Here is a 113,730-nt window from a genome sequence, read left to right as displayed (position 1 = left end):
GCCTGATACAAAATCAGGTGCAGGCACAATGGAAGGATTACCCGATGGCCCATGAGGTAGTACCCGAGGAAATCCGCGATATCGGCGAATGGCTGGCCGCTCGGCTGGATTGATGTCCTCAGCGATAGTTGACCGACTGCAAAGAAAAAATGTGACGCTGCGCGCCTGTCCCGGTAAGCGAATACGGCTACGCTTGGCCTGGGTAGAGCAAGACTCGATGCGCCTGCCGTAGTAGTGAGCATTGCGGCCAGAAGAAGCCGACCCAGCCAGCCCTAAAGGGACGCGTGCGAGAGCCATGACGAGGATGTCATCCGAACAGGTGGTGCAGCCATGAACCCAGCCAATTGGCGGGTGGAAATGCAGCACCTCAAAGAGGCGCGGCTACTAGACCGGGTGGACGAGCCCTGCCTGCGCCTGCTGCAGGAAGTCTTCGAGCCCTGCACGGCCGCGCCTGGCGAGGTTCTGTTATCGCCGCACGAACATAACCACTACCTTTATCTGGTGCTCGGAGGCGAGCTGGCGGTTCATCTGGATTCGCTCGAAGGCAGCCCTGTTCGACTGATTGGTCCAGGCGAATGCGCTGGCGAAATCAGCTTCATGGACGATCTGCCCCCGTCGGCCTACGTCCTCGCCCTGGAGGATACGGTCTTGCTGCGCGTGCATCGACGCTCGATGCAGTTGCTGACCCGCTCGCCACAATTGATGCAGAACCTGGCGGAACTGCTCTGCCAGCGCGTGCGCCTGAGCGACCGGCTGATCATCAACAGCGAGCAGAACGCTAACATCGACAAGCTGACCGGCTCGTTCAACCGCCGCTGGCTTGAGCATATTTATGGGCGTGAAAGTGCCCGTTGCGCACTTGGTGGCCAGCCGCTGTCGTTACTCATGCTCGATGTCGACCGCTTCAAGGAGTACAACGATAGACATGGCCACCTGGCTGGCGATCATGCGCTGTGCCTGGTAGTCAATACGCTCGGCAAACTCCTGCGGCCGGCCGACAGTCTGGTGCGCTATGGCGGTGAAGAGTTCGTAGTGCTGCTGCCCGAGATGACCTTTGGAGATGCACAAAACGCGGCAGAGCGATTGCGCCGCAGTCTTGCAGAGATCAACTCGTTTCATTCGCCGATCGGCTTATTGCCGGGAGTGACCATTTCGATCGGCGTAGCGCCGATGCGATTGAACGATGACCTGGACAGCCTCATCAACGTGGCTGATCGAGCTCTTTACCGGGCCAAGGAACAGGGCCGAAATCGAGTTTGCGCGTGACAGTGCGCGGCGGACCATCCCGGGGCACCCTTCGCCGTATCTGCTTCTTGCATTACACTGCCGGGCAAACCTTACAAGACACAGACGAGAAGACCGTGCTCAAAGCACTCAAGAAGATGTTCGGCAAAGGCTCGGATGAGTCTGCAGCCACCGAAATTGAAAGCAGCACCTCAACACACCAGGGCGTTAGCGGTCCGGCGCATGCCGAAAAGGCCAATACGCAACAGGATGAGGCCCCAAAGGCGAGCAGCAAGCCACGCCGCGAACGGGCAAGCAAGCCGACCGCGCCAGCCTGGAAGCCGGAAGACTTCACCGTCGAACCAGCCGAAGGCAAGACCCGATTTCACGATTTCAAGCTCGCACCCGAGCTGATGCACGCCATCCACGACCTCGGCTTTCCTTATTGCACGCCCATCCAAGCACAGGTCCTCGGGTTTACGCTCAAGGGCCGTGATGCCATCGGCCGGGCCCAAACCGGCACCGGCAAGACCGCCGCGTTTCTTATCTCGACCATCACACAACTGCTACAAACTCCACCACCGGCTGATCGTTACATGGGCGAGCCACGCGCGTTGATCATCGCGCCGACTCGGGAGCTGGTTGTTCAAATAGCGAATGACGCACTGAACCTGACTAAGTACACCGGGTTGAACGTCATGAGCTTTGTTGGCGGTATGGATTTCGACAAGCAGCTCAAGGCGCTCGAATCCCGCTATTGCGACATTCTGGTGGCGACGCCAGGACGCCTGCTGGACTTCAACCAGCGCGGCGAAGTGCACCTGGATATGGTTGAGGTGCTGGTCCTCGACGAAGCGGATCGCATGCTGGACATGGGTTTCATCCCGCAGGTCCGCCAGATTATTCGCCAGACGCCGCCGAAGAGCGAACGCCAGACGCTATTGTTCTCGGCCACGTTCACCGAAGACGTAATGAATCTGGCCAAACAATGGACCACGGATCCGGCAATCGTCGAGATCGAAGCGGTCAATGTCGCCAGCGACACGGTCGAGCAGCATGTCTACGCGGTGGCAGGCAGCGACAAGTACAAGCTGCTGTACAACCTGATCACCCAGAACGACTGGACCCGAGTAATGGTGTTTGCCAACCGCAAGGACGAGGTGCGCCGCATTGAAGAGCGTTTGACCCGCGACGGTATCAGCGCCGTACAGATGTCAGGCGACGTCCCGCAGCACAAGCGTATCCGCGCCTTGGAAGGCTTTCGCGAAGGCAAGATCCGCGTCATGGTGGCCACTGATGTGGCAGGCCGCGGCATCCATGTCGACGGCATAAGCCACGTGATCAATTTCACCCTGCCTGAAGTTCCTGACGACTATGTGCATCGCATCGGCAGGACAGGTCGGGCGGGGGCCAGCGGTACCTCGATCAGCTTTGCCGGCGAAGATGATTCCTTTGCCCTGCCGGCCATCGAGGCGTTGCTGGGTCGAAAAATCAGTTGCGAGATGCCGCCGGCCGAGCTGCTGGCAGCCGTCCCACCCAAGCGCTAACGGCTGAAATGGAAAAGGCGAAGCCGTAACGGCTTCGCCTTTTTTTTATGTTTCGCCGCTGCATTCAGGCTTTGATTTCCGCGAGTAACGCTGGGAGCCGCGCTGCCTAGGACGGGCATGGTTTCCATGCTATCGCCGCGCCGCGCTGCTCTGCTAATTGCAGATCGCGCTCGGCTAGCTGCCCTGCCCCTGCTGCCAGCGATCGGCCGCAGCCTGATCGCTGCAGCGACCTTCAACCCAGCGCGATCCCTCCGGGGTGTCTTCCTTTTTCCAGAAAGGCGCACGGGTCTTCAGGTAATCCATGACGAATCGACACCCATCAAAGGCCGCCTCTCGATGGGCGCTGGCCGCACCGACAAAAACGATCGGCTCACCCGGTTCCAGCCGGCCTACCCGATGCAGGATCTCCAGCGTCAGCAGCGGCCAACGTTCAGAGGCCTCGTCGACGATTTTCTGCAGCGCTTTCTCTGTCATCCCTGGGGCATGTTCAAGGAACATTCCCGCGACGTCGCGACCGTCATTGAAATCGCGCACGTAGCCGACGAAACCGGTTACCGCACCGACACCGAGATTGGCCGCATGCAAGGCATTGAGCTCGGCGCCTGGATCGAATGGATCCTGCTGGACTCGTACACCCATGGTCAGCCTCCCGTCACGGTGGGAAAGAACGCCACTTCATCGCCATCAGCCAATGGTTCGCCAAGGCTGCATAGCTCCTGATTGCGCGCACACATCAGGTTCTGCTCGCCTAACACCGTCCACTCGCCGCCCCGTGCCAGCAGTTGCAAGCGAAGGTGGTCAACGACTTGCCAGGAGGCGTCCCAATCCAACTGCTCCGAATCGCGGCCAAGGGCCTCACGGTAGCGTGCGAAAAACTGAACCTGGATCATACCGGCACCTGCCAGTGGCCACTCTTGCCGCCAAGTTTTTCCAGCAGTCGAACCCCCTCGATGACCATGCCTTTATCGACTGCCTTGCACATGTCATAGATCGTTAGGGCAGCGACGCTTGCGGCGGTCAGCGCCTCCATTTCCACACCTGTCTGGCCCGCCAGCTTGCAACGCGCCTCGATGCGCACGCAGTCGTTGCCGTCCGGCTGCAGATCGAGCTTGATGCTGGTCAGCAAGAGCGGATGACAAAGCGGGATCAGGTCATGGGTCTTTTTCGCCGCCTGAATGCCCGCGATTCGGGCAACCGCGAAGACGTCGCCCTTCGGATGCCCGCCCTGTTGGATCATCTGCAGGGTTTCGGGAAGCATGCGGACCCTGGCCTCCGCCACCGCCTCGCGCGCCGTGACGGCCTTGGCGGTTACGTCGACCATGTTGGCCCGCCCTTGGGAATCGAGATGGGTGAGCATTTTTCATCCTGCTAAAACTGTGGGGGTCCCGCAGTTTAGCGCAGCTGGAAGCTGGAAGCTGGAGGCTCGTTTCGTTCCAGGTCAGCCTTTGCATGAAGCCTTGGCTCCAGCCTCCAGCGGCTCTCTTACATATGGGCCTCGGCGTACTCGGCCAGGACCGAACGGGGAACGCCCTGCAAGGTGATATGCATGCCGTGCGGGAAATCCTTGAAGCGTTCGGTGAGGTAGGTGAGACCCGAGCTGGTTGCAGACAGGTAAGGCGTATCGATCTGAGCCAGGTTACCGAGGCAGACCACCTTCGACCCGCTACCGGCGCGGGTAATGATGGTCTTCATCTGGTGCGGGGTAAGGTTCTGGCATTCATCGATCAGGATCAGGCTCTGCTGGAAGCTGCGTCCGCGAATGTAGTTGAGCGATTTGAACTGCAACGGCACCTTTTGCAGGATGTAGTCGACACTGCCATGGGTGCTTTCGTCGTCCATATGCAGCGCTTCGAGGTTATCGGTGATCGCACCCAGCCAGGGCTCCATCTTTTCCGCCTCGGTGCCCGGCAGAAAGCCGATGTCTTCATCCAGCCCCTGCACGCTGCGCGTCGCGATGATACGGCGGTAGCGCTTGCTCACCACCGTCTGCTCGATGGCCGCAGCCAAGGCCAGAATCGTCTTGCCCGACCCGGCGGCGCCCGACAGATTGACCAGATGAATATCCGGATCAAGCAGTGCGAAGAGCGCCAGTGCCTGGTGGATGTCACGTGGCTTCAGGCCCCAGGCTTCCTGATGAAGCAACGGCTCCTGGTGCATGTCGAGCAGAAGCAGCTCGTCAGCCTTGATGCCCTTGATCCAGCCAACGAAGCCTTGCTCATCGATGATGAATTCATTGACGTGCACGGCAGGCAGGTTATCGATCAGTTGTACCCGGTGCCATGTGCGACCATGCCCCTGGTGGGTATCGACCTTACTGACTCTGTCCCAGAACGACCCGCTGAGGCTGTGGTAGCCGCGTGACAGCTGCCCGACATCGTCGACCAGCTTGTCGGTGTGATAGTCCTCCGAGGCAACGCCACAGGCCCGTGCCTTCAGACGCATGTTGATGTCGTTGGTGACCAAGACCACAGGAACGCCCGCACTGCGCCGCTGCAGGTCGACGACCTGATTGATGATCTTGTTGTCGTTGAGATCCTCTGGCAGTCCACTAGAGTCGGCGACCTTGCTCATCAGGATCGACAGGCTGCCGCACGGGCCGCTTTTCTCACGCTGGATGGGCACGCCGAGTTCCACTTCTTCAGGGGTGGCATCACCCAACACCTTGTCGATCAGGCGGATAGCCTGTCGGCATTCGGCAGCCACGGTGTGCTTGCCGGTCTTGAGCTGGTCCAGCTCTTCGAGCACGGTCATCGGAATGGCGACCTGATGCTCCTGGAAATTCAATAGCGCGTTGGGGTCGTGAATCAGAACGTTGGTATCGAGAACGTAAAGGGTGGGCTGAGTTGCGCGGGGTCTGCCGTAGTCATCCATACGCGATCACCTTTTCGGAGCCGGTTCGACGGAGGGCCAAAGCACTCCGCCGTAGAAAGAACCACCGTGCGCAAGATGAGCGGACTTGGGTAGCAGGGGCTTGGGGCCACCCAGAGGCCGCCACCTGTGAGTGCAGGTTTCGGCGGTCTTACATCAGGTAATACCGCAAAAAAGATGACAGGAAAAAGTCTTTTTCGAACTGATGACGTTTTTTTAACGAAACGACGGATAGCGCTTGGCGCAGGCCTGTTCGAGGACTAATCTCGCTGATCAACCTGTGCGCTTTCGCCGCACCGGTTCACCTCCGCTGTCACGTGAACCAGCTCTGGAAACCCAGCCAGTTGCGCTTTGTAGCAATCGGCCGAGTATGGCTGGTGAGTAACGATGCTGACGATGCAACTGTATTGCGCTCGCCCGACGCGCCACAGGTGCAAGTCGGCCACATCGGTATCCGGCATTTGCTCCAACTGTTCCCGCACTCGCCGCACCAGCGGGTCATCCATTTCCCGGTCAAGCAAAGCCTTCGTCGTTTCACGCAGTAAGCCTTTGGCCCAGATAAGAATCACAATCGCACCGATGATCCCCATCAGGGGATCCAGCCAACCCCAGCCGAAGTACTTGCCCCCCAGCAAGGCAACGATTGCCGCAACGGACGTCAGGCCATCAGTCAAGACATGGATAAAAGCTGCATGACGGTTCAGGTCCTTGCCCGGCCCGCTTGAATGGTCGTGATCGTGATCGTGATCGTGATCGTGATCGTGATCGTGGCCATGATGGTGGTGCTGGTCACGCAGCAACCAGGCGGACAGCATATTCACCAACAAACCGATCACCGCGACCCATAGCGCCTCGTCAAAACCGATCAGGGCCGGTGACCAGAAACGCGTTAGCGACTCACCGATCATTAGCAATGCCACCATGACCAGCAAGACAGCGCTGGCAAAACCTGCCAGCACCTCGATCTTCCAGGTACCGAAGGCAAAACGCCGATCATGCACGTAGCGTCGAGCCAGCCAGTAGGCGGTTGCAGCCATGCCGATAGCCACCATGTGTGACGCCATATGCCAACCGTCTGCCAGCAATGCCATCGAATTGAACCAGTAGCCGGCCATGATCTCTGCGACCATCGTCAGGCCAGTCAACAGCACCACCGCCCAGGTCTGTTTTTCCGCACCCTGCTCCAGAGGACGGTAATCGTGGGAGGGCTGCCAGTGGGCGTGGTTGCATTCGGTCATGTTTCCTCCTTCGTTAGCTACAGAGAAGCGTGCCCCCTTAGCCCGGGTCAAGGTCAACACCTAATCGAGGCCATAGCTGGAGCGGCGATGGGTATAACGCCTAGAATCCGCTCACATTAAAGGAGACCGTTGCATGCTGATGGTGATTTCCCCAGCCAAGACTCTGGACTATGACACCCCACCGACAACCCAACGTTTCACCCAGCCCGAACATTTGGATCACGCGCAGGCGCTGATCAGTCAACTGCGCGATATGTCGCCTCAGCAAATCGGCGAACTGATGCACCTCTCCGATAAGCTCGCGGCGCTTAACGTCGCTCGCTATGGCAGCTGGGATTCAGACTTTACGCCGGGTAATGCCAAGCAGGCGCTGCTTGCGTTCAAGGGCGACGTCTACACCGGGCTGGACGCCAATGAGCTCACTGAAGAAGATCTCGATTTCGCCCAGGACCATCTGCGTATGCTGTCCGGGCTCTATGGCGTGCTGCGACCACTGGATCTGATGCAGCCCTATCGTCTGGAAATGGGCACAAAGCTGACCAATCCACGCGGCAAGGATCTTTACGCTTTCTGGGGCGAACGGATAAGCGAGTGGCTCAACGAAGCGCTGGCGGCGCAGGGTGACGACGTATTGCTCAACCTGGCATCAAAAGAGTACTTCAGTGCCGTGAAACGCAAAGCGCTGAACGCCCGGGTGATCGACGTTGACTTCAAGGATATGAAGAACGGCCAATACAAGATCATCAGCTTCTACGCAAAGAAAGCCCGGGGCCTGATGAGCCGCTTCGTCATCAAGGAACGCGTCCAGGATCCTGAGCAGCTGAAAGACTTTGATTACGACGGCTATCGTTATTGCCCTGACAGCTCAGCCCCTGACCATTTGGTCTTCTTACGAGACGCTCAGGACTGAAAGCAGCGCCACCCCCTCGTGTCTAACGCTGGGGGAGTCACATCATCCCGCATAAAAACACTGCCGCTGGTGCACCACGGACCTGGAACCGGCCGAGGATAAAGGCCTCCTGCGCCAGCGGACTGTCGCTTTTTCGATGCCCGTCAAAAACTCCCCGATCGACGGCAGGCGTACGGGGAACTATCCGAAGGCACCTGCAATCATAAGCGCGTACCGGCATTTCCAGACGGAAAGGGACGTCGCACATGAACGTGCAGTGGAATTCAAAACAATGCATTCGGCTTGTCAGCCAGCACAAACTTTTAGTGACGTCCGGCATGTCCGACAGAGGACAGACGGGCTGGATCGGCGCGGTGTCAGTGCTTAAGCGAGACTGTCAAGCGCGCCAATTTCGGGCAGCTGGCCCACAGCAGAGCAGCACGGCTCCCGGCCTTTTCAAGATTGATGAAAGCCTTGCAGGCGCCCGCTTCGAATCCGCTATCCGCTCTGCTTTAGCAAGTGCGGCGCCCATCGACTATCAGACAGCACCCCCCACATTCAGGCTCGGAGCACGCAGTTCGCCCCGAAAGCAGTTTTCCTGTTGGAAAACGGAACTTGATGGCACGCGGCACCTGAAGGCCCGACCAAGAAGCGCATGGCGAGCACAGACATCTGGCCGCCCACATGGACAAGAAGAACTTCCCCTTCTCAACGATTCAGGAGAAACAACATGATTCCGGTCATCCTCTCAGGCGGCAGCGGTTCCCGACTCTGGCCTCTTTCGCGCAAGGCCTTTCCCAAGCAGTTCCTCGCGCTGACGGCCGAGCAAACGCTGTTTCAGCAAACCATTGAGCGCCTGGCCTTTGAAGGCATGCAGGCGCCGCTGCTGGTCTGCAACAAGGAGCACCGGTTCATCGTTAAAGAGCAGCTGGCCGCACGAAAGCTTCAAACCCAAGGCCTCATGCTCGAACCCTTCGGCCGTAATACCGCGCCGGCGATTGCCATCGCCGCGATGAAGTTGCTTGCCGATGAACGTGACGAGCTGCTGCTGGTGCTGCCGGCCGACCACGTCATCGAAGACCACAAAGCCTTCCAGCGCTCCCTCGCCCTGGCCACCAATGCGGCCGAAAACGGCGGGATGGTACTGTTCGGCATTCCGGCCACCAGCCCGGAGACCGGCTACGGCTACATCAAGTGCGATCATCAGGGACGCAACGGCCTGCCTGAAGGCGTTAACCGCGTCACACAGTTCGTCGAGAAGCCGGACGAGGTTCGCGCTCAGGAATATGTCGATTCCGGCGACTACTACTGGAACAGCGGCATGTTCCTGTTCCGCGCCAGCGTATTCCTTGACGAGCTGAAGAAGCACGACCCGGACATCTACGACACCTGCTGGGTAGCGCTGGAGCGCAGCATCAAGAATGGTGAAGAGCTGCTGATCGACCCGGCCACCTTTGCCTGCTGCCCCGACAACTCGATCGACTATGCCGTGATGGAAAAAACCGAACTGGCATGTGTCGTTCCGATGTCGGCAGGCTGGAGCGATGTGGGCTCCTGGTCATCCCTTTGGGATGTTCTGGAAAAAGACGAAAATGGTAACGTGACCCGCGGCGACGTGATTGTCGAAGACAGCCGGAACTGTCTCGTGCACGGTAACGGCAAGCTGGTAACCGTGGTTGGCCTGGACAACATCGTAGTAGTCGAGACCAAGGACGCCACGATGATCGCCCATAAGGACAAGGTCCAGGACGTCAAGAAGCTGGTGAACAAGCTCGACGCTATGAAGCGCTCCGAAACGCAGAACCACTGTGCCGTCTACCGCCCTTGGGGCTGGTACGACTCGGTCGATATGGGCGGTCGCTTCCAGGTCAAGCGGATCTGCGTCAACCCAGGCGCACAGCTGTCATTGCAGATGCACCATCATCGTGCCGAGCATTGGATCGTCGTCTCCGGCACTGCGCAGGTCACCTGCAACGACAAGACCTTCCTGCTCACCGAGAATCAGTCGACCTACATTCCGGTGACGTCCATTCACCGACTTGCCAATCCGGGCAAGATTCCACTGGAGATTATTGAAGTCCAGTCGGGCAGTTATCTAGGCGAGGATGACATCGAGCGTCTGGATGACGTATATGGCCGTGCACCAAATGACCTGGCCAGCCAGTCGGCTCGCTAAAGATCAGATGTGGCAAAAAAACCGCGCCGAATCAGGCGCGGTTTTTTTATTAATGGATTTTCTACGGCGGCTAGATACTGCTGAACCCGCTTGTTTGCGCTGGTCAGAGCCTGCCTCACAAATATTGTCGTTACAGCTCAAGCTGGGGCTTTCCTTTTCCCATAACTCACGCAGACAGATTTCATAAGACCTACATCGCACTTAACTACCGGGCTGAATGCAGTTTTAACGTCACACTTGTTTAGCCCAGGCCGCTTGCAGTACTGTCTCCCCTATCGCATACGCACCCAATTCGAGCCGGGCCTCATTTCGAGCCCAGAAGCTCGCGCCCCTTAGCGCGCCGCGCTGAAAATAAACTTTAATAAAGAGGCCATACAAGACGTGACAAAAGAAGAACTACGCGCCGAACTGGAGAAGCAAGCCAACCGTTTCCAGGCTGTCTACGGTGGGGAAATCACGACCTATGCCGCGCAGCCTGATCCAGAACGAAAGCCATGGCGTAAAAAGCCGACCGTCCATGATCAAGTATTCAAGGCCGAGTTGCAGAAGATCGAGAAAGAGTTGTCAGAGCAAGCCTCAGAGGCCAAGTGAACTGCGGCACCGTGAATGCGCACCGCAAGCACAGCAGTCAGAAACTAAGCAGCTGTAGCCGATTTTTGTTGCTCAGCGCTTACCGCCCAATAAAGAGCCCAGAAGCCCTCGTGCCAATTGCCGACCTAACTGTGTTGCAGCCTGGCGCATTGCGCTCTTGAAGACCTGTCCGGCCGCTTCACCTAGCGCATCGGCAACACCATTTTTTGATACAGCGCTCTTCGCTTGTGGCTGGTCCTCGGAAGCCTGCTTTGCCCGTTCGAGCAAAATTTCGTAAGCAGATTCACGATCGACCGGTCTGTCGTAACGTCCTCTCAGGGGTGAGCTGGCGATCAGGTCGTGTCTCTCGCGCTCGGTCAGCGGCCCGACCCGCGACTCCGGCGGCGCGACCGCAACACGCTGGACCATCGACGGCATGCCTCTATCCTCAAGGCCACCGACCAGCGCTTCGCCGGTTCCCAGACTGGACAACGTGTCCAGCGATGAAAATGCTGGGTTGGCGCGGAAACCGTCCGCCACCGCACGCAGCGCTTTCTGCTCCTTGACCGTGTAGGCCCTGAGTCCGTGCTGTATGCGCAGGCCCAACTGAGCCAGCACATCATCCGGCAGGTCTGTGGGGCTTTGGGTTACGAAATAGACGCCAACGCCCTTCGAGCGAATCAGCCTGACTACTTGCAGCAACCTGTCCTGCAATGCTTTCGGGGTGCCGCTGAACAGCAGATGCGCTTCGTCGAAGAACAGCGCGAGCAGTGGTCGATCAGCGTCACCGCGCTCGGGAAGCTGTTCGAACAGCTCAGCCAACAGCCACAGCAGAAAGGTCGCATAGACTTTTGGGGCCTGATGGACGAGCTGGCTGGCGTCGAGCAGGTGAATCCGTCCGCGCCCGTCGCTCGCAGGCTGCAGAATGTCCTCAAGCGCCAGAGCCGGCTCACCAAACAGTGCCTCGGCACCTTGCTGCTCCAGCGTTGCCAGTCGCCGTAACAGCGCCTGGGACGATGCGCTGGTTAGCAAGGCCGCATCGTCACCGAGCACCTCAGGGTGTTTTTTCAGATGAGCAAGCAAGGCCTTGAGGTCTTTCAGGTCGAGCAACAGCAGCGCTTCACGATCAGCGACCTTGAATGCGGCATAGAGTGCTGCCTGCTGGCTGTCGCTCAGCTCCAGCAGATTGCCCAACAGCAAGGGGCCCATCTCTGTCAGCGTGGTCCTCAGCGGATGACCGCTCACACCGTGCACGTCCCACAAAATCACCGGATAGGCCTGGGGTCGATGGTCGAGCCAAGGCATGCTGGCGATCCGCTCGGCGATTTTTCCTTGCGGCTCGCCAGCCGCGCCCAGGCCACACAAGTCACCTTTGATATCGGCTGCGAAAACCGCGACGCCAGCCTCGCTGAATTGCTCAGCAAGGCGCTGCAAGGTTACGGTCTTGCCGGTGCCTGTAGCGCCGGCGATCAAACCGTGCCGGTTGGCCAGATGCAGCGGGTGGCAGTTCGGCTCGCCCGTCGCGTCAGCACCCAGTACCAGGCAGTTTGTCTGTTTCATCCGCAGGCCTCGAACTGAACAATGGAGTATCCGGCAACGTCAATCAGCCGGCCTTCGAGCCGCTGGCTTCAGCGCCGACCACAACGTCGCCATCGCCATCGACAACAGAGGCATTGAGCGCCTCCACATGCCGCTCCCAGAGCGCTTCGGCACCTGGGAAATCGGTGCCCAGGTCTGGGCCCAGCCGGTCCGGATCGTAGCGTTGAGTACAACCGCTACCGATGATCGGCGGCGCTTTCGCGCCAGCCTTGTCCAGTGGGTCGCTCACCTCGCCTCCCGCGCCAATAACGATGGATCAGTTGAATACCAGCGTCTTGTTGCTATGCACCAGCACCCGCTCTTCTAGGTGATAGCGCAAACCACGGGACAGCACCATCTTTTCCACGTCCTTGCCCAGCCGAACCATGTCCTCGATGCTGTCTCTATGGCTGACGCGCACCACGTCCTGCTCAATGATCGGCCCAGCATCAAGCTCTTCTGTCACATAGTGGCAGGTCGCACCTATGAGCTTGACCCCTCGCAGCGAGGCCTGGTGGTACGGTTTTGCACCGACGAACGACGGCAGAAAGCTGTGATGGATATTGATCACCCGTTGCGCATATTCCTCGCAAAGTTCAGCCGGCAGAATTTGCATGTAGCGCGCTAATACGATGGCGTCAGCGCGCTGCTCGCGCACCAGGCGCGACACCTCGGCGAAAGCTTCTTCTTTGCGCCCCGGCTGGACGGGGACATGGAAATACGGAATGCCATGCCACTCGACCATACTGCGCAGATCGTCGTGATTGGAGATCACGCAAGGAATGTCACAGTCCAGTTCACCGCTGTGCCAACGATGCAGCAGGTCGGCGAGGCAGTGCGACTCGCGGCTGGCCATCAGCACGACTCGCTTGCGCTGGGCAGAGTCGGTGATGCGCCATTCCATGGAAAACTCGCGCGCTATTGGCGCAAACGCCTGGCGAAAGCCATCGAGATCAAAAGGCAGCGAATCGGCCCGAATCTCATGCCGCATGAAGAACCAGCCACTCTGATGATCGGAGTGGTGATTGGCCTCGGTGATCCAGCCGTTGTAGGTCGCTAGGAAATTACCGACCTTGGCCACAATGCCGACGCCGTCGGGACAGGCGATAACCAGCCTGAAAGTGCGCATTCTTAAGTTAACTCCGGCTTACTCATAAAGACCCGGCATTCTAGCGCAGCGAAGAAAACCACCACCAAATTATTCAAGCCGGAGCATGGCACGCCTCTACTGTCGACACACGCCGCAGGGTGCGAATCAGCTGATTTGTAAAAAACCATGATTGAAGCCTTAACATTCCTGGGTTCAAGTTACTGGAAAGGCGCCAACGAGCAAAGGAAACGCACACCGCAACGGGTTGCGGAACTGCGTATTCAAATACCGGGACGGCATAAATAAGCCTGACGTGGTCCGTCGCATGCTTCGTTATGTGCAGTAGTTCACCCTGGCTACGTTTAACTGCACCTCAGCGCGCCTAACGCACCACAATGAAACAAACTGAGTAAACTTTGTTCAGAGCAACATTTACTTGTCTGCAGCAGCTGTCTATGATTGCTGTCACTTGCGTTCAAACCTATACCAAGGAAGTGACATGTCGCTGATCAACGAATACCGCGCTACTGAAGAAGCTATCAAGGAACTACAGGAGCGCCTGAGATCCTTGTCCGAAGATGACAAGCTGAAAAAGGAACTCGAGTTTGAAGGCAAACTGCGCGAGCTGATGGGCGAATATCAGAAGTCCCTTCGCGACATTATCGCTCTGCTCGATCCCGATGCCCGCAGCAACAAGACGCAACGCGCATCCAAAACCCCCGCTGCAACCAAACGCGCCCGTCGCGTCAAGCAGTACAAGAACCCTCACAACGGTGAAGTGATTGAAACCAAAGGCGGCAATCACAAGACGCTGAAAGAGTGGAAAGCACAATGGGGTTCCGACGAGGTTGAAAGCTGGGCCACTCTGTTGGGCTAAGTTTTACGCCGCACCCAAAAGCCATCTGACGCAGTCATGCTGCGTCAGATGGCTTTTTTATTTCCCCGCTAAGCATTTTCAGAACATGTAACGTTCGCGCAATCCGCGAACATGTATTAACCATTGCTGCAAAAGACACGCTTGTTCGGGTGTGCTTGATGGCAATAAAGCCTGCACAGCTTGTTCAAACTGTTCCGAGGTGTTCGGCGCACCGAACTCAGGTTTCATCAAGCGCTGCCGGCAGAACGCATGCCACTGCTCGGCTTCGGTGGCTGATAAACATTCGGGAAAGTTACGCGCGCGATAGCGGAAATGCAGCTCTGGCAAGCGCGGGTCATCAAACGGCAGTGCGGCGCCTGTCGAAAGGGGCGAAGTACTTCGTACCTGCTCGCACAGTCGCCGGTCGCGATCATTGAAAAAGCCGTCATACAACTGCTGCTCCGGATCGGACGAACCCGCAAGGACATCCTCCTTGTAGATGTCGGCAAGCTTCCAGCTCCACTCCGGTTCGCGCCCACGTAACTCGGCCGCTTTCGACTCGCAACATTGGATATCCAGTCCCAGCCGCGCAATATCCGATGGCCGCAGTACGCTCATGGGTGCCAGCACGGGGCAGCGGTTCATGTGCACGAGTTTCAAGGGAATCGGGAGTTTCTCGCCCAAGTCTTCCTGACGGGTATAGAGCCGTTCGCGAATAGCCTCGGCCTGCTCTTCCCACAGCGGCGCGCAGTCGGCATTCAAGTCACAGACGATCAGCGCATTACGGTTGCGAGGGTGCCAGGCCAGCGGCAAGACCACCGATAGAAAATGACGCGCTGCGGAAAACCGACCCGATACATGCACCATTGGTTTGAGCAGCTGGACTTGTTCGATCACCGCATGTTTACGGCGTAGCTTGTAGAGGTAGTCATAGAGACGCGGTTGACGCGCGCGAATCAGGCGAGCCAAGGCAATCGTTGCCCGAACATCGGACAACGCATCATGGGCATTCAAGTGCTCGAGTCCATTGGCAGCACTGAGCCGCTCCAGTTTCAACGTGACTCGCCCCTCCTCTTCCGGCCAGACAATACCTTCCGGTCGCAAGGCGTAAGCGGTGCGGACCAGATCAATGAGGTCCCAGCGACTATTACCGCCCTGCCATTCACGCGCATAGGGATCGAAGAAGTTGCGATAGAGACTGTAGCGCAGCACTTCATCATCGAAGCGCAAGCTGTTGTAACCCGTGCCACAGGTGCCTGGCACCGCCAGTTCATGATGCAACCGGGCCACGAACTCGGCCTCGCACAGGCCTTTTTCCGCCAGCATGGCAGGTGTGATACCCGTGACCAGGCACGCCGCGGGATGCGGGAGGATGTCGTCGCTCAGCCTGCAATAGATGTTCAGCGGTTCGCCAACTTCCTCCAGCGCCTCGGTGGTGCGTATGCCGGCCACTTGCACAGGCCGGTCACAGCGAGGCGATATGCCGGTTGTTTCGAAGTCGTACCAGAAGATGCTGGAGGTCAAGGGAGCTTCCTTCTCGATTGTCGCCCACAGTCTAACGCGCCAGACTCGCCCTTACCGAATGGTCCGGCGCCTAGTGCAGGTAGGGATTGAATGCTGACGTAAGTAATCCGCTGGCGCATCAATAAAAGTGCCAAGCCGGTTATGGCCGCAGATCTCATTCAATGGTTTCATTCAGCAGCACCGCTTCCGCCAGGCGTTGCTCGGTACGCAATCTGCGCATAGCATCCAGTCCCCCATTTACGAGCCAGAGCCGTGCAATCCGCCTCTTCAGCCACCGCCTTGCTGGATAACACGCACCGCGTCGAAACGCCGGAAGGTATCGATTTGTTGCTCCATCCGGCCGGTCTGGTCCCTCGCGCCTTGGCATTTGCACTGGATCTGCTGATACGGGGCGCGCTATTGGCGGCTTTGGGTTTTGCGTTCGCGTTGCTGGGCAAGTTCGGCATGGGTGTTGGAGCGTTGCTGCTGTTTCTGGTGCAATGGTGGTACATGGTGCTGTTCGAAGTGCTGAACCAGGGCCGCACCCCGGGCAAGCAATGGATGGGGCTGCGCGTCATCCATGATGACGGCACACCGGTCGGCTGGGCTTCCTCCCTGACACGCAATCTGCTGCGCTTCGTCGACATGCTGCCGTTCGGCTATTTTCTCGGGGCTCTCTGCTGTCTCTGGCACCCATCGTTCAAGCGCTTGGGCGACCTCGCCGCGGGCACCATGGTGGTGTACCGCGAGCGCAACGTCAGCGCATCAGACCTGCCAGCAGCTGAAGCAGTAACGCCCCCGCTACCGCTTACACTGGCTGAGCAGCAAGCGCTGATCGCCTTCGCCGAGCGCCATTCGACGCTCACGACGCAAAGGCGGCTCGAGCTGGCTTCAATCCTGGCCGAACCGCTGCAGCTCGAACCCACTCAGGCGGAAGCCCGAATCCACGGCATCGCCAGAAGCCTGGTGGGTCCGGTATGAAGCAAAGCCAGTTCGAAACCCGGCACCAGGCGGAATGGCAGGCGTTCGAAGAAATGCTCGCAACATTGGAGCGCGGCAAAGCCCGTACGCCAGAAGCAGTCGCTGGCTTTCCGGCCGCCTATCGACGGCTTTGCCAGCAGCTGGCTCTGGCACAGTCGCGCGGTTACAGCATGCGCTTCGTCGAGCGTCTGCAGCTGCTGGCTCAGCGCGGGCACCATCAGATGTATCGCCACCGAAGCCCGTTGGGTGGTCGCCTGCTCGGCTTCTTTCTTGGCGGTTTTGCCAGACTCGTCCGCACAGAGTGGCGCTATCTGGCAGCCGCGAGTCTGATTTTCTACCTTAGCCTGCTGGGCATGGCTGCGCTGGTGCTGGCCGTTCCGGAGTTAGTCTACAGCCTCATCAGCCCGGAACAGGTCGCAGAAATGGAAGCCATGTACGACCCTGACGCCAGTCGTCTCGGCCGCTTCGGCGAGCGTGGGTCTGCTGACGACTGGGTCATGTTCGGTTACTACGTGATGCATAACATTGGCATCGCTTTCCAGACTTTTGCCGGTGGTCTGCTCTTCGGCCTTGGCAGCCTGTTCTATCTGTTGTTCAACGGCTTGATCATCGGCGCCATTGCCGGCCACCTGACCGGCATAGGCTACGATCAGCCGTTCTGGTCATTCGTTATCGGCCATGGCGCGTTTGAACTGACGGCGATCACATTGGCGGGCGCTGCCGGGTTGAAACTGGGTGCTGCCCTTGTCGCACCCGGCCGTCGAACACGCAGCGAGGCATTGCGCCTGGCAGCCGCCACAGCAGTGAGGCTGATTGTCGGGGCCACGCTGTTTCTCTTGATCGCAGCCTTTATCGAGGCCTACTGGTCCTCGATGACTTATCCCCCAGCGCCCGTAAAATACGCCGTCGGCGCTCTGTTGTGGCTACTGGTCGGGGTCTATTTGACGCGGAGCGGGCGACATATCCATGCGCCTGAATGATGCCAGCATGGCGATCCGTCCCCGCACCGCGTGGGAGGCGCTGGATCTCGGCATTCTGTTAGCACGGCGTCATGCTGCATTGCTGATGGGCAGCTGGGCGCTGATGACGTTGCCGATCTTCGCCCTGTTCAGTCTGTTGTTCTGGCAACACCCGACGCTCTCGTTGTTGCTGTTCTGGTGGTTCAAGCCGCTCTATGAACGGCTGCCTCTGTTCATCCTGTCGCGAGCACTGTTCGGCGACACACCGTCGCTGCGCCAGAGCATCACGACTCTGCCACCCCTGCTGCGTCCCCAGTGGTTTTCCAGCGTGACATGGCGCCGCTTCAGCGTGACTCGCAGTTTCGATCTGCCGGTGTTGCAGCTCGAGCAACTGGCCGGCTCGGCTCGTCAGCAGCGCCTCGCGGTGCTGGGACAACGGGACAGCCGGGCCGCATCCTGGCTGACCCTGGTGGGCATGCATCTGGAGATGGGGCTGTGGTTTGGTGCTCTGGCGCTGATGTATATGCTCATCCCACAGCAGATGTTGGCGGACTGGGACTGGCAAGACCTGCTCGGCATGAGCGGCGATTGGCTGTGGTTCGAACACCTGTCCAACCTGCTCTATGCCTTGGTGCTGGTGGTCTGGGAGCCAATTTACGTCGCCAGCGGTTTCAGTCTTTACCTCAACCGCCGCACTACGCTTGAGGCCTGGGACATCGAACTGACGTTTCGCCGCTTGCAGACACGCATGAAGTCGTTGCTGCCAGTGATGCTGGTGGGGCTGGGCCTTTGGTTGTTATCGCCACCCGAGATGGCACTCGCCGCTACTGGCGCAGAGGGAACGACGCAAGCGATCGAGGCCTCCGGCCCAGACAGTAATCGCCTGCTCAAGCAGCCATTGACCAGCAAAGAAGCCAGTGAACGGATTGATGAATTGCTTGACCAGCCGCCCTTCCGAAACCGCGAGACCGTGACCCGCTGGCGCTTCACGGAAGAATCCAGTGGCGAGCCGGGTTGGCTGGCACGTCTACTGGAGCGACTGCTGCGCAGCGACCTGCTGACCCAGCGCCCCGACACTCTCGCAAGCATGATCGAAGTGTTCCTCTGGGCCGCCCTGTTCGGCCTGACCGGTTGGCTGCTGTGGCGCTACCGTGAGTGGATCAAGCTATATGTGACACCTGGCCAGTTGCGGATCAGAAAGCGCCAAACGATGCCTGCCGTACTGTTCGGGCTTGACCTGCAACCCGAAAGCATTCCGGCGGACGTTGTCGCCGAGGTACAGCGGCTCTGGCACCAGCACCCACGCGAAGCGCTTGGCCTGCTCTACCGGGCCTTTCTCAGCCGCCTGCTGCACGAACAGCAACTGCCATTGAAGAGCTCGCATACCGAGGGAGAAATACTCGAACTGCTGCGCCTGGAAGCTCGGCCAGAGTTGCTCGAGTACGCCGAAGACTTGACGCGCGACTGGCTGCGCCTGGCCTACGGACATCAGCTTCCATCCGAGAGGGCCCGCGACGAGCTGTGCGAGCGCTGGCGCGCACTGTTTGGCAGTGAGCGGCTCGCATGAGCAGGCCACGTCGGTTCTTTCTGCTTGCTGCGAGCGGGTTGCTGCTTGGGCTGTTGCTGCTCTTTGCCCTGAGCAAGGCGACGCCCTATGAGGAAACGATCGAGCATGGCCCTGCACCGGAGGTACGCAGCAATCCGTACCTGGCCGCAGAGCGTTTCCTGATCGACCAGGGGCGCGCCGTCGATCATGCACAAGGCCTCGGTGGCCTCGCCGAGTCCAAAAGCAATCAACAGGTGCTATTGCTGCTAGGCGAGCGCAGCAACATGACGCCCGGCCAGGCTGAACGCCTGTTGCGCTGGGTCGATCAAGGTGGCCACCTGGTATTTGTCGCTGAGCGTATATGGGACGAAAATAGCGGAAGAAGCGGCGACTTGCTGCTCGATGCGCTGAACCTTCAGCAGCACGAGGCAGGCGAGAACCTCGATGACAGCCATACCGCTGATGCCGCCGCGAACGCCGAGAAACGCCCTGTGTTGACTCGCCTCTATCTGGAGAACGAGGATGCCCCCGCCTATCTCGCCTTTGATACCAACTATCACCTCTACGACGCCGGTGGCAGCGCGCACGCATGGGCCAACAGCGCCAGCGCGACGCATATGCTGCAACTGCAGCGTGGGAACGGCCTGATCACGGCCCTGACCGACAGCTGGATCTGGCGAAACGATGCCATTGCCCAATACGACCATGCCTGGCTGCTGTGGTACCTCACCCAGGAGCGCAACGTAACGCTGATCTATCGCACTGAACATGATGATCTGCTGCAACGGTTGCTGCGTTACTTCCCCGAAGCACTGGCGGCGCTGCTACTGATGTTGCTTGCCACGCTCTGGCATGTGGCGCAGCGACAGGGCCCGTTGATGGAGCCGGTCGAACGAAACCGCCGGCGGCTGCAAGAGCATCTGCGTGGCAGTGCCGATTTCCTATATCGCAGGGCCGGACAACGCCAGTTACTTAGCAACCTGCAAGACGATATCCGGCGACAGGCGCAGCGACGCCACCCGGGCTTCAAAACCCTCGAACACTTTGAACAGTGTCAGCTGCTGGCAGCGATCAGCCGGACCACCTCCGGGGCTGTTTCGCAGGCCATGCAGCCGCCATCGAACAAACCCGTCAGCGCCACCGAATTCACCCGCCAGGTTGCCCACCTGCAAAGCCTCAGGAACAGCTTATGAGTGACTCACCCACGGATCCGAACAGCGTCAACCCAGACGCGCCGCCGAACAACCAGCGCCAACGTGCCAGTCAGCTCGCCCAGGCGCTACGCCACGAGCTGCACAAGGCCGTGATCGGCCAGCACGACGTCGTCGACGGGTTGCTCACAGCGCTGATCGCCGGTGGTCACGTTCTGGTCGAAGGCGTGCCGGGTCTAGGCAAGACGCTATTGGTGCGAGCATTGGCGCGCTGCTTTGGAGGCGACTTCGCGCGTATCCAGTTCACGCCGGACCTGATGCCCAGCGACATAACCGGCCATGCGATCTACGACATGGCCAGCGAACAGTTCAAGTTGCGCAAGGGCCCGGTGTTCACCAACCTGCTGTTGGCCGACGAGATCAATCGTGCGCCCGCCAAGACCCAGGCGGCGTTGCTGGAAGTCATGCAGGAGCGTCAGGTCACACTTGAAGGCCGCGCCCTCGCTGCACCCCAGCCGTTCCTGGTCATGGCCACGCAGAACCCCATTGAGCAGGAAGGCACCTACCCGTTGCCGGAAGCCGAGCTCGACCGCTTCATGCTGATGCTGCGCATGGACTACCCGCAGGCGGACGAGGAATTGACGCTGGTTCGCCAGGTTACTCGCTCGGTGCGCACTGACATTCTTGACGTCAGTGGCTTGCGCGTCCTGCTGCAGGCGAAAGATGTCCAGGCGCTGCAGAAAATCGCCAGCGACCTACCGCTGGACGACCAAGTGCTCGACTATGCCGTTCGGCTGGCCCGAGCCACGCGCAGCTGGCCCGGCTTGGCGCTGGGCGCGGGGCCACGAGCGTCGATCGCGCTGGTGCGCTGCGCCCGTGCACGCGCCTTGTTGCGCGGCGGCGATTTTGTCGTCCCTGACGATGTAAAAGGCTGCGCACTGGCTGTGTTGCGGCATCGGGTCAGACTCTCGCCCGAACTCGACATCGAAGGCACTTCGGTGGACCAGCTGCTCCAACAGCTGCTGGAGCAGATCGCGGCGCCGCGCCTGTGACGCTCATCGGCATGCGAGCGCCTCGATGAATCCGTCACGTCGATTGCTCTACGCCCTGGCCGCTGTGCTTTGCCTTGGGCTTTTGCTGGGTACCGCGGCGGCACTCGAAAGCACCGTGCCGTCGGCTATCCGTACGGCCTGGTGGGGTCTGTTGCTGTGCCTGGGACTGGTTGCGACGCTTGACGCCTTGCATCTGCACCGCCTGCCGTCCCCAGAGCTGCGGCGCGTACTGGCCGGCAACCTTGCTCTGGGCCGCTGGCATGAAGTTCAGCTCGAGATTCGACACCCACTGACGCGCGCCATGCGTGCCGAGATTTTCGACCATGTGCCTGCGGGGCTGGACATGCAGGCGCTGCCACAGCAGTTGCTGCTGCCTGCGCGGCAGTTCTGCCAGCTCAGCTACCGTCTGCAGCCGACGCGTCGCGGGCACTTCCATTTCGAGCATTGCGAGATTCGCTTGTTCAGCCCCCTAGGGTTATGGCGGGAGCGGCGCCTACTGCCGCTGCAATCGCAGACGCGGGTCTATCCCGATTTTACCCAGCTGCACGGTGCGCCACTGATGGCGGTGGACCGCTGGCTGAGCCGCCTGGGCGTGCGCCAGCAGCCTAGGCGGGGACTTGGCATGGACTTTAACCAGTTACGCGAATTCCAGGAAGGCGACACCCTGCGGCAGATCGACTGGAAGGCCACGGCGCGCAACCGCACACCCATCGTCCGGGAGTATCAGGACGACAGGGACCAGCAGATCCTGCTGATGCTCGATTGCGGCAGACGGATGCGCAGCCAGGACGGCCCGCTTACGCACTTTGATCATGCGCTCAATGCCAGCCTGCTGCTGGGCTATGTCGCGCTGCGCCAGGGCGACGCTTTGGGACTCTATACCTTTGCCACCGAGCAACGGCGCTTCTTCGCTCCCGCCAAAGGCCAGACGCAACTCAATGCGTTGCTCAACGGTGTTTATGACCTGGTCAATACGCAGCGACCAGCCGATTTCGCCCTTGCCATCAACGATGTCCTAGCCCTGCAGAAACGCCGCGCACTGGTGATCATCGTGAGCAACCTGCGCGACGAAGACGACGAAGAGCTGCTCGGAGCCGTCCAGCGACTTTCCCGCCGACACCGTGTACTGGTCGTTAGCCTGCGCGAGCCGGTTCTGGACAGGTTACGTCAACAGCCCGTCGAAACCTTTCAGCAAGCCCTCGATTATTGCGGAACACTCGACTACCTCAATGCCCGCGGCAAGCTTCATGAACAGCTTGTCGCCCATGGCGTGCCAGTGCTCGATGCCCGCCCGCACGAGGTCGGACCAGCGCTGATCAGCCGCTACCTGGCCTGGAAGAAAGGCGGAGTGCTGTAACCGGTTTTCAGAAGTTGCTGTGGAGAGCGATCAAGCGTTGCACGCTTGGCCAGGTCGCGTAGGTTCAGCTGCCTTTGCAGCAATCCTGATCGGCGGACTTGTTCCCGGCTGATTCGATACGGGGCAGACGCGCTGGCGGGATATGCTGCATGGGACGAAAACTGAAGTAGTGGTGCAGCGCATCGATCATTTCACGAATCTCAGGCGGCGGTGAGGCAAACACGAAACCGGAGTCGAAACTGCCGGGCGTGACGTCCTCACGCGACCAGCGGCAGACGGCACTGAAATCGATATAGCGCAGCTGGCTATGCTGCCCGGGGATTTTCAGGCGCATATCGAAACGTACGTCGGTCATCATGGGATAGGGGCTGATCAACATCAGCCCTGTCTCGGACAGGTTGCCAATGAAACCCAAGGGCTTGTCCGAGAAGCGGTTGAATACGTTGAGGTAATACGGCAACTGGTGCCGTTGAATGCTGCGCTGATTATGCATGTCCATCGGATGCGGGCCTGCCGCCAAGTATTATCGCTGCTGCCGTGTCCGGCCTTCAGCGGCAGATCTGACTGATACGACTGGCCAACTGCCGCCGCGCCGCCCCTATTTCTTCATCACTGTAGTAGACCCGCCCACCCTTTGCATCGGCACTGAAGTAGCGCCCGCCCTGAGACAGCCTCGATAAGCGGTCGCGCAGCTGCAGGCACTCCTGCTCACGCTGCCCCTGCCTGGCGCTCGCTGCCAACCTGGCCGCCTCCTGTTCCTCCCGGCGAGCCTCGAAGAAGCGCTCCGTGCGCGCCTGGCGCTCCCGGGTCGCATCGTCTCTGTCGACCACCTGCGGCCGGACCTCGACCTGCTCTGCGCCAGGCTGCGGCTTCGCACTGAAATGCACGTTGCCTCCCGGATCGACCCAGCGGTAGATGTCGGCCATCGCCAGCGGGGTCAACAAAACGCTGACGATCAGGAATGCGATACGCATGGGATCCTTCCCTGCCGGTCGCAATGACCGGGCTCTCGTTTCAGGGTTTGACGGCGTGGGTCACCACCCGTTCCTCGGGCTGATAGTGCCCCAACTGACGCAGCGTCTCCAGCCTGGCGCGACTGCGAAAAGCGTATTCGCTGGCCGGATAGCGCGACTGAATGAACTGGTAGGTCTGTGCCGCATCGACAAACAGGCCCTGACGTTCCAGGCATTGCCCACGCAATAGCGACATTTCCGGCTGAAGATTATCCCGTGGCCGGCTGCGGCGTTCAGCCTGGGACAGCTCGAGCATGACCTGGCCGCAATCACCCAGCTCGTATTGCTTGTAGGCCATATCGAGATGGCGATCGAGCGCATTTCTGCTGCTGCAGCCTACGCTGAGGGTGGCCAGAAAGATGATGAACAGTGTGCGCATAGGTGGTTCCTCCGATGCTGGCGTATCGACCGTCAGCAAAAAAACTACAGCCCGTTCGGCTGCCGAACGTCGCTTGAACACCCGCCAGGCCACTGCCAAAAGAGTAGTGCAGCCCAACAATGACTACAGCCGCCCGGCATAGTAGCCTCGCCGCCATTCTGAAAAAGGAGCATTGAATGATCTCGCGCCGTACCAAAATCGTCGCCACTCTGGGTCCAGCCAGCAGTTCGCCAGAGGTGCTGGAAAAAATGATCGTTGCCGGGCTTGATGTGGCCCGCCTGAATTTTTCCCACGGGACGCCGGATGAGCATCGCGCACGCGCGCAGCTGGTACGGGACATTGCCGCGAAGCACGGTCGCTTCGTCGCGCTGCTCGGTGATCTGCAGGGGCCGAAGATCCGTATCGCCAAGTTCACCAACAAGCGCATAGAGCTGGCCGAAGGCGACAGCTTTCGCTTCTCGGTCACCCACCCCCGTGATGCTGGCACCCAGGAAGTGGTCGGCATCGATTACCCGGATCTGGTGAAAGACTGCAGCGTCGGTGACGAACTGCTGCTCGACGATGGTCGCGTGGTCATGCGCGTGGACGCCACCACGGCCGACGAACTGCACTGCACCGTACTGATCGGCGGGCCACTGTCGGACAACAAGGGCATCAACCGTCGTGGCGGTGGCCTGACCGCACCGGCGCTGACGGCCAAGGACAAGGCCGACATCAAGCTGGCCGCCGACATGAACCTGGATTATCTCGCCGTCTCTTTCCCGCGTGACGCGGCTGACATGGAACTGGCTCGGCGCTTGCGCGACGAAGCCGGCTCGAGCGCCTGGCTGATCGCCAAGATCGAGCGTGCCGAAGCCGTCGCCGATGACGAAGCGCTGGATGGCCTGATCCGCGCCAGTGATGGCGTGATGGTCGCGCGTGGCGATCTGGGCGTGGAAATCGGCGATGCCGAGCTGGTAGGCATTCAGAAAAAGATCATTCTGCATGCGCGCCGCAACAACAAGGTGGTGATCACCGCGACCCAGATGATGGAGTCGATGATTCAGAACCCGATGCCGACTCGCGCCGAAGTGTCCGATGTAGCCAACGCCGTGCTCGACTACACCGACGCAGTGATGCTCTCGGCCGAAAGCGCCGCGGGCGAGTACCCGGTCGAAGCCATCAAGGCCATGGCGCGCGTATGCGTCGGTGCCGAGAAGCATCCGACCAGTATCAAGTCGGGCCATCGTCTTGGTCAGCGCTTCGAGCGCAGCGACGAAAGCACCGCCCTGGCCGCGATGTACACGGCGAACCACTTCCCCGGTGTCAAGGCGATCATCAGCCTGACCGAAAGCGGCTACACCCCGCTGATCATGTCGCGGATTCGCTCGTCAGTACCTATCTTCGCCTTTTCGCCCCATCGCGACACTCAGGCGCGTGTCGCCATGTTCCGCGGCGTGCAAACCATCCCCTTCGACCCGGCAGCCCTGCCCGCCGACAAGGTCAGCCAGTCGGCTGTGGACGAGCTGCTCAAGCGCAACATCGTCAATGTTGGCGACTGGGTGATCCTGACCAAGGGCGACACCTACCACGGCACCGGTGGCACCAACACCATGAAGATCCTGCGTGTGGGCGATTCGTTGACCTGATTGGCGCGGCGCGCCAGCTGCCGGTCAGAGCGGCCTGGCGCGCCGTTCCCAATTAAAGAAGGTCTATGCCTGCTTCAGTTCGTTATGCCCCGAACTGACGGGTCAGAAAGGCGTCACTCAATACCTGCCCCCGCGGCAGCCCCGCCAGAAACATGCGCTTTGCGCAGTCTTCGACAAAGCCGCTTCCACCGCATATCAGTGCGATCTCCTGACGCGATGCGGCGCGCAGCGACTGCAGACGGCTGCCTGTATGCCCCCTATCGACGTACTCGATGCTCAGGTTGCTATTCGCCTCGGCAAGCGCTTCGAGCGGCCCTTGCAGATAGGAGGCTCCACGGCAGAAATGCAGCAAACGGATCGGTCCCTGGTGCTCCTGATGCAGCGCTTCTCGCATCAGGCTCCAGAGCGGGGCAAGTCCCGTCCCGGCAGCCAGCAACAATAAAGGCCTCGCCTGCCATTCGGGCTCGTAGCGCAGCGCGCCGGTATGCGGTTGGCCCAAGTGCAGAGTGTTACCGACGGTCAGCGTACGCGCCACATCGCAGAAGGCACCGTTGTGCCGACAATCGAGGTGAAACTCAAGCCAGTGGTCTTCCCAGGGTACGCTTGCCAATGAATAGGGCCGGGCGACTCCATGGTTACTCCACAACAGCACATGCTGACCCGTCTGGTAGCGCAGCGGTCGTGCGGTGGGCAACAGGCGCAACCGCAAAACCCGGTCGTCCAGCCAGTCGTGCCCGACCACTCGCGCCGGCACCCCTTCGCGCGCTGGGTCGAAAATCGCAACCTCGAGGTTTTCCGCCACACTGCATTGGCAAGCGAGCCGCCAGCCTTCCAGGCGCCTGGCAGCGTCGAGTGCCTGCGGGCGGGCGTCCTGCGGCTCCCCTTGCAGGCAGCGCACCAGGCAGGCATGGCAACTGCCTGCTCGGCAGCTAGAGGGTACGTTGAGGCCGGCATCATTGAGCACATCGAGCAGATTGCTGCCCTTCGCCACCCGCCAGGTCCGCTCCCCGTGGGTGATCTCAGGCATTCACCGCAGCCCAGCTGGTCTCGCACCGATTTCGACCATTTCCCTTGGCTCGGTACAGCGCGTCGTCGGCGCGCTGCAAGGATTCATCCAGATCGTCGCCTTCACGAAGCAGGGTCAAGCCGACCGAGAGGCTCAAATGACCAGCCTGCTTAGCCCCTTCCGGCAGCGGGGCATTGGCGAAAGTTTCGCGCAAGCGCTCGCAACAAGCGCTGAATTGCTCGGCGTCGGTGTTCGGCAACAATAGAACGAACTCTTCACCACCGTAGCGAGCCAATATGTCGTCGTCTCGCAGACAGGATCGAGCCACGGACGCAAAGGTTTGCAACACCCGATCACCCACTGCATGTCCATGCAGGTCGTTGACCCGTTTGAAATAGTCGAGATCGATCAGCGCCAGGCCGGACTGATGCCCTGCCCGTAGCCGACTCAGCTCGGCTTCCGCCTTGCGCAGGAAGTGTCGGCGGTTGTAGAGACCCGTCAACTCATCGGTCGAGGCCAGGTCTTCCAGCTGCCGCATCATGCCACGCAGCGTTTCCTGGTGAGCCTGCAGAGCAAAGCGGCGCTGACGCATGCGTTGGCGCAACCTGTAGACATAGCTGACGAACAAGCACATCCAAACCAGGGTCACCAGCAGCACGCCAGTCTGCAGCAGTGCCGTCTGCGGGTCATTCAGGTGACCCATTTGCGCATCGAAATACACCATACCGACGAAGCTGAAGAGCGCCAGCACGGCATAACGAACAAAGATTTTTGGCGGGAGGAACACAGCAAACATCAGCACCAGCACGTACAGCACCAGCAACGATCCACGGTTATCGCCGAGATTGAACAGAAAGAAGGTCAGCCAGACCAAGGCAACCAGCACTTGTGGTTCGGTCAGACTGGGGTCGCGAAAGCGCAGGTTGTGGCCTCGATAGAAGACCCAGAAAAAGGTTAACTGGCTGGCCGCAATCATCACCGACCCCGCGACCGCCGTCTCGACCGGCGCTTGGTAGAAACCGGCAGCCACAGTAATCCAGGTGAGCAGCAATGCCAGACCGTAGGTGGCGGCCGCCATGCCAAAGCGCTTGGTCACCAATAACTGCAGCGCTTGCTGTTCGCTTTCGTCACGACTAGCGCGCATGGAATCCATCCCATAGTGGCAATTCGTCACACTTTACGCTGCGCGTTGTAAAAATCCTATACGCAGCTGTATCGACAGTATGAGAAAACATCACCAGAAACCGCTGCCATCGGACGATCATCTTCAACAAGACCTTTGCTATTGCGCTCGCGCCGATGTGGAGCCGACATCTCGGCCCGTAGTGCAACGCCGTGTCGCTGCCAGCGTCATGCCAGTTTCCGCAGTGCATCCCTTCACCTTTGGTCCGTCTGTGTTCCCTGCTCTACGGCAGGTTATACTGCCGCGCATTTTTTACTGAGCGTGTCGGTCGCTTTCTCGATACGCACTGTTTTCGCCCCGCCAAGAGGACGCGCTGCATGACCGTGATCAAGCAAGACGACCTGATACAAAGCGTTGCTGACGCTTTGCAGTTCATCTCCTACTACCACCCCGTCGACTTCATCCAGGCGATGCACGAGGCCTACCTGCGCGAAGAGTCGCCAGCAGCCCGCGATTCCATGGCACAGATCCTGATCAACTCGCGGATGTGTGCGACCGGCCACCGGCCGATCTGCCAGGACACCGGCATCGTCACTGTATTCGTGCGCGTGGGTATGGACGTACGCTGGGACGGCGCAAGCATGAGCCTGGACGACATGATCAACGAGGGTGTTCGCCGTGCCTACAACCTGCCGGAGAACGTTCTGCGTGCTTCGATCCTGGCCGACCCGGCAGGTTCCCGCAAGAACACCAAAGACAACACGCCAGCGGTAATCCACTACTCCATCGTCCCCGGCGACAAGGTGGAAGTGGACGTCGCAGCCAAGGGTGGCGGTTCGGAAAACAAGTCGAAGATGGCGATGCTCAACCCATCCGACTCCATCGTCGACTGGGTGCTGAAGACCGTTCCGACCATGGGCGCCGGCTGGTGTCCGCCGGGCATGCTCGGCATCGGCATCGGCGGCACCGCCGAGAAAGCGGCGGTGATGGCCAAGGAAGTGTTGATGGAATCCATCGACATCCATGAGTTGAAAGCCCGCGGCCCGCAGAACCGCATCGAAGAGCTGCGTCTGGAGCTGTTCGAGAAGGTCAACCAGCTGGGCATCGGCGCCCAGGGCCTCGGCGGCCTGACCACCGTGCTCGATGTGAAGATAATGGATTACCCGACCCACGCCGCCTCGCTGCCGGTGTGCATGATCCCCAACTGCGCCGCCACCCGCCACGCACACTTCGTGCTTGACGGTTCCGGCCCGGCCGAACTGACCCCACCGCCGCTGGATGCCTACCCCGAAATCGTCTGGGAAGCCGGCCCGAGCGCACGCCGCGTCAACCTCGACACCATCACCCCGGAAGAGGTGCAGAGCTGGAAGCCGGGCGAGACCGTCCTGCTCAACGGCAAGATGCTCACCGGCCGCGACGCCGCGCACAAGCGCATGGTCGACATGCTGAACAAGGGCGAAGAACTGCCGGTAGACCTCAAGGGTCGCTTCATCTACTACGTCGGCCCGGTCGATCCGGTCGGTGACGAAGTGGTTGGCCCGGCTGGCCCGACCACCGCGACGCGCATGGACAAGTTCACCCGTCAGATTCTTGAGAGCACTGGCTTGCTGGGCATGATCGGCAAGTCCGAGCGCGGCCCGATCGCCATCGACGCGATCAAGGACAACAAGGCTGTCTACCTGATGGCGGTCGGCGGTGCGGCTTATCTGGTCGCTCAGGCAATCAAGAAGTCCAAGGTACTGGCCTTCGCCGAACTGGGTATGGAAGCCATCTACGAGTTTGAAGTGCAGGACATGCCTGTCACCGTTGCGGTCGACACCAACGGCGAGTCAGTGCACATCACTGGCCCAGCAATCTGGCAACAGAAGATCGCCGACAGCCTCGCGGTCGAAGTGCAGTAAGCGACACGCCGACACAAAAAAGCCCGGCCAATTGCCGGGCTTTTTTATTCTTTCAACGCGCGATTAGCGATTGAAGCGCTCAACCAGCGCGCGCAATCCACGTGAGGCGTCTTCCAGCTCGCGCCCACGTTGCATGGTCAGGTCCGCCTTGCCGGCATTCGTGTCGGTGGTTACGGCGATATGGGTAACCTGCCGTGCGATGTCTTCCGCCACATGCGCCTGCTCTTCCGCGGCGGCAGCCATTTGCTCGCTCATGCCGGTGATCCGGTTCACCGCTTCACGAATGCCTTGCAGCGCCTGCTGAGCCTCGATGACCTGAGCCAGTCCTTGCGCCGCTTCCTTGTCACCCACCTGGGCGATCGCGACCGCCTCGCCAGCCTTGGTGGTCAATGATTGGATGATGCCCTGGATCTGCTGGGTCGACTCTCGAGTCTTGCTGGCCAACGCCCGCACCTCGTCCGCAACCACGGCGAACCCCCTGCCCTGTTCGCCGGCGCGCGCGGCCTCGATCGCAGCGTTAAGGGCCAGCAGATTGGTTTGTTCGGCGATGGTCTGGATCATTCCGGCGGCCGACATGATTTGCTGGGTTTCGCCCGCGAGTTCGTTCACCGCATTGCCGATACTGGTCACGGTGTTCGCGAGCGACTCCATGGCCTTGCGCGAACTTGCTGCGACCCGGTCACCCTCGTTCGCCAGGCCATTAGCAGCGCTCGCTTCAGCTGCAGTTTGTTGCACATGGCTGGCGACTTCAGTGATTGATGCCGTCATCTGAGTGACCGCCGTGGCCGTCATGTCGGTCTCACCGCGTTGCTGGCGCAGGTCGTTCTCGGTCTGGCTAGCGAGCATAGACGTTTGCGCCGAGGCGCTTTCGACCTGTACGGCAAGATCCGACACACGCGTCAGCGCGGTACGCAAACGTGCGTCCTCACTGATCAAGGCCATTTCCAAACGCGCCGCATGGCCTGAGTGATGGGTATAAGTAAGCGCAACGACCGGGTCGGTAAACGCTTCAGGAACACGCATAAGAATCCGCTTCAGCTGCCGTTCCGCCGAAACATGAGAGCTCAGGCCCAGCGCGAAGAACAAGCCAAGCACCACGACCACTTCAACCACAGGCGGCAGCCAGAACATACCCGCCGTCGCCAGCGCGGCTGCGCTCACAGGCAGTGCCAATACACGTGCCCAGCCAGAGGCCCGCCGGCCGAGCGAAACGGCAGGCTGGCCTGCCCGCAGACGCGCATAGAGCTCAGTGGCTTTGGCGACCTGCTCGGCAGTCGGCCTGACCCGTACCGACTCGAAGCCAGTCAGCTTGCCGTCGTCGAGAATCGGTGTGACATAGGCGCTGACCCAGTAAAAGTCGCCGTTCTTACAGCGATTCTTCACCACGCCCATCCAGCTTTTACCCGCCTTCAGGTAGCCCCACATCGCCTGAAATACCGCCGGCGGCATATCTGGATGGCGGACCAGATTATGGTCACTGCCGATTAGCTCAGCCTTGGCATAGCCGCTGATTGCAACGAATTCGTCGTTGCAATAAACAATCTTGCCCTGGGTATCGGTGGCAGAGATCAAACGCTGATGCGCCGGAAAGCTCCGCTCGGTATTGCTAACAGGTCCGTTGTTTCGCACTTTGATCTCCGTATGGTTAGTCGATTCTAGACAGACTCACTGGTCATGACGAATCAATTTGTTACAGACATCGGGCATGGACCTGAGAACTTGAACGAGCGCCGTGCTTATTTGACGAAAAGCGACGAATGGAGGGCAGTGGACGGCTAGCGCGGCGCTATAGAGCGGTTTGACGCAACTGCACGAACATTGCTTCGACCTTTGATCTGGCCCATGGCGTTTTGCGCAGAAACGTCAGGCTCGACTTGATACTGGGGTCGCTCTTGAAGCAGCGAACATCGACTCGCTCCGCCAGCCCTTCCCAGCCATAGTGAGCCTGCAGCTCGACGAGTATCGATTCCAGCGTTACGCCGTGGAGCGGGTCTCGGGGTTGGGTCATGGTGGCCTCAGACCTTGAGCAGGCAGCGCCTGCGGAGTGAAACAAAAAGGCCCGCCGGAGCGGGCCTTGAACGGAGCGGCATCTTACAGACTGATGCGGGTCCCTAGCAGCTCGAGAAATGCAGCCAGCCAGGCGGGATGTGCTGGCCACGCCGGGGCAGTCACGAGATTACCGTCGGTGTGTGCTTTGTCGACGCCAATGTCGACGAACTCACCACCGGCCAGGCGGACCTCCGGCGCACAGGCGGGATAAGCGCTACACGCACGCCCTTGCAGCACATCGGCCGCCGCCAGCAGCTGAGCGCCATGGCAGACCGCAGCAATCGGCTTTTTCGCTTCACCAAAGGCCTTGACCAAACTGATCACCTGCTCATTGAGGCGAAGGTATTCAGGCGAACGGCCTCCCGGCACCACCAAAGCATCGTAATCTTCGGCCCGCACCGCAGCGAAATCGAAGTTCAGCGCAAAATTATGGCCGGGCTTCTCGCTATAGGTCTGATCACCCTCGAAGTCATGAATCGCGGTGCGGACGGTGTCGCCAGCCTTCTTGTCCGGGCAGACCGCATGCACGGTATGACCAACCATCTGCAAGGCCTGAAACGGCACCATGGTTTCGTAATCTTCGACGTAGTCACCGACCAGCATCAGAATTTTCTTCGCAGCCATCAGAACGCTCTCCCTTTCAGTTGGACACTTTATAAACGGCCCGGCCAGTGCCGTCAGCCGCTTCGGTTGAAGATGTTAATCACGAGCCGATCAAGCAGCCCCCACAAGCGCTGGTAGACGCGCTGGCTCAGCGGACGAGAATGCCACTGCTCAAGATCAATTTCGAAGCTGTGCGAAAAATCAGTTTCAAAGCTGCTGGCCACCGACTCACTGAATTGCCGGTCGACCGCTTCAAGATTGGCTTCCAGGTTCCAGCGCAAATTCCAGTGATCGAAATTACACGAGCCGACGCTGACCCAATCATCGACCAATGCCATCTTCAGGTGCAGAAAGTGTGGCTGATATTCATGAATGCGCACGCCGGCTCGCAGCAGCCTTGGATAATAGCGCTGCCCGGCATAACGGACCGAGGGGTGATCAGTGTTGCGGCTGGTCAGCAACAGCCTTACATCGACGCCGCGTCTCGCCGCGCGCATCAGCTCCCGACGAACGCGGCCAGTGGGCAGAAAATAAGGGGTCGCCAACCAGATTCTGCGTTCGGCGCGCTGCAGGTTGCGCAGCAGGCTATGGAGAATGTCCCGATGTTGCCGCGCCGCCGAGTAGGCCACTCGGCCCATGCCATCATCGAGTGACGGATTGGCTGGGACCTTTGGTAGTCGCTGCGGTAGCGGCAGCTGCCAGATTCTCTTTTTCAGGCACAACGTCCATTGCACATCGAACAGATGCTGCCAGTCGGCAACGAGCGGGCCGCTGATTTCAACCATCGCTTCGTGCCAGTGCTCATCCGGCTCAGAAGGGTTCCAGAACTCATCGGTAGCCCCTGTCCCGCCTACAAAACAACGGGTGTCATCGATAAGGATCAGCTTGCGGTGATCGCGGTGCAGATTGCGAAACTTCAACCGAAGTCTCAGCGGATTGTACTGACGCAGGTCGACCCCCGCGTCGGTCAGCCGCTGTCGCGCCTTCTGTCCCAATTTGAGGCAGCCGAAGCCATCGAACAGGCAGCGAACCCGCACACCGCGACTAGCGGCCGCGACCAGAGCATCGGTCAGCTGGTCTGCGCAGGCGCCATCTTCAACAAGATAGAGTTCGACATCGACCCGATGCTGGGCAGCGTTGATGCACGCCAACATGCGCGGGAAGAACTGCGGCCCGTCGAGCAGTAGCTGGAATTGATTGCCCTCTCGCCAGGGGAAAACCTTGCCGGCAAGCATCATGACCGGCATCCCCGCAGCAACGCCGCGCCAGGGACCAGAGTAGGGATACAGCTCAATGGCATTGAAATCCTTGTCAGGTAATTTTACAGGGGCGCTTCGATCACCTGCGTTGCTGAAGCCTGGGGAGACTGACCCGTGCTACTTCAGCACGCCTGTTATAGGTCCGCAGCGCAGCGAGGAGTTCCCGGAGACTGGCGATTAGCTAGTCACGCCTGCCGTCATCGGCCATCAGCCCAAACAGCTCGGCTGCCTGCGCCAACCGCTTGGCCTGTGCGCTACGAGCCAGCTGCAACACACCGCGGTCGCGCTGCCAGAGATCCGACCAGTGCTGCGGACCGGCTGCCAGCGCAGCATCGAGCGCCTCAGTGAGCGCCATGAATTGCAAATTCAGCGCAGCCAGCAACAGATGCGTTGCCGCATCCGCTGGCGGCAACCGGGAGATCTCAGCCGCGCCAGGCAAGATGCCGAGTAGTTGCAGTTGCAGCCGTTGCGGCCAGCCACATTGCAACCCGACGCCATAAAGCCAGCTAACCAGAGCCACTAGCACGTGAAGGTCTTCCAGCGTCCGAAACGGCTTGACGTAATCGTCCCAACCGTCGCCAGCCAAGCGGTCGCAGGCCACGTTCGCCAATCGCAAGCGGCCGTGCGGGATATCCGGCACCAGCGCCAAGGCCGGCCCCGCCTCGACACGGACGCCAGGATCAGTCGTACGAACCACGCAGACGCTCAGCCGCGGGCGCTCACCGAGCACTTCATCACGTGCTGGCACCAGCAACCAGGCAGCAGCCGAGCCCGCAATGACGAAATCCTTATGGCCGGTCACTCGCATACCCTCTAGCCGGGTTTGCATGTCAGCCGGTCGCAGCAATCGACCCTCGGTCGCGCACAATGCGCCAAGACCTGCTGGAGCATTCGGCCATAGCTGCCTCAGGGCAGCCTGATAGCCGGCCAGAAACGCCAGCCCCGGCGTGGCGGCCCGGCGCCCGCCCAGCACGGCGAGCTCAAAAGTATCGCGCGGACCATACGCTTGCAGGGCTGCGAACCAGCCGTCCAACGATGCAGACGGCGGCAGGTGTTCCAACGGACCAAGCAGCTCATGCCAGGACATCATCAGGCTCCATGAACAGCGAAAAGTGGGAATCAACATCGACCCGTGATCGCGAATACATCCCCCTGCCCTTTCCAAGCTGACAGCGGTGATTGAGGGAACACCAACCATATCAATCAAGCGCTAGGAACGCATGCAAGCTGAATGCAAGGAAGCGCTGCTAAACTTGCCCCATGAATTTTCTTGCACACCTGCATCTCGGCGGCGAACGACCCGGGCAGCTGCTCGGCAGCCTCTACGGAGACTTTGTCAAAGGCCCTTTGCAGGACCGCTGGCCAACCGACATCGAAGCAGGCATTCGCCTGCATCGACAGATCGACGTTTTTACCGACAGCCACCCTGTTGTGCTCCAGGCGAAACAGCGCTTTCCGCGCGAGCGCAGGCGCTATGCAGGGATTTTGGTCGACCTGTTTTTTGATCATTGCTTGGCCGCGCACTGGCACGACTACGCCAGCGAACCCCTGCACGACTTCACCGCACGGGTTTATCAGGTGTTGCGTGAGGAAGCCGAGCTACCCGCCAAGTTGGCCCTGATTGCGCCGCGCATGGCGGCGCAGGACTGGCTCGGCAGCTATCGGGAATTCGCCGTGATGGAGCAGGTCGTGGCCGGCATGAGCCGCCGACTGTCTCGCCCCGAAGGCCTGGCAGGCGGCGCCATCGAGCTCGAACAGCTCTACACGCCGCTGCTGCAGGATTTTCGCGATTTCTATCCGCAACTGCATGCATTTGCCAGCGCCCGCATAATCAGCCCGGCAGACGCGTATCGACAATCCTGACAGTTAGTCACTCAGCGCTCCGCTCAGCCGCGCAGTGCGGTGGCAAAGCTCTCCAACCAGGGCTCCGCGTCACTTTCAGGCGTGACCGTTTCGCTGGCATCCAGACGCAGCATTTCCTGTACTTCACGGACACCCAGCTCGGCGTACAACTCCCGAACCAGTTCCCCGGCACCGCAGAAGGTGTCGCCATAGCTGGCATCGCCCAGCGCTATCACCCCGCCTGGCAAGCCCTGCCAGGCCGGAAACTGATCGCGGATCGCCGTATACAGCGGGACGAAACTGTCCGGTAACTCGCCCATTCCGGTGGTGGCAGTCACCACCAGCAATGCTTGCGGTCCGAATTCCAACACCTGCGCAAGTTGCGCGCGAGGGTCGTGCCAGGCATCGAAGCCCGCCGCGTTGAGTACCGTAGCAGCGTGTCGGGCAACGTCTTCAGCGGTGCCGTAGACCGTACCGGAGAGAATGGCGACTTTCATGATGCGCTCCGTTTCGAGTTAAAGCCGAGCATTATGCCGCATCCGACACATACTCCCCGCCCCAGCGGTTCTACACTTACTAGAGTACTGCCGCCTGGCGAAAAGGAATTAGTTCGCGAGCGCGTGGTCGCAAAGCCGTCCTGGCAGAGGATCTCGCGGATGTCTCTGCCACGTTCTGAAGCGACTAGGCATGACAGACAGGTTCTGCCCATGCCCTTGAGAGGGAAATCGGGATGCCGAACAAAGTGGATCTGACCAGCGCCGAACTGGCCTATATCAATGAACTCGTCAGTGGCTCGTCAACGGAGCCGGGCGAAACGCGGGCAGGCTTTCGCGTCGACGGCGGTGAAAAGGCCAACAGCCTGCTTTTACAACTGGCCGCGAAGGCAAACCTGACCCTCGAAGCCGAGCTCGACGAATATTGCATGTCGTTCCCTCTGCAGCTGAAGCAGGACGAGTTCCAGTCGGTCCAATTACAACTGGCGCCTCCGACCATCTACGAGCGCGGACCGGTTCTGCGCGCTTGGCGCTTGCATCTGGATGAGCCGCTGCCACTGCTCTCCAATGACGGCAACGAGACCGCGCTGAGTGTCCACGAGCTGTCACCCAACGGCCTGTTGGTGGACGCTGGAACCAAACACCGGGCCCCCAAACACCTGCATATGCGCCTCGCATTGCCGGGAGAGGACTCCTTTCAGATCAACGCGCACCGGATTCGTTATGCCGAAGGTGGTATGACTGCTTACGAAGTCGCATATCCGCAGGACAAGGATGCCGAACGCATCCGCTCCTATCTGTACGAGCAACACCAGCGCCTGCATCCCGACCTGCAGCCGGAGCTCGCCGTCGACATGCCCGAGAGCTCTTAACCGGGCCGTTGGCTCCGCCTTCCCGTGCACGATGCGGCCGACGAGATAGGGCCGTTGCGCCCCCTGGTGTAAGCTGGCCGACACTGCAGCCTTGCAAAGGCAGCGCGACCACTCTTCCACCTGGTATCCCAGCATGAATCAGCCGACGGCCCCGATACTGATTACCGGTGCCAGCCAGCGCATCGGCCTGCATTGCGCAGAGCGCCTGCTTGATGAGGGCCAGCCGGTAATCGTGAGCTACCGCACCTCACGCGCCAGCCTGGCTCGGCTTCGCGAACGCGGTGCCGTGACCTTGCATGCCGACTTTTCCGCCGCTACTGGCATACTGGCGTTTATCGCTGCTCTCAAGCAGCACACCAGCGTCCTGCGCGCGATCGTACACAACGCGTCGGACTGGCTCCCCGAAACACCGGGGGAGGAAGCTGAGACCTTCCAGCGCATGTTCGAGGTGCACATGCTCGCGCCTTACCTGATCAACCTTCACTGCACCGAACTGCTGCAGCATGGTGGTCCGGCAGACATCATCCATATCGGTGACGATGTCACCCGTGTCGGCAGCAAAAAGCACATCGCTTATGCGGCCAGCAAAGCCGGGCTGGACAACCTCACCTTGTCGTTCGCAGCCCGACTGGCGCCAGCGATCAAGGTCAACGGCATAGCCCCCGCGCTGATCCAGTTCAACGAAGGCGACGACGAGGTCTACCAGCGCAAGGCGCTTGCCAAGTCCGCCCTGGGCATCGAGCCCGGTGCCGAGGTGGTCTACCAGAGCCTGCGTTATCTGCTGGATAATCCCTATGTCACCGGCACCACGCTGAGCGTGAACGGTGGCCGCCACCTGATCTGATAGGCCAAGGAATCCCATGCCCCGATTGGAACCCGCCATGGCGCGCATCCGCGTCAAAGACCTGCGCTTACGTACCTTCATCGGTATCAAGGAAGAGGAAATCCTTAACAAGCAGGACGTCCTGATCAATCTGACCATCCTTTATCCGGCAGCCGATGCCGTGCGCGACAACGATATCGACCATGCGCTGAACTACCGAACCATTACCAAGGCGATCATCCAGCACGTCGAGGACAACCGCTTCGCCCTGCTCGAGCGACTTACCCAGGAAATCGTCGACTTGGTCATGGCGCATCCGCAAGTGAGCTACGCCGAGGTCGAAGTGGACAAACCGCACGCTCTGCGTTTCGCCGAGTCGGTATCGATTACCCTTGCCGCTCATCGCGACTGACCGCCCGCGTCAGTCGCTGCCGTAGGCCATGGTTGTCATCAGCGCCCGGTCACCGCTGCGCGCATCCAACCGCGTGTGCTGAATGACCACCGGTATGTTGGAGATAAACACGCTGGCGTAGTCGGTCTCACCGGGCACCGCCTCCGGCGTCTGCAGATCATCGAAACGCAGGTGCAAGGTTCGCCGCGCGGGGACGCGTATGGAATATGGTCCGACCGGCTCGCGGTCAGCGAAGTACAGCGTCAGTTCAATCACGGCCTCCAGCGGGCCAGCGTTCAGAATGCATGCCGTCTCGTGGCTGCGCAGTGCTGGCTCATCGGGTTTGGGCCCCAGCGCCGGCAGGTAACCTTCGGCTATCACCCAATGCTTTTTTCCAATCACATCCAATCTCCTTAAAGGTTGATGACCGGCTGGCCATCCTGCTTAGCGGAGACGGTTCATGCCGCTAAAGTTCCCCGTCGCTCGCTGGCCCAGGACCTGCGTCGAGGTTATGATCCCGCCCACGTCTGCAACGCCGAGACCTTTGAAAATGAATGAGCAAGAACGCACCGAACTCGAAGCCGCTGCCTTTCGCCGCCTGGTCCAGCACCTGCGCAGCCGACCGGATGCACAAAACATCGACCTGATGAACCTGGCCGGCTTCTGCCGCAACTGCCTGTCCAAGTGGTACAAGGCCGCCGCCGACGACCTGGACATCGAAGTCAGCCTCGACGAGGCGCGCGAAGAGGTCTATGGCATGCCCTATGCGGAATGGAAGAAACGCTATCAGAAGGACGCGACGCCAGAGCAACAGGCGGCGTTCGACAAGGGTCAGAAAACATGAGCAGCCTCAGGGACTTTCGCGCCAGCCTGCGTAACCGAAACCACCCTTTCAGCGAGACGTTGGCATTCATCACCAGCGCGTACGACTACCAGCCAACCCGTTTCTTCAATGGCGGTATTGAAAACGCTGCCGGACAGAACGAGGGTTCCTGCAAAACGCTGGGGCTGGCCGTGCTGGAAGGATTCACCACTGAAGAAGCCTTGCTGGCATTCGGGGAGCACTATCAGTCGGTACTGGAGAATCCCAGTGGAACTGACCACCAGAACATTCGCGCGCTGATGGATACCGGGCTTCCGGGCGTACGTTTTGATCAGCAGCCGCTCAGGCGCAAGCCGGTGAATTTCGAAGAGAAATAAAAAAGGGCCGGCCAGGCACTTGGGGAAGGCTTGAAGCGGACGGCCCTGAAAAACCAAAGGAGAGTTCGGGGTTAGCCTAATGGCCAAGCGCAACGCTTGGCCATTACCTAAAGCGGATCGGCCCCATAGCGCTGAACTATTGATTGCTACGCCGCTTTTCCCGTCCCAACAAAATCGGTAAGGTCCGGACCGTCCTTTCCGGAGTATCGTCCATGCCCCTCGCTGCCCTATCCGGCCCCCAATACCTGCGTGAAGGTTTGAAGCTGATTCTCAGCCCAGGACTCAGGCTGTTCGTCATTCTGCCGCTGACCGTCAATCTGCTGCTGTTCTGCGGTCTGATCTACCTGGCCATGCGCCAATTCGGCGGTTGGGTCGACGCCTTCATGCCAAACCTCCCCGAGTGGCTGATGTTCCTCGAGTACATCATCTGGCCTCTGTTCGTGGTGCTGGTGGTACTGATCGTGTTCTTCACCTTCACCATACTCGCCAACATCATTGCCGCGCCGTTCAATGGTTTTCTCGCCGAAAAGGTGGAAACCGTGGCGCGCGGCGTCGACAGTGCGCCGCCGTTCAGCTGGAGCGAACTGCTGGCGATGCTGCCGCGGACCCTTGGACGCGAGGCACGCAAGCTGGCGTATTTTGCACCTCGGGCGCTGGCGCTGCTGGTGCTCTCATTCATTCCAGTGGTCAATCTGGTAGCGGCGCCACTGTGGCTGCTGTTCGGCGTCTGGATGATGGCGGTGCAGTACATCGACTATCCAGCGGACAACAACAAGCTGAGCTGGGCCGAAATGATGGTCTGGCTGCGCCAGCGCCGCTGGAAGAGCCTGAGTCTCGGCGCGGTAACCTACGCAGCGCTGCTGATTCCCTTCGTCAATCTGCTGATCATGCCGGCAGCTGTGGCAGCCGCAACGCTGTTCTGGGTGCGTGAAGGCGGTAAGTCGACCATGCCCACGACCGTCGATTCGTGAACTGCGAGAGGTGGAGGTGTCTAGATCTGAACACCTTCATACCGGGAGACTCGCAATGGCGCTTACCGCCCTCGCAATCAACTGCACCCTCAAGGCATCGCCCGCAGAATCGTCCTGTGGCCTGTTGCTGAGCCAGGCTCAGCGCGAGCTTGAAAAGCTCGGCGTCAGCTGCGAGCAGATCCGTGCCGTGGATTTCAATATCAAGCCGGGCGTTACGTCAGACGAAGGCGAAGGCGACGACTGGCCGATGATCAGGGAAAAGGTGCTTGCAGCGGACATCCTGATTCTTGGCACGCCGATCTGGCTTGGCCATCCAGCCAGCGTCTGTCAGCGCGTACTGGAACGCCTTGACGCATTCATTGGTGAAGTGGACGACGAGCAGCGGATGGTGTCCTACGGGCGGGTCGCTTGCGTCGCGGTGGTAGGCAATGAAGACGGCGCCCATCATGTGGTCGCCAGCCTCTATCAAGGACTGAACGACGTAGGCTTCACCATCCCGGCCAACGGCTGCACCTACTGGGTCGGGCCGGCAATGGGGTCGACGGATTACAAGGATGTTGAAGACCCCGGCGAGAAAATTGGCAAGACCAATGCCATGCTGGCGCGCAACGCCGTGCACCTAGCCAAGCTGCTCAAGCAGTCTGGTTACCCGGGCGCCTCGCAATAACGCTGCGCAAAAAGAAGCCATCGCGAGGATGGCTTCTTGCAGCTATAAAGCCGGGTGACCTGTCAGGCCAGCGTCTTCAGCGCTTCACGGCTAAAGGGCAGGATGTCCTGCATACGCCCTTCCTTCACTTTCAACGCCCAGTCCGGATCGCAGATGAGCGCGCGCCCAACTGCGACCAGATCGAACTCCTGCTTGTTCAGGCGCTCCAGCAAGCCTTCAATGTTGGCCGGCTGCGCCACCTTGTCAGTCTTGACCATGAACTGCAGAAATTCGCCATCAAGCCCCACGCTGCCGACGGTAATGGTGGGTTTTCCAGTCAGTTGACGGGTCCAGCCAGCGAGATTGAGTTCTGAACCTTCGAACTCTGGCTCCCAGAACCGGCGCGTCGAGCAATGGAAGATGTCCACGCCTGCTGCAGACAGCGGCTCGAGAAATTCGCCCAGCGCTTCGGGCGTGGTGACCAGGCGCGCGGTGTAGTCCTGCTGCTTCCATTGGGAAAAGCGGAAGATAATCGGAAAATCCGGACCTACCGCGGCACGTACCGCCTCGATCAGCTCGATAGCGAAGCGCGAGCGATTGGCCAGACTGCCACCGTATTCGTCGGTGCGCTGGTTGCTTCCTTCCCAGAAGAACTGATCAACCAGATAGCCGTGCGCACCGTGGATCTCGACACCATCCATGCCGATGGTCTGGGCATCTTTGGCGGCCTGAGCAAAGGCCGCGATCACGTCCTGAATGTCCTGTTTGGTCATGCCGTGCACAACCACCTGGCCATCCTTAAGCTTCTCCATCGGGCCATAACCCGGCACTTCCGGCTCCGGCTCGGTTCCCACGTGGCGAACATTGCCCACGTGCCATAGCTGCGGAACGATCTTCCCGCCTTCGGCGTGTACGGCATCGACCACGGCCTTCCAGCCGGCCAGCGGAGCTTCGCCGTAGAAGCGCGGCACCTGCGGATAGCCATTGGAGGCCTTGTGCCCGACCGTGGTGCCCTCGGTGATGATCAGCCCTACACCCGACGCGGCACGACGGCGGTAGTACTCGACGACGTCCGCGGTTGGCACGCCGTTGGGCGAGAAAGAACGGGTCATCGGCGCCATCACGACACGGGTCGGCAGTTGCAAGCTGCCGAGTTGGAAGGGTTGGAACAGGGCGTTCACGGCTGCGGTCATTGCTGTCTCCTTTGGCTTGAAGCAAAAGCGACCGGTCGTCTCGCCGATCGCCAAAAAAAATCAGCGGGGCGTCAGCAGACGCTCCAGCTGGGTTAAAAAAATGCTCAATGGCGCTACGCTGCGGCCCACCTTCATACGCAGCAAGGCGCCTTCCCAGGCATTGCCGATGAATTCAGCCAGCGCCAGGCAGTCGGTGTCGGCATCGACCTCACCGGCTGCGCGCGCCTGCTCAAGGCAGCTCGCCAACAGCTGGACCGAACGCATCAGGATCGCCTCGACCTGCTGGCCGATGGGCTGCGAAAGCTCGGCCATCTCAAAGCTCAAACTGCCGATGAAACAGTGATACTCGGGACATTCCTGCCGCGAAAAATGAGCCACAACCTCAGCGTAGTACCCGAGAACCCGTACCCGCGGGCTCTGCCGAGCATCTAGCAGCGCCGCCTGATAACGCTCAAGCCGCGGTTGATAAAGATGCTCAAGCGCCTGCAGGGCGAAATCTTCCTTGCTGGCGAAGTAGTGGTAGAAGGACCCTTTGGGGATGCCGGCTGCCTGGACGATCTCCAACACGCCGGTGCCGTGATAGCCACGACGGGTCATCACCTGAGCCCCTTTGGCCAGGATCAGGTCACGCTTGTCGTTGCGGGCTTGGTTGCTCATGACGACGAGCATATGACCGGTCGTCTAGGACGAACACCATCATCCACGACGCTTATTGCCGTGCAGTTCTGTCGCGATGGTGCTTTTTCAGAAGAGCGGTCAGCGAACGCCAAACAACCCTGAACGGAGATGGCGCGCTCAGGCGAGCGCGCTTTCGATGGCCTGGATCAGCGCTGGATCATCCGGCGCCGTGCGCGGCGAGAAGCGCGCTAGCACGCGTCCGTCCTTGCCCACCAGAAACTTCTCGAAATTCCAGTTGATGTCGCCAGGGAAGTCAGCGCCCTCGCCCGCCAGCAGGCGATACAACGGGTGACGCTGCGAGCCATTGACCTCGAGCTTGCTGCTGATGGGAAACGTGATGCCGTAGTTCTCATCACAGAATTTCAGGATGTCCGCGTCGCCGCCCGGCTCCTGAGCGGCGAACTGGTTGCAGGGAATGCCCAGCACGCCGAAACCCCGATCCTGATAACGTTCATGCAGTGCTTGCAGACCTGCATATTGAGGCGTGAGACCGCACTCGGAAGCCACATTGACCACCAGTGTCACCTGGGATTTCAACGGCGCCAGGGGAAGTTCCTGGCCCGCAAGGCCGGGCAGAACCAACTCGTGAAACGCGCTCATGTGTCTCTACTCCAGATTAAAAAAGCGCTCCGGCAGAACCGAAGCGCTTCCATGGCCCGATCGAATCGGGCTTTCGCTGACCAGCCGCCTACGGGCGCCAATCAGTGTTGGTGACCACCTTCACCATGCACATGGCCATGAGCGATTTCTTCGTCGCTGGCTTCACGTACATCAACAATCTTCACTTCAAAGTTGAGGCGCTGACCGGCCAGAGGGTGGTTACCGTCGACGATCACATCGTCGCCTTCGACATCACGAATGGTGACGATCTGCATGCCGCCGTCCGGGCCGGACGCATGGAACTGCATGCCCACTTCCAGTTCATCGACGCCTTCGAACATCGCACGATTAAGCGTAGCGACCAGCTCCGGGCTGTACTCGCCATAGGCATCCTGCGGCTCGATGGAGACCTTCACCTCGTCACCACCCTGCTTGCCCTCCAGGGCTTTTTCCAAACCGGCAATGATGTTGCCCGAACCGTGCAAATAGACCAGCGGCGCGCCGCCGGCCGAGCTGTCGATCACTTCACCCGCATCGTTGGTGAGTGTGTAGTCGATTGACACAGCCTTGTTAGCGGCAATCTGCATGAGGCGAAACCTTTGTTGAGGGATGTAAGGCAAAGTCTAACCGCGACCTGCATTGATTGCGAACCGCCGCACGATTTAGGGGACCATCGGCAGCAAGCAAAAACAGCCTGAAGTCATGCGTAGGACGCTACCAAATACAACCTTTGGAGAGCATCGCTGCCCCATCAGGTGTGCAAGAATTCACGCCTGTAAATGTAGGCGACCTATTTCAACAATTAATTTCGCATCCAAGGAGCACCGATGTCAGCTCGAAACATCCTGGTGATTAACTGCGGCAGCTCGTCGATCAAATTCGCGCTGGTCAACGAAGCCCAAGCGACTTTCCCCCTGCAGGGCCTGGCCGAACGTCTCGGCACCCCGGAAGCCGTCGTGCACTGGCAGCTGGGAGACACCAAGCAGAGCCTGAACATTCCGGGTGCTGATCACCGTGCCGCGCTCGAGAAGCTCCTGCCGGTGGCTCAAGAGGCCGCAGGCGGCAAGCTGGACGGGATCGGCCATCGTGTGGTGCATGGTGGCGAACACTTCACCGGTTCCAGCCTGATCGACGAGCCGGTGCTCAAGGCAATTCGCGACAGCGCGCAGCTGGCGCCACTGCACAACCCAGCCAACTTGGTCGGAATTGATGCAGCCATGGCCCTGTTCCCGGGCCTGCCGCAGGTCAGCGTGTTCGACACCGCTTTCCACCAGACCATGCCGGAGCATGCGTTCCGCTACGCCGTGCCGGAATTCCTTTACAAGGAACACAGCGTCCGCCGCTACGGTTTCCACGGCACCAGCCACAACTACGTCAGCAAGCGTGCCGCCGAGATGACCGGACTTCCGGTCGATGACAGCTGCTGGCTGACGGCTCACCTGGGCAACGGGTGCTCGACCTGCGCCATCGTCAATGGCGAGAGCCGCGACACCAGCATGGGCCTGACCCCGCTGGAAGGTCTGGTAATGGGCACCCGTAGCGGTGATGTCGACCCCAACCTGCACAGCTACCTGAACCGCACCCTGGGCTGGAGCCTGGAGCAGATCGATCGCATGCTCAATCACGACAGCGGCCTGAAAGGTCTGTCCGGACTGTCCAATGACCTGCGCACGCTGCAGGAAGCCCGGGTTGCTGGGCATCCCGGCGCCACCCTGGCGTTCGAAGTCTTCTGCTACCGCCTGGCCAAGTCCCTGGCAAGCATGGCGTGCGCGCTGCCAAAACTCGACGGACTGATTTTCACCGGCGGCATCGGTGAGAACTCGACGGCCGTGCGCACCCGCACCCTCGAACACCTGAAACTGTTCAACTTCAAGCTGGACGAAGAAGCCAACGCACGCTGCACGCGCGGTGTCGGCGGGGAAATCCAGGCGGCAGGCAGCCCCCGCGTGCTGGTGGTACCGACTAACGAAGAACGTCAAATCGCGCTGGACACACTGGCGCTGCTCGACGCCTGATAGCGCGCCGACGGTTAGACGCACTGAACGAACCCGACGACCGCAAACGGCGTCGGGTTTCGTCTACTTGGCATCGCCCTTCGCCCGATAGGAGATCATCATGCATACCTTATTCCTCGCCCCCTGCGGTTTTGGCGGCGGCCTCAACTCCATCAGCCTCGGCCTGATCAGCGCACTCCAGCGCGCCGGGTTGAAGGTTGGCTTCTTCAAGCCCATCGCCCAGCCCTTCCCCCACGATCAAGGCCGTGAACGCTCTTGCGTTCTGGTAGAACGCACTCTGAACATCCTGTCGCCCGAGCCGCTGCCATTGGAGCAGGTCGAGCGTCAGCTGGCCGATGGCGAACTCGACCTGCTGCTCGAGGACGTGGTCAGCCGCTATCAGGAGGTTGCCGCGGGCAAGGATGTGGTCATTGTCGAAGGCATGGTGCCGACGCGTGAGTTCAACCACACGTCAAGGATCAACACGCATCTGGCGAAAAGCCTGGACGCGGATGTCATTCTGATCGCGGCGCAAGGCAGTGACACGCTCAAGCGTCTGGCCGAGCGCATCGAGATCCAGGCCCAACTGTTCGGTGGCGCCAAGGACCCGAAAGTGCTGGGCGTGATTCTCAACAAGGTCAAAGGTGACGACGGCGCGCCCGCCTTCATCGACGGCCTCAAGGCGCAGCTGCCCCTGCTGGGCACTGCAGATTTCCAGCTGCTTGGCGCAATTCCTTTCGCCGACAAACTCAACGCTTTGCGGACCCGCGACATCGCCGAACTGCTCGACGCCAAGGTGCTCCATGCCGGTGAAGCGGAGCAGCGTCGCGTCGACAAGATCGTGCTCTGCGCCCGCGCCGTCCCCAATACGGTGCAGCTCCTGCAACCAGGCGTTCTGGTGGTCACCCCAGGCGACCGCGACGACATCATTCTGGCCGCGAGCCTGGCTTCGCTCAACGGCGTCAAACTCGCAGGTCTGTTGCTCTGCAGCGATTTTGCCCCGGACCCGCGCATTCTCGAGCTGTGCAAAGCGGCACTCGATGGCGGCTTGCCGGTGATGACCGTGCAGACAGGTTCCTACGATACGGCAACCAACCTCTTCGGGCTGAACAAGGAGACGCCAGCGGACGACATCGAGCGTGCCAGCCAGGTTACCGACTTCATCGCGCAGCACCTGCAACCCGAACTCTTGCATACCCGCCTCAGCGTGCCGCGCAGCGAGTTGCGACTGTCGCCTCCGGCATTTCGCTACCAGCTGGTCAAGCGCGCCCAGCAGGCAAACAAGCGCATCGTTCTGCCGGAAGGCAACGAGCCGCGCACCATTCGCGCCGCAGCCATCTGTCAGGAACGTGGCATAGCGCGCTGCGTGCTGCTGGCCAAGCCGGAAGAAGTCCAAGCCGTTGCGCGCGAGCAAGGCATCCAGCTGCCGGCAAGCCTGGAAATTCTCGACCCTGAACTGATCATCAACCAGTACGTCGAGCCGATGTGCGAAATGCGCAAGGCCAAGGGCCTGACTCCGGACGATGCGCGTGAGCAGCTCAAAGACACCGTGGTACTTGGCACCATGATGCTGGCGCTCGACGAAGTGGACGGCCTGGTTTCCGGTGCCGTGCACACCACTGCCAATACCATCCGCCCGGCATTGCAGCTGATCAAGACTGCACCTGGCTACAGCCTGGTTTCTTCGGTGTTCTTCATGCTGCTGCCGGATCAGGTACTGGTCTACGGTGACTGCGCGGTGAATCCGAACCCGAACGCCACCGAGCTGGCGGAGATCGCCCTGCAGAGCGCCGAATCTGCAGTCGCCTTGGGCGTAAACCCACGCGTGGCGATGATCAGTTATTCCACCGGCACGTCCGGCAGCGGCGCCGAGGTGGAAAAGGTTGCTGAAGCCACTCGCATCGCCCAGGAGCGCGCCCCCAGCCTGCCAATCGACGGTCCGCTGCAGTACGACGCTGCGTCGGTCGCCAGTGTCGGCAAGCAAAAGGCGCCCAACAGCCTGGTCGCCGGTCAGGCTACGGTGTTTATCTTCCCTGACCTCAACACGGGTAATACGACCTACAAGGCGGTTCAACGCAGTGCCAACGTGATCAGCGTCGGCCCGATGCTGCAGGGCCTGCGCAAGCCGGTCAATGACCTGTCCCGCGGTGCTCTGGTAGACGACATCGTGTTCACCATCGCGCTGACCGCTTTGCAGGCCGATAACCAAAAGGCCTGATGGCACCTCGCGCCCGGCCAGCTGGTCGGGCGCTTCGCAATTTCCAGCACTACTTTTGGGCCTTGCAGTTCAGCCCGCAATCGGTACTCTTGCCGCCTTTATTGACGGACATAAGACCCAATCGATGCTGAGCGTCCTTCCTGCCCCGCTCCGGGGCGTCCTGGCCGGCCTGACACTGGCATTGAATACCCTCTTCTGGTGCTGGCCGCTCTTTGCGCTATCACTGCTCAAGCTGGCATTGCCCATCCCACGTATCCAGCGAGCATTGCGCTTTGGCATGCACTGGATCGCCGAGTCCTGGATGGCGGTCAACAGCTTCTGGATGGACCAGGTGCGCCGCACCGAGTGGGACGTACAGGGGCTCGACAAGGTCGACCTGCAGCACTCTTATCTGGTTACCAGCAATCACCAGAGCTGGGCTGACATCCTGATGCTGCAATACCAACTGAACCGGCGAATGCCGATCCTGAAGTTCTTCCTCAAGCAGGAGCTGATCTGGGTGCCGGTTATCGGTCTGTGCTGGTGGGCGCTGGAGTTTCCCTTCATGAAACGCTTCAGCAAGGAGTATCTGACAAAGTACCCGGAAAAGCGCGGCGAGGACCTGGCGACCACCCGCAAAGCCTGCGAGCGCTACCGGACCAACCCGGTGTCGGTGTTCAACTTCCTTGAAGGCACACGCTTCACCGAAGACAAGCACACTGAGCAGGCATCGCCCTACCGTTACCTGCTAAAACCCAGGGCCGGCGGCATAGCCTTCGTGATTGATGCGATGGGCGAGCAATTGACCTCGCTAGTCAACGTGACCATCCACTACCCGGGCGGCAATCCCAGCTTCTGGGACCTGCTCTGCGGTCGGATAGATCAAGTCGTCATGCGCATTGGCGCGCAGCCGATCCCTGCCGAGTTCCTGCACCGCAGTTACGATCAGGACGAGGCTTACCGGCTGAGCTTTCAGGAGTGGGTCAATGAGCTCTGGAGCGACAAAGATGCCGAACTCGAAAAGCTACACCGGCAATACCCGCCTCGCGATGGCGCTTCAGGCTAACCCGATCGGCCGACACTAGTCGGCCTGTCGATGTTCCAGCTGTAGCCAGTCGATTGACCTCGGAAATTCCAACGCGTCCTCTACGGCCAGTCCTGGCGCGACCAGAAAACCCTGCATCACCTGGCAGTCGTGGGCGATCAGCCACTCACGCTGAGCCAGGGTTTCAACGCCTTCGGCAATCACCTCCAGGCCCAGATTTCGGCCCAGATCGATAATGGTGCTGACCACCGCGGCATCGCGTGGCGAATCAAGCATATTGGCAATAAACAGGCGGTCGATCTTCAGCGTATCCAGATCGAAATGGCGCAGGTAGGCAAGCGATGAGTAACCGGTGCCGAAGTCATCCACCGCCACCCTCACACCTAGCTCGCGCAACTGCCGAAGCTTGTCGCAGCTCTGCTCCAGATCCTGCATCAGTGCGCCTTCGGTGACCTCCAGCTCCAACTGCCGAGGATCTAGCTGATACTCATCGAGCAGCCGGCGCAACTCGTCGATCAATCCGGCCCGGCCGAACTGCACCGGGCTCACGTTGAAGCTCAGCACCAGCTTGTCGCCAAATCGCTCACGCCAGTCGCGGCACTGAGCCAGCCCCTCACGCAGCGCCCACTCGCCGACCCGATCAATCAGCCGGGTCTCTTCCAGCAAGGGGATGAACACACTCGGCTCGACCGCACCGCGCCCCGCGTAATTCCAGCGCAGCAATGCCTCGAAGCCTCGCAATTCGCCTGTCTCGAGCACGACCTGCGGCTGGTAAGCCAAGGCGAAACCATTGCGCTCTATGGTGCTGCGCAAATTCTCTTCCATCATCAGGCGCGCATGGGCCCGCCCGTTCATCTCACCGGAGAAGAAGCGATATTGCTGCCGACCGTTGCGCTTGGCCTCGTACATGGCCATATCTGCCGAGCGAAGCAGCTCCTCGACGCTCTGGCCGCAATCCGGGAAATGCGCGATGCCAATACTGGCGCCGAGCGTCACGTCGGTCCCTTCGATGGTATGTCGAACCGAAATCAGCTCGATGAGCTTCTCGGCGACCTTGGCGGCATCTTCCGGGTGGTCCAGCGAGTCCAGCAGCGCGGTGAATTCGTCTCCGCCCATCCGCGCAATGATGTCGTAGGGTCGCATGCAAGCCTCGAGCACGCGCGCCACGCGACAGAGGATCTCATCACCGGCATCGTGGCCCAGCGAATCGTTGATGCGCTTGAAGCCATCGAGATCGATATAGAGGATGGCCATGCGTTTGCCGTTCCGGTCGACCCTCGCCAGCGCCGAATCCAGTGCCTGATGAAAGCCACGTCTGTTGAGCAGGCCAGTCAGCGAGTCGGTTACCGCCTGGGTTTCCAGCTGCACGTGGAGACTGCGCACCACGGACATATCCAGGGCGATGACAACCATGGAGCGCTGCTGACGAGGCAGTGGCGATGACGACAAGGCCACGGGCAGCGTGTCGCCGTTAGCGGTGAACAGCTGCGCTTCATGAAGACGATAGGTGCTGCCGCTACGCCAATGCTGGTAGAAATCGGTGTCGCGCCAGGACTGAGGCATCTGCGGCGAGGCCAGATGCTTGATCAATGCGGTGCCTTGCAGATCGTCGACACTGGTGTGCAGCATCTTGGCAATCGCCGGGTTGGCGAAGTTGATGAAACCGTCTTCACCCACCACCAGAATTCCTTCGGCGGCATTGCTCAGCACCGACGCGTTGAACGCGCGGGCACTGTCGAGCTGCTGGCTGAGGACCTGCAAGTCACGCCGATTGTGCTCATGACTGAGCAGCGTATTGATCTTGTGCTTGAGCACCTGCGGATCGAACGGCTTGAGAATGAAATCAACCGCACCCGTGGCGTAACCTCGCAATACCGACTCACGGGTGTGCGCGATGGCCGAGACAAAGATGATCGGCGTGTAGCGCGAGTGCGGACTGCCGCGCATCAGGCGCGCCACTTCGAACCCATCCATGCCCGGCATCTGCACATCCAGCAGCACCAGCTCGACATCCAGGTCAAGCAGAGCCTGAAGTGCGGCCTCGCCAGAATTAACCGTATGGACCTGCCAGTCACCGTCGCCGAGCAAGGCCTCCATGGCCACCAGGTTCGCTTCGCGATCATCGACGACCAACAATGTACGGGTCCGAGGCTGAGATTGGGGTTGCGACCACGCCATCAGCCAAGCTCCCAGTACAACGTAATGCGGCTTCCGCTACCTGCGCCGACAGGGACGCCAGCTCGGCTTGATCGATGCGTCACACACTTCTCCTTACGGACTTGCATGGGGGCCATCAGTACGCTCCAGACGCCGCAGCAGTTCGACCAGCCGGGCGCTGTCGACCGGTTTGAACAGGATGTCGTCGGCACCGGCCGGAAGCCTCTGCTCTGTCACAGCCGTATCAGAGCCGGCTGCCATTGCCACAATCGGCACCTGACAACCATAGTCGTTTCTGAGCTGATGTATCAGTGCGGGGCCGCCGTTATCCGGCATCGCCAGATCCACCAACGCAAGATCGAACGCATCTTGATCGAAGCGTTCCAGCGCCTCGGCACAGCTTGTGACGGGCACCACCTGCAGCCCCTGCTCGTCGAGCAACGCACTGACGGCATAGATCGCCCGCACGTCCGAATCCACCAACAGCACCCGCTGCCCTAGCAGGGGATGTTCCAGTTCGCCTATTCCCCATGCAGCAGCATCAACCCCGCCGGGCTTAAGTGCATCTTCCATATGCTCAATTCCTTCTGTTTTTGACAACGCAACCGCCGAATAACGCTTAAGCCGCTGCAGATTCTTTTCCGATAACGTATCTTGACTGGTCAGGATCACCCGGACGTCTTTGAGCGAGCGCAGGCGGTCAAGCGCATCGAGCAGCTCCAGCCCGCTTTCGCCGGAGAGATCGAAGTCGATGATCAGCGCTGCATATCGGTGCTCTGCATAGGCCAGCCGGGCCTCTTCACTGCGTTGGCATTCGCTGACCCGGTAACCGAGCCGCTCGAAATATTCACGCAGTTGACGGCGCCGCTCCGGATCAGTTTCTAGCAGCAACAACCGAGTCGAATTGCCTTCCTGCCGCGACAGATCGACAAACAGGCGCTCCAGCTCCGACTGGGCCACGGGCTTGAGCAAGTAGCGTGAACCGTCATCCGACCAGCCCTGCGGCTGCGGCACGCAAGAAATGATATATACCGGCGTGTCCTGATGCTTGGGGTCGGCTCGCAACGCCCGATGTATCTGCCAGCCGCTGACATCAGGAAGCAGAACATCCAGGATCACCGCCGCGAAGCTGTCGTGAGCCAGTGCATCCAGCCCCTCTTGCCCAGTACCACATATGACACTGGAAAAACCGTGGGACTGTGCCACCTCGGCCACTACCGAGGCGAAATCGGCATCGTCCTCGACAATCAGCAGACCACCACCCTGACCACGGCGCTGCATGGGCCGCAGCGTCCGAATCTCTGCTGTCGCAGACGCTTTCAAGGGCAACTCGACGGTGAAACTGGAGCCCTGCCCCGGCGAGCTTGTAAGACGGATCCCGCCACCCAGCACCTCGGCGAGCTGCCGCGCGATAGCGAGCCCTAACCCCGTGCCGCCGTATTGGCGGCTGATTGAGCCGTCGATTTGCTGAAACGCCTGAAAGATCCGTTCGTGTTGGTCCTCGGCGATGCCGATACCGGTGTCAGTCACGCAGATCTGAAGCATGTCTTCGTCGCCAGGACTCTCGGCCGGCCGGCTGCTCACGTGAATATCAACGGAGCCCTGCTCGGTGAACTTCAAGGCGTTGGTCACCAGGTTGCGCAAGATTTGCTGGAGCCGTGCACGGTCGCTGACGAGCGACGGCGGAACCTCAGGGTCGATCCGGCTCGTAAGGGATAGTCCGTTCTGATCGGCCATCGGTTGCAGTGCAGCCATAAGCTCCGCCAGCAACTCGCCGATGTCGAGCGGTTCCGACTTGATCTGCATGTGGCCAGCTTCGATCTTGGCCAGGTCAAGCACGTCATTGATCAGTTGCAGCAGATCATGACCGGCCCGATGCATGATATCGGCGTGGCGAACCTGCTTCTCGGTCAGGTTGCTCGCCGCGTTCTGTCTCAATTGATCGCTCAGGATGAGAATACTGTTGAGCGGTGTGCGCAGCTCGTGCGACATGTTGGCGAGGAACTCGGATTTGTACCGGTTGGCGGTCATCAACTCATTGGCTTGATCCCGTAGACGCCGCTCCGCGGCTTTGCGGTGAGCGATATCGATCACCACCGCCTGCACCAGTTGCTCTTCTCCGCTGCGCAGTGGCGACAGGCCGACTTCCACGGGCAATAAATGGCCATCCCTGTGGCGGCCGAACAGTTCGCGATTCTCACCCAGGCGACGTGATTCGAGCGTCTGGCCAAACCGGTGACGCACCTCGATATAGATCTTGCGCATCGACTCGGGGATCAGCATTTCAACCGGCTGACCCAACAGCTCTTGACGGCTGTAGCCGAACAGCAGCTCGGTCTGACGGTTGACCATTACGATCTGCCCTTCTTGATCGAACAGCAGAAAAGCATTCGGCGAGGCTTCGACCACATTACGGAAGCGCTCTTCGTCACGCTTGCGCTGCTGCAAGTCCACCAGATTGAGCAGGTGGTGAACGGTCTTGTCGCGCTTGAAACTGGTCAGACTGAGCGAAACAGGTACGGGAGTGCCATCTTCCCGCAGGGCTTGGCTCTCTTGCTGATTGGCGTCCAGCAGATTCCCGTCCGCGGCCTTCTGGAAAGCTGAAGGAATGTAGTGACTGAGGCGCTCACCGGCGAGCAATCCCGCACTGCTGCCCAGCAGCGCAGCGGCGCTCTGGTTGGCCAGCTCTATGCGTCCTTCATCGCTACACAACACAGTGGCTACCGGCAGCTGTTCGATCAGTTGACGAAACCACGCCTCACGCTCCTGAAGCTGGGCGCCGAGCGCCTGGCTGCTGCGCAGGGTTCGTTCGCGCAAATACAGGTAGCCGCCAATCAAGAGAGAAAACAAAGCAGCTGCGGTCAGCGCCGCCGCAAGATTGAACGCCCGCCCAACCCGATTGAGGATGGCTTCGTATTCCGGTGTGCTGGCGACTTCCAACTGCCAGCTGCGGCCGTACATGTAGATATTGCGGACGCGATGGAAGCTTGCATCTTTACTCACCGGAGCGCGCCCGACCAGCAGCGGCTCGTTCGGGGCAGCGGCGTCGAAGAGCTGCAATTGAAACAGCTTGCTGCGCGAGCCCAATACCCCTTCCATCAGATCGGTCAGCCGAAAAGCGCCGTGAAGCGTTCCGGCAAACGATTCCTGCCGTTCCTCCAAGGTCGTGATTGGCGCCCGGGCGCGGTAAAGCGGCAGATACAACAAAATCCCTACCTGGGCATTTTGCTCTGTCTCTTGCTTGAGTCGCACCGGCCCAGTGAGCATAGGGGTGCCGATATTGCGCGCCGCCATAACGGCTTCCCTGCGCGTCTCTTCACTCAGCATGTCAAAACCCAACACTCGCCGATTACGCCAGTCGAGCGGATGGATGAAATCGACTATCAGGTAATCGCCGCGTTCACCTCGGGGATACATGCGGAAATCACCGCGACCGCTCTCGCGAATTTCAGCAAGGGTCGAATCGAGGTTGTCCGCGCGCGCATAGCGAGCGAGCGCAATGGCCTGGATACCGGGGTAGAAATCCTGAAGCTGAAGCTGATCGGAAGCTCGATTCCAATCCTGCAGACTGACCTCATCACTGCCGACAAAAAGCCCTGCCAGTCCGCGCAGGACCATCTCGTACGCGCGCATACGCTCACGCAGAGTGCTTTCGACGTCATTGACCGCCAGGTTGAATCGCTGGGCCTGCTCAGCGCGCACGCGCATTTCCTGAACATGCCATTGCCAGCCGACCCATCCTCCGAGCCCCGCCATCAGGGCCAGCGTCACTACCAATGGCAGCCAAGGCTTACGAGAATGGAGAGCGGAACGATCATCCATTCGACCTCCTCAGTGCCACTACATGGCTCGCTGTCACGAGCTTCAGAGTCGTGGATCGCTCAGAGGTTCAATTGAAGCGATAAAAAGCTATAAAGCTGACGCCACCAAAATGGCACAAGCAAAGCCGCGACGACCTTGCCTGTGCCGGGCCGCTTAGAGCGGTCTCAGATTGATTTCCACACGGCGGTTCTGCGCGCGACCAGAAGCGGTGTCATTGCTGGCGATCGGCTGGCTCGAGCCCGCGCCATAGGACGAGATACGCGACGCTGGCACGCCATTGCCTTCTAGGTAAGCCGCAACGCTACGGGCGCGACGATTGGAAAGGTCCTGGTTGAGTTGCTGCGAGCCGGTGCTGTCGGTATGGCCGGTGATGTCGATACCGTTCTTGTTGAATTCTTTGAACACCTGAACCAGCGAATTGAGCGTTGGGTAGAAGCTGCTGGAAATGTCGGCCGAGTTGCTTGCGAAGGTTATGTTGCCCGGCATGATCAGTGTCAGGTTATCGCCTTGACGCTGGACCTGTACGCCAGAGCCCTGCAGCGTCTGGCGCAGCTTGGCTTCCTGAGTATCAACGTAATAACCATAGCCGCCGCCCGCAGCACCGCCGACTGTGGCTCCGATCAAGGCGCCTTTGGCGCGATCCTTTTTGCTGGAGGTGGCCGCACCGATCACTGCGCCGCTGACCGCACCAATACCGCCATAAATACCTGCCTTGCCAGCTTCTCGCTCACCGGTATAGGGATTGTTGGTACAGCCGACCAGCAGCGCAAGGGTGGCGGCGAGTGCGGTCAGGTTACTGATCTTCTTCATATCTACTTCCTTCATCTGCGGGACGCCAGCCCGTTACAACACGGACTGGAATGCGCCGTTAGGGTAACACCCGCCCGCCGACGGAACCGGAACGTCCCGACGAACCCGAAACGATTCGAGCTCCAGGCGACAGCCGCAAGTCCTTCTTTCGCTGTTGGCCTCGAAGGGAAGCCGCCGCCCCAATGACGGACTGTAGATAGTGCCTGTGCGGACCTAATGATCAAGCCACGACCTCGATGAAAGGCCGCAGCGAGATCAAACCCAGGCGAGCAAAACCCTATCTTATACCGAGGAAATAACGCTGTTGCCTTCCTCAACCCAGCGCGCGATGTCGACGCGGATACGTTTCTTGTCGAGCTTGCCCACACTGGTCTTGGGAATATCCTCGACCACTGCGATCTGCTGGGGGATGGCCCATTTGTTGATCTGGCCCTGTTCCACGGCGGGCTCGAGGAATGTTTGCAGCGCTCTCGCATCCACCTGTTTGCCTTCGCACAGCACAAGCAAGGCAAAGGGTCGCTCGCCCCAGCGCTCATCCGGAACACCCACCACCGCGACGTCGCGTACTGCCTCGTGCCGACTGATGAGACCTTCCAGGGCCAGGGAAGACACCCACTCGCCGCCCGTCTTGATCACGTCCTTGATGCGGTCGCGAATGTCGATATTGCCCATTTCATCAAGGGTGGCGACGTCACCGGTATGCAGCCAACCACCGGCCCACAGCTCTTCACTCTTCTCCGGATTGCCCGCGTAGCCCTGCGTCAGCCAGGGAGCCCGAAGCACCAGTTCGCCCTGGGACGTGCCATCGGCAGGTAGAAAGCTGCCGTCCGGCGCCTGGATTGCCGCATCGACCAATACCACCGGAATCCCGGCTTTGAGCCGGTACGTGATCTGCTCATCCTCGCTGGCGTTACGCAGCTCGTCGTTGATGTGAGCCCCGGAGATCAGCGGGCAGGTTTCCGACATGCCGTAGGCTGCCACCAACTGCATGCCACACGCCCGCGCCGATTCATATAGACCCCGCGTGAGTGCACTGCCGCCGATGGTGATCTTCCAGCCATTGAAGTCCGTACCCTGCGCTGCTTTGGCTTTGAGCAGCATCTGCACGATGGTCGGCACGCAGTGGGAAAAGGTTACCTTTTCCCGACGCCACAGCTCGATCAGCAGCTCAGGATCGTAACGCCCCGGATAGACCTGCTTGAGGCCCAGCATCGTCGCCACATAGGGCAGGCCCCAGGCATGTACGTGGAACATCGGCGTGATCGGCATGTAGACGTCGCCCGCCGCCATCAACTGGGGATTCTCGCGGCAGCCAACCGTTACCGCGCTGGCCAAGGTATGCAAGACCAGCTGGCGATGCGTGAAGTAGACCCCCTTGGGGTTGCCGGTGGTGCCGGTCGTATAGAAGGTGGTCGCCACCGAGTTTTCATCGAAATCGGGAAACTCGTACGTCGCCTTTGCGGCCGCCAGCAAGCTCTCATACTCGCCGATGCAGTTCGGCAACTCGCACTGCTTGTCATCAGCATCAGTGATCAGCAATGTCTTGTCGACCGTGGTCAGCTGCCCGGCAATGGCGTGGTAGAGCGGCGCGAACTCGCTGTTGACGAGGACGACGCGATCCTCGGCATGATTCATCGTGTAAAGAATCTGCTCGGGTGACAGCCGCACGTTGATGGTATGCACCACCGCCCCGATCATCGGAATCGCAAACATGCATTCCAGGTAGCGATGGCTGTCCCAGTCCATAACCGCCACGGTATCGCCCGCCTTCACCCCGGCCTCTGTCAGCACATTGGCAAGCCGAGCAATGCGCTCGCCGAGGGTGCGGTAGTCGAAACGCAGCTGATCGCGATAGACGATTTCGCGGGTACGCTCGTAGCGCTGCCCCGACAACAGCAGGCTCTTGATCAACAGGGGGTACTGGTAGGCATTCGCGGCGGGTTTGATCACTCGTGTCTGCAGCATAAGGCTTCCTGTTATTGATGTTATGAGACGCACGCTAGACGTTTACGCGGCCACCGGTGCGACGTTCAGCCGTGCCGCCTGCCTTCTTCGGACAATCGGTGCCGCCGTTGTTCAGCCTGTGAGACCTCGTGATGCAGCGGCAGCCAGGCGGGCATCATCAAGCGATCTCGCTTGCCGCCAACCTGATACCAAGACCGATCAGCACCGCGCCCGTGACGCGATCAAACCAATGCCCCATGCGGGCGAATCCGGCCCGAACACGCTCGCGGCTGAACAACCAGGCCACCAGGCAGAACCACACTCCGGTCGCGCCTGCCAGATATAACCCATAGGCTGCCTGAACGGCGAGCGGGGTATGGGGGTCGATAACCACGGTGAATAGGGACAGAAAAAACAAGGTCGCCTTGGGATTCAAGCCATTGGTGACGAAACCAACGGTAAAAGCGCGTTGTGGGCTAATCGCAACACTGGACGCGGACGATGCAAGGTTGTCCACCGCGACAGGCTTGGCACGCAGAGCCTGAAAACCCAGATAGAACAGGTAACCTGCCGCTAACCATTTGAAAAGGTTGAATAACATGATCGACTGCGAGACGATCAGACCAATCCCTAACAATGAATACCCCACGTGCAGCAAGATGCCGCTGCCGACACCGATGGCCGTCCAGCTGCCGCTGCGCTGACCGCGGGCGACACTTTCGCGCACGACTACTGCAAAGTCAGGCCCGGGACTGGCTACAGCGAGCAAGTGAACCAGCGCCACAGTGAGAAACTCCATCCAGTACATCTAGCGACTCCGTTATTTCCGGGGCGGGACGTCCGCCCGCTGATTCATACGAGTAAAGTCCATGAGCAAGTACCGCGCTGTATTCCTTGATCTATCACCGCTCGACCAGGGCGATCTTGACCTGGCCCCGTTGCAGTCAGCCTTCGCTGAATTGACCTGCCATAAGGAGACCAGCGAAACGCAAATCGTCGACCGACTGCAAGGCGCGGAAGTTGCCATCGTCAACAAGGTCACCTTGAGCGATGCCACGCTGGCCGCCTGTCCGGATCTGAAATTGATTCTGGTCGCCGCAACCGGCGTCAACAACATCGACCTGGCGGCAGCCAAACAGCGCGGCATCGCCGTATGCAACTGCCAGGCTTACGGCACGGCTACGGTGGCCCAGCACACGCTAATGCTACTGCTCGCACTGGCCACGCGACTACCCGATTATCAGGCCGCCGTGGCGCGCGGCCGCTGGCAGGAAAGCGGACAGTTCTGCCTGCTGGATTTCCCCATCGTCGAGTTGGCGGGCAAGACGCTCGGCGTGCTCGGCCACGGTGAGCTGGGCGGCGCCGTAGCCAAGCTCGCCGAGGCACTGGGCATGCGTGTACTGACCGGCAATCTGCCCGGGCGCCCGCCTCGTCCAGACCGACTGGAACTGGACGAGTTGCTGCCGCAGATTGATGCCCTGACCCTGCACTGCCCGCTCACCGAGCAGACACGCAACCTCATCGGTGCGCGCGAACTGCAGCTGATGAAACCCGCGGCGTTCGTCATCAATACCGCTCGCGGCGGCCTGATCGACGAGCAGGCGCTGGCCGACACTCTGCGAAGCGGCCACCTGGGTGGCGCTGCCACGGATGTGCTGATCAGCGAGCCACCGAGCAACGACAACCCGCTGCTGGCTGCAGACGTGCCACGCCTGATCGTGACACCCCACAGCGCCTGGGGCAGCCGCGAAGCCAGACAACGCATCGTCGGCCAGCTGTGTGAGAACGCGGAGGCGTTCTTCGCCGGCAGCCCCAAGCGTCAGGTCGGCTGACGCTTCTGCAGCCGGGGACAAGGCTGGTAAGCTCGCCAGCTTTTGTCCGGAGGCAAGATGGATCCGCGAAGCGAAGTACTGCTGCGTCAGACCGAACTGTTCAGCGGTGACCTGCTGCTTGCCGGGCTGCCCGCAGACGACCTGCTCGGCCAACTGCCTGGGGCCATCGGCTGGAGCTGGCACGCCGGGACGCAGCAACGACTGCAGGCGCGTTTCGCCGAGCGTTGCGCATTCGGTATCGAGCCTCCCACCGCCTCGTTCGACAGCGCTGTTATGTTTCTACCCAAGTCTCGGGAACTGACTGATTACCTGCTAAGCGCGCTGGCCGCCAGATTGCCGGGCCGTCTGCTGTATCTAGTTGGAGAGAAGCGTGCCGGCGTGGAACGTGCCGCGAAACAACTGGCTCCCTTCGGCGAAGCGAAAAAACTCGACAGCGCCCGGCATTGCCAGCTCTGGCAGGTCAGGGTCACAAATAGCCCACCGGCTCCAGAATTACAGACCCTGGCTCAGCACTTCGAGCTCCCACTCGCGGACGGCCCACTGCAGATCGTCAGCCTGCCTGGCGTTTTCAGTCATGGTCGCCTTGATCGCGGTACCGCACTGCTGCTGGAACAGCTCGATGGGCTGCCAGCTGGCCGGCTGCTGGATTTCGGCTGCGGCGCGGGCATCATTGGGGCGTCACTGAAAAGACGGTATCCGGACAGTGAAGTGGTGCTGCTGGATGTCGACGCTTTTGCAGTCGAAAGCAGCCGCATGACCCTCGCGGCCAATGACTTACAGGCTCAGGTGATCGCCGGGGACGGCATCGATGCCGCCCCGCAAGACTGCACCGCCATCATCAGCAACCCACCGTTTCATCAGGGCGTTCACACGCACTACGAGGCCAGCGAAACGTTACTGCAACGCGCGGCCAGTCATCTCCGGCCGGGTGGCGAGCTCCGACTGGTAGCCAATGCGTTTCTCAAGTATCCGCCCCTGATCGAAACCCATCTGGGTCGTTGCGAAACGCTGATCAGCGCGGACGGCTTCCGCATCTACCGTGCGCAACGCCCCTGATCCGGTAACGTCCCGACTTGCGCAACGCGCCACGCTTGGGCAAACTCGCGCCCGTCCTGGGGGAGTAGTCTCCGGCAAGCGCCCTGCTTGCCTGGCATGCGTCAACATACTTGGTCCACAGACCATGGTGCATGCGACCCGCGCGGCCTGTCTCGGCAGCCAGCGCTCGGTTTGACAAGACCCATGACACGTACACCTGACCCGGGGCGGGCAGGCGGTGCGTGTCATGGTGAATAGTCGACCCGCCCCCGCAAGGAAGTCCGTTGGAATCGTTCTACATCCCCACCCTGATCGTCGCACTCGCCGAGATTGGCGACAAAACGCAATTGCTCGCCCTCTTGCTGGCCGCCCGCTACCGACGTCCAATGCCCATCATCTGGGGCATTGTGGTGGCCACGCTGGCCAACCATGCCGCTGCTGGGGCCATCGGCAATTGGGTTTCGTCGCTGGTCTCGCCTGCCATTCTCAGCTGGATTCTGGCCGCCTCTTTCGCCGCCGTTGCCCTGTGGACGCTGGTACCCGACAAGCTCGAGGAAGAAGAAGCTTCGCGCGGTCGACGCTTCGGCCCCTTCGTGGCGACACTGATCGCCTTCTTCCTTGCCGAAATGGGCGACAAAACGCAGGTGGCTACCGTCATGCTTGCCGCTCAGTATCCTGACTTCATCCTGGTGATCATTGGCACGACCCTTGGCATGCTGATCGCCAATGTGCCGGTGGTGCTGGCCGGTAATTTTGCCGCCGACCGCATGCCACTCACGCTGATTCGCCGAATCGCCGCCGTCGGCTTTGCCGGTTTGGCGCTGTACGCCGTCTATCAAGCCCTGAGCTTGAGCGGCATGCTTCCAGTCTGATACCCAGCGCAAATTGCCTCGCCACGGGTGCTGTTAGAGTGCGTGTTCACCGCATTCTGGCGGCACTTGAGGGGAGCAGGCGGCATGTCACCGGAGGAACGAAAACGGCGGGTTCGGCAGCATATCGACCTGAGCTGGATCAAGGGTCGACTGGCATTGGCTGAACAGCTGCAGAGCCGGTACTTCAGCTACAAGAGCTCGTTCATCTCACAGCCGGTCAACAGTGCCGGTTTCGGTCTGATCGTAAAGGAAATCCGTCAGGCCATTCCGGACCTGGAAGTCGCGATAGATGAATGCCTCAGCGAAGGCAACCGCGTGGTGACCTCCAGCACCCTGTTCGGCACCCTGGAGAAACCCGTGTTCGGCGTCGCCCCGAGCGGCAAAATCCTCACTGTCGCCGCGATGTCGATCTGGACGCTCAATCCGAGCGGCGATATCGAGGAGATCAGTACCCTCTTTGACCTGGAAAGCGCCCGTAGCCAGCTAGGCCTGGAAAGCCCTCTTCCAATCAAGCTGCCGCCGACCTGAGAGCGCCGGCGGCATCTGCATCAGCGGCCCTGTTTATACAGGGGCATCACCTTTGGAATGTTTTCCTGCAGTGCCTGCGTACGGCTGCCTGAAGAGGGATGGGTGCTGAGGAATTCCGGCGGAGCGGAGCCGCCAGCCGCGGCCATCTTCTGCCACAGACTGACCGCTGCGCTCGGGTTGTACCCGGCCCGCGCGGCCAGCTCCAGACCGATCAGGTCAGCCTCGTTCTCATTGCTGCGGCTGTTGGGCAGCGTCATCAGATATTGCACCCCCATGTTGGCCAGCTGCAGGCTGCCATCACCAATCCCGACCGCCGAGCCAATCTGAGTGGCCATCTGCACACCGTACGCCTTGGACATGGCCTCGCGACCGTGCTCACGCAACGCATGGGCTATCTCATGCCCCATGACGGCGGCAATCTCGTCATCGGTCAGGTTGAGCTTCTCGATCAGCCCGGTGTAGAAGATGATCTTGCCGCCCGGGCCGGCATTAGCGTTCAGCTCGGGGCTGTCGATGACGTTCACGTCCCAGTCCCACTCCGCCGCATCAGGCCGGAAAGCCTTGACCTCGGCGATCAGCCTGCTGGCGATCCGGTTGACCCGCTGAGCGACCGGTGAGTTGTTTTCGAGCACACCTTTGCTCTTCGCTTGAGACACCGTCTGCTGATACGACTGCGCATACATCTGATTGACCTGCTCGGTCGACAGCATGCTGAACATGTATTGCTTGCGGTCGACGCCAACGGCACCGCTGCTGGTCGTGTTGACGGCCTGACAACCGGCCAGCGTGGCGGCCGCAAGAAAGAGGCTGATTGAATGCGGCTTGAACATGTCGCGTCTCCCGTGAATTCTGCGCCGTATGCTAGAGCGTGCCAGCGCACCGGGCAACCGACTAGCCGCCCATCGCTTCGGCGCAAGCCTGATAGCGCCTTGACTCCCCTTTCGAGGGTTACTGCCAATGCCTAGTTCACTGGCGTCAGGCACTCCGGCACGTCCAGCTTGGGATCATTGACGAAGGTTGCCAGGGGTCGCTCACGCAACGCCGGTTGTGGCGCAGCCAGCAGCAGCTGCAGCGTTTCCAGCGGGGTCTGGGGATCGAGCCAGGCGGTCATGCCAGTCTGATCCAGCAACAGTGGTCGCCGTTGGTTTGAGGCTGGCCGCGTCACGACGGCCGCACTGAGGTAACTGTGACCTTCTACCGGATAGGCCTCCCAGACCGCCGCGAAATACATCAGCGAGTCCTCCGCCGTCATCCAGTAGGGTCGCTTGCGTGCCGTGCCTCGCCACTCATAGAAACCATTCGCCGGCAGGACGCCTCGACGCTGACGAAAGGCGTCGCGAAACATTGGCTGTTCAGCCAGCGTTTCCGCTCGCGCCTGCGCAGGCGTGCGGGTGAAGTCGCTCAACCATGGCGGCGTCAATCCCCAGCGCACGCGACTCAATTGCAGCGCTTCGTCCACCTGTCGCAGCAGAAGCACCGAAGCGCCAGGCGCCAGGCTCCAGTGCGGCTGCTGATCAGACGGGAAACCAGGCAACGCAGCAAAAGCGGCATTCCAGCGAAACAGGGCATAGCGGCCACACATGTACAAAACTCGATGGGAAAAGGGGGCAGCAGCCAGGGGCAATGCCTTCACTCTGAGGCATCAGCAGATGAGCTCACCCGGATAACTTTCCGGCTCGTCGCCGGGCAGCGGTTCGGCGACATTGTACTCAGCGATCAACTGCCGCGCGCGCTCGGCCTCATCATCGGCGACCATCAATCCGAGCAGACCGGCAACAGGCAGCTCGCCTACAGCTCCGATCAGATGCCGGCCATTCAGGTAGACCTCGATACCCTCAGCGTCCAACATGCCACGCAGCATCTCCGCTTCGAGCAGATCACGCGGCTCGTATACCCGCTGCATCTATTCATCCTCCCGCCGTACGTCGAGCTGCCAATCGCTACCATCGGTACGCAGATCGAACACAATCGGCCTGCAGCAGACTGAGCAGTCTTCGATGTACTGCTGATCGCCGCCACTCAGATCGAGCAGCGCCTCCACCACTTCGCCACAATATGGGCATTGATAGTCCTGTGATTCCAGCATCAGCGTCTCCTGCGTGACTTGCCGCTATAATCGCCGTCCGGAGTCTGTTGAGATGCCCCGGTGCGCACTTGTGGTGGACCCGACCGGTGCCACTCGGCATTGCCCGAGCCCGCTGTCATCGCGTCCAAGCAACCACAGACCTAACTTTGACCCTTGAGCGACTGGGTTATTCAGTAGTTACCCTTACAGAGATCATGATGGACGAATTCGAAGCCATCCGACCCTACGCCGATGCTGAAGTCCCCGCCGTCATGGCACGGCTGTTCGCCGACCGGGAATTTCTCGACATACTGGCGCATTTCCGCTTTCCGCGGCTGGCCGGCCCCATGGGCTGGATGCTCAAACCACTTATAGCGCAACGACTGCGGCGTGAGTTCGCCACTATTCATTCGATCGACACGCTGCAGGCGCGGATCGAGATGTACCTCGACCGCACCATCGAGCGCGCCACAGATGGCATTACTTATTCCGGCCTGGAAAAGTTGCGGCCGGGCTGCGCCTATCTGTTCATCGCCAATCACCGCGACATCGTGATGGACCCCGCTTTCGTCAACTATGCGGTGTTCCAGGCCAAGATGCGCACGCCGCGCATCGCCATTGGCGACAATCTGCTGCAACGGCCGTTTGTCAGCGATCTGATGCGACTCAACAAGAGCTTCATCGTGCGTCGCTCGGTCACCGGGCGCCGCGAAAAGCTCGCGGCTTATCAGCTGCTTTCTGCCTACATCAACCACTCTATCCGCAACGACGGTGAGTCGATCTGGATTGCCCAGGCCGAAGGGCGGGCCAAGGACGGTGACGACCGTACCGATTCGGCCATTTTGAAAATGCTGCACATGAGCCGTAAGGACGAGCCCTTTGCCGAAGCATTGTCGACCCTGCGGCCGACGCCGGTGTCGATCAGCTATGAGTACGACCCCTGCGATCAGGCCAAGGCGCGAGAGCTCTATATACGTGCCAGCACCGGCAGTTACACCAAGGCCCCAGGCGAGGATGACACCAGCATCGCCCTCGGCATCACCGGCTACAAAGGTCGGGTGCATGTCAGCTTCGGCACGCCCATCAGCGACGTCCCGGAGGATGCCAAGCAGCTGGCGGCCGAAATCGACCAGCAGATCCTGGGTGATTACCGTCTGTTTCCGGTGAATTTTTTGGCGCATCGGATGTGGGAGAATCGCGACGAGGCACTGGCGATACCCGAGCTCAGCGAGCTGTTCAGCCAGGCGGAAATCGAACGTGCCGAGGCCGAATGGGGCAAGCGCCTCGCAGCCTGCCCAAGCGTGCAGCAGCCCTTCCTCATCCAGCAATACGCCATGCCGGTGCGTAATCAGTACCGCTTGAAAGCTGGCTTGAGCCTCTAGGGCTACACGCTTACGCGACTGGCCGTCAGGTCAGTCGCGTAAGCGAAGAAAGCAGGCAGGCCAGTCCCAGACTGCTGAAACCAAAGCCATAGAAAAATCGGTCGAGACGCAGGGTCGCCGCCACGGCACCTTGCTCAACGGCCGAGAGGCGAGAATCTGCAAGAGACGTTGAGGTGTTCGACAGCTGCCGACGCCAGCGTGTCGCCAGCAACAGCCAGGCGCCGCCGAGCGCGATCAGCAAGGCCAGTGAGTTGACCAGAGGCGCGACCCGCGCCAGCGCCGAGTAATCGAAATCGAGCAACAACCGTTATCTCCGTTGGCCTTGAACATACAGGCCTGAGCGGCCTGAGCTGGGGCAGCGAAGTCTACCGAAACGGCGTTGTCGGCTCAGCCAGTTTCCGACAGAACGGAACACAACCAAGCGATGGCAATTTGCCGGGTATTTGCGCCATTTATGCAGATAGGTGCCGTCTCGATTGTTGACTTATAGTCCCTTCCAGCTTCACCCTCATCTCGCCCCGAACAACCGAAATAGAGCGTGCGCCTGGCTTGAGCAACCAGACGGGACTGCCGCGGGATCGGGCAAATGGCAACTTGTGATCGCTGCGTCTTTGACGTCAGTACCAGGCGTTCATCCCGCCACCGCCTTTGTGGAAGTCGCCATCTGCAAGCGCCGCGCTTACGGCATCGCTTGCAGCGAATCAGTTACCGAGAATCAACAGGACCAAACAATGAACAAGAACAGGTTTAAGACGGGGGCCCTCACACTCTCCTTGCTGGCAAGCGCTGTGCTGGCAAGTGGAGCCATGGCTGCAGTATCCGAATCCGAAGCGGCCAAGCTGGGTAACAGCCTGACGCCGATGGGTGCCGAGAAAGCCGGCAACGCGGCCGGCACCATTCCCGCCTGGACCGGCGGCTTGGCAACCGACGCAGCGGCAGTCGGCGAGGATGGCTTCGTCAGCGATCCTTACCCGAACGACAAGCCAAAGTTCACCATCACTGCGCAGAACTTCGAGCAGTACAAGGACAACCTGAGCCCTGGCCAGATCGCCATGCTCAAGCGCTACCCAGACACCTATCGCCTGCCGGTTTTCGAAACCCATCGCAGTGCAGCCGTACCTCAGCGGATCTATGACGCTGCGCAGAAGAACGCGACCCAGACCAAGCTGGTGCGCGGCGGCAACGGGCTGGAAGATTTCGACACTGCGGTTGCCTTTCCGATTCCTCAGGACGGCCTGGAAGTGATCTGGAACCACATCACTCGCTATCGCGGCGGCTCGGCCCGCCGCACCGTGGCGCAGGCCACTCCCCAGGTGAACGGTAGCTACAGCCTGGTCAAGTTCGTCGACGAAGTCGTCTACACCGATACCCTGACCGACTACAACGCCGAGAAACACGGCAACGTACTGTTCTACTTCAAACAGCAGGTGACTGAACCTTCACGCCTGGCCGGCAACGTGCTGCTGGTGCACGAGACCCTGGACCAAGTCAAAGAGCCGCGCATGGCATGGATCTATAACGCCGGTCAGCGCCGCGTGCGCCGCGCCCCTCAGGTCGCCTACGACGGCCCGGGCACTGCCGCCGACGGCCTGCGCACCTCCGACAACCTGGACATGTTCAACGGCGCACCGGACCGCTACGACTGGAAGCTGGTGGGCAAGAAGGAAATGTACATCCCCTACAATGCCTACCGCCTGGACTCACCGCAGCTCAAGTACGATGACATCATCAAGGCCGGCCACATCAATCAGGATCTGACCCGCTACGAGCTGCACCGTGTATGGGAAGTCGAAGCTACGCTGAAGCCCGGCGAGCGTCACATCTATGCCAAGCGTACGTTCTTCATCGATGAAGACACCTGGCAGGCCGCAGTGATCGACCATTACGACGGCCGCGATACGCTTTGGCGCGTTGCCGAGGCGCATGCCGAGTACATCTACAACGACCAGGTCCCGCTGTACGCCATGGAGACGCTGTATGACCTGGTCTCCGGTCGCTACCTGGTGATGGGCATGAAGAACGAGGAAAAGAACCCCTACGTCTACAACTACAAGGCCAACTCCAACCAGTACACCCCGGCCGCGCTGCGTAACTCCGGCGTACGCTAAGCCACACCGCTAAGCCAAACCGAAAAGAGAAACGCCCCGACATGCTCGGGGCGTTTTTTTTGCATTACATAAGCGCAATGGCTTGTATGGGTTAGCGGCGTCGGTGTCTGCTATCGCGCAAACGACAGTACGAATCGGGCACCTTACTTGGCTCGCTCCTTGCGCTTGCTCCGCGTACTGCACCGGGGCGACACGATTCGAGCACATTGCCGAAGAGCCGCCGTTACGCCTAAAAACAAAAACCCCGCCGAAAAGGCGGGGTTCTGATCTGTCGCTCGCAACCGGCTGGCCTAGTTGCAACTCACTGCGCCAGCACCTGACCGATGTTCTGATCGCGGAATGTGCGGGTCAGCGCATCGCTCAGCACATCGGTTACCAGCTTGGTGTTGGTCTGCTCATTGGGGGCCATGCCGAAACGCTGGTTCAGAGAAGCGCCGTAGCGACCGGTGTAGCGACGACCGCCGTTCTGTACTTCTACGCGGAACGTAGCGCCAATCGTGGCCTCGGTGACATACAGCCCTTCCTTTGGCGACTGATACTTCAGCTCAGCCAGGGTCAAGGTCAGCTGCGGTGCGTTGTAGGCGTTGGCCGAGGGCGTAAAGCCCAGCAGGCGGACCGCTGCTTCAGCCTGAGCCTGCAGCTTTGGAACGACCTTTTCTTTCGGCACGATCACCGCACTGGTTTCCGGATACAGGCCGCCACGCGTACCCAGGGTTGCCGAGGGGCGACCGTCTACTACACGCACCACTACCGGTTGACCTTGGCCGACCGGACTGATGGTGTCGGTGAGTTTGGGGTTGGGATCGAGCTGTTGGGGGCTGTGGGCGCAGCCGGCAAGCGCCAGTGCTGACGCGGCGGCGAGACTGAACAACAGGCGTTTCAGCATGCTGCTTACTCCAGGTTAGGGATGAATGGCGCGCAGTATAACCAGCACCGCAACCGCCTGACAGTGATGCGCTAAAGACCGCCTGCAGGCCGGCCGCGTTCCATTCATGCAACCGTAACGTCCAACTGCGATAACAGCGCGAAGCCTTACGGGAGCCCGGCAATGTCCCTGTTCAATACCCTGTTCCGAACACGCGCAGCGCGCCATTACGCCCTGCTAGATGATCAGCAGTGCTGCTGCATGCTGCTGACCGCCAAAGAGCGCCCTCATGGTGAACGCTGGGTCGAAATAGAGGAAATTCGTCTTGGCTGGATCGGTAAGCCGCTGCCTAGAGCTGATCTACAGCAGCGCCCCGGCCCTATCCCGCACGCATAAAAAACCGCGCTGCCCTGAGGGGGAGCGCGGCTTGCTTACATGGCGTTGTAGTGGCTAGTCGGCCAACCCCAGATGCTTGTCGACCTTCGCGACAACTTCGCGATAGACCGCCGCATCGGCCTCGAGAACCTTCTCTCGCGCGGGGAAGATCTCGGCGAGCTTGCTGCTCCAGGCTTCGCTCTTGGCCTGCTCCGGAAAGCAGCGCTCGATGAGGTCAAGCATGATCGACACGGTGACCGAGGCACCCGGCGAGGCGCCCAGCAGTGCGGCGATGGAACCGTCCTTGGCCGACACCAACTCGGTGCCAAACTGCAGGATGCCGCCCTTCTTCGGGTCCTTCTTGATGATCTGGACGCGCTGACCGGCCACTTCCAGGCGCCAGTCTTCGGCCTTGGCCTCGGGATAGAAGCCGCGCAGCGTTTCCAGGCGGTCGTCCATCGACTGCCGGACTTCCTTGATCAGATAGCGGGTCAGATCCATGTTGTCGCGCGCGACAGCCAGCATCGGCTTGAGGTTACCCGGACGGATCGACATCGGCAGATCGAGCGGCGAGCCATGCTTGAGGAACTTGGTGGTAAAGCCGGCATACGGCCCGAACAGCAGCGACGTCTTGCCGTCCACGACGCGTGTATCCAGATGCGGAACCGACATGGGCGGCGCGCCTACCGCGGCCAGGCTGTAGACCTTGGCCTGATGCTGCTTGACGATTTCCGGCTTGTCGCAGCGCAACCACTGACCACTGACCGGGAAGCCACCGTAGCCCTTGCCTTCTTCGATATCGGACATCTGCAGCAACGGCAGTGCTGCGCCGCCAGCACCGAGGAAGACGAAGCCGGCCTTGATTTCACGATTGCTGCTGTCACGGGTGTTCTTGACCTCTACGCGCCAGCCCTTGCCGTCGCGAGCCAGGCCGGTGACCTTCTGGAAGTAGGACATCGTCACGCCGGGCTTGGCTGCCAGATACTGCAGCATCTGCCGGGTCAGCTCACCGAAGTTGACGTCGGTGCCATTCATCGCGCGGGTCGCGGCGATCGGCTCATCCAGCGGACGGCCCGGCATCATCAGCGGCATCCACTCTTCCATGGTTGAGCGATCTTCGCTGTAGACCATGTCTTCAAAGGCGTGATGGGTCTTCAACGCATTGAAGCGGCGCTTGAGGTAATCGATATTTTTCGTGCCGCGGACAAAGCTCAGATGCGGCACTGCATTGAGGAAGTCGCGTGGGCTGCCGAAGCCTTCACGGCCGGTCAGGTAGGCCCAGAACTGCTTCGAGACTTCGAACTGGGTATTGATGGTGACGGCTTTCTTGATGTCGATCGAGCCGTCTTTGCTGTCCGGTGTGTAGTTCAACTCACAGAGACCGGCGTGACCGGTGCCGGCATTGTTCCAGGGATTCGAGCTTTCAACGGCCCCGGATTCCTGCAGTTCGACAATCTCCAGCCTGATGTTGGGATCGAGTTCCTTGAGCAGTACTGCCAGAGTCGCACTCATGATGCCGGCTCCCACCAGCACCAAATCCACGGCTTCGCTATCGTGTTGCGTCATTAACGCGTTCTCCAGAATCACAGCATTAAACTGTCACGACCGCAATACGCGATCGCGTAGAACCACCAGCCTGGCGGCTAGAAACGGAGGAGGTTTCTATACCGCTGCTCGGGCTTGTGCCCGAAGGCAGGAACTCGAAAGCACCTACCCGCTGTCGGGAGAGCGGCTTTTGGCCTCCTCCCTCTCGCGCCTCTACTTCCCGGAGCGGGGCGACAAGCCAGGGCTCTACGGGACGCGTGCAGCGAGAAAATCTATTGCGGCTGCTGGTTGCTCAGCCAGGTCATGCTTGAAGCTCGACGGTTACAGACGAACTCAGCCGCGCGCGGCCTTGATCAGCTCGATATAGGGCTCGGCCTGGCGCTGATCCGCGATCAAGGCAACGAAGTCTTGCCCCTGGGCATCCTTCGCATTCAGGTCGTATCCCGCTTCGACAAAGAATCCGAGAAAACGCTCGAAATCATCGACGCGCAAACCGCGATAAGCCTTGATCAGCTTGTGCAACGAAGGCGGCGTGTCGTCAGCCGGTTCCGGCTCGAGAAACAATTTGATCGACTCGTCGCTGACTTCCTCGCCGATCACCTTCTTCTTGTCTTTACGCATGGTTTCTCCGGTTCGACGGGGCCTTTCGGGGGCGGCAGTTTACTCTGCGAGAACGACGCACTCAACGCGCCAGAGGCCGATAAGACCAAGGTCGTACACGAAAATCCGCGATTTGACCCCGATGTTGCACTCCTACAGGCCCAGCGCTATTGCCAGTGCTTATACTGCCGCTTTGCGCACATGGAGTGTCTGGGATGAAGCTTCCGCCGTTGTTCGCTGCCTGGCGTCAAACCCTGCGTTCGGGCTATGGAGTCCCGGCACTGCGCGGCGATGTCACCGCCGGCTTAACGGTCGGGATCATCGCCATCCCCTTGGCCATGGCACTGGCAATTGCGGTAGGTGTAGCGCCACAGCACGGCCTGTACACGGTGCTGGTTGCTGCACCATTGATCGCCTTGACGGGCGGGTCGCGGTTCAACGTGTCCGGTCCAACCGCAGCCTTTGTGGTCATCCTGTTGCCCATCACCCAGCAGTTCGGCCTCGGCGGGCTGCTGCTCTGCACCATGCTCGCCGGGCTGATCCTGATCCTGCTCGGCCTGTTGCGCGCCGGCAGACTGATAGCGTTCGTGCCCTACCCGGTCACGCTGGGTTTCACTGCGGGCATCGGCATCGTCATCGCGACCCTCCAGCTCAAGGATATGCTCGGACTGAGCTTGAGCGAACAGCCTCAACATTACGTCGAACAACTCAGCCTGCTGGTGAGTGCGCTGCCCAGTGCCCAATGGGGAGACGCCCTTGTCGGCCTGATCAGCCTTGGCGTGCTCATCGTCTGGCCGCGCCTGGTGCCCAAGGTACCGGGCCATCTGATCGCCCTCGTTGTTGGCGCACTGGCGGCCATGGCGCTGGAGTCGGTCGGACTGACCGTCGCCACGCTTGGCGAACGTTTCAGCTACGTGGTCGATGATGTGCAGTATCCCGGCATCCCACCATTTCTTCCGGATTTTGCATGGCCATGGCTGTTGCCTGGCCCTGACGGCCAACCGCTGGTGCTGAGCTTCGAGCTGTTTCACCAACTGTTGGCGCCAGCCTTCGCCATCGCCATGCTCGGTGCCATCGAGTCCTTGCTCTGCGCGGTGGTGGCCGATGGCATGGGCGGTGGCAACCACGATCCGAACGCCGAGCTTCTTGGTCAAGGCCTCGGCAATTTAGTCGCCCCGTTGTTTGGCGGCATCACGGCGACCGCCGCCATTGCTCGCACCGCCACCAACGTGCGCGCCGGCGCCTTCTCACCACTGGCGGCTATCATTCATGCCGGCGTGGTGCTGGTGGCGATTCTCTGGCTGGCACCGCTGTTCAGTTACCTGCCGATGGCTGCCCTGGCAGCGCTGCTGTTAATGGTGGCCTGGAACATGAGCGAAGCACCCCACATCGTCAAAACTCTGCGCATAGCACCGCGCAGCGATGTGCTGGTGCTGCTGACCTGCCTGAGCCTGACGGTCCTGTTCGACATGGTGCTGGCGGTGGGCGTGGGTTTGCTGCTCGCGGCCGGGCTGTTCATCAAACGCATGAGCGAGCTGACCGATACCACACCTCTTAACCTTGGGCAGAGCCCGATGCTCAAGGACCTGCCCGAGCACGTCGCCGCTTACGCGATTCGTGGCCCGCTGTTCTTCGGCGCCGCCGAAAAGGCCTTGAGCGTGCTGCGAAAATTCAATCCAGAGGTGAAGGTTGTCATTGTCGACATCAGCGGCGTGCCGATGATGGACATGACCGCCCTGGCTGCGCTGGAAAACGTCCTACTGGACTACCGCAAGCAGGGCATTGCATTGATTCTGTCCGGGAGTAATGCGCGATTGCGGCTCAAGCTGCGCCGCGCCGGCATTCACGCGCTCGAAGGACAGCTGTATCACGTGAGAGATCTGGGACAGGCCCGGGCCAAGGCCTTGCGCCTGTTACCCGAGCCAGCCGTCTGAGGGAAAAAAGCCGCTTGAGCTGAAGCGTGAAACGCTTATGCAGCTCGAGCGGCCACCGGTGGTTTAACCGGCGTGCTTTTGCAGGTTGGCCATCATTTCCTTCAGCGCTTCCATGTTGTCGGCCGGATGCGCTGCATTCTCGAAGTCGCAGATCTGCTGCCAGCTGGCGGCAACATCCTCGGCATCAAAGCCCTTCTTCGGATCGAAACCGGCACCCAGGCTGCGCTCCCAGCGCACCTTGCCCATCCAGCCGCCACCGACCTCGAACAGGCCGGAGGTTTCCTGGCATTGTTCGCTGGCGAGAAAGACCACCAGCGGGCTGACCAGCTCAGGCTTGAGCTGCTCGAAGACCTGCGGCGGGATCAGCCCCTCGGTCATGCGCGTGCCACCAGTCGGCGCAATGGCATTGACCAGGATGTTGTTCTTGCGACCTTCCAGGGCCAGCGTGCGGGTCAGGCCGTACAGGCCCAGCTTGGCCATGCCGTAGTTGGATTGACCGAAGTTGCCGTAGATACCGGAGGTCGACGCGGTGAAGATCACCCGACCGTAGCCCTGCTCGCGCATGTGCGGCCACGCGGCGCGGGTCACCTTGTAGGCGCCCTCGACGTGTACGCGGTAGACCAGATCCCAGTCCGCGTCTTCCATCTTGTGGAAGGTCTTGTCGCGCAGGATGCCGGCGTTGTTCACCACCACGTCGATGCGGCCGAAGCTGTCCAGCGCATGCTGGACGATCTTCTCACCGTCGGTCACAGAGTCATGATTGGCCACCGCAGTACCGCCGGCCTGACGGATTTCCTCGACAACGCGATCAGCAGCCGAGGCGTTGGCCCCTTCGCCCTGGGCACTGCCGCCCAGGTCATTGACCACGACCTTGGCGCCATGACGGGCGAACAGCAGTGCGTGGGCACGGCCAAGGCCGCCACCAGCACCGGTCACGATGACCACCTTGTCTTCGAAGCGAATGGCGTCACTCATGGAAATTCCTCCAGCGGATTATTGTTGGATGCATTGCAAAGTCTGTGGCGAGTGTCGGCGACGCCACAGCCGGCCACAATCAAACGGCCGTGAATGAATGCCCGAACATAAGGCTGCAGGATGATTGATAGCGTCAGGGCTGTGGCAGGAACGCGCGGATTGCTTCAGCGACTCGCGACGGAGCCTCCTCCTGCGGTACATGGCCGAGGTCCTCGAACATGACCAACTCACTGCCAGCGATATCACGCTGGAAGCGGCGCGCATTGAGCGGCGGAATCAAGCCGTCGCGCCCACCCCAGATGATCAGGGTCGGGGTCTGGATGGATGCGATTCGCTCCGTGTTATCAACGGCCGGCACCTGCTTGAAGCGTTCGCGCAGGGCCTCACGATTGCCTTCACGCAAGGTCAGCTCGTAGTAGCGGTCGACCAGCTCCGGCGTCACCTGGTCGGGATCGCCATAGACGCTGCGCGTGCTGGACTCGACCAGCCGGCGCGGGAGGATGTTGGCCATCAGCGGCGCCAGCCCCGGAATGCCGGCAAGCTTGAAACCGATGGGCACCGACGTCGATTGACGGGGGTAGCCTGCCGCATCGATCAGCACCAGTTGCTCGACACGCTTCGGCTGGTCCAGCGCCATTTCCCAGGCGAGCTGGCCACCGAAACTGTTGCCGATGAGCACTGCACGTTCGACGTTCAGCCTGTCCAGCAAGGTCGAGAGAAACTCGACGTAGTGACTCATGCGGTAATTGCCGTCGGGAAAGGGGCCGGTCAAACCGAACCCCGGCAGGTCCAGGCTGATCACCCGCCGCTGCGGCTTCAGCTCCTCGACCACGCCTTCCCAGGTATGCAGGCTCGCGGAGGTGCCGTGCAGCAGCACCAGCGGAACGGGATCGTCACGCCGCCCCTCGTCGCGAACGTGCACCTGCATGCCGGATATCTCGATGAATCTGGACGGCTCCGGTGCCCAGCGTTCGGTCAGGCTTTCGACCGACCGTGGCGGCGCCCAGCTGAGTGCCACCAGCACCGCCACGGCCAGGACAAGCAATACCACTAAAGCTGCCACGAGTTGCAGAACGATTTTCACCCGGTTGTCCTTGTTTGCAGAATGCGTCCGTGATCTTAGGCGGAGCCACTTCACGCGGCAAAGTAGCCCTCTGATCAGCACAGCGGTGTTTCTGCCAATCGCAACGGCCTTCACGCAAGCGGTGCCCGAGCATAGTCGGTGATCAGCCGCGGCAGGTTCTCCAGCGACTCAGTGCACTGCGCCGCACCCAGCTGCAAGGCTTCCTTGGGCATACCGAACACGACACAGCTGGCTTCGTCCTGGGCGACCGTACGCGCCCCAGCTTCGCGCATGGCCAGCAGCCCACGGGCGCCGTCGTCGCCCATCCCGGTCATGATCACGCCCAAGGCGTTATGCCCGGCATGGCGGGCGACTGAGCGAAACAGCACATCCACCGACGGCTTGTGCCGGTTGACCGGCGGGCCATCGAGCACCTCAACAAAGTATTGCGCGCCACTGCGCTTGAGCTGCATGTGTTTCCCGCCCGGCGCCACCAGCGCCAGCCCGGAGCGAACCCGATCCAGATGGCGGGCTTCGCGCACTTCGATCTGACAGAGGCTGTCGAGACGCTGGGCGAACGCGGCGGTGAATTTCTCCGGCATGTGCTGGACGATGACGATGCCCGGCGAGTCGACGCGCAGCTGTTTGAGTACCAGCTCCAGCGCTTGAGTGCCACCGGTCGAGGTACCCAGCGCGACGACCCGGTCGGTGGTGGTCAGGGCACTGCTGCCAGCCGGCTCCGCCGAACGCGACTGGGCCGTAATTGTGGGGGTGCGGACCGCCGCTACCCGCGGCCGGGTCGCGGCGGCCTGCTGGATCTGTTTGATCAAGTCACTTGAGAGCTGCAGTAAGCTGTCTTTGAGACCGAGCCGCGCTTTGGTGAAGACGCCGACGGCGCCCGCCGCGAAGGCTTCAAGCGTGATGGCCGCGCCCGCCTCGGTCAGCGTCGAGCAGATGATGGTCGGCGTCGGCCGCTCGGCCATCAGTTTGCGTAGAAAGGTAATGCCATCCATGCGCGGCATCTCGACATCGAGCACCAGCACATCGGGCCAGTTGCGCTGCATCTTTTCCAGCGCGAACAGCGGATCGGCGGCCTGCCCGATCACCTCGATGTTCGGGTGGTTTTCCAGGCACGCGGACAACACCTGTCGCACCAGCGCCGAGTCATCGACGATAAAGACCTTGATCATGCGGTGCCCTCCAGCAATTGAGGGGGAGTGAAGGACTGGCAGATCAGGCGCCCGTCCCGGCCGTCGGCCGTCAACCGCCGATAACCCAGGCCACCTAGATCTTGCTCGTCAGCGCTCCAACCGAGCAGCGCGAATTGCTCTCGGGCAAAAGCGATGTTCATGCGCCCGATCTGGACGGTGCCGTGCCTGCCCGGCTGCAGGCAGGAGCCGCCGCCGTAGAGACCTTTGCGATACTCACCCGGCGCAGTGCGGTGACGAGCCATGTCCTGCTGCAGACGGACAAACACTGCCTCACCGCTACGCGTGTCGTCCCGCTCAAAGGCGCCACCGGGCACCACGAAATGGCTCACGGCAAGCAGCCGACGCCGGGGATGCCAAAGCACGACGGCCACGCACGAGCCGAGCAGCGTCACCACCGGCTCGGGATGCTGGCCGAACAGGTATTCACCCGGCATGAGAAAACGGGGCGCGGTCATAGACGCTGAAACACCGAAGCCGCGACGCTGCGCAACGGCAGACCGAAGCCATGCAGGCTTTCGGCATGACCGATGAACAGCAAGCCACCCGCACGCAGGCGCTGGATCAGGCGGGCCACGATGGCGCGCTTGTCCTCGGCATTGAAATAGATGAGTACGTTGCGCAGAAAGATTACGTCGTAGCTGCCGATGTCGTCGGGTAATGGCCGCATCAGATTGAGTTCACGAAAGCGCACCCGCTCGCGCAAACCCTGGGCGAGGCGAAAAGCCCCTTCGTGGTCACCGATACCGCGCAGGCAATGGCGCTTCAGCCAGCCGGGCGGAAAATTGCTCGCCTCATCCAGCGGATAGATCGCGGCCTCGGCCTTTTCCAACACCGTGCGACTGAGGTCGCTGCCGAGGATCGACCAGTCAGCCGGCCCATGCTCGGCCAGCACCATGGCCAGGGTGTACGGCTCCTCGCCTGACGAGCAGGCGGCGCTCCAGATGCGCAGCGGCTCGCGCCGGCCGTCCAGCCAGCGGGCAAGAAACTGGAAATGCTGCGGTTCGCGGAAAAAGTAGGTTTCGTTGGTGGTCAGCAGGTCGATCACCAGCCGCTGCTCGGCCTGCTTCGTCGGGTCCTTGAGCAGCAACAGGTAGTCGCGGTAGCTGCTCAGGTTCAGCGCGCGCAATCGGCGCATCAGACGGCCGGCCACCAACGGCCGCTTGCTGTCGCTCAAGTGGATACCAGACGCCTCGACCATCAGCTGCTGCAGGAAGCGGAACTCCTGCTCGCCCAGCACCGGCAGGCTCGACGTCGGCATGCTCAACTCGCCTGCGCCATCGCCTGGCTGATCTGCAGGATGTCATCCAGCGACAACACCTTGCGCACGTCCAGAATGATGGTGAAGCCGCGCTCGTCACGCGCCATGCCAGCGATGAATTCGGTACGGATTCCAGCGCCGAATGCCGGTGCGGGTTCGACATCGGCGGCCTGGATGTCCAGTACCGCGTCGACTGCATCGACCACCAGGCCGATGCGTTGCAGCGAATCGTTCAGCTCCAGCTCGATGATGACGATGCAGGTCCGCTTGCCCGGTAGCGTGCGCTCCATACCGAAGCGTGCGGCCAGGTCCAGCACCGGCACGACGTTGCCGCGCAGGTTGATCACGCCGTGGATGCACGCCGGCATCATCGGCACACCGGTGATCTGCCCGTACTCGATGATCTCGCGCACCAGCTCGATGGGCAGCGCGTAGCGTGCCTGGCGCACCCGGAACGACAGGTGCTGGATGTCAGCCGGCGCGGCGCTGGCGGCGCCGCTTACCTGTGGAAGATTCATCTTCGCCCCCTTAGGTGAAGCTGACGAACTGGCCGTCGTCGGCCATGACGGACGGCTTGCGGATGCTGCGCACCGAGCGATTGCTGGGCTTGGCGCTGGGAGCCGCTGGCTGGCGACCGAGGCCCTGAGCCGCGACATCGCGTGCATCGAGCCGGAAGAAGCTGATCAGTTCCAGCAGCTGCGAGGCCTGGGCGTTCATCTCCTCGGAGGTGGCCGCCAGCTCCTCGGACGCCGAGGCGTTCTGCTGGGTGATCTGATTCATCTGGCCCATGGCGATGTTGATCTGCCCGGCGCCGGTGCTCTGCTCTTGCGAAGCGGCAGTGATTTCCTGCACCAGGTCCGAGGTCTTCTGAATGTTCGGCACGATGTCGTCGAGCAGGCGACCGGCCTGCTCGGCCAGCTCCACGCTGCTGCCGGCCACGCCGCCGATTTCCTGCGCGGCCACCTGGCTACGCTCGGCCAGCTTGCGCACCTCGGCGGCCACCACCGCGAAACCCTTGCCATGATCACCGGCACGCGCCGCTTCGATGGCCGCGTTGAGCGCCAGCAGGTTGGTCTGGTAGGCGATGTCGTCGATGATGCCGATCTTGTCGGCGATCTGTTTCATGGCCACGACCATGTCACGTACCGCGCGGCCGCCGGCCACCGCATCATTGGCGGCTTTGCCGGCAATGCTGTCTGTGATCTTGGCGCTTTCGGTGTTCTGCGCGATCGATGCGGACATCTGTTCGACCGAGGCGGTGGTTTCCTCGACGCCGGCCGCCTGCTCGCTGGCCGCCTGGCTCAGCGATTGCGAGGTGGCACTGACTTCCTCGGACGCCGAAGACAGCGAGTCGGCCGCACTGCGCACGTCGCCCATGACGCTGCGCAGGCGCTCGGTCATGTTTTTCATGGCGCTGAGCAGTTGGCCGGTCTCGTCCTTGCTGTCGACTTCAACTTCGATGCCCAGGTCGCCGGCGGCAAGGGAATCGGCCACCGACACCGCGCGGTTCAGCGGCCGGGTGATGCTGCGGGTCACCAGGATGCCGATGCCGAAGCCCAGTACGGCGGCGATAATCACCAGACCGATCATCTGGGTACGCGAGCCAAGGTAGATGCCGGTGATCTGCTCATTGGCTTGCTTGGCATTGGTGACCTTGCGCTCGACCAGGGCGGTCAGCAGATCGTCCGCCTTGTTTCCAGTCTCACGCAGTTTCGGCAGCATCACGGTCAGCTCGTCGGCCGGGCGCACCTCGCTGGAGGCCTCGCGCAGCTTGAGGGCCTGCTCCACGGTCTGCACATAGGTGGCCATCGGCTCACTAAGCGACTCGAACTGGGCGATGCCTTCGGGGGTCACGAAGCTCGAGCGGGTCATCTCGATGTACTCGTACATCTTCTTGATCGCATCGCGCGTCTGGCGAATGGCGAAATCCCGCTCTTCCAGGCTCGTAGCCAGCAGGCTCGAACGCAGGCCGCGGCCGATGTAGATCAGCTGCACATTGGCCGACTGGATGTTGTTCAGCGCCGTCATATCGCGTGAATACATCTGGTCGGACAGCTCGTTGACCTGGGCCAGGTTACGAATGCCCAGCAGGCCCACGGCGACGGTGAGCGCCACCACCACCAGGAAACCCGCAATCAGGCGCGCCCCTATCTTGAAGTTACCGAACATTTTCATGGGTGTTTCTCCTTACTGGCCTGCGAGGTCCTGGCGGGATTGGCTGATGCGCTGGGCAGCAGGATTCGCGTCGACGTGGTTTTGCAGGTAACGGAACAGGCTGGGAATATCCAGGATCAGGGCGACCTGCCCGGTTCCCAGAATGGTGGAGCCACCAATGCCTTGCAGGTGCTGGAACAGCTGCCCGAGGGGCTTGATGACGGTTTGCAGTTCACCGTGAAGGTGATCGACGATCAGCCCGGCCTGTTGCCGGCCCTGGCTGACGACAATGATGTTGCGGCGCTTGCCGTGGCTTTCCGGCAGGTTGAAGTGCGCCGCCAGCGACAGGCACGGCAGCGGTTTGCCGCGCAGGTTGAGGTAACCGTAGGCGCCCGAACTCAGTTGTTCGGCGTCCATTTCCAGACACTCGGTGACCATGTCCAGCGGGATGACGAAATAGTCATCGCCGAGGCTGACAAGGAAGCCGTCGATGATCGCCAGCGTCAGCGGCAGGCGGATGCGGAAGGTGCAGCCCTGCCCTTCTCGCGAGTCGATCTCGATGGTGCCGCGCAAGGCATCGATGGCGCTGCGCACCACGTCCAGCCCCACGCCGCGACCGGACAGGTCGGACACGCTTTCGGCGGTGGAGAAGCCGGCGGCGAAGATCAGCGCCTGGATGTCCTGCTCGGGCAGGTTCGCCTGGGCGTCGATGAGCCCGCGGGCGATGGCCTTTTCGCGAATGCGCGCCGTGTTCAGGCCACGGCCGTCATCGGCGACTTCGATCACGATCATCCCCGACTCGTGATAGGCGTCCAGGCGCAGGTGGCCCTCGACGGATTTGCCAGCGGCGATCCGGCCCTCGGCCGACTCGATGCCATGGTCGATGGCGTTGCGCACCAGATGCGTCAAGGGATCGGCCAGCTTGTCGATGACCGCCTTGTCGAGTTCGGTGTCGGCACCGCGGATTTCCAGGCGGATGTCCTTGCCCAGCTGCTGGCTGACGTCGCGCACCACGCGCTGGAAGCGGTTGAAGGTGTCGCCGATCTCGATCATGCGCAGCTTCAGCGCGGCCTCGCGGATCAGCTCGACGTGCTGGTTGACCGTCTGGGTGCTCTCGATGCAGTTGGCATCGCCGTGCGAGCGGGCGCGCAGCTGCGCACCGGCGGCGCTGATGACCAGCTCGCCGACCAGATTGATCAGCTCGTCCAGCTTGTTGGCCGCCACGCGGATCTGGCTGTTTTCCTGGCCGCGCTTCTCCCGCGCCACCTGCTGCTTGGCCAGCGCGGCGTTGACCGCCTGTGGCGCGATCAATCCCTCGTTGACCAGTACGGCGCCCAGCGGCGGCTTGAGTTCGGTGGTCTCGGCCGCCTGTAGGGCCAGCCCCTCTTCGAGCTCACGCTCGGTCAGCAGGCCACTGGCAACGAGAATGCGGCCGATCTGCGCGTCGGTTTCCGGCAGGTCGTGGATCAGTTGCAGGTAATCTTCCAGCTCACTGGACGGCGGCAGGATGCGCAGGGTGCAGAAATCCTCGATGAACTCGAAGACTTCCTCGATCTCGGCCTTGCCGGCCGGCGTGCACAGCGCAATCTCCAAGCCCAGGTAGCAGCTCTCAGGCTGCAACTCCGCCAGCGACGGCAGCGACTCGCTGACCGTCTGCAGGTGCAGGATGTCGCCCAGACGGCTCAGAAAGCGAACGAACGAGCTGGGTTCGAAGCCGTTACGCAGCAGATCAGGGTGAAAACGCAACGAGATGTGCCAGGCGCCATCGGCCTCGCATGTGCTGCAACGCTCCAGTCGCCCGCGGCTGCTGCAACTGTCCTCGGGCAGCATGACGACCGGAATCTGCTGCGCCTGGGGCGCCGCGTCGGTGCAGCTGGCGAGTTCGGCCAGCAGCGGCTGCTGGCGGCTGTCGTCGACCAGCAGCTCGCCCTTGTCGGTGTCGATCAGCTCGATCATCGCGCTGATTTCATCCAGGCAGCGCAGCATCAGCGAGATCAGCGTCGGCGAGAGGCTCTGAGCACCGTCACGCACCGCCATCAGCAGATTTTCAAGGTGATGGGTGAAGCCCACCAGCGGCCCCAGCGAAAACAGCCCGGCCGATCCCTTGAGGGTGTGCATCGCGCGGAACAGCCCGTTGATAGCCTCTTCGTCGGTGGGGCACTCGTCGAGCAGCAGCAGGTACTCTTCGGCCTGCTTGGCCAGGTCGCGGGCCTCTTCGACAAAGCTCAGCAGCAGCTGGCTCCATTGTTCGCCATCAAGCATCACGGTTTCCTTTCAGCGATGGGCCAGTAGGACGTCGGGGTACAGAGTTTCCAGTCGCAACAGCTCGAGCACCTCGGTCACCGCCGCGGCCGGCCCCTGCACCTTCAAACTGCCGCCGGCCGCCTCGAAATGACGCTGGGTCGCGAGCAGCAGCTGCGCCCCGGCGGTATCGAGTTCTTCCAGCGCTTCGAGGTCGAGCAGGCAGGGGCTCGCATCCGTCTTGGTCAGCATGCTCAGCAAGGTCGCGTGAGCCTGGCCGACCTCGTAGATCGTCAGGCTGCCGGTCAGGCGAAGCCGGGCCGGCTCGACGCTGCGGTCATAGGTGATTTCGAGCATCTCAGCCGACCAGCTTGTCGACAGCGGTCAGCAGTTGCTGCGGCTGGAAGGGCTTGACGATCCAGGCCTTGGCGCCGGCCGCCTGGCCTTCGGCCTTCTTGCCCTGCTCGCTTTCGGTGGTGAGCATGACAATAGGCGTGAAACGGTAGGCCGCGTTGGCCTTGACCGCCTTCACCAGGCCGATGCCATCGAGGTTCGGCATGTTCACGTCGCTGATGATCAGGTTGATCTTCTGCCCGTTGAGCTTGGTCAGTGCGTCCTTGCCATCGACCGCCTCGATGACCTGATGGCCGGCGCCGGTGAGGGTCATCTTCACCAGCTGGCGCATGGAGAGCGAGTCGTCGACGATGAGAATGGTCTTGGCCATGTGATGCTCCTTGTTGAATCAGAAAAAGGTCACGTCGTCGCCGGAGCTCTTGCTACGGGTCTTGCCGTGGCGCTCCTCGTCGGTGGTGAAGTGCTGGTGCAGCTCGCGTAGCCAGCGCTGCGGATCGCGCACCCGGTCGTCGCCGGCACGCACAGCCTGGTCGAGGCGCTGCATGTCGTGCTGCAGGTGATCGAGCATCTGGTCGGTGCGATCTTGGAATTGCAGGCTGACAACGATTTCCTCGATGGTCGCCTGGGTAACGCGGGTCTCCTGCTGCAGCTGCAGCGAGGTGACCGAGAGTTCGTTGAGGCTCTGTCCCAACCCCTGCATGACGTCGCCCGCCACGCTGTCGAGGTAGCTGAGGTTGTCGCGCTCGCGGGTGGTCAGTTCGCCGGCCGCGGTCACAGTGGCGCGGATCGCCTGGTTGATCTCGCTGACCTTGTTGCCCATCTGCTGGCCGGTCTCGGCTGACAGCGTCGACAGCTTGCGCACCTCGTCGGCGACCACCGAGAAACCGCGGCCGTAGTCGCCGGCACGGGCCGCTTCAATGGCGGCATTGAGCGCGAGCAGGTTGGTCTGGCTGGCAATGTCCTGCACGTGCTTGGCCATCGACTGCAGCTCAGCAGCATAGCCGTTGAGATCGGCAATGGTGCCCAGCAGCTCAGCCTTGCGGCCGCTGGCGGCATGGAACGCCGAGGTCACTTCGTTCAAGCGGTTCTGTGCCTGACGCAGGCTGCTGGCCATACCATCGCCGCCGATCACGTTGTCCGACTTGCTCAGGGTCTGGCTGAGCCGATCCGACAATCCAGCAAAATGCTCGAACAGCTGGCGCACGCTGTTTTGCTGGATGTCGCGCACTTGCCCGAGGTTCTTGTCCCAGGTTGGTAACACGGCATTGAGCAGCGGCTCGACCGCCGGGGCGGCAGCCGGCGCTGCGACCACTGGCTCGGAGTTGATCGCCGCGCGAGACGCTCGCGGCTTTAGAAAGACTGCCGCGGCCACGCAGACAGCGCTGCCCGTGCCAGCGATCCAGGGCGAGCCCAGTGCCAGGCCAGCGAGCCCGGTGGCGATTCCAATCCAGAGTGCAGGGTAGGCAAACACAGTGCGGCCTCGCAGGGCAGAGTCGAATGACCGGCACGATAGGCAGCCGCCATCAACGGCGGTATCAGGCAAAACCCTAGGCGGCCCTAGGGTGTCCTAAGGTGTCGGAGCCCTAAAGTTTCCGCCGCCGCTGCCGGGGCATGCATACACCGCCTTACGTCATCATCCGGCTGCACGTTTGCGAGGAACTGCGCGCGGACTAGGCTGAATAGAGCGCTCGCGCAGAAAAACAGCTACCCCTGGAGGCGCCGCACACAGCGGCACCCATCGACCACAGGTAACAGTTCTCAAATGACGGAGCGTGTATCGGACATTGCTGACCGGCTGGGCCCTTCCCCGCAGCTGTTGCGCTGGATGCCCTGGGCCATCGCTACGCTGCATGCGGCTTTTGTGCTGCTGGGCGGCTTGTTGATGGGTGCTCAGCCCTCGGTGGCCATCGTCTGGAGCTTGCTGGCGCTGCTGTTGTCTTCGGCGCTGTGGTGGCTGGCCATCCAGGTCATGCTCCGTTCGATGCGGGCGCAACAGCCAGCTGTCGCCGGAGCTGCAAGCACCCGCGATGCGGACGTTGCTCCTTCGCCGCCAGCCGAGCCGACCGGCACCTATTCGCCGCGGATCTACGAACGGATGGTCGCCAGCCTGCCCGACGGCGTGGTGATCATTCGCAGCGGACAGGTCCGCTTCTGCAATGCGGCGGCCGGCAGCCTGTTCGATCCGAAAGGCGAGGCTCCCTCGGTCACTGGCGAATGGCAGCCCTACATTGCCCCGCATCTGCGGGCACGCGAAACCGAGCGACTGGACCGCCTGCAGTGCGGCGTTATCAGCCCGCTGTGCTTTCGACACGTCATCCTGCTGCGCGTCGACGGCACCCCGTTTCAGGCCGAAGTATGCGAGCTGCTACTGGAAAACGACGGGTACCATGATGTGCTGCTGCTGTTGCGTGACATCAGCGAATCGGAGCGAATGCAGCGCGAGCTGGAACAGGCCAACCAGCGGCTGCAACATCTGTCGCAGCGGCTGATGGAGGTGCAGGAAAGCCAGCGCCGCCAGCTCGCCCGCGACCTGCATGACGACATCGGCCAGCAGCTGACCGCCCTCAAGCTGCACCTGCAGCGGCTGCGCTTGTCATTGGCCCATGAACCGGCGCTGGCCAAGCTGGCCGGCCAGCTCAGTGATGCCGCCGACGAGGCGCTGGGCAAGGTTCGCAGCCTGTCGCTGGCACTGCATCCCCTGCAGCTCGAGACGCTCGGGTTGCAGGCTGCCGTGCAGTGGCATCTGTCGCGCTTCCTCGAAGCTGCGCACACCCGTTGGTCGCTTAAGCTCGAGGGCAAAACGGTCGACCTTTCTCCCGATGTCGCCCTGGTGGCGTTCCGCATCGTTCAGGAAGCGGTGAACAACGTTGCCCGCCATGCCTGCGCCGGCCGTGTGGACGTGCTCATCTGCCGCACAGACGATGCCCTGCGCGTCGAAATCATTGATGACGGCGTCGGCTTCGACGTTCGAGCGGCTCGCACACGCGCTCAAAGTCTGGGCCTGACCAGCATGGAGGAACGCGCCGCGGCGTTGAGTGGAGAATTGAACATAGCCAGCCTCAGCGGGGTCGGCACACGGGTAACCATGCAGCTGCCGATCGCAGCAGCATGTCCGCATACTGGAGTAAAGGCATGAAACGGGTAGCACTGATCGACGATCATGGACTGGTCAGAGCGGGCCTGCGGGCGCTGGTGCAGGACCAGCCGGGATACGAGGTGGTGGCCGAAGGGGCCGACGGCAGCGAGGTGCACGGCATTCTTTCCCGCCTCAAGCCAGACATCCTGCTGCTGGACATCAGCATGAAGCACATGAGTGGCCTGGACGCCCTGCGTCAGTGGCGCACAGAGTTCCCGGACGTACAGATTCTGATCCTGTCGATGCACACCACGCCGGACTACGTCTTGCAGGCGCTGCGCCTGGGCGCCAGCGGTTACCTGCTCAAGGACGCCGCCGCGCAGGAACTTGAGCTGGCACTGAGGGCGCTGTCGCGCAACGAGTCCTACCTCAGCCCCGGCATCGCGCAGACCGTCATCCAGTCGGCGGTGATCGAAGGCGGCCAGCGCGCCGAGCCTGCTGCCGCGCAGCTGACGCCACGCCAGATCGAAATCCTGCGGCTGATTGTGCGCGGCGTGTCGACCCGTGAGATTGCGAGCGGCCTGGGCCTGAGCGTGAAGACTGTCGATGCGCACCGGGCGCAGATCATGGATCGGCTCAAGCTGCGCGACGTGCCTTCGCTGGTTCTGTATGCGCTGCGCAAGGGCCTGGTGAGCGAAGAGGACTGAGCCGGTGGCAACGCCAGCAGCCCAGTTGAAAGGTCTAAAAAGGCGCGGCGGGCCGATTGGTTAATTTTCAGCCAACCCGCCGCATGCCACGCGGGGCGCGGCCTGGCGTTTCGTTTCCCCACGTTATCCACAGAGCGCCCCACAAGAATACTGAACAACTCACAGCGGCATTTCGACGTGTCAGAGGAAGCGAACAGTCAAGGGAAAATGCCCTTCGAACAATCACTTATAGCCGGATCGCCATTACTGGTCAGTAATTGATCAGTTACCGCAACGCCAATGCATTCGCGGCGTCCAGACATTCACCAATAGGTTATCCACAGAAAGCTGCACAGCCGCCGGGGATAAGTATTCTCCAAGCTATCGAAGCGATCAGGAAAACCTACAAGGCGGCTCCCCGCGACACGCTTAGGCTTGTCTTCACACCCCAAGGAGCCGCCGCCATGTCCAGCCTGGAAATGATTCAGACCCTGTTTGCCAACTATGCGCTGGGAATCAGCGGTGCCTGCATTGGCGAGCCCTGCTGAGACTTGGCCAGGCGGGACCATGGCGTTACGCTGCCTGCCGTTCAACCTGACGGAGTCGATGATGTCCCTGCGTTCGATATGCGTGTTCTGCGGCGCCAGTACTGGCCATGATCCCAATCTACCGGGAGGCGGCCGAGAATTTGGGCCGGACGTTGGCCGAACGCGGCATCCGGCTGGTCTACGGCGGCGGTGCGGTCGGCCTGATGGGGGTGGTAGCCGATGCCGCGATGGCCGCCGGCGGTGAGGTCATCGGCATTATTCCCCAGAGCCTCAAGGACGCCGAGGTGGGCCACACCGGACTGACACGGCTGGAGGTGGTCGACGGCATGCATGCGCGCAAGGCGCGGATGGCCGAGCTCTCGGATGCCTTCATTGCCCTTCCGGGAGGCCTCGGCACGCTCGAAGAGCTGTTCGAGGTCTGGACCTGGGGCCAGTTGGGCTACCACGGCAAACCGCTTGGCCTGCTCGACACGAATCAGTTCTACAGCAAGCTCAGCCACTTTCTCGACCATCTAGTGGACGAGGGCTTCGTCAAGGCTCCACACCGCGGCATGCTCCAGCGCAGCGACTCGCCCGAGGCGTTGCTGAAGCTCCTCCACGACTGGCAGCCGAGCGCCGAGACGCGCTGGGGCAAGCGCGCACCGGCGTAAGTGCTCGCCGTCCGGCCTGTACAGAAAACAACCAGATCTGTGCAGGCGGCGTGCTTCGTGGCTTACAATGGGTTCGCCGATGGTTATCCACAGCACTCTCCACAGTAACCGGGGATAACTGGAAGAAACCCACCAGGCGATGCGGCAAACATGCCCAAAAAGCCTTGCACAACCTTTGCTGCCGTGCCGTCTTACAGGCCACAAGCGGTTCGGTTAAAAAACGAACAAACCGCTGCAAGCCTCGTGATTCATGGCGTACAGCCTTCAACCCAAAGCTTATCCACAGAACGCCTAACAGATATCCGGGATAACCTCATCAGCAGAAAGCTGCACCCGCGCCAACAACGAACTTCCCTGGGGACAACGCCTCCAATCGCATAGGCCTACTCAAGGAACCTCTCATGTTGTCCCGGTTTGCTGCTGTCATCCCGCTCCCTCATTCAACTCGCCTGTTGATGTCGGTGCCGCTCCAATGATGAGCTTCCTCGCTATGGTGTTGGCGGCTTTCGTCTGCTTTGCGCTGGTCTTTTTCATCAAGCAACGACAGTACAACCATCCAGCCCTGCGCCTCCCCTACGCGCTGAAGCAGCCGCTGTTCCAACCCAGCGAACGCGAGCTGCTAGAGCTGTTGCAGGCGGCGATGGGCGAGCGTTTCGTCATCCTTGCCAAGGTGCGCCTGGCGGACGTCGTCGACGTGACCGCCATCCCGCGCCGTTCGCACTGGTACCGGGCAGTCAACCGCATCTCGGCGGCCCGCTTCGATTTTCTGCTGTGCGACAGGACGACACTGGAGCCGCAATGCGCCATCGAAATGGAACCGGCAAACGCGGCCAACACCTTCGTCGATGAACTGTGTCAGACCATCGGCCTGCCGCTGGTTCGCCTGTCGGCAGAAACGGCTCGCGCCTATGACCGGCTGTGTGCCGCCGTCGAGCAGGCCATTGGAACTCGGCCATAGGCAGCTAGGCACGCCACGACCGGCCGCAGGGAGCTGTGATTATTCGGCTCGCCGGTGATCGAATCGCGGCGGTTTTCGCGCGACAATCGCAGGGCAGCGGTTCTACATAATTGCCATTGCCGCGCCCTTTCCCGGAGACACCCCGCTCGTGAGCACCCCATGCTGTTGAAAGCCCGCCTGCAGGCGCTGTTCGGGCTTGCTTCTCGTCTGATAAGCCGTTACCCCGGCACCTTTGCACTGTTCGGTTTCTGCTCGGGCCTGGCCAGTTTCGTGCTGGTTGAGCGCCAGGCCGGGTTAGCCAAGTTCATCGCCGCGCTGATGTTGGTCAGCTGGCTCTGGCTGATGCTGGAAAAAAGTCTGCGCACCGGCCTGGAACGTCGCTTCGGCTGGAAGGTGCCGCCGCCGCTGCTGCGCTACGTGACGCAGATGGTGCACCAGGAAAGCCTGTTCTTCATCATTCCCTTCTTCTTTATCACCACCACCTGGAACAGCGGCCAGGCCGCATTCACCGTGCTGCTGGGCGTGGCAGCGCTGGTCTCGCTGGTTGACCCGCTCTATTACAAGTGGCTGGCGCCGCGACGCTGGGTCTACCTGGCTTTCCACGCGCTGACACTGTTCGCCGTTCTGCTGACTGCGCTGCCGATCATCTTTCACCTGTCGACACCGCAGAGCTACATCTGGGCGTTGGGCATCGCCGTGGTGCTGGCCCTGCCGAGTCTCGGCGGGTTGTTCACCTCATGGAACTGGAAAAGCGTGCTGGGAATACTGTCGCTCGCCGCCGTGGTCGGCCTGGCCGGCTGGCTGGGACGCACCTGGGTGCCGCCGGCGACGCTCTGGCTGACGGATGTCGCAGTGACCATGACCCTCGACGATGAGTCGCGCAAGCCTGGCAATCGCCTGCGAGAACTGACCAGCCAACAGCTGCATGGCAATGGCCTCTACGCGTTTACCGCGATCAACGCGCCGCGCGGCCTGAAAGAGCGCATCTATCATGAGTGGACACACAACGGACGACGAGTCGATCGTATTCCCCTGGAGATCAGTGGCGGCCGGGATGCCGGCTACCGCGCATGGACTCACAAGCGCAACTTCCCCGCGCAGGCCCAAGGTAAATGGCGCATACGGGTGATGACCGAGGCCGGCCAGATGATCGGCATGCTGCGCTTCGAGGTCGTCGAGTGAACCGCTGAAGCCAGGCGGCACTCGAACGGCAAAGGGCGTCCGCTACTGGCAAGGGAGAAATGCATGGAATGGTGGGACATTTTGAGCCGCACCGTCGCCTCGGAATTCTCCGACATCCCTGACTTCGAACATGCGATTCGCGTCACCGTACGGCTGGTTCTGGCCGCGTTTCTGGGGGGTGTGCTCGGCTACGAACGGGAATACAAGGGCAAGGCTGCCGGCCTGCGAACCCACATGCTGGTGTCGCTCGGCGCTGCCCTCTTCGTGCTGGTGCCCCTCGAAGCAGGAATGCCCATCGAGGACCTCTCACGCGTCATGCAGGGCATTGTCACCGGCATTGGCTTTCTTGGCGCCGGTACTATTCTCAAGGGAAGCTCGGTTCAGGACGTCAAAGGCCTCACCACCGCCGCCGGCATCTGGCTGACCGCCGCCATCGGGGTTGCCACGGGGCTGGGTCACGAATCCACCGCGGTGATGACCACGGCCTTCGCACTGGTGATCTTTTTGCTGATGCCTCGCCTGGAACAGCATGCGGCGCATAGATCGGCCGGTGCCGAAAAGAAGGGGCGTGATCAGGATGACGCCCCATGACAACCGCCTGCAGCTTTCCTTCAGGAGTAGATCATGCATAACCGTTACGCTTACCTGACCACCGGGGCGCTTATGCTTGGCCTGGCCGGCTGCGGCGATACCGCCACACTGCCAGTCGAAGCCGGCTACGGACCGGACCCAGCGCTGCCCGCGCCAAACAAGACGCTGATCCCGACTGTCAACATCGCCGAAGCCACCGGATGGCCTGAGGGCCGCACTCCGCAAGCGGCCGCCGGATTGCAGGTTCGAGCATTCGCCGACAATCTCGACCACCCGCGCTGGCTCTACGTGCTGCCCAATGGTGACGTGCTCGTGGCCGAAAGCAATGCGCCCGCAAAACCGGAGGACGGCCAGGGCATTCGTGGCTGGATCATGAAAAAGGTCATGGCGCGAGCAGGCTCCGGCGGTGAGAGCGCCGACCGTATTACGCTGCTGCGTGACCGCGATGGTGACGGCACGCTCGAAGACCGCTCGGTATTTCTCGAGGGATTGCACTCACCGTTCGGCATGGCGCTCATAGGCGATCAGCTGTATGTCGCCAACACGGATGCTCTGGTGCGCTTCCCCTATAAACAAGGTGCTACCCGCATCGACTCGGCGGGTGAGAAAGTCGTCGACCTGCCCGCAGGGCCGATCAATCATCACTGGACCAAGAACGTCATCGCCAGCCCGGACGGATCACGGCTGTACGTCACCAGCGGCTCCAACAGCAATGTTGCCGAGAACGGCATGGAAGCGGAAGAAAACCGCGCGGCCATTCTCGAAGTTGACCCGCAGAACAAAACGCTGCGGCTGTTCGCCTCCGGCCTGCGCAACCCCAATGGCCTGGCGTGGCAACCCGACAGCGGCAAGCTGTGGACCACGGTGAATGAGCGCGACGAAATCGGCAGCGACCTGGTGCCGGATTACATGACCTCTGTACAGGACGGTGGCTTCTACGGCTGGCCCTACAGCTATTACGGTCAGCACGTCGACGAGCGGGTCAAGCCGCAACGCCCAGATCTGGTGGCCAAAGCCATCGTGCCCGACTATGCGCTTGGCGCACACACAGCCTCTCTCGGCCTGACCTTCTATGAAGGGTCGCTGCTGCCGGAGCACTACCGACACGGTGCTTTCATCGGCCAGCATGGTTCATGGAACCGCAAGCCGCGCAGTGGCTATAAAGTGGTTTTCGTACCTTTCAACAATGGCGAGCCGGACGGCACTGCCCAAGACGTGCTGACCGGCTTTCTCAACGAGGATGAGCAGGCCATGGGTCGCCCGGTAGGCGTGGCAGTGGACAAGGCCGGCGCGCTGTTGGTGGCCGATGACGTCGGTAACGTGATCTGGCGGGTAACACCGAGCCGCCGGTAAAGGGTGCGAATCGCGACCGGGGCCCTGCCGGTCGCGCCAAGCCTGGTCAGAGAATAACCGGCAACGGACGTACCAGCCGGATCTCTTCCGGTGACAGTTCGACGCCATAGGCCAGCACTTCGACGCCCGCCTCCACAGCATCCCGCAGCGCGGCGGCGTAGCGCGGGTCGATCTCGCCAGCAGGGCGCACGACCTCGATACCAGTGAGGTTGACGCAATACAGTTGTACTGCCCGTAGGCCCTGACGTGCCAGCACCGCCAGTTCGCGCAAATGACGAGCGCCGCGGTCCGTCACCGCATCGGGAAAGGCCGCAACAGCCGTATCAGCGAACCCCAGGGTCACGCTTTTGACTTCAACGAACGCCGGCCCGGTGGGATAGTCGAGCCGAAAGTCCACGCGGCTGTTTTCGAGCCCGTAGGCCACCTCCCGCTTGAGCGCGGTGAAACCGTTCAATTCCCCAATCACGCCTGCCAGCAGGGCTTCCTCGACCAGTCGATTGGCGCGTGCCGTGTTGACGCAGGCGAGGCGCCCCTGCGGCGTTTCCACCAGTTCCCAGGTCCCCGGCAGCTTACGCTTGGGATCGCTGTTGCGCTGGAACCAGACGCGCGCGCCCTCGCCCATGCAATTGAGCATCGAGCCGGTGTTCGGGCAATGAATGCACAGCTCGTCACCCGCATCGGTGACCACATCGGCAAGGAAACGCTTGTAGCGCCGAATCAGGCGTCCCTGCTCGAGCGGTGTCGAGAACTGCATCAGCCTCTCCAGCTCTGCAAACCACGGGCAATGCGTTCCACCGCCTGCTCCAGCCGCGGCAGATCCTGGGTATAGGCGAAACGCACATGGTGACCGGCCTGGTGCCGTCCGAAATCCAGCCCGGGCGTGATGGCGACAAATTCGATTTCCAGCATGTGCTGGCAGAAGGCATAGGCATCACCGCCGAAGGCGCTGATATCGGCGTATAGATAAAAAGCGCCTTCCGGCTCCACCGCGATACCGAAGCCCAGTTCGCGCAACGCCGGTAGCAGGAAATCGCGACGCTTGGCGAATTCGCGGCGACGCGCCTCGAGGATCTCGAGCGTGGCCGGCTCGAAACAGGCCAGAGCGGCATGCTGCGCCATGGTCGGCGCACTGATGTAGAGGTTCTGCGCGAGCTTTTCCAGTTCGCTCACCGCCTGAGGTGGCGCGATCAGCCAGCCGAGGCGCCAGCCGGTCATGCCGAAGTACTTGGAAAAGCTGTTGAGCACAAAGGCCGAGTCGTCGACTTCCAGCACACTGGCCGCATCGGTGCCATAGGTGAGGCCGTGGTAGATCTCGTCCACTACAAGATGCCCGCCACGCGACTTCAGCGCAGCGGACAACGCCGCCAGCTCGTCACGGGTCAGCAGGGTGCCGGTGGGGTTGGCCGGCGAGGCCACCAGGGCGCCAACGCTGTCCTTGTCCCAGTATCGCTCGACCAGATGCGGCGTCAGCTGATAACGCACGTCCGCCCCCACCGGCACCAGCTGCGCGGCACCTTCGATCAGGCGCAGGAAGTGCCGGTTGCACGGGTAGCCGGGATCCGCCAACAGCCAATGCTTGCCTGGATCGACCAGCAGACTGCTGGCCAGAAGAAGCGCACCGGATCCGCCGGGAGTAATCAGCACGCGTTCGGGGTCAATAGACAGTTGATAGCGCTGCTCGTAGAAACCGGCAATCGCCTCGCGCAACTGCGGCAGCCCTCGGGCAGCGGTGTAGCGGGTATGACCAGCAGCGAGGGCAGCCTGACCGGCCGCTACAATGGGCGCGGCGGTGGTGAAGTCCGGCTCTCCGATTTCCAGGTGAATGACATCATGTCCAGACGCCTGTAATTGATTGGCCCGGGCCAGCAATGCCATGACGTGAAAGGGTTCGATTGCACGGCTACGCGCGCTATATGACGAGGTCATCTGACCTTCCTGACGAGTACAAAACGTGAATTCTACCGAAGGTCCCCCTGACACCGCAGCCACCGTGATATTCGGGAGTAGCGCACCCCGATACGATCTGGTAAGTTCGCCCGCTTGCAGCCGCAGGGCCGGCACGGGCCGGCAGAGGGATTTCACTATCCTGCGCAATGGACATAGCGAGAGGCGTTCATCCATGCCCATTACTAAGACGACACCCAGCAACCAACTGATCCGCGCCTTCGTTCCCTATAAGGAGTCCAAGGGCGAGGAATACATGAGCGATGACATGCGCGCTCATTTCACCGGCATCCTCAACAAGTGGAAGCTGGAGCTGATGGAAGAAGTCGACCGCACCGTGCATCACATGCAGGACGAAGCGGCCAACTTCCCCGATCCGGCCGACCGCGCCAGCCAGGAAGAAGAGTTCAGCCTGGAACTTCGTGCCCGTGACCGCGAGCGCAAGCTGATCAAGAAGATCGACGAGACGCTGCAGCTGATCGAAGACAACGAGTACGGCTGGTGCGATTCCTGCGGCGTCGAAATCGGTATCCGTCGCCTGGAAGCCCGCCCCACCGCCACGCTGTGCATTGATTGCAAGACGCTGGCGGAGATCAAGGAAAAGCAGATCGGTTCCTGATCCCGAACGGGGCGCTACGGCGCCCCGCTTCATTTGCGCCCTCCCGCGCCCTTGCTTCATCCCGCCTCGACGCCCTTTATCCGAGCCGGCTCATGTCCACACCCTCTCCTTATATAGGCCGCTTCGCGCCGACCCCCAGTGGTTACCTGCACTTCGGCTCGCTGATTGCCGCCCTCGCTTCCTATCTCGACGCCCGTGCCGTGGGTGGTCGTTGGCTGTTGCGCATGGAGGACCTCGATCCGCCGCGTGAAATGCCAGGCGCTCAGTCTGCGATTCTCCGGGCGCTGGAAGCCTACGGGTTTCAGTGGGACGGAGAGATGGTCCGCCAGAGCGACCGGATTGATGTCTATAACACGGTGATCGAGCGGCTCAGGCAGGACGGCCATGCGTATGCCTGCACCTGTTCGCGCAAACAATTGCAGGCGTTCGCCGGACTGTACCCAGGCTTCTGCCGCGAAGCAGGACGCGACACCTACGACGCCGCCATTCGCCTGCGCGTGCCGGACCGAACCTACAGCTTCAACGACCGCGTCCAGGGCCAGTACAGCCAGGACCTGGGCCGTGAAGTTGGCGATTTCGTCATTCGCCGCAGAGACGGGCTGATCGCCTATCAGCTGGCAGTCGTGCTCGACGATGCCTGGCAAGGCATCACCGACGTTGTCCGTGGCGCCGATCTGCTCGACTCCACGCCGCGCCAGCTGTTCCTGCAGGAGCTGCTTGGCCTTTCCCGCCCGCGCTATCTGCACGTGCCGCTGATCATCCAACCGGACGGCCACAAGCTGGGCAAGCGCTACCGCTCGCCGCCACTGGAGCCGGCCGAAGCCACACCGCTGTTGCTGCGTGCGTTGCGCGCGCTCGGCCAAACCACCCCGAGCGAGCTGACCGATGCCCTGCCCGATGAGGTACTTACCTGGGCAATCGCCCACTGGGATGCCGAGCGCATTCCGCGCTGTCGCACCCTTGCCGAGTCGCAGCTGCGCTGAGACTGCATCGTTGCCTTCGGCGTGAGCCAAACCGACCCGCGCCGCTCTTTTCTGCCAGCCTGTGGCCTGCCGCTTGCCGCTTCCTTTACCATCCGCCTACTTTCGACACGAGTTCCAGCATGTATATCTACCGACTGGTGCTGCTCCTGGTGGTGGGGATTTATCTGTTTTCCCCTGCCATCATGGACTGGTGGATTGACCCCAACGGCGCGTGGTACCGGCCTTATCTGTTGTGGCTGATCCTCATCGTGGTGACCTTCATTCTTCAGAGTCAACGCGATGCAGACGAGCTTTAGCCTCAGCCACCTGATTCTGATCAGTGTCGCCTACCTGCTGGTGCTGTTCGGCGTCGCCTGGGTCAGCGAGCGCGGGCTGATCCCGCGCAGCATCATTCGCCACCCGCTCACCTACACGCTGTCTCTCGGCGTATACGCCAGCGCCTGGGCGTTCTATGGCACGGTGGGTCTGGCCTATCAGTACGGGTACGGCTTCCTCGCCACGTACCTGGGGGTGTGCGGCGCATTTCTGCTGGCGCCGGTGCTGCTTTACCCGATACTGCGCATTACCCGGACCTACCAGCTGGCGTCGCTGGCGGACCTGTTCGCCTTCCGCTTCCGTAGCACCTGGAGCGGCGCACTGACCACAGTGGTCATGCTGATTGGCATGTTGCCGCTACTCGCCCTGCAGATTCAGGCCGTCGCCGACGCCATCGGGATTCTCACCCTAGAGCCTCTGCAGGAACGGGTCGCGTTGGGTTACTGCGTGATGATCATGCTGTTCACCATTCTCTTCGGTGCTCGCCATATCGCCACGCGGGAAAAGCACGAAGGGCTGGTGTTCGCCATCGCATTCGAATCGGTGGTCAAGCTGCTGACCTTCGGCGCGATCGGTTTGTATGCACTGTTTGTCGTGTTTGGCGGGCCGCATCAGCTGGAAATCTGGCTGCTGCAGAACCAGTCGGCGCTGCAGGCCCTGCACACGCCGCTGCAGGAAGGCCCGTGGCGCACTCTGCTGCTGGTGTTCTTCGCCTCAGCGATCGTGATGCCGCACATGTATCACATGACCTTTACCGAAAACCTCAACCCGCGCGCCTTGGTCAGTGCCAGCTGGGGCTTGCCACTGTACTTACTGCTGATGAGTCTGGCCGTACCGCTGATTCTCTGGGCCGGACTCAAGCTTGGCGTCAGCACCAATCCCGAATACTTCACCCTCGGCCTCGGTATTACGGCGCAGAGCGAGACACTGACGCTGCTGGCTTTCGTCGGCGGACTTTCGGCCTCCAGCGGGCTGATCATCGTCAGCACCCTGGCCTTGTCGGGCATGGCGCTCAACCACCTGGTACTGCCGCTCTACCAGCCGCCCACCGAAGGCAACATCTACCGCTGGTTGAAATGGACCCGGCGCAGCCTGATCCTCGCCATCATCATGGCCGGCTACGGCTTCTATTTGTTACTCGGTGCGGAACAGGACCTGTCGAACCTCGGCATCGTCGCTTTTGTGGCGACCCTGCAGTTTCTGCCTGGTGTGCTGTCGGTGCTGTATTGGCCGACCGCCAATCGCCGGGGCTACATCGTAGGGCTGCTGGCCGGCATCGCCGTCTGGGTTGTCACCATGCTGCTGCCGCTGGTAGGCAACCTTGATGGTTTCTATATCCCGCTGTTCAACGTGGTCTACGTGCTCGACGACACCAGCTGGCACCTGGCGGCAATCGCCTCGCTGGCGGTCAACGTGCTGGCGTTTTCGCTGTTCTCGTTGTTCACCGAGACCAGCGCCGAGGAGCAAGCCGCCGCCGAAGCCTGTGCAGTGGAAAACGTACGCCGACCGCAACGTCGTGAACTGGCAGCTGCTTCGCCACAGGAGTTCGCCACCCAGCTGGCCAAGCCGCTCGGCGCCAAGACCGCGCAGCGTGAGGTTGAGCAGGCGCTGCGCGATCTGCAGCTGCCTTTCGACGAACATCGCCCCTATGCCTTGCGCCGGCTGCGAGACCGGATCGAGGCAAACCTGTCAGGGCTGATGGGTCCGAGCGTAGCCCAGGACATCGTCGAGAATTTCCTCTCGTACAAGAACGGTGCGGACAGCTACGTCACCGAAGATATCCATTTCATCGAGAGTCGCCTGGAGGATTATCACTCGCGCCTGACCGGCCTGGCCGCCGAGCTCGATGCACTGCGCCGCTATCACCGGCAGACCCTGCAGGAGCTGCCGATGGGCGTCTGCTCGCTGGCCAAGGATCAGGAGATCCTGATGTGGAACAGAGCGCTGGAAGAGCTCACCGAGATTCCCGCGCTGCAGGTGGTGGGCTCGCGCCTGTCGACCATCGCCGAGCCTTGGCAGAGTTTGTTGAGCGACTTCACTCAGCAGCGCGAAGAGCACCTGCATAAACAGCGGCTGCAACTAGACGGCCACAGCCGCTGCCTGAACCTGCACAAGGCCGCGATCGCCGAGCCATTGGCACCGGGCAGCAGCGGGCTGGTATTGCTGATCGAAGACCTCACCGAGACCCAGCAGCTTGAAGATCGGCTGGTCCACTCCGAGCGCCTGGCCAGCATTGGCCGACTGGCGGCCGGGGTCGCCCACGAAATCGGCAACCCGATCACCGGCATCGCCTGCCTGGCGCAGAACCTACGCGAGGAGCGCGAGGCAGACCCGGAGATCATCGAGACCAGCAACCAGATCGTCGAGCAGACCAAGCGGGTCTCGCGCATCGTTCAGTCGCTGATGAGTTTCGCCCACGCTGGCGGCAGACAGCAGGACCGGTACCCGGTAAGCCTGGCCGAGGTGGCTCAAGATGCAATTGCCCTGCTCTCACTCAACCGCCACGGCACCGAGGTGCGCTTTTTCAACCTCTGCGACCCCGGTCATGTGGCCGAGGGAGACCCGCAGCGGCTCGCTCAGGTACTGATCAACCTGCTGTCCAATGCCCGCGACGCATCGGAACCCGGCGGCGCCATTCGAGTACGCAGCGAGGTCTCCGAACAGACCGTCTATCTCATCGTCGAAGACGAAGGCAGCGGCATTCCGCAGTCGATTCAGGATCGACTTTTCGAGCCATTTTTCACCACCAAGGACCCCGGCGAGGGCACAGGGCTGGGCCTCGCACTGGTCTATTCGATCGTGGAAGAGCATTATGGGCAAATCAATATTGATAGCCCGGCCGACCTGGAAACCCAACGCGGCACGCGTTTCCGCATCACCCTGCCGCGTCATGCCGAGGCAACAGATTCCGGTGATTGACCAGGCGACGGCAGTTTTTAGCCAGGTCTCGACCATGAGTGACCCAGCGTATAGCTGGCCCCGCCGCGACCTGGGTGAAGATGACGCTGGCGCCCCGCAGCCGCACCAAGCCGCACCGCGGCGGCTTGCACAGGTTCGTAAACGAGCCCTCTTCAGCGCCGTTTCCAGCCAACGTGTAGCCGCCTTCAGACCGTCGAGAGAGTACTGATGTCCCATATTCTGATCGTCGAAGACGAAACCATTATCCGCTCCGCCCTGCGCCGACTGCTCGAGCGCAACCAATACGAGGTCAGCGAAGCCGGCTCGGTACAGGAAGCTCAGGAGCGCTTCAGCATTCCCTCTTTCGATCTGATCGTCAGCGACCTGCGTCTGCCAGGCGCTCCCGGTACCGAGCTGATCAAGCTGGCCGAAGGCACGCCCGTGCTGATCATGACCAGCTACGCCAGCCTGCGCTCGGCAGTGGACTCGATGAAAATGGGCGCGGTGGACTACATCGCCAAGCCCTTTGATCACGACGAGATGCTGCAAACCGTGGCACGCATTCTTCATGATCGGCAGCAAGCTGCCGCAGCGCCAGCCGAGACATCACGCAACGCCACGCCCGCTGCTGACGCAACGACAGAAGACTCCATCAATGGCGATCTTGGCATCATTGGTCGCTGCGGCCCGATGCAGGACTTGTTCGGCAAGATCCGCAAGGTCGCTCCGACCGACTCCAACGTATTGATCCAAGGCGAATCGGGCACTGGCAAAGAGCTGGTTGCCCGCGCAATGCATAACCTTTCCCGTCGCGCCAAGGCGCCGATGATCTCGGTCAATTGCGCCGCCATTCCGGAAACCCTGATCGAGTCCGAACTCTTCGGCCACGAGAAAGGTGCCTTTACCGGCGCCAGTGCCGGCCGCGCCGGCCTGGTCGAGGCCGCTGATGGCGGCACCCTGTTTCTCGACGAAATCGGAGAGCTGCCGCTGGAGGCACAGGCGCGACTGTTACGCGTACTGCAGGAAGGCGAAATTCGGCGGGTGGGCTCTACCCAGTCGCAAAAAGTCAATGTGCGCCTGGTCGCTGCAACCCACCGTGATCTGAAGACGCTGGCCAAAAACGGGCAATTTCGTGAAGACCTGTACTACCGGCTGCACGTCATCGCATTGAAACTCCCGCCCCTGCGTGAACGCGGCGCCGATGTGCTGGAGATCGCCAAGGCCTTCCTGGCACGCCAGAGCGAGCGCATGGGCAGTGAGGGTTTGCACTTCTCCCGCGAGGCCGAGCAGGCCGTACGGCAGTACGGCTGGCCGGGGAACGTGCGCGAACTGGAGAATGCCATCGAGCGCGCGGCGATTCTCAGTGAGAGTGACGAGATCAGCGCTGAGCTACTGGGTATCGATATCGAGCTCGACCCCCTCGACGACGATTTCGATGAACCCGGCGTTCCGCTCGGTTCCGCTGTCTCGACCAGCAACGAGCCAACCGAGGATCTGTCGCTGGAAGACTATTTTCAGCATTTCGTACTTGAGCACCAGGACCACATGACCGAGACCGAGCTCGCCCGCAAGCTTGGCATCAGCCGCAAGTGCCTGTGGGAGCGTCGCCAGCGACTGGGGATACCACGACGCAAATCGGCCGCCGCTGGGTAGTGCGCTGTTACCGACACTACCAAGACGTAACAAAATGCGGGTTCATCGGTAACGGCCGCCACCGACTCGACAGGCAAAAGCAACCACCCAAAACACCAAGCTATTGATTTTAAAGGATTTTCAAAAACTGGCACGGCGAATGCTTTATATCTAGCACAACAACAATAACAAGCAGACCCACAATAAGAACAAGACGTACCGGCTCTAGCAAAATAAAGACAATAAGGCAGAGGCGTAGCTAACTGATTCTTTTGGAGAGGAAATGCCAAATGGGGTTTTGCCCCACGACCAGGCTGAGAACAACAAAAACTGCATAAGCAGCGCCTGAACTGGTTGGATCGAATGATCAATGGTAAATCAGCGACCAAAGAAATCCGTTTGCTCTTTGCTCCCAACGTAGGAGCCATTCCCGGACGCGATAGCTGAAGGGAACGGGCGAACCAAACAAAAACAACACGCCCGAAATACTAATAACAACAAAGCACGCGACATCATTTAAAGGGGGAGCTTCGGCTCCCCCTCGTGCTTTCTGGCCCTCGCCGTACTTTGACACCTCTCCGCGCTTCGTTCACCATCCCTGCTCCCGGTGCTAGAATCCACGCCTGTTTCGTGGCTATTCACCTCGCCACCTTGTCATTTCGCCACACAGTGCCTCTCATGCTGAAAAAGCTGTTCCAGTCTTTTCGTTTCCCCCTGCGCCGACTACCGCATCCTCGTCGCACCCCCGAAATACTGTCCAGCCGGCAGCATTCGCTGCACCGCAACGATCTCAGCCGACACGCTGTCAGCGTCGTCGAGCGCCTCCAGCATGCCGGCTACGAGGCTTATGTCGTGGGCGGATGCGTCCGCGACCTGCTGCTGGACCTGGAACCCAAGGATTACGATGTAGCGACCAGCGCCACGCCCGAACAGGTGCGCGCCGAATTTCGCAACGCGCGCGTCATTGGCCGCCGTTTCAAGCTGGTCCATGTGCATTTCGGTCGCGAGATCATCGAAGTCGCGACCTTCCGCGCCAACCACCCGGAAGAAGACGATGATGAAGCCAACCATCTGGCTTCGCGCAACGAGAGCGGGCGGATTCTGCGTGACAACATCTACGGCACGCTGGAAGACGATGCGCAGCGCCGCGACTTCACCATCAATGCGCTGTACTACGACCCTTCCTCCGAGCGGATCCTCGACCACACCCATGGTGTGCACGACATACGCAACCGGCTGATACGTCTGATTGGCGACCCAGAGCAGCGTTACCAGGAAGATCCGGTGCGCATGCTGCGAGCAGTCCGCTTCGCCGCCAAGCTGAACTTCGAAATCGAAAAGCACAGCGCCGAGCCGATTGCTGATCTGGCCGAGCTGTTGAACGACGTGCCGTCTGCCCGCCTGTTCGATGAAATCATCAAGCTGTTCCTTAGCGGCAAAGCCGAACGCACTTTCGAATTGCTGCTTGAGTACGACCTGTTCGCACCGCTATTCCCAGCCAGCGCCGATGCACTAGAAGACAACCCCGAGTATGCCGGCACGCTGATCCGCAACGCCCTGATCAATACCGATCTGCGTATTGCCCAGGGCAAGCCCGCCACCCCGGCCTTCCTGTTTGCGGCGCTGCTCTGGCCGGCCTTGCCGGCGCGGGTCGCCGAGGTTCAGTCACGGGGCCTGCCGCCAATCCCGGCCATGCAGGAAGCGGCACATGACCTCATATGGGAACAATGCCAGCGCACCGCTATTCCCAAGCGCTTCACCATGCCCATGCGCGAGATCTGGGACATGCAGGAACGCCTGCCGCGCCGTCAAGGGCGTCGTGCGGACCAGCTCCTGGAGAATCCACGCTTCCGCGCCGGCTATGATTTCCTGCTGCTGCGTGAGAGCGCCGGCGAAGAAACCGATGGCTTGGGTGAATGGTGGACGGACTATCAGGAAGCCAACGAGAGCGAGCGCCGCAACATGATTCGGGGGCTGAGCAACAAGGACGATGGCAGCGGTGCTCCACGCAAACGTCGTCGCAGCAACCGTCGCAAGCGCGGCCCCAACGAAAGCGCACCGGCGTCTGCCGATTAAATGGACCGGGTTTATATCGGCCTGGGGAGCAACCTGGCCGAACCTCGCCATCAGCTGCGTAGCGCCCTCGACGCCCTGACCAGAATCCCCGACACGCAGCTCGCCGCTGTGTCCTCGCTGTATCTCAGCGACCCACTCGGCCCGCCGGATCAGCCGCGTTACCACAATGCCGTGGCTGCGCTGAACACGTCATTGCCACCCCTGGCCCTGCTCGATGCACTCCAAGCCATCGAGCTGGCCCACGGCCGTCAACGCAAAGCCGAACGCTGGGGCCCGCGCACATTGGACCTGGACATCTTGCTGTTCGGTGATCGTCTGATCAGCGATGCGCGCCTGACGGTGCCGCATTATCACATGCATGCCAGAGCCTTCGTTCTCTACCCGCTCGCCGAGATAGCTCCGGACGGTCTGCAGCTCGCCGACGGCCGCTCGCTTGCCGCGCTCGTCGCCAGCTGCCCTTACGAAGGCCTTGAGCGGCTTGGCGAGCCGCTGTAACCCCTGGGTAACAGATGTAACCTGTGGGTAACACTCACGATTGACTTAGTTCGCCGCCATCTGGACTATAAGCGCCCTCTGCCGGCACGCATCGAAACGGGGCAACCCTGACGCTCCGCCTGCAACCGTGATCCCCGAGAGGCTTTAGGAGGACGGCATTCATGCCAGACGTAACCCTGACCACCCTGCAAGGCCTCAAGCAGAAAGGCGAGAAGATCGCCATGCTGACCTGCTATGACGCCACCTTCGCCAAGATTGCCTGCGAGGTCGGTGTCGAGATGCTGCTGATCGGTGACTCCCTGGGGATGGTCCTGCAAGGTCACGACAGCACCCTGCCGGTTTCGGTTGACGAGATGGCGTATCACACGGCCTGTGTCAAACGTGGCAACCGCGGGGCGATGATCGTCGCTGATCTGCCTTTCATGGCCAACGCTACCCTCGAACAGACGCTGAACAACTCAGCGACCTTGATGAAGGCCGGTGCGCACATGATCAAGGTCGAAGGCGCAGCTTGGCTGGCCGAGTCCATTCGCCTGTTGGCCGAGCGCGGCATCCCCGTCTGCGCGCACATGGGGCTTACCCCGCAGGCCGTGAACATCTTCGGCGGTTACAAGGTTCAGGGCCGTCAGGAAGCTCAGGCGCTGCAGATGATTGCTGACGCCAAAGCACTGGAGGATGCCGGGGCGGCGATGCTGCTGCTCGAATGCGTTCCGAGTGAACTGGCCGCACGCATTACCCAGGCGGTAACGGTACCGGTAATCGGTATTGGCGCCGGTAGCGCAACAGATGGTCAGGTACTGGTTCTGCACGACATGCTCGGCCTGTCGCTGACCGGCCGAGCGCCGAAGTTCGTCAAGAACTTCATGCGCGAGCATGGCGACATTCCTAACGCCATCGCCGCCTACGTCCAGGCGGTTAAGTCCGTCGAATTTCCTACCGCCGAACATGGGTTCTCCGCATGAACGTGGTGAAAACTGTTGCCGACCTGCGCGCCGCAGTAACCCGCGCACGAGGCGAAGGCAAGCGCATCGGCTTTGTTCCGACCATGGGCAACCTGCATGCCGGCCACATTGCATTGGTCAAGAAGGCCGGCCAGCGCGCTGACTTCGTGGTTGCCAGCATCTTCGTCAATCCGCTGCAGTTCGGCCCCAACGAAGACCTCGCCAGCTATCCGCGCACGCTGACGACCGACCAGGACAAGCTGTTCGAGGCCGGTTGTCACTTGCTATTCGCGCCCAGCGTCGAGGAGATGTATCCGCACGGTCAGGCGCTGCAGACCATCGTCCGTGTACCAGGCGTGTCCGAGGGACTCTGTGGCGGCAGCCGCCCAGGCCATTTCGACGGTGTCTCTACCGTTGTCAGCAAGCTGTTCAACATGGTGCTACCGGACCTTGCAGTCTTCGGCCAGAAGGATTTCCAACAGCTGGCGGTCATCCGCACCATGGTCCGCGACCTGAACATGCCCGTGCAGATCATCGGCGAGCCCATCGTACGCGCCGAGGACGGCCTGGCGCTGTCCTCACGTAACGGTTACCTCAGCGCTGACGAGCGCAACACCGCCCCGGTGTTGCACCGCACGCTGCAGCAACTGGCCGAAGCCATACGTAACGGTGAGTGCGACTACTCGGCGCTGCTTGCTTCAGGTCATCAGCGCCTGCAGACCTCCGGCCTGCGCCCGGACTACCTTGAAGTTCGCAACGCACTGGATCTCAGCCCGGTCACAGCCGACAGCCGCGAATTGGTGATTCTCGCCGCTGCCTACCTCGGTAAGACCCGGCTGCTGGATAACCTGCTGGTAGACATCTCCCAGAGAGCGTCCTGATACAGCCGACCATCGGCCTAACCCAGCCCGGCCCTCAGCCTTGAACACACCTGAGGGTTCGGGCACACTCTGCGCCGCTTGCGCCCCCGGAGGACCCCGCCATGCACGCCATCATGCTCAAGGCTAAACTGCACCGCGCCCAGGTGACCCACTCGGTTCTGGATTACGAAGGCTCCTGCGCCATAGACGGTGACTGGCTGGACCTCGCCGGCATCCGCGAATACGAGCAGATCCAGATCTACAACGTCGACAACGGCGAGCGCTTCACTACCTATGCCATCCGCGGCGAGGAAGGCTCGAAGATCATTTCCGTCAACGGCGCCGCCGCGCACAAGGCCGGCGTGGGTCATCGAGTGATCATTTGTGCCTACGCGCACTACAGCGAAGCCGAACTGGCCAGCTTCAAGCCACACGTTTTGTATATGGGCGCCGATGGCGATCTCAGTCACACCAGCAACGCAATTCCGGTTCAGGTCGCCTGAATTCGAAGTCAGTTGCTAAAAAGCCCGCATCACCTAAGTGATGCGGGCTTTTTTGTGTGCAAAGGGTTTCCCCCGACCCTATAAATCTGCAATGGTCGTCTTGTCTTGGTCGCTATCGGCAGCCTGTGTGCAACGCTTCGGAACGCCGCGCGTTTTTGCCAGTCAGACCAGTCTCGACGGTGCAGGATGCACCGTCGCCGTTGCGGTCCAATCGCAACGGAACGCGCCTGCCGCATTCAGGACGAATGCCAGCGTGCCAGCATGATCGAATGACTGTCCGAACGAATCGCAGAGCCGCAGACAGTCCGCCAAAGCAAAGGAAGCCGCACAACCATGAGCTACTACCAGCACCCTCTCGATGCCACCGGCTTGCCATCCTGGAAGGCCTTGGAAGAACACCGCCTGGCCATGCAGAACTTCAGCATGCGCGAGGCATTCAAGGCCGATCCGACGCGCTTCGATGACCTGTCGGTTTCCTGCAGCGGCCTGTTTCTTGATTACTCGAAAAACCTGATCACCCCAGAGACCCGCACCCTATTGGTGAACCTGGCGCGCGAGGCCGGCGTCGAGCAGGCGGCCCGCGCCATGTTCGAAGGTGAGCGGATCAACGCCTCGGAAAACCGTCCGGTACTGCACACCGCGCTGCGCCGACCGATGGGCGAGTCGGTGATGGTCGACGGAAAGAACATCATGCGTGACGTGCATGCGGCGCTGGCGCAGATGACCGACATCGTCACCCGGATCCATAACAACCTCTGGCGCGGCTTCAGCGACAAGACCATCACAGACGTGGTGAACATCGGCATCGGCGGCTCGTTTCTCGGCCCGCAGCTGGTCTCCGAAGCGCTACTGCCTTTCACCCAGCATGGCGTGCGCACGCACTACCTGGCGAACATCGACGGCAGTGAATTTCGCGAGGTAACCGACAAGCTGAACGTCGAAACCACGCTGTTCATCATTTCCAGCAAGACTTTCGGCACCCTCGAAACCCTGAAGAACGCCCAGGCTGCGCGCACCTGGTACTTGGGCAAAGGCGGCACCGAGGAAAAGCTCTACCGGCATTTCATCGCGGTCACCAGCAATAAAAAAGCGGCCGTCGAGTTCGGCATCCGCGAGAAGAACATCTTTCCGATGTGGGACTGGGTTGGCGGCCGCTACTCGCTGTGGTCGGCGATCGGCCTGCCCATCGCGCTGGCCATCGGCATGTCCAACTTCAAGGACTTGCTCTCCGGTGCCTACAGCATGGACCAGCACTTCCTCAACGAGCCGTTCGAAACCAACATGCCGATCCTTTTGGCGATGTTGGGCATCTGGTACCACAACTTCTGGGACGCTCAGAGCTACGCCTTCCTGCCCTACGACCACTACCTGCGCAACTTCGTCAAACACCTGCAGCAGATGGACATGGAATCCAACGGCAAGAGCGTGCGCCAGGACGGCACACCGGTATCCTGTAATACCGGCCCGGTGATCTGGGGCGGTGTCGGCTGTAATGGCCAGCATGCCTACCATCAGTTGCTGCACCAGGGCACACCACTGATCCCCGCAGACTTCATCGTGCCTGTGGTCAGCCACAATCCAGTCGCCGATCACCACGAGTGGCTCTACGCCAATTGCCTGTCACAGAGCCAGGCTTTGATGCGCGGCAAGACGCGCGAAGAGGCGGAGGCTGAACTGCGTGCAAAAGGCATGAGCGAAGCCGAGATCGAGCGTCTGGCGCCGCACAAGGTCATTCCGGGCAACCGACCGAGCAACACCGTGGTCATGGAAACCATCAGTCCAGGCCGTCTCGGTGCCCTCATCGCACTCTATGAGCACAAGGTGTTCGTCCAGGGCGTGATCTGGGGAATCAACTCGTTCGACCAGTGGGGCGTGGAGCTCGGCAAGGACCTGGGCAAAACCGTCTACGGCCAGATGACCAGCTTCGATGCGCAGCCCGCCGAGGACGCTTCGACCCAAGGGCTGATCAACTTCTTCCGCGGCCGTCATCGCGGCTGATCGATGCAGAACCGGACAGCGCCTGGTCGCTGTCCGACAACCCTCCCGCCACTTTTCTGATGACTTGCACACGTGCGGTCCTGGATTGATCGGCCAGGCCTGGGTAGCACCTGCGCTTCGGGTAACATTCAAGTTCCCAGTCACTCCAGATGCTGCCTTTGGAAATCATCCGCCGTCATATCGAAACGCAGGTGCTCAGCCTCACCGGACTGGCCATCGGCGGTGTCGACTACGAAAACCCACCCGGTGACCCTGGCCTGTTCGGCCCGGAGTCAGTCTGCTGGCGCGTGCACGGTGACTTCACCTCCATGCTGGTGGGCGGGATCTCTGCCCTGCTGTTGCAAGCCCTGCATCCACTCGCCTTAGCCGGCGTCTGGGACCACTCGAATTTTCGCGACGACTTGCTCGGTCGGCTGCGCCGCACCGGCCAGTTCATCTCGGCGACTACATTTGGCAGTCAGACCGATGCGCAGCGACTGATCGAACGGGTCCGGGCCATTCACCTCAAGGTTACTGGGCATGCACCGGACGGCCGTCCCTATGCTGCGTACGACCCAGACTTACTGACCTGGGTGCACGTTGCCGAAGTCAGCAGCTTTCTCAAGGCGCACCTGCGCTACCTCAACCCCGCATTGCCAGGTCAAGAGCAAGATCGTTACTACAGTGAAGTGGCGCGTATTGCCGAAGCGCTCGGCGCCCGCCATGTGCCGCATTCCCGGCAAGAGATTGACGACTACCTTGAGGCGATCCGCCCACAGCTGCTCTGCGATGAGCGCTCACGGGAGATCGTGCGCATCCTGTTCGACGCCCCTGCTCCGAGTCGCCTGGCCAAGCCGTTTGGCGCGCTGATGATGCGCGCCGGCGTCGACCTGTTGCCGGACTGGGCCAGCGACATGCTTGATCTCAGCCAATCCGACCGCCAAAGACAACTGATCCGAATGGCCGTCAGGCGAACCGCGCCGGTCCTGCGCTGGGCCGTGCGCAGCGGTTCGGTTCACCGGGCGCGCCGCCGCATGGGCCTGCCCATACGCTAGCGTGACCGGCAGGTTCCGCACCTGGAGCCACCTTTCGGCCTGTGCCACCATGAGCGCCCCGCGGAGCCCGCACCTTTCTCGAGGTTCAAGATCATGCAAGACGTCGTTATCGTCGCTGCCACTCGCACCGCTGTCGGCAGCTTTCAGGGCGCCCTGGCCAACATACCTGCCGTCGAACTGGGCGCCGCGGTGATTCGCCAACTCATTCAGCAGAGCGGAATCGATGCCGCGGAGGTCGACGAAGTCATCCTCGGCCAGGTGCTGACCGCAGGTGCGGGACAGAACCCGGCGAGACAGGCTTCGATCGGCGCAGGCCTACCCCATGCGGTACCGTCAATGACTCTGAACAAGGTCTGCGGATCGGGCCTGAAAGCGCTGCACCTGGCTGCACAGGCGATTCGCTGTGGCGATGCTGATGTGGTGATCGCCGGCGGCATGGAAAACATGAGCCTGGCGCCCTATGTCATGCCCGCCGCCCGCACGGGCTTGCGCATGGGCCACGGCAAGCTGGTCGACAGCATGATTCAGGACGGCTTGTGGGACGCCTTCAACGACTACCACATGGGCATTACAGCCGAAAATCTGGTGGAGAAATACGGCATTACGCGCGAGGCCCAGGATGCGTTCGCGGCGTCTTCCCAACAGAAAGCGGTAGCCGCCATTGAAGCCGGACGCCTGCGCGGGGAAATCACCCCGATCGAGATTCCGCAGCGCAAAGGCGAGCCGCTGGTGTTCGACACCGATGAACAACCGCGGGCCGGCACCACCGCAGAGAGCCTGGCCAAGCTCAAACCAGCCTTCAAGAAAGACGGCAGCGTAACGGCGGGTAACGCCTCCAGCCTCAACGACGGTGCAGCAGCGGTGTTGCTGATGAGTGCCGAAAAGGCCAAGGCGCTCGGCCTACCGGTCATGGCTCGCATCGCCAGCTATGCCAACGCTGGCGTCGACCCGGCCATCATGGGCATTGGCCCGGTGTCGGCCACACGCCGCTGCCTGGAAAAGGCAGGTTGGACACTCGACGAACTCGACCTGATAGAAGCCAACGAAGCCTTTGCGGCACAAGCGCTGTCGGTGGGTCAGGAACTGGGCTGGGATGCGAACAAGGTCAACGTCAACGGCGGCGCCATCGCCATCGGCCACCCGATCGGGGCATCTGGCTGCCGCATCCTGGTGACTCTGTTGCATGAAATGATCCGCCGCGACGTCCACAAAGGACTGGCGACGCTTTGCATCGGTGGCGGTCAGGGCGTCGCGCTAGCAATCGAACGCTGACCGACAGGTAGCCCTCCGGCCAAACGCCGGCGATTTCCGCTAAACTGCGCGGCCCTCTTCCCGAGTCGCCGCGCATGTCCTCTCTCGAACAGGCGCTGCGCGCCGCTTACCTCAATCGCGAAGCACTGCTGTCCGAACTGCACCATCAGGCCACCGACTGTTACCGGTTATTCCATGGCAGCCAAGAGGGCGCTCCCGGCCTCACCGTCGACCGTTATGGCCCGCTGCTGCTGGTGCAGAGCTTCCATCAGACGCTCGAACGTGGCGCCCTGCTGGCCCTGCATGAGCAGACCTGCACGAACCTGGGCACACGCCTGTTACTCGCCTACAACGACCGCTCTCAAGGTAACTCGCGTATTGACCGAAGTGACCCGGTCTACCGCGCCGATTCAACTGCGCTGGAAGACCTGATCGGCCATGAGTGGGGCCTGAACTACCGCGTTCGCGCGCGCCATAGCGGTCAGGATCCACTGCTGTTCCTGGACCTGCGCGATGTACGTGGCTGGATCAAGGCCAACAGCGCGGGCAAGTCGGTGCTCAACCTCTTCGCCTATACCTGCGGCGTTGGCCTCAGCGCTGCCGCTGGCGGCGCTCGCGAGGTGTGCAATCTGGACTTCGCCGAAAGCAACCTCGCGGTCGGCCGCGAGAACGGTGCGCTGAACCCTGAGTTGGTCCCGATGCAGTTCATTCAGTCGGATTACTTTCCCGCGATCCGTCAGCTCGCCGACATGCCTATTCCACAGCGGCGCGGCCGTCCTCTGCCGGATTACCCACGCCTTTCACCCAAGCAGTTCGATCTGGTGTTGCTCGACCCACCGGCCTGGTCAAAGAGCGCATTCGGCACAGTCGACCTGCTGCGCGATTACCAGAGTTTGCTCAAACCCGCACTACTTGCAACCGCCGAGAACGGCGTACTGATCTGCTGCAACAACCTGGCAAAGGTCGACCTCGACGACTGGAGAGATCAGGTCCTGCGCTGCGCGACCAAGGCCGGCCGGCCGGTTCGGGACTGTCAGGTGCTGCCACCAGCAGCCGACTTCCCTTCGACCGACGGCAAGCCGCCGCTCAAGGTGCTGATGCTCCAGTTGTGAGGCAATGCGCCCACACTCGCGGGAGGAACCCGCGTGTCATGCCATACTCCAAGGCAGTTCATCGCCTGGAAAGTAGGTCCGCATGCCCAACGGATTGAAGCGCGCGCTCATCGGCCTGATGACCGCCCTGATCGTTTATTGCCTGCTCGGTTTTCTGATCTTGCCCGGAGTGGCGCAGCGCGTCGCAAATCAGCAACTGGCCCAATACGCGACGGTACCGGCTCACCTTGAGCGGATCGAGTTCAACCCGTTCACGCTCGAGCTAAGGCTCCACAAGCTGCACATGGGCGACCCGGACGCCGAGCAACTAGCATTCGAACGGCTATTTCTCGACCTCGAATGGGACAGCCTGTGGAGTCGAACCCTGCACCTTTCGGCTATCGAGCTCATCGGGCCGAATGCCGAAGTTCTGTTTGACCTCGACGGCAAATTGAACCTGACCGAGCTGTTCGAGCTGCCTCGGGCTGAAGCGTTGCCGGAAGAAGACTCTGAGCCCCTTGCCCTGCGTATCGACCGTTTGAAATTGGCCGGAGGCCGGGTGCACTTCGCCGATCAGCGAACCGAAGAGCCGATCGACTTCATCCTCGACTCGTTGGATTTCGAACTGCTTAACTTTGCGACCCGTTCAGCCGACGCGGCTGATGCCGTTCTGGTTGCCAAGGGCCCGGACGGATCACATATCGAATGGAAAGGTCAGCTCAACCTCTCCCCCATCACATCAACCGGCCAGCTTGAAATCGACGGACTGGCGCTGAAGACGTTCTGGCCCTATGTCCGCGACATGGCCCCGCTCGCTCTTAACGAAGGAAAGCTGAGCCTGAAGACGGGCTATCAACTCGACCTCAGCGAAGGCACTTCGCTGCAACTGAGCGACGCGAGCGCTACGCTGGCCTCGCTAAGCATCGATAGTCTGGAAGGGCAGCCACTGCTTCGTCTGGATAGAGCAGAGATTGCCCAAACTTCGCTGGATTTGCAGAAGCGACAAGTGACCCTTGGCCAGGTACGCAGCCAGGCTCTGGAAAGCTGGCTGATCCGTGAGCCTGATGGCCAACTCAATTGGCAGCGCCTTGTGGCAGGCAATGCGGAGCCACAGCCCACCGAAACAACTGACGAACCAACCCACGAAGAGCCTCAGCCAGCGCAAAAAAGCGATGCCCCCAGTCAACCTTGGCGGATCGTTATAGCTGACGCTGAACTGCGTGGTTACCAGCTGCACCTGGCTGACAAAGCTCCTGAGCCAAACGTCGAACTGGAAGTCGGGCCGCTCGATCTGGACGTGCGCAACTTCGACAGCCGCGGCAGCTCTCCAGTGGCGCTAAAACTGAAGACAGAGGTCGGCAAACAAGGCTCGCTGCTTGCCGAAGGGCAACTGACGCTGACGCCGATGCAGGGACGTTTCGACGTGACGCTGGCAGGTATCGACCTGCGCTTGGCGCAGCCTTACCTGTCACCATTCGTTCACCTGGAGCTACGCAGCGGGCTGCTGGCCAGCCAGCTTGGCGTCGAACTAAAGGGCATCGAACCGCTGGCATTTCATATCGGCGGTTCCGCCGAGATCACACAGCTCCATACACTGGACACCATTCAGGACCGGGATCTGGTGAAATGGCAGTCGTTACAGATCAGCGGCCTGGATTACAACTACCCGAGCGAGCTGCAGATCGACAAGCTCGACCTGAACCAGCCGTATGCACGCTTCATCATCAACCCGGACCTGTCGACCAACATCAATGACCTGCTGGTGGACAAGCCCGCTGCTACGCCCAGTCAAGAAGCGGCTACTTCGGAAGTATCAGCATCTCCAGACGAGCCAGACGTGCCCTTCGCATTACGAATCGGCGGGATTCAGATAGCCGACGGTTCGGCCAATTTCGCTGACCTGAGTCTGCGTCCGCCGTTCATCACTGCCATCCAGGATCTTGGCGGCAGCATTGGCACAATCGACAACCGACAACACAACGCTGCCAGCGTTGATATACAGGGCAAGGTTGACCGCTACGCGCCCGTGAGCATCGAGGGCAGCCTGACGCCCTTCGAGCCACTCCAAAGCCTCGACATCACCACCCGTTTCAAACAGGTCGAACTGACGACGCTCTCGCCCTACTCGGCCAAGTTCGCTGGCTACCGCATCCGCAAGGGCCGCTTGAATCTGGACCTGCATTACCGCATCCAGCAAGGGCAGCTGAATGCTGAAAACGAAGTGGTACTGGAGGAATTGCAGCTGGGCGAAAAGGTCGACAGCGAACAGGCCGTCGATCTGCCAATACGCCTTGCTGTGGCGCTGCTGAAGGACAGCAGCGGCACCATTGCGCTGAAGATTCCGGTACAGGGAGATCTCAAGAATCCACAGTTCGATGTAGTGCCTATCATCTGGCAGACGCTGCGCAATCTGGTGGTTAAAGCGGCCAAGTCCCCATTCAAGTTTCTCGGTGGGCTCGTAGGTCGTGACCAGGCTGACCTCAGTCAAATCCTCTTTCCGCCGGGCAGCAGCGAACTGGACAGTGCTGCGCGTAGCAACCTGGATACGCTCGCGAGTGCGCTCAAGGAGCGACCGGTGTTGAGGCTTGAGATCGAAGGTATGAGCGCGCCCGCCGTGGATGGGCCCCTACTGGCCGAACAATGGCTGGAGCGCGAATATCAACAGACCTGGTACAAGGTCTTGCAGCGACGTGGTGACACTGTGCCCGCCGATCCTGCAATGCTTGAAATCAGTGAAGACGAAAAAGCCGCCATGTTGGAAGGCATCTATCGCAGCCGCCTGCAACAGCAGCCGCCCACTGAGTGGCAAAGCCTCGACGAGGACACTCGAGCGCGACAGCTGCGGCAGGCAATCCTTAGCAGCCGAGAGAGCAGCACCGCCCTTCTGCGACGCCTGAGCCGTGCGCGAGCCGCCAGCATAAAGGATTATCTGGTGGACAATACAGGGCTGGCAGCAGACAGAGTTTTCCTGCTCGACACAGGCATTGCCCAAACTCCCCAAGGTAGAGAAGTCCCAACGGTGCTGCATCTGGAGGCGGAATGAAACGGACAGGCAGGCGGCATTGGAAAGTGGGCCTTTCTTTCGCGGTCGGCTTGATGAGTTCAGGAGTTGGCGCGGACACCCTCCGTTGCGGCAGCAGCCTGATCAACACTGGCGACCGTACCTTTGAAGTGGAGCGTAAATGTGGCGAACCAGTCCAGCGTGACCTGGTGGGTTACACCCTGGGCGCACATCAACGCCGCGAGATGATGCGTGAAGAATGGGTTTACGGCCCAGACAATGGCGTATTCAGCATCCTCACATTCGAGGGAGATCGGCTGGTACGGATCGAAACCAGTCGCGCCAACTGAGCTCTGGGAGTCGACATGCGAAAAAGTACCTTGCTTGCCGGGTTTACCCTCACGTTCTTCGCGCTGCAGGTGCAGGCTTCTTCGACATTTCGTTGCGGAAGCAAGCTGGTAAGCCTGAGAGATTCGACAGCTGAAGTCCACACCAAGTGCGGTGAGCCGGCCAATCGTTCATTCACCGGATACAAGGAGCTGGTCGACGAATACGGTTTCCGTCAGGAGGTCCAGATAGAGGAATGGACTTACGGCCCCACCAATGGCATGTACCATTTTTTGCGCTTCGAAGGTAACCGTCTCAGCAACATCGATAGCGAACGAGGCTGATGGATAATAAAAAAACCCGCTGCAAGCAGCGGGTTTTTTATTGCCTAAGCGGTTAGTCCACCGCTTTCAGGCCATCTGCAGAGACGTCTTTGACGCCTTCGATGGTCTTGGCCTTGTCGATGGCCATCTCGCGCTGCGCCTCGGTGGCAACTGTCCCGGACAGAGAGACGACACCATTATTGGTTTCGACTTCGATCTGCACGCCTGGAGTCGAGTCGCCAGCAAGCAGAGCAGATTTGACCTTGGTAGTGATCCAGGTGTCGGACATCGCCTCACCCGCTTCGTCTGCGGTGTGCTCAGCGGCATCCATGGTGTCGCTGGCAGCCAACATCATCGGTTGCGCTTCGTCAAAAGCTGAGGTGGTTTCGGCGAACGCAGCGCCTGCCAGTGGCAAGCTGAACGCAGTTGCAATAGCGGCAGCAGTTATAGAGGTCTGGATCTTGTTCATGAGGCGCACTCCTGTTTCTCATAGTTGCTGCGGCATAGCCCTACCGCAGGTTCACCTTAAAGATCGCAAGCTGCATGCCAAATGGTGAAATATCAAATTCCCTTATTATTCAGATATATAGCGCGGCATAGTGCCGTTAAGCCACTAGCACTCTGCATGTTTCGAGCAAGCGAAGCGTGCAGACTGCAATACCCAGGCTAGCGCAACGATTTGATTACCTTATGCCTGCGATCGAGTAGGAGGCGGATTCACATCCGCCGTCCTCTCACACCACCGTACGTACGGTTCCGTATACGGCGGTTCA

At 61.0% G+C, this 113,730-nt stretch carries 110 protein-coding genes, 1 pseudogene and 1 riboswitch (1 of these 112 only partly in view); of the genes and pseudogenes, 59 read left to right on the top strand and 52 right to left on the bottom strand.

All coding sequences use genetic code 11. From position 1 onward, the window contains the following. The 3 genes from ACSSNI_RS16770 to rhlB all read left to right on the top strand — a co-directional run. Positions 1–113, top strand: the end of a protein-coding gene (locus ACSSNI_RS16770) for an alpha/beta hydrolase (protein ID WP_200638638.1). Its footprint begins 544 nt before the window's first position; the window shows 113 of its 657 coding nt (coding positions 545–657); the start codon falls outside the window, past its left edge; its stop codon occupies positions 111–113. 217 nt (positions 114–330) lie between these two features. Then, the gene (locus ACSSNI_RS16765) at positions 331–1,266 is read left to right on the top strand and encodes a GGDEF domain-containing protein (protein ID WP_159968855.1); all 936 of its coding nucleotides are present in this window, start codon (positions 331–333) and stop codon (positions 1,264–1,266) included. 95 nt (positions 1,267–1,361) lie between these two features. Then, positions 1,362–2,771: an ATP-dependent RNA helicase RhlB gene (rhlB, locus tag ACSSNI_RS16760; protein WP_200638636.1), complete on the top strand. Its 1,410-nt coding sequence runs from the start codon at positions 1,362–1,364 to the stop codon at positions 2,769–2,771. 174 nt (positions 2,772–2,945) lie between these two features. Here rhlB and moaE read toward each other — a convergent pair whose 3' ends face one another. The 5 genes from moaE to dmeF form a co-directional block, all read right to left on the bottom strand. After that, complete coding sequence (gene moaE / locus ACSSNI_RS16755; RefSeq protein ID WP_200638634.1) at positions 2,946–3,410, bottom strand: molybdopterin synthase catalytic subunit MoaE; 465 nt, start codon at positions 3,408–3,410, stop codon at positions 2,946–2,948. Positions 3,411–3,412: 2 nt separating this feature from the next. After that, positions 3,413–3,661 (bottom strand): MoaD/ThiS family protein, encoded by a 249-nt coding sequence (locus ACSSNI_RS16750; RefSeq protein WP_200638632.1) that lies wholly within the window; start codon positions 3,659–3,661, stop codon positions 3,413–3,415. Then, the gene (gene moaC / locus ACSSNI_RS16745; RefSeq protein ID WP_200638630.1) at positions 3,658–4,128 is read right to left on the bottom strand and encodes a cyclic pyranopterin monophosphate synthase MoaC; all 471 of its coding nucleotides are present in this window, start codon (positions 4,126–4,128) and stop codon (positions 3,658–3,660) included. Before moaC ends, ACSSNI_RS16750 begins: the two co-directional genes overlap by 4 nt. Positions 4,129–4,253: 125 nt before the next feature. Continuing rightward, positions 4,254–5,642, bottom strand: coding sequence for a PhoH family protein (locus ACSSNI_RS16740; protein ID WP_200638628.1), 1,389 nt, complete (start codon positions 5,640–5,642; stop codon positions 4,254–4,256). 257 nt (positions 5,643–5,899) lie between these two features. Then, positions 5,900–6,877 (bottom strand): CDF family Co(II)/Ni(II) efflux transporter DmeF, encoded by a 978-nt coding sequence (gene dmeF / locus ACSSNI_RS16735; protein WP_448259685.1) that lies wholly within the window; start codon positions 6,875–6,877, stop codon positions 5,900–5,902. 133 nt (positions 6,878–7,010) lie between these two features. Between dmeF and yaaA the strand changes: the two genes are divergently transcribed. From yaaA to ACSSNI_RS16720, 3 genes are all read left to right on the top strand, one after another. Beyond that, positions 7,011–7,787, top strand: a complete 777-nt coding sequence (gene yaaA, locus ACSSNI_RS16730) for a peroxide stress protein YaaA (protein ID WP_200638622.1) — start codon at positions 7,011–7,013, stop codon at positions 7,785–7,787. Positions 7,788–8,496: 709 nt separating this feature from the next. Beyond that, positions 8,497–9,942, top strand: coding sequence for a mannose-1-phosphate guanylyltransferase/mannose-6-phosphate isomerase (locus ACSSNI_RS16725; RefSeq protein ID WP_200638621.1), 1,446 nt, complete (start codon positions 8,497–8,499; stop codon positions 9,940–9,942). A 381-nt stretch (positions 9,943–10,323) separates the two neighbouring features. Continuing rightward, complete coding sequence (locus tag ACSSNI_RS16720) at positions 10,324–10,533, top strand: hypothetical protein (protein WP_102835684.1); 210 nt, start codon at positions 10,324–10,326, stop codon at positions 10,531–10,533. 72 nt (positions 10,534–10,605) lie between these two features. On the opposite strand, the gene ACSSNI_RS16715 is transcribed toward ACSSNI_RS16720, so the two are convergent. The 3 genes from ACSSNI_RS16715 to purU are packed head-to-tail and all read right to left on the bottom strand — an operon-like array spanning position 10,606 to position 13,219. Next, positions 10,606–12,072: a helicase HerA-like domain-containing protein gene (locus ACSSNI_RS16715; protein WP_200638620.1), complete on the bottom strand. Its 1,467-nt coding sequence runs from the start codon at positions 12,070–12,072 to the stop codon at positions 10,606–10,608. A gap of 43 nt (positions 12,073–12,115) precedes the next feature. Beyond that, positions 12,116–12,340 carry a hypothetical protein gene (locus ACSSNI_RS16710; protein ID WP_200639800.1) on the bottom strand — a complete coding sequence of 75 codons (225 nt, stop codon included), beginning with the start codon at positions 12,338–12,340 and terminating at the stop codon, positions 12,116–12,118. Between the two features lie 27 nt (positions 12,341–12,367). Next, complete coding sequence (gene purU / locus ACSSNI_RS16705) at positions 12,368–13,219, bottom strand: formyltetrahydrofolate deformylase (RefSeq protein ID WP_073301375.1); 852 nt, start codon at positions 13,217–13,219, stop codon at positions 12,368–12,370. Between the two features lie 460 nt (positions 13,220–13,679). On the opposite strand from purU, the gene mvaT reads away from it, so the two are divergent. Beyond that, the gene (gene mvaT / locus ACSSNI_RS16700) at positions 13,680–14,057 is read left to right on the top strand and encodes a histone-like nucleoid-structuring protein MvaT (protein WP_200638619.1); all 378 of its coding nucleotides are present in this window, start codon (positions 13,680–13,682) and stop codon (positions 14,055–14,057) included. A gap of 78 nt (positions 14,058–14,135) precedes the next feature. On the opposite strand, the gene sbcB is transcribed toward mvaT, so the two are convergent. Next, complete coding sequence (gene sbcB, locus ACSSNI_RS16695) at positions 14,136–15,560, bottom strand: exodeoxyribonuclease I (RefSeq protein ID WP_200638618.1); 1,425 nt, start codon at positions 15,558–15,560, stop codon at positions 14,136–14,138. Between the two features lie 252 nt (positions 15,561–15,812). Between sbcB and ACSSNI_RS16690 the strand changes: the two genes are divergently transcribed. From ACSSNI_RS16690 to ACSSNI_RS16665, 6 genes are read left to right on the top strand one after another with little or no spacing between them, the layout of a single operon-like run. Continuing rightward, on the top strand, positions 15,813–16,520 hold the full coding sequence (locus tag ACSSNI_RS16690) for an RDD family protein (protein ID WP_200638617.1): 708 nt from the start codon (positions 15,813–15,815) through the stop codon (positions 16,518–16,520). Then, positions 16,517–17,500 (top strand): stage II sporulation protein M, encoded by a 984-nt coding sequence (locus tag ACSSNI_RS16685; protein WP_200638616.1) that lies wholly within the window; start codon positions 16,517–16,519, stop codon positions 17,498–17,500. The genes ACSSNI_RS16690 and ACSSNI_RS16685 overlap by 4 nt, the downstream gene beginning before the upstream one ends. Next, entirely contained in the window at positions 17,487–19,046 is a 1,560-nt protein-coding gene (locus tag ACSSNI_RS16680; protein ID WP_200638614.1) for a DUF4129 domain-containing protein, read from the top strand. Before ACSSNI_RS16685 ends, ACSSNI_RS16680 begins: the two co-directional genes overlap by 14 nt. Next, positions 19,043–20,218 carry a DUF4350 domain-containing protein gene (locus ACSSNI_RS16675; protein ID WP_200638612.1) on the top strand — a complete coding sequence of 392 codons (1,176 nt, stop codon included), beginning with the start codon at positions 19,043–19,045 and terminating at the stop codon, positions 20,216–20,218. Before ACSSNI_RS16680 ends, ACSSNI_RS16675 begins: the two co-directional genes overlap by 4 nt. After that, positions 20,215–21,228, top strand: a complete 1,014-nt coding sequence (locus ACSSNI_RS16670) for an AAA family ATPase (RefSeq protein WP_200638610.1) — start codon at positions 20,215–20,217, stop codon at positions 21,226–21,228. The genes ACSSNI_RS16675 and ACSSNI_RS16670 overlap by 4 nt, the downstream gene beginning before the upstream one ends. 25 nt (positions 21,229–21,253) lie before the next feature. After that, the gene (locus ACSSNI_RS16665) at positions 21,254–22,585 is read left to right on the top strand and encodes a DUF58 domain-containing protein (RefSeq protein WP_200638608.1); all 1,332 of its coding nucleotides are present in this window, start codon (positions 21,254–21,256) and stop codon (positions 22,583–22,585) included. Between the two features lie 64 nt (positions 22,586–22,649). Here ACSSNI_RS16665 and ACSSNI_RS16660 read toward each other — a convergent pair whose 3' ends face one another. The 3 genes from ACSSNI_RS16660 to ACSSNI_RS16650 are packed head-to-tail and all read right to left on the bottom strand — an operon-like array spanning position 22,650 to position 23,977. Then, positions 22,650–23,084 carry a PilZ domain-containing protein gene (locus ACSSNI_RS16660; protein ID WP_200638606.1) on the bottom strand — a complete coding sequence of 145 codons (435 nt, stop codon included), beginning with the start codon at positions 23,082–23,084 and terminating at the stop codon, positions 22,650–22,652. Between the two features lie 49 nt (positions 23,085–23,133). Continuing rightward, on the bottom strand, positions 23,134–23,559 hold the full coding sequence (locus tag ACSSNI_RS16655) for a DUF4124 domain-containing protein (RefSeq protein WP_200638604.1): 426 nt from the start codon (positions 23,557–23,559) through the stop codon (positions 23,134–23,136). 40 nt (positions 23,560–23,599) lie between these two features. Continuing rightward, a complete protein-coding gene (locus ACSSNI_RS16650) occupies positions 23,600–23,977 on the bottom strand; it encodes a tetratricopeptide repeat protein (RefSeq protein ID WP_200638602.1) in 378 nt (125 codons plus the stop codon). A 176-nt stretch (positions 23,978–24,153) separates the two neighbouring features. Between ACSSNI_RS16650 and pyk the strand changes: the two genes are divergently transcribed. Beyond that, positions 24,154–25,605 carry a pyruvate kinase gene (gene pyk / locus ACSSNI_RS16645; protein WP_148926699.1) on the top strand — a complete coding sequence of 484 codons (1,452 nt, stop codon included), beginning with the start codon at positions 24,154–24,156 and terminating at the stop codon, positions 25,603–25,605. Between the two features lie 82 nt (positions 25,606–25,687). Here the strand turns inward: pyk and ACSSNI_RS16640 are convergent, their stop codons facing one another. Continuing rightward, positions 25,688–26,632, bottom strand: a complete 945-nt coding sequence (locus ACSSNI_RS16640; RefSeq protein WP_200638600.1) for an iron-sulfur-binding ferredoxin reductase — start codon at positions 26,630–26,632, stop codon at positions 25,688–25,690. Continuing rightward, on the bottom strand, positions 26,625–27,755 hold the full coding sequence (locus ACSSNI_RS16635) for a GGDEF domain-containing protein (protein ID WP_200638598.1): 1,131 nt from the start codon (positions 27,753–27,755) through the stop codon (positions 26,625–26,627). The genes ACSSNI_RS16640 and ACSSNI_RS16635 overlap by 8 nt, the downstream gene beginning before the upstream one ends. 356 nt (positions 27,756–28,111) lie before the next feature. Between ACSSNI_RS16635 and ACSSNI_RS16630 the strand changes: the two genes are divergently transcribed. Continuing rightward, entirely contained in the window at positions 28,112–29,635 is a 1,524-nt protein-coding gene (locus ACSSNI_RS16630; RefSeq protein ID WP_102835667.1) for a fumarate hydratase, read from the top strand. 63 nt (positions 29,636–29,698) lie between these two features. Here the strand turns inward: ACSSNI_RS16630 and ACSSNI_RS16625 are convergent, their stop codons facing one another. From ACSSNI_RS16625 to ACSSNI_RS16605, 5 genes are all read right to left on the bottom strand, one after another. Next, on the bottom strand, positions 29,699–31,264 hold the full coding sequence (locus ACSSNI_RS16625; RefSeq protein ID WP_200638596.1) for a methyl-accepting chemotaxis protein: 1,566 nt from the start codon (positions 31,262–31,264) through the stop codon (positions 29,699–29,701). Positions 31,265–31,421: 157 nt separating this feature from the next. Beyond that, complete coding sequence (locus tag ACSSNI_RS16620; protein WP_200638595.1) at positions 31,422–31,643, bottom strand: VF530 family protein; 222 nt, start codon at positions 31,641–31,643, stop codon at positions 31,422–31,424. An 83-nt stretch (positions 31,644–31,726) separates the two neighbouring features. After that, on the bottom strand, positions 31,727–32,311 hold the full coding sequence (locus ACSSNI_RS16615) for a DJ-1/PfpI family protein (RefSeq protein WP_187433574.1): 585 nt from the start codon (positions 32,309–32,311) through the stop codon (positions 31,727–31,729). A 50-nt stretch (positions 32,312–32,361) separates the two neighbouring features. Next, a complete protein-coding gene (locus ACSSNI_RS16610; RefSeq protein WP_180981504.1) occupies positions 32,362–33,522 on the bottom strand; it encodes a phospholipase D-like domain-containing protein in 1,161 nt (386 codons plus the stop codon). Between the two features lie 205 nt (positions 33,523–33,727). Beyond that, positions 33,728–34,633, bottom strand: coding sequence for an acyl-CoA dehydrogenase middle domain-containing protein (locus tag ACSSNI_RS16605; RefSeq protein WP_200638594.1), 906 nt, complete (start codon positions 34,631–34,633; stop codon positions 33,728–33,730). Between the two features lie 173 nt (positions 34,634–34,806). Between ACSSNI_RS16605 and ACSSNI_RS16600 the strand changes: the two genes are divergently transcribed. Beyond that, on the top strand, positions 34,807–35,409 hold the full coding sequence (locus tag ACSSNI_RS16600; RefSeq protein ID WP_200638593.1) for an acyl carrier protein phosphodiesterase: 603 nt from the start codon (positions 34,807–34,809) through the stop codon (positions 35,407–35,409). Between the two features lie 23 nt (positions 35,410–35,432). Here the strand turns inward: ACSSNI_RS16600 and ACSSNI_RS16595 are convergent, their stop codons facing one another. After that, positions 35,433–35,885 (bottom strand): flavodoxin, encoded by a 453-nt coding sequence (locus tag ACSSNI_RS16595; protein WP_200638592.1) that lies wholly within the window; start codon positions 35,883–35,885, stop codon positions 35,433–35,435. Between the two features lie 245 nt (positions 35,886–36,130). Here ACSSNI_RS16595 and ACSSNI_RS16590 point away from each other — a divergent pair, with 245 nt between their 5' ends. The 3 genes from ACSSNI_RS16590 (at position 36,131) to folX (ending at position 37,989) form a co-directional block, all read left to right on the top strand. Next, positions 36,131–36,754, top strand: coding sequence for a PilZ domain-containing protein (locus ACSSNI_RS16590; protein WP_325166576.1), 624 nt, complete (start codon positions 36,131–36,133; stop codon positions 36,752–36,754). A 133-nt stretch (positions 36,755–36,887) separates the two neighbouring features. Next, positions 36,888–37,598, top strand: coding sequence for a dihydromonapterin reductase (gene folM / locus ACSSNI_RS16585; RefSeq protein WP_200638590.1), 711 nt, complete (start codon positions 36,888–36,890; stop codon positions 37,596–37,598). Positions 37,599–37,614: 16 nt separating this feature from the next. Then, positions 37,615–37,989 carry a dihydroneopterin triphosphate 2'-epimerase gene (gene folX, locus ACSSNI_RS16580; protein ID WP_200638589.1) on the top strand — a complete coding sequence of 125 codons (375 nt, stop codon included), beginning with the start codon at positions 37,615–37,617 and terminating at the stop codon, positions 37,987–37,989. A gap of 9 nt (positions 37,990–37,998) precedes the next feature. Here folX and ACSSNI_RS16575 read toward each other — a convergent pair whose 3' ends face one another. Further along, positions 37,999–38,370 (bottom strand): sensory rhodopsin transducer, encoded by a 372-nt coding sequence (locus tag ACSSNI_RS16575; RefSeq protein ID WP_200638587.1) that lies wholly within the window; start codon positions 38,368–38,370, stop codon positions 37,999–38,001. A 148-nt stretch (positions 38,371–38,518) separates the two neighbouring features. Here ACSSNI_RS16575 and ACSSNI_RS16570 point away from each other — a divergent pair, with 148 nt between their 5' ends. The 4 genes from ACSSNI_RS16570 (at position 38,519) to ACSSNI_RS16555 (ending at position 40,806) form a co-directional block, all read left to right on the top strand. Continuing rightward, positions 38,519–38,812, top strand: coding sequence for a DUF1244 domain-containing protein (locus tag ACSSNI_RS16570; RefSeq protein ID WP_102835656.1), 294 nt, complete (start codon positions 38,519–38,521; stop codon positions 38,810–38,812). Further along, positions 38,809–39,168 (top strand): HopJ type III effector protein, encoded by a 360-nt coding sequence (locus ACSSNI_RS16565; protein WP_148926713.1) that lies wholly within the window; start codon positions 38,809–38,811, stop codon positions 39,166–39,168. The genes ACSSNI_RS16570 and ACSSNI_RS16565 overlap by 4 nt, the downstream gene beginning before the upstream one ends. Before the next feature lie 212 nt (positions 39,169–39,380). Then, entirely contained in the window at positions 39,381–40,139 is a 759-nt protein-coding gene (cysZ, locus tag ACSSNI_RS16560; RefSeq protein WP_200638585.1) for a sulfate transporter CysZ, read from the top strand. Positions 40,140–40,194: 55 nt separating this feature from the next. Then, positions 40,195–40,806 carry a flavodoxin family protein gene (locus ACSSNI_RS16555; protein ID WP_200638583.1) on the top strand — a complete coding sequence of 204 codons (612 nt, stop codon included), beginning with the start codon at positions 40,195–40,197 and terminating at the stop codon, positions 40,804–40,806. 62 nt (positions 40,807–40,868) lie between these two features. Here ACSSNI_RS16555 and ACSSNI_RS16550 read toward each other — a convergent pair whose 3' ends face one another. From ACSSNI_RS16550 to ACSSNI_RS16535, 4 genes are all read right to left on the bottom strand, one after another. Then, positions 40,869–41,978 carry an NADH:flavin oxidoreductase gene (locus ACSSNI_RS16550; RefSeq protein WP_102835652.1) on the bottom strand — a complete coding sequence of 370 codons (1,110 nt, stop codon included), beginning with the start codon at positions 41,976–41,978 and terminating at the stop codon, positions 40,869–40,871. Positions 41,979–42,038: 60 nt separating this feature from the next. Then, positions 42,039–42,635 (bottom strand): TetR/AcrR family transcriptional regulator, encoded by a 597-nt coding sequence (locus tag ACSSNI_RS16545; RefSeq protein ID WP_200638581.1) that lies wholly within the window; start codon positions 42,633–42,635, stop codon positions 42,039–42,041. A 138-nt stretch (positions 42,636–42,773) separates the two neighbouring features. Next, positions 42,774–43,256 (bottom strand): glutathione peroxidase, encoded by a 483-nt coding sequence (locus ACSSNI_RS16540; protein ID WP_200638579.1) that lies wholly within the window; start codon positions 43,254–43,256, stop codon positions 42,774–42,776. Positions 43,257–43,357: 101 nt separating this feature from the next. Beyond that, positions 43,358–43,843, bottom strand: coding sequence for an FKBP-type peptidyl-prolyl cis-trans isomerase (locus ACSSNI_RS16535; protein WP_102835650.1), 486 nt, complete (start codon positions 43,841–43,843; stop codon positions 43,358–43,360). 240 nt (positions 43,844–44,083) lie between these two features. On the opposite strand from ACSSNI_RS16535, the gene ACSSNI_RS16530 reads away from it, so the two are divergent. From ACSSNI_RS16530 to ACSSNI_RS16520, 3 genes are all read left to right on the top strand, one after another. Beyond that, positions 44,084–45,271, top strand: coding sequence for an acetate kinase (locus tag ACSSNI_RS16530; protein WP_200638577.1), 1,188 nt, complete (start codon positions 44,084–44,086; stop codon positions 45,269–45,271). 100 nt (positions 45,272–45,371) lie between these two features. Further along, positions 45,372–47,468 carry a phosphate acetyltransferase gene (gene pta / locus ACSSNI_RS16525; protein WP_102835648.1) on the top strand — a complete coding sequence of 699 codons (2,097 nt, stop codon included), beginning with the start codon at positions 45,372–45,374 and terminating at the stop codon, positions 47,466–47,468. A gap of 124 nt (positions 47,469–47,592) precedes the next feature. Continuing rightward, positions 47,593–48,513 carry an acyltransferase gene (locus tag ACSSNI_RS16520; RefSeq protein WP_200638576.1) on the top strand — a complete coding sequence of 307 codons (921 nt, stop codon included), beginning with the start codon at positions 47,593–47,595 and terminating at the stop codon, positions 48,511–48,513. Between the two features lie 15 nt (positions 48,514–48,528). On the opposite strand, the gene ACSSNI_RS16515 is transcribed toward ACSSNI_RS16520, so the two are convergent. From ACSSNI_RS16515 to ACSSNI_RS16495, 5 genes are all read right to left on the bottom strand, one after another. Continuing rightward, the gene (locus ACSSNI_RS16515; RefSeq protein WP_102835646.1) at positions 48,529–50,670 is read right to left on the bottom strand and encodes a two-component system response regulator; all 2,142 of its coding nucleotides are present in this window, start codon (positions 50,668–50,670) and stop codon (positions 48,529–48,531) included. Between the two features lie 93 nt (positions 50,671–50,763). Then, positions 50,764–54,471: a CHASE domain-containing protein gene (locus tag ACSSNI_RS16510; RefSeq protein ID WP_200638575.1), complete on the bottom strand. Its 3,708-nt coding sequence runs from the start codon at positions 54,469–54,471 to the stop codon at positions 50,764–50,766. A gap of 153 nt (positions 54,472–54,624) precedes the next feature. Continuing rightward, the gene (locus tag ACSSNI_RS16505; protein ID WP_102835644.1) at positions 54,625–55,281 is read right to left on the bottom strand and encodes a YiaD family glycine zipper/OmpA-like lipoprotein; all 657 of its coding nucleotides are present in this window, start codon (positions 55,279–55,281) and stop codon (positions 54,625–54,627) included. A 282-nt stretch (positions 55,282–55,563) separates the two neighbouring features. Then, complete coding sequence (locus ACSSNI_RS16500) at positions 55,564–57,246, bottom strand: fatty acid--CoA ligase (protein WP_200638574.1); 1,683 nt, start codon at positions 57,244–57,246, stop codon at positions 55,564–55,566. A 157-nt stretch (positions 57,247–57,403) separates the two neighbouring features. Then, positions 57,404–58,033 carry a LysE family translocator gene (locus ACSSNI_RS16495; protein ID WP_200638573.1) on the bottom strand — a complete coding sequence of 210 codons (630 nt, stop codon included), beginning with the start codon at positions 58,031–58,033 and terminating at the stop codon, positions 57,404–57,406. A 61-nt stretch (positions 58,034–58,094) separates the two neighbouring features. Here ACSSNI_RS16495 and ACSSNI_RS16490 point away from each other — a divergent pair, with 61 nt between their 5' ends. The 4 genes from ACSSNI_RS16490 to ACSSNI_RS16475 all read left to right on the top strand — a co-directional run bounded on the left by ACSSNI_RS16490 (position 58,095) and on the right by ACSSNI_RS16475 (position 61,492). Then, positions 58,095–59,057 (top strand): 2-hydroxyacid dehydrogenase, encoded by a 963-nt coding sequence (locus ACSSNI_RS16490; RefSeq protein ID WP_200638572.1) that lies wholly within the window; start codon positions 58,095–58,097, stop codon positions 59,055–59,057. Between the two features lie 57 nt (positions 59,058–59,114). Continuing rightward, positions 59,115–60,113, top strand: a complete 999-nt coding sequence (locus ACSSNI_RS16485; RefSeq protein WP_200638571.1) for a class I SAM-dependent methyltransferase — start codon at positions 59,115–59,117, stop codon at positions 60,111–60,113. A gap of 47 nt (positions 60,114–60,160) precedes the next feature. Next, positions 60,161–60,279: riboswitch (yybP-ykoY riboswitch) on the top strand. Positions 60,280–60,376: 97 nt separating this feature from the next. After that, on the top strand, positions 60,377–60,964 hold the full coding sequence (locus ACSSNI_RS16480) for a TMEM165/GDT1 family protein (RefSeq protein ID WP_102835639.1): 588 nt from the start codon (positions 60,377–60,379) through the stop codon (positions 60,962–60,964). Between the two features lie 84 nt (positions 60,965–61,048). Continuing rightward, a complete protein-coding gene (locus tag ACSSNI_RS16475) occupies positions 61,049–61,492 on the top strand; it encodes an ester cyclase (protein WP_200638563.1) in 444 nt (147 codons plus the stop codon). A 20-nt stretch (positions 61,493–61,512) separates the two neighbouring features. Here ACSSNI_RS16475 and ACSSNI_RS16470 read toward each other — a convergent pair whose 3' ends face one another. From ACSSNI_RS16470 to ACSSNI_RS16455, 4 genes are all read right to left on the bottom strand, one after another. Further along, positions 61,513–62,322, bottom strand: coding sequence for a M48 family metallopeptidase (locus ACSSNI_RS16470; RefSeq protein WP_159968893.1), 810 nt, complete (start codon positions 62,320–62,322; stop codon positions 61,513–61,515). A 131-nt stretch (positions 62,323–62,453) separates the two neighbouring features. After that, entirely contained in the window at positions 62,454–63,074 is a 621-nt protein-coding gene (locus ACSSNI_RS16465) for an SOS response-associated peptidase (protein ID WP_200638561.1), read from the bottom strand. Between the two features lie 60 nt (positions 63,075–63,134). Continuing rightward, positions 63,135–63,395, bottom strand: coding sequence for a putative signal transducing protein (locus ACSSNI_RS16460; protein WP_102835635.1), 261 nt, complete (start codon positions 63,393–63,395; stop codon positions 63,135–63,137). Next, on the bottom strand, positions 63,396–63,578 hold the full coding sequence (locus tag ACSSNI_RS16455) for a CPXCG motif-containing cysteine-rich protein (protein WP_148926719.1): 183 nt from the start codon (positions 63,576–63,578) through the stop codon (positions 63,396–63,398). Between the two features lie 197 nt (positions 63,579–63,775). Between ACSSNI_RS16455 and ACSSNI_RS16450 the strand changes: the two genes are divergently transcribed. Continuing rightward, positions 63,776–64,939, top strand: coding sequence for a 1-acyl-sn-glycerol-3-phosphate acyltransferase (locus tag ACSSNI_RS16450; protein WP_200638559.1), 1,164 nt, complete (start codon positions 63,776–63,778; stop codon positions 64,937–64,939). A 25-nt stretch (positions 64,940–64,964) separates the two neighbouring features. Here the strand turns inward: ACSSNI_RS16450 and ACSSNI_RS16445 are convergent, their stop codons facing one another. Beyond that, entirely contained in the window at positions 64,965–65,243 is a 279-nt protein-coding gene (locus ACSSNI_RS16445) for a hypothetical protein (protein ID WP_200638553.1), read from the bottom strand. A gap of 427 nt (positions 65,244–65,670) precedes the next feature. Between ACSSNI_RS16445 and ACSSNI_RS16440 the strand changes: the two genes are divergently transcribed. After that, entirely contained in the window at positions 65,671–67,047 is a 1,377-nt protein-coding gene (locus ACSSNI_RS16440) for a DUF1329 domain-containing protein (protein ID WP_102835982.1), read from the top strand. 301 nt (positions 67,048–67,348) lie between these two features. On the opposite strand, the gene ACSSNI_RS16435 is transcribed toward ACSSNI_RS16440, so the two are convergent. Further along, positions 67,349–67,933 (bottom strand): YajG family lipoprotein, encoded by a 585-nt coding sequence (locus ACSSNI_RS16435; protein WP_200638552.1) that lies wholly within the window; start codon positions 67,931–67,933, stop codon positions 67,349–67,351. A gap of 162 nt (positions 67,934–68,095) precedes the next feature. On the opposite strand from ACSSNI_RS16435, the gene ACSSNI_RS16430 reads away from it, so the two are divergent. After that, a complete protein-coding gene (locus ACSSNI_RS16430) occupies positions 68,096–68,308 on the top strand; it encodes a hypothetical protein (RefSeq protein WP_148926724.1) in 213 nt (70 codons plus the stop codon). 54 nt (positions 68,309–68,362) lie between these two features. On the opposite strand, the gene mqo is transcribed toward ACSSNI_RS16430, so the two are convergent. Together mqo and ACSSNI_RS16420 are read right to left on the bottom strand one after the other, a co-directional pair. Beyond that, positions 68,363–69,874, bottom strand: a complete 1,512-nt coding sequence (gene mqo, locus ACSSNI_RS16425) for a malate dehydrogenase (quinone) (protein WP_200638551.1) — start codon at positions 69,872–69,874, stop codon at positions 68,363–68,365. Positions 69,875–70,165: 291 nt separating this feature from the next. After that, the gene (locus ACSSNI_RS16420) at positions 70,166–70,453 is read right to left on the bottom strand and encodes a PA4642 family protein (protein ID WP_200638550.1); all 288 of its coding nucleotides are present in this window, start codon (positions 70,451–70,453) and stop codon (positions 70,166–70,168) included. 194 nt (positions 70,454–70,647) lie between these two features. On the opposite strand from ACSSNI_RS16420, the gene dauA reads away from it, so the two are divergent. After that, entirely contained in the window at positions 70,648–72,366 is a 1,719-nt protein-coding gene (dauA, locus tag ACSSNI_RS16415) for a C4-dicarboxylic acid transporter DauA (RefSeq protein ID WP_200638549.1), read from the top strand. Between the two features lie 63 nt (positions 72,367–72,429). Here dauA and ACSSNI_RS16410 read toward each other — a convergent pair whose 3' ends face one another. The 11 genes from ACSSNI_RS16410 to ACSSNI_RS16360 form a co-directional block, all read right to left on the bottom strand. Continuing rightward, the gene (locus ACSSNI_RS16410; protein ID WP_102835626.1) at positions 72,430–73,341 is read right to left on the bottom strand and encodes an SDR family oxidoreductase; all 912 of its coding nucleotides are present in this window, start codon (positions 73,339–73,341) and stop codon (positions 72,430–72,432) included. Between the two features lie 133 nt (positions 73,342–73,474). Further along, positions 73,475–74,425 carry an alpha/beta fold hydrolase gene (locus ACSSNI_RS16405; protein WP_200638541.1) on the bottom strand — a complete coding sequence of 317 codons (951 nt, stop codon included), beginning with the start codon at positions 74,423–74,425 and terminating at the stop codon, positions 73,475–73,477. Between the two features lie 110 nt (positions 74,426–74,535). Further along, the gene (locus tag ACSSNI_RS16400; RefSeq protein WP_200638539.1) at positions 74,536–75,594 is read right to left on the bottom strand and encodes a protein-glutamate methylesterase/protein-glutamine glutaminase; all 1,059 of its coding nucleotides are present in this window, start codon (positions 75,592–75,594) and stop codon (positions 74,536–74,538) included. Next, positions 75,591–76,070 (bottom strand): chemotaxis protein CheD, encoded by a 480-nt coding sequence (locus tag ACSSNI_RS16395; RefSeq protein ID WP_200638537.1) that lies wholly within the window; start codon positions 76,068–76,070, stop codon positions 75,591–75,593. The genes ACSSNI_RS16400 and ACSSNI_RS16395 overlap by 4 nt, the downstream gene beginning before the upstream one ends. Further along, positions 76,067–76,873 (bottom strand): CheR family methyltransferase, encoded by an 807-nt coding sequence (locus ACSSNI_RS16390; protein WP_200638529.1) that lies wholly within the window; start codon positions 76,871–76,873, stop codon positions 76,067–76,069. Before ACSSNI_RS16390 ends, ACSSNI_RS16395 begins: the two co-directional genes overlap by 4 nt. Before the next feature lie 2 nt (positions 76,874–76,875). Further along, the gene (locus tag ACSSNI_RS16385; protein ID WP_200638527.1) at positions 76,876–77,391 is read right to left on the bottom strand and encodes a chemotaxis protein CheW; all 516 of its coding nucleotides are present in this window, start codon (positions 77,389–77,391) and stop codon (positions 76,876–76,878) included. A gap of 10 nt (positions 77,392–77,401) precedes the next feature. After that, the gene (locus tag ACSSNI_RS16380; RefSeq protein ID WP_200638525.1) at positions 77,402–79,048 is read right to left on the bottom strand and encodes a methyl-accepting chemotaxis protein; all 1,647 of its coding nucleotides are present in this window, start codon (positions 79,046–79,048) and stop codon (positions 77,402–77,404) included. Between the two features lie 12 nt (positions 79,049–79,060). Further along, positions 79,061–81,289 carry a chemotaxis protein CheA gene (locus ACSSNI_RS16375; protein ID WP_200638523.1) on the bottom strand — a complete coding sequence of 743 codons (2,229 nt, stop codon included), beginning with the start codon at positions 81,287–81,289 and terminating at the stop codon, positions 79,061–79,063. Positions 81,290–81,301: 12 nt separating this feature from the next. Continuing rightward, a complete protein-coding gene (locus ACSSNI_RS16370; RefSeq protein WP_200638521.1) occupies positions 81,302–81,625 on the bottom strand; it encodes an STAS domain-containing protein in 324 nt (107 codons plus the stop codon). Between the two features lies 1 nt (position 81,626). Continuing rightward, positions 81,627–81,992, bottom strand: coding sequence for a response regulator (locus tag ACSSNI_RS16365; RefSeq protein ID WP_021205875.1), 366 nt, complete (start codon positions 81,990–81,992; stop codon positions 81,627–81,629). A gap of 18 nt (positions 81,993–82,010) precedes the next feature. Beyond that, positions 82,011–83,093: a methyl-accepting chemotaxis protein gene (locus ACSSNI_RS16360; RefSeq protein ID WP_200638519.1), complete on the bottom strand. Its 1,083-nt coding sequence runs from the start codon at positions 83,091–83,093 to the stop codon at positions 82,011–82,013. A gap of 291 nt (positions 83,094–83,384) precedes the next feature. On the opposite strand from ACSSNI_RS16360, the gene ACSSNI_RS16355 reads away from it, so the two are divergent. The 8 genes and pseudogenes from ACSSNI_RS16355 to ACSSNI_RS16320 all read left to right on the top strand — a co-directional run bounded on the left by ACSSNI_RS16355 (position 83,385) and on the right by ACSSNI_RS16320 (position 90,666). Further along, the gene (locus tag ACSSNI_RS16355; RefSeq protein ID WP_200638518.1) at positions 83,385–84,758 is read left to right on the top strand and encodes a sensor histidine kinase; all 1,374 of its coding nucleotides are present in this window, start codon (positions 83,385–83,387) and stop codon (positions 84,756–84,758) included. Next, positions 84,755–85,405 carry a response regulator gene (locus ACSSNI_RS16350; RefSeq protein ID WP_102835621.1) on the top strand — a complete coding sequence of 217 codons (651 nt, stop codon included), beginning with the start codon at positions 84,755–84,757 and terminating at the stop codon, positions 85,403–85,405. Before ACSSNI_RS16355 ends, ACSSNI_RS16350 begins: the two co-directional genes overlap by 4 nt. Positions 85,406–85,662: 257 nt before the next feature. Then, positions 85,663–85,932 carry a hypothetical protein gene (locus tag ACSSNI_RS16345; RefSeq protein WP_200638517.1) on the top strand — a complete coding sequence of 90 codons (270 nt, stop codon included), beginning with the start codon at positions 85,663–85,665 and terminating at the stop codon, positions 85,930–85,932. A 61-nt stretch (positions 85,933–85,993) separates the two neighbouring features. Continuing rightward, a pseudogene (locus ACSSNI_RS16340) lies at positions 85,994–86,582 on the top strand (LOG family protein). 475 nt (positions 86,583–87,057) lie between these two features. Continuing rightward, positions 87,058–87,540: a DUF2726 domain-containing protein gene (locus tag ACSSNI_RS16335; RefSeq protein WP_200639754.1), complete on the top strand. Its 483-nt coding sequence runs from the start codon at positions 87,058–87,060 to the stop codon at positions 87,538–87,540. A 159-nt stretch (positions 87,541–87,699) separates the two neighbouring features. Beyond that, positions 87,700–88,722: a DUF5924 family protein gene (locus ACSSNI_RS16330; protein ID WP_200638516.1), complete on the top strand. Its 1,023-nt coding sequence runs from the start codon at positions 87,700–87,702 to the stop codon at positions 88,720–88,722. Positions 88,723–88,785: 63 nt separating this feature from the next. Then, complete coding sequence (locus ACSSNI_RS16325) at positions 88,786–89,313, top strand: MgtC/SapB family protein (protein ID WP_102835619.1); 528 nt, start codon at positions 88,786–88,788, stop codon at positions 89,311–89,313. Positions 89,314–89,346: 33 nt separating this feature from the next. Continuing rightward, positions 89,347–90,666, top strand: coding sequence for a PQQ-dependent sugar dehydrogenase (locus ACSSNI_RS16320; protein WP_200638515.1), 1,320 nt, complete (start codon positions 89,347–89,349; stop codon positions 90,664–90,666). A gap of 46 nt (positions 90,667–90,712) precedes the next feature. Here ACSSNI_RS16320 and sfsA read toward each other — a convergent pair whose 3' ends face one another. Together sfsA and ACSSNI_RS16310 are read right to left on the bottom strand one after the other, a co-directional pair. Next, the gene (gene sfsA, locus ACSSNI_RS16315) at positions 90,713–91,420 is read right to left on the bottom strand and encodes a DNA/RNA nuclease SfsA (RefSeq protein ID WP_200638514.1); all 708 of its coding nucleotides are present in this window, start codon (positions 91,418–91,420) and stop codon (positions 90,713–90,715) included. Then, on the bottom strand, positions 91,420–92,592 hold the full coding sequence (locus ACSSNI_RS16310) for a pyridoxal phosphate-dependent aminotransferase (protein ID WP_200638513.1): 1,173 nt from the start codon (positions 92,590–92,592) through the stop codon (positions 91,420–91,422). Before ACSSNI_RS16310 ends, sfsA begins: the two co-directional genes overlap by 1 nt. Before the next feature lie 193 nt (positions 92,593–92,785). Between ACSSNI_RS16310 and dksA the strand changes: the two genes are divergently transcribed. The 17 genes from dksA to ACSSNI_RS16225 all read left to right on the top strand — a co-directional run bounded on the left by dksA (position 92,786) and on the right by ACSSNI_RS16225 (position 112,978). Next, complete coding sequence (dksA, locus tag ACSSNI_RS16305; RefSeq protein ID WP_064481641.1) at positions 92,786–93,229, top strand: RNA polymerase-binding protein DksA; 444 nt, start codon at positions 92,786–92,788, stop codon at positions 93,227–93,229. 92 nt (positions 93,230–93,321) lie between these two features. Continuing rightward, entirely contained in the window at positions 93,322–94,212 is an 891-nt protein-coding gene (gluQRS, locus tag ACSSNI_RS16300) for a tRNA glutamyl-Q(34) synthetase GluQRS (RefSeq protein WP_200638510.1), read from the top strand. A gap of 119 nt (positions 94,213–94,331) precedes the next feature. Further along, a complete protein-coding gene (locus ACSSNI_RS16295) occupies positions 94,332–94,508 on the top strand; it encodes a hypothetical protein (protein ID WP_003095129.1) in 177 nt (58 codons plus the stop codon). Then, positions 94,492–97,446 carry a sensor histidine kinase gene (locus ACSSNI_RS16290; RefSeq protein ID WP_200638508.1) on the top strand — a complete coding sequence of 985 codons (2,955 nt, stop codon included), beginning with the start codon at positions 94,492–94,494 and terminating at the stop codon, positions 97,444–97,446. The genes ACSSNI_RS16295 and ACSSNI_RS16290 overlap by 17 nt, the downstream gene beginning before the upstream one ends. Positions 97,447–97,653: 207 nt before the next feature. Beyond that, positions 97,654–99,078, top strand: coding sequence for a sigma-54-dependent transcriptional regulator (locus ACSSNI_RS16285; RefSeq protein ID WP_200638506.1), 1,425 nt, complete (start codon positions 97,654–97,656; stop codon positions 99,076–99,078). 657 nt (positions 99,079–99,735) lie between these two features. Then, entirely contained in the window at positions 99,736–101,133 is a 1,398-nt protein-coding gene (locus ACSSNI_RS16280) for a polynucleotide adenylyltransferase PcnB (RefSeq protein WP_200638504.1), read from the top strand. Next, complete coding sequence (folK, locus tag ACSSNI_RS16275) at positions 101,134–101,628, top strand: 2-amino-4-hydroxy-6-hydroxymethyldihydropteridine diphosphokinase (protein ID WP_148926744.1); 495 nt, start codon at positions 101,134–101,136, stop codon at positions 101,626–101,628. Between the two features lie 161 nt (positions 101,629–101,789). After that, the gene (gene panB, locus ACSSNI_RS16270) at positions 101,790–102,590 is read left to right on the top strand and encodes a 3-methyl-2-oxobutanoate hydroxymethyltransferase (protein ID WP_200638502.1); all 801 of its coding nucleotides are present in this window, start codon (positions 101,790–101,792) and stop codon (positions 102,588–102,590) included. Continuing rightward, on the top strand, positions 102,587–103,450 hold the full coding sequence (gene panC, locus ACSSNI_RS16265; RefSeq protein ID WP_200638500.1) for a pantoate--beta-alanine ligase: 864 nt from the start codon (positions 102,587–102,589) through the stop codon (positions 103,448–103,450). The genes panB and panC overlap by 4 nt, the downstream gene beginning before the upstream one ends. A 101-nt stretch (positions 103,451–103,551) precedes the next feature. Next, on the top strand, positions 103,552–103,932 hold the full coding sequence (panD, locus tag ACSSNI_RS16260; protein ID WP_019342093.1) for an aspartate 1-decarboxylase: 381 nt from the start codon (positions 103,552–103,554) through the stop codon (positions 103,930–103,932). A gap of 333 nt (positions 103,933–104,265) precedes the next feature. Beyond that, positions 104,266–105,930: a glucose-6-phosphate isomerase gene (pgi, locus tag ACSSNI_RS16255; protein ID WP_102835608.1), complete on the top strand. Its 1,665-nt coding sequence runs from the start codon at positions 104,266–104,268 to the stop codon at positions 105,928–105,930. A gap of 158 nt (positions 105,931–106,088) precedes the next feature. Then, complete coding sequence (locus ACSSNI_RS16250) at positions 106,089–106,964, top strand: oxygenase MpaB family protein (protein ID WP_200639753.1); 876 nt, start codon at positions 106,089–106,091, stop codon at positions 106,962–106,964. Positions 106,965–107,057: 93 nt separating this feature from the next. Then, positions 107,058–108,236, top strand: coding sequence for an acetyl-CoA C-acetyltransferase (locus tag ACSSNI_RS16245; protein WP_102835606.1), 1,179 nt, complete (start codon positions 107,058–107,060; stop codon positions 108,234–108,236). 74 nt (positions 108,237–108,310) lie between these two features. Further along, a complete protein-coding gene (locus ACSSNI_RS16240) occupies positions 108,311–109,327 on the top strand; it encodes a class I SAM-dependent rRNA methyltransferase (protein ID WP_200638498.1) in 1,017 nt (338 codons plus the stop codon). Between the two features lie 82 nt (positions 109,328–109,409). After that, positions 109,410–112,349: a DUF748 domain-containing protein gene (locus ACSSNI_RS16235; protein WP_200638496.1), complete on the top strand. Its 2,940-nt coding sequence runs from the start codon at positions 109,410–109,412 to the stop codon at positions 112,347–112,349. 53 nt (positions 112,350–112,402) lie between these two features. Further along, the gene (locus ACSSNI_RS16230) at positions 112,403–112,657 is read left to right on the top strand and encodes a DUF2845 domain-containing protein (protein WP_234484528.1); all 255 of its coding nucleotides are present in this window, start codon (positions 112,403–112,405) and stop codon (positions 112,655–112,657) included. Positions 112,658–112,672: 15 nt separating this feature from the next. Further along, a complete protein-coding gene (locus ACSSNI_RS16225; protein WP_200638493.1) occupies positions 112,673–112,978 on the top strand; it encodes a DUF2845 domain-containing protein in 306 nt (101 codons plus the stop codon). Positions 112,979–113,030: 52 nt separating this feature from the next. On the opposite strand, the gene ACSSNI_RS16220 is transcribed toward ACSSNI_RS16225, so the two are convergent. Further along, positions 113,031–113,426 carry a BON domain-containing protein gene (locus ACSSNI_RS16220; RefSeq protein ID WP_448259659.1) on the bottom strand — a complete coding sequence of 132 codons (396 nt, stop codon included), beginning with the start codon at positions 113,424–113,426 and terminating at the stop codon, positions 113,031–113,033. Positions 113,427–113,730 lie beyond the last annotated feature (304 nt).

The sequence above is a fragment of the Stutzerimonas tianxiuensis genome (genome assembly GCF_053470365.1).
The sequence above is the reverse complement of the archived record's forward strand: the minus strand, read 5'-3'. Positions and strand labels throughout refer to the sequence as shown.

Coding starts and splice junctions, on each gene's coding strand:
- ACSSNI_RS16765 (WP_159968855.1), top strand. CDS start 331: ATGAACCCAGCCAATTGGCGGGTGGAAATGCAGCACCTCAAAGAGGCG.
- moaE (WP_200638634.1), bottom strand. CDS start 3,410: ATGGGTGTACGAGTCCAGCAGGATCCATTCGATCCAGGCGCCGAGCTC.
- ACSSNI_RS16750 (WP_200638632.1), bottom strand. CDS start 3,661: ATGATCCAGGTTCAGTTTTTCGCACGCTACCGTGAGGCCCTTGGCCGC.
- moaC (WP_200638630.1), bottom strand. CDS start 4,128: ATGCTCACCCATCTCGATTCCCAAGGGCGGGCCAACATGGTCGACGTA.
- ACSSNI_RS16740 (WP_200638628.1), bottom strand. CDS start 5,642: ATGGATGACTACGGCAGACCCCGCGCAACTCAGCCCACCCTTTACGTT.
- dmeF (WP_448259685.1), bottom strand. CDS start 6,877: ATGACCGAATGCAACCACGCCCACTGGCAGCCCTCCCACGATTACCGT.
- yaaA (WP_200638622.1), top strand. CDS start 7,011: ATGCTGATGGTGATTTCCCCAGCCAAGACTCTGGACTATGACACCCCA.
- ACSSNI_RS16725 (WP_200638621.1), top strand. CDS start 8,497: ATGATTCCGGTCATCCTCTCAGGCGGCAGCGGTTCCCGACTCTGGCCT.
- ACSSNI_RS16715 (WP_200638620.1), bottom strand. CDS start 12,072: ATGAAACAGACAAACTGCCTGGTACTGGGTGCTGACGCGACGGGCGAG.
- purU (WP_073301375.1), bottom strand. CDS start 13,219: ATGCGCACTTTCAGGCTGGTTATCGCCTGTCCCGACGGCGTCGGCATT.
- mvaT (WP_200638619.1), top strand. CDS start 13,680: ATGTCGCTGATCAACGAATACCGCGCTACTGAAGAAGCTATCAAGGAA.
- ACSSNI_RS16685 (WP_200638616.1), top strand. CDS start 16,517: ATGAAGCAAAGCCAGTTCGAAACCCGGCACCAGGCGGAATGGCAGGCG.
- ACSSNI_RS16680 (WP_200638614.1), top strand. CDS start 17,487: ATGCGCCTGAATGATGCCAGCATGGCGATCCGTCCCCGCACCGCGTGG.
- ACSSNI_RS16675 (WP_200638612.1), top strand. CDS start 19,043: ATGAGCAGGCCACGTCGGTTCTTTCTGCTTGCTGCGAGCGGGTTGCTG.
- ACSSNI_RS16670 (WP_200638610.1), top strand. CDS start 20,215: ATGAGTGACTCACCCACGGATCCGAACAGCGTCAACCCAGACGCGCCG.
- ACSSNI_RS16665 (WP_200638608.1), top strand. CDS start 21,254: ATGAATCCGTCACGTCGATTGCTCTACGCCCTGGCCGCTGTGCTTTGC.
- ACSSNI_RS16660 (WP_200638606.1), bottom strand. CDS start 23,084: ATGGACATGCATAATCAGCGCAGCATTCAACGGCACCAGTTGCCGTAT.
- ACSSNI_RS16655 (WP_200638604.1), bottom strand. CDS start 23,559: ATGCGTATCGCATTCCTGATCGTCAGCGTTTTGTTGACCCCGCTGGCG.
- ACSSNI_RS16650 (WP_200638602.1), bottom strand. CDS start 23,977: ATGCGCACACTGTTCATCATCTTTCTGGCCACCCTCAGCGTAGGCTGC.
- pyk (WP_148926699.1), top strand. CDS start 24,154: ATGATCTCGCGCCGTACCAAAATCGTCGCCACTCTGGGTCCAGCCAGC.
- ACSSNI_RS16640 (WP_200638600.1), bottom strand. CDS start 26,632: ATGCCTGAGATCACCCACGGGGAGCGGACCTGGCGGGTGGCGAAGGGC.
- ACSSNI_RS16635 (WP_200638598.1), bottom strand. CDS start 27,755: ATGCGCGCTAGTCGTGACGAAAGCGAACAGCAAGCGCTGCAGTTATTG.
- ACSSNI_RS16630 (WP_102835667.1), top strand. CDS start 28,112: ATGACCGTGATCAAGCAAGACGACCTGATACAAAGCGTTGCTGACGCT.
- ACSSNI_RS16620 (WP_200638595.1), bottom strand. CDS start 31,643: ATGACCCAACCCCGAGACCCGCTCCACGGCGTAACGCTGGAATCGATA.
- ACSSNI_RS16610 (WP_180981504.1), bottom strand. CDS start 33,522: ATGCTTGCCGGCAAGGTTTTCCCCTGGCGAGAGGGCAATCAATTCCAG.
- ACSSNI_RS16605 (WP_200638594.1), bottom strand. CDS start 34,633: ATGTCCTGGCATGAGCTGCTTGGTCCGTTGGAACACCTGCCGCCGTCT.
- ACSSNI_RS16600 (WP_200638593.1), top strand. CDS start 34,807: ATGAATTTTCTTGCACACCTGCATCTCGGCGGCGAACGACCCGGGCAG.
- ACSSNI_RS16595 (WP_200638592.1), bottom strand. CDS start 35,885: ATGAAAGTCGCCATTCTCTCCGGTACGGTCTACGGCACCGCTGAAGAC.
- folM (WP_200638590.1), top strand. CDS start 36,888: ATGAATCAGCCGACGGCCCCGATACTGATTACCGGTGCCAGCCAGCGC.
- folX (WP_200638589.1), top strand. CDS start 37,615: ATGCCCCGATTGGAACCCGCCATGGCGCGCATCCGCGTCAAAGACCTG.
- ACSSNI_RS16570 (WP_102835656.1), top strand. CDS start 38,519: ATGAATGAGCAAGAACGCACCGAACTCGAAGCCGCTGCCTTTCGCCGC.
- ACSSNI_RS16565 (WP_148926713.1), top strand. CDS start 38,809: ATGAGCAGCCTCAGGGACTTTCGCGCCAGCCTGCGTAACCGAAACCAC.
- cysZ (WP_200638585.1), top strand. CDS start 39,381: ATGCCCCTCGCTGCCCTATCCGGCCCCCAATACCTGCGTGAAGGTTTG.
- ACSSNI_RS16555 (WP_200638583.1), top strand. CDS start 40,195: ATGGCGCTTACCGCCCTCGCAATCAACTGCACCCTCAAGGCATCGCCC.
- ACSSNI_RS16550 (WP_102835652.1), bottom strand. CDS start 41,978: ATGACCGCAGCCGTGAACGCCCTGTTCCAACCCTTCCAACTCGGCAGC.
- ACSSNI_RS16545 (WP_200638581.1), bottom strand. CDS start 42,635: ATGAGCAACCAAGCCCGCAACGACAAGCGTGACCTGATCCTGGCCAAA.
- ACSSNI_RS16540 (WP_200638579.1), bottom strand. CDS start 43,256: ATGAGCGCGTTTCACGAGTTGGTTCTGCCCGGCCTTGCGGGCCAGGAA.
- ACSSNI_RS16535 (WP_102835650.1), bottom strand. CDS start 43,843: ATGCAGATTGCCGCTAACAAGGCTGTGTCAATCGACTACACACTCACC.
- ACSSNI_RS16530 (WP_200638577.1), top strand. CDS start 44,084: ATGTCAGCTCGAAACATCCTGGTGATTAACTGCGGCAGCTCGTCGATC.
- pta (WP_102835648.1), top strand. CDS start 45,372: ATGCATACCTTATTCCTCGCCCCCTGCGGTTTTGGCGGCGGCCTCAAC.
- ACSSNI_RS16520 (WP_200638576.1), top strand. CDS start 47,593: ATGCTGAGCGTCCTTCCTGCCCCGCTCCGGGGCGTCCTGGCCGGCCTG.
- ACSSNI_RS16515 (WP_102835646.1), bottom strand. CDS start 50,670: ATGGCGTGGTCGCAACCCCAATCTCAGCCTCGGACCCGTACATTGTTG.
- ACSSNI_RS16510 (WP_200638575.1), bottom strand. CDS start 54,471: ATGGATGATCGTTCCGCTCTCCATTCTCGTAAGCCTTGGCTGCCATTG.
- ACSSNI_RS16505 (WP_102835644.1), bottom strand. CDS start 55,281: ATGAAGAAGATCAGTAACCTGACCGCACTCGCCGCCACCCTTGCGCTG.
- ACSSNI_RS16500 (WP_200638574.1), bottom strand. CDS start 57,246: ATGCTGCAGACACGAGTGATCAAACCCGCCGCGAATGCCTACCAGTAC.
- ACSSNI_RS16495 (WP_200638573.1), bottom strand. CDS start 58,033: ATGTACTGGATGGAGTTTCTCACTGTGGCGCTGGTTCACTTGCTCGCT.
- ACSSNI_RS16490 (WP_200638572.1), top strand. CDS start 58,095: ATGAGCAAGTACCGCGCTGTATTCCTTGATCTATCACCGCTCGACCAG.
- ACSSNI_RS16485 (WP_200638571.1), top strand. CDS start 59,115: ATGGATCCGCGAAGCGAAGTACTGCTGCGTCAGACCGAACTGTTCAGC.
- ACSSNI_RS16475 (WP_200638563.1), top strand. CDS start 61,049: ATGTCACCGGAGGAACGAAAACGGCGGGTTCGGCAGCATATCGACCTG.
- ACSSNI_RS16470 (WP_159968893.1), bottom strand. CDS start 62,322: ATGTTCAAGCCGCATTCAATCAGCCTCTTTCTTGCGGCCGCCACGCTG.
- ACSSNI_RS16465 (WP_200638561.1), bottom strand. CDS start 63,074: ATGTGTGGCCGCTATGCCCTGTTTCGCTGGAATGCCGCTTTTGCTGCG.
- ACSSNI_RS16460 (WP_102835635.1), bottom strand. CDS start 63,395: ATGCAGCGGGTATACGAGCCGCGTGATCTGCTCGAAGCGGAGATGCTG.
- ACSSNI_RS16455 (WP_148926719.1), bottom strand. CDS start 63,578: ATGCTGGAATCACAGGACTATCAATGCCCATATTGTGGCGAAGTGGTG.
- ACSSNI_RS16450 (WP_200638559.1), top strand. CDS start 63,776: ATGGACGAATTCGAAGCCATCCGACCCTACGCCGATGCTGAAGTCCCC.
- ACSSNI_RS16440 (WP_102835982.1), top strand. CDS start 65,671: ATGAACAAGAACAGGTTTAAGACGGGGGCCCTCACACTCTCCTTGCTG.
- ACSSNI_RS16435 (WP_200638552.1), bottom strand. CDS start 67,933: ATGCTGAAACGCCTGTTGTTCAGTCTCGCCGCCGCGTCAGCACTGGCG.
- ACSSNI_RS16430 (WP_148926724.1), top strand. CDS start 68,096: ATGTCCCTGTTCAATACCCTGTTCCGAACACGCGCAGCGCGCCATTAC.
- ACSSNI_RS16420 (WP_200638550.1), bottom strand. CDS start 70,453: ATGCGTAAAGACAAGAAGAAGGTGATCGGCGAGGAAGTCAGCGACGAG.
- dauA (WP_200638549.1), top strand. CDS start 70,648: ATGAAGCTTCCGCCGTTGTTCGCTGCCTGGCGTCAAACCCTGCGTTCG.
- ACSSNI_RS16410 (WP_102835626.1), bottom strand. CDS start 73,341: ATGAGTGACGCCATTCGCTTCGAAGACAAGGTGGTCATCGTGACCGGT.
- ACSSNI_RS16400 (WP_200638539.1), bottom strand. CDS start 75,594: ATGATCAAGGTCTTTATCGTCGATGACTCGGCGCTGGTGCGACAGGTG.
- ACSSNI_RS16395 (WP_200638537.1), bottom strand. CDS start 76,070: ATGACCGCGCCCCGTTTTCTCATGCCGGGTGAATACCTGTTCGGCCAG.
- ACSSNI_RS16390 (WP_200638529.1), bottom strand. CDS start 76,873: ATGCCGACGTCGAGCCTGCCGGTGCTGGGCGAGCAGGAGTTCCGCTTC.
- ACSSNI_RS16385 (WP_200638527.1), bottom strand. CDS start 77,391: ATGAATCTTCCACAGGTAAGCGGCGCCGCCAGCGCCGCGCCGGCTGAC.
- ACSSNI_RS16380 (WP_200638525.1), bottom strand. CDS start 79,048: ATGAAAATGTTCGGTAACTTCAAGATAGGGGCGCGCCTGATTGCGGGT.
- ACSSNI_RS16375 (WP_200638523.1), bottom strand. CDS start 81,289: ATGCTTGATGGCGAACAATGGAGCCAGCTGCTGCTGAGCTTTGTCGAA.
- ACSSNI_RS16370 (WP_200638521.1), bottom strand. CDS start 81,625: ATGCTCGAAATCACCTATGACCGCAGCGTCGAGCCGGCCCGGCTTCGC.
- ACSSNI_RS16365 (WP_021205875.1), bottom strand. CDS start 81,992: ATGGCCAAGACCATTCTCATCGTCGACGACTCGCTCTCCATGCGCCAG.
- ACSSNI_RS16355 (WP_200638518.1), top strand. CDS start 83,385: ATGACGGAGCGTGTATCGGACATTGCTGACCGGCTGGGCCCTTCCCCG.
- ACSSNI_RS16350 (WP_102835621.1), top strand. CDS start 84,755: ATGAAACGGGTAGCACTGATCGACGATCATGGACTGGTCAGAGCGGGC.
- ACSSNI_RS16335 (WP_200639754.1), top strand. CDS start 87,058: ATGAGCTTCCTCGCTATGGTGTTGGCGGCTTTCGTCTGCTTTGCGCTG.
- ACSSNI_RS16330 (WP_200638516.1), top strand. CDS start 87,700: ATGCTGTTGAAAGCCCGCCTGCAGGCGCTGTTCGGGCTTGCTTCTCGT.
- ACSSNI_RS16325 (WP_102835619.1), top strand. CDS start 88,786: ATGGAATGGTGGGACATTTTGAGCCGCACCGTCGCCTCGGAATTCTCC.
- ACSSNI_RS16320 (WP_200638515.1), top strand. CDS start 89,347: ATGCATAACCGTTACGCTTACCTGACCACCGGGGCGCTTATGCTTGGC.
- sfsA (WP_200638514.1), bottom strand. CDS start 91,420: ATGCAGTTCTCGACACCGCTCGAGCAGGGACGCCTGATTCGGCGCTAC.
- ACSSNI_RS16310 (WP_200638513.1), bottom strand. CDS start 92,592: ATGACCTCGTCATATAGCGCGCGTAGCCGTGCAATCGAACCCTTTCAC.
- dksA (WP_064481641.1), top strand. CDS start 92,786: ATGCCCATTACTAAGACGACACCCAGCAACCAACTGATCCGCGCCTTC.
- gluQRS (WP_200638510.1), top strand. CDS start 93,322: ATGTCCACACCCTCTCCTTATATAGGCCGCTTCGCGCCGACCCCCAGT.
- ACSSNI_RS16295 (WP_003095129.1), top strand. CDS start 94,332: ATGTATATCTACCGACTGGTGCTGCTCCTGGTGGTGGGGATTTATCTG.
- ACSSNI_RS16290 (WP_200638508.1), top strand. CDS start 94,492: ATGCAGACGAGCTTTAGCCTCAGCCACCTGATTCTGATCAGTGTCGCC.
- ACSSNI_RS16285 (WP_200638506.1), top strand. CDS start 97,654: ATGTCCCATATTCTGATCGTCGAAGACGAAACCATTATCCGCTCCGCC.
- ACSSNI_RS16280 (WP_200638504.1), top strand. CDS start 99,736: ATGCTGAAAAAGCTGTTCCAGTCTTTTCGTTTCCCCCTGCGCCGACTA.
- folK (WP_148926744.1), top strand. CDS start 101,134: ATGGACCGGGTTTATATCGGCCTGGGGAGCAACCTGGCCGAACCTCGC.
- panB (WP_200638502.1), top strand. CDS start 101,790: ATGCCAGACGTAACCCTGACCACCCTGCAAGGCCTCAAGCAGAAAGGC.
- panC (WP_200638500.1), top strand. CDS start 102,587: ATGAACGTGGTGAAAACTGTTGCCGACCTGCGCGCCGCAGTAACCCGC.
- panD (WP_019342093.1), top strand. CDS start 103,552: ATGCACGCCATCATGCTCAAGGCTAAACTGCACCGCGCCCAGGTGACC.
- pgi (WP_102835608.1), top strand. CDS start 104,266: ATGAGCTACTACCAGCACCCTCTCGATGCCACCGGCTTGCCATCCTGG.
- ACSSNI_RS16245 (WP_102835606.1), top strand. CDS start 107,058: ATGCAAGACGTCGTTATCGTCGCTGCCACTCGCACCGCTGTCGGCAGC.
- ACSSNI_RS16240 (WP_200638498.1), top strand. CDS start 108,311: ATGTCCTCTCTCGAACAGGCGCTGCGCGCCGCTTACCTCAATCGCGAA.
- ACSSNI_RS16235 (WP_200638496.1), top strand. CDS start 109,410: ATGCCCAACGGATTGAAGCGCGCGCTCATCGGCCTGATGACCGCCCTG.
- ACSSNI_RS16230 (WP_234484528.1), top strand. CDS start 112,403: ATGAGTTCAGGAGTTGGCGCGGACACCCTCCGTTGCGGCAGCAGCCTG.
- ACSSNI_RS16225 (WP_200638493.1), top strand. CDS start 112,673: ATGCGAAAAAGTACCTTGCTTGCCGGGTTTACCCTCACGTTCTTCGCG.
- ACSSNI_RS16220 (WP_448259659.1), bottom strand. CDS start 113,426: ATGAACAAGATCCAGACCTCTATAACTGCTGCCGCTATTGCAACTGCG.